108 protein-coding genes, 1 tRNA gene and 1 pseudogene (2 of these 110 only partly in view) are annotated in these 114529 nt (G+C 60.7%); 55 read left to right on the plus strand and 55 right to left on the minus strand.

Features of this window, described 5'->3' with window-relative positions; genetic code table 11:
* On the plus strand, window positions 1-24 hold the end of the coding sequence (locus NKF25_RS00610; protein WP_253224814.1) for an amphi-Trp domain-containing protein. Its footprint begins 216 nt before the window's first position; only the last 24 of its 240 coding nucleotides appear in the window; the start codon falls outside the window, past its left edge; it ends in the stop codon at window positions 22-24.
* A 69-nt stretch (window positions 25-93) separates the two neighbouring features.
* Here NKF25_RS00610 and NKF25_RS00615 read toward each other — a convergent pair.
* Window positions 94-166, minus strand: a tRNA-His gene (locus NKF25_RS00615).
* 85 nt (window positions 167-251) lie between these two features.
* Entirely contained in the window at window positions 252-659 is a 408-nt protein-coding gene (locus tag NKF25_RS00620) for a hypothetical protein (RefSeq protein WP_253224815.1), read from the minus strand.
* Between the two features lie 274 nt (window positions 660-933).
* On the opposite strand from NKF25_RS00620, the gene NKF25_RS00625 reads away from it, so the two are divergent.
* A complete protein-coding gene (locus NKF25_RS00625; protein ID WP_253224816.1) occupies window positions 934-1977 on the plus strand; it encodes an ATPase domain-containing protein in 1044 nt (347 codons plus the stop codon).
* 69 nt (window positions 1978-2046) lie between these two features.
* Here the strand turns inward: NKF25_RS00625 and NKF25_RS00630 are convergent, their stop codons facing one another.
* A complete protein-coding gene (locus NKF25_RS00630) occupies window positions 2047-4386 on the minus strand; it encodes a hypothetical protein (protein ID WP_253224817.1) in 2340 nt (779 codons plus the stop codon).
* A gap of 227 nt (window positions 4387-4613) precedes the next feature.
* Between NKF25_RS00630 and NKF25_RS00635 the strand changes: the two genes are divergently transcribed.
* From NKF25_RS00635 to NKF25_RS00650, 4 genes are all read left to right on the plus strand, one after another.
* Complete coding sequence (locus tag NKF25_RS00635) at window positions 4614-6290, plus strand: PQQ-binding-like beta-propeller repeat protein (protein ID WP_253224818.1); 1677 nt, start codon at window positions 4614-4616, stop codon at window positions 6288-6290.
* A 292-nt stretch (window positions 6291-6582) separates the two neighbouring features.
* Window positions 6583-7767 carry an aspartate kinase gene (locus NKF25_RS00640; RefSeq protein WP_253224819.1) on the plus strand — a complete coding sequence of 395 codons (1185 nt, stop codon included), beginning with the start codon at window positions 6583-6585 and terminating at the stop codon, window positions 7765-7767.
* A 265-nt stretch (window positions 7768-8032) separates the two neighbouring features.
* Entirely contained in the window at window positions 8033-9499 is a 1467-nt protein-coding gene (locus NKF25_RS00645; protein WP_253224820.1) for an ATP-binding protein, read from the plus strand.
* Between the two features lie 61 nt (window positions 9500-9560).
* Complete coding sequence (locus NKF25_RS00650; protein WP_253224821.1) at window positions 9561-10901, plus strand: glutamate-1-semialdehyde 2,1-aminomutase; 1341 nt, start codon at window positions 9561-9563, stop codon at window positions 10899-10901.
* A gap of 38 nt (window positions 10902-10939) precedes the next feature.
* On the opposite strand, the gene NKF25_RS00655 is transcribed toward NKF25_RS00650, so the two are convergent.
* Window positions 10940-11260, minus strand: a complete 321-nt coding sequence (locus NKF25_RS00655) for an NUDIX domain-containing protein (RefSeq protein WP_342766305.1) — start codon at window positions 11258-11260, stop codon at window positions 10940-10942.
* Between the two features lie 947 nt (window positions 11261-12207).
* Between NKF25_RS00655 and NKF25_RS00660 the strand changes: the two genes are divergently transcribed.
* A complete protein-coding gene (locus tag NKF25_RS00660) occupies window positions 12208-13041 on the plus strand; it encodes a helix-turn-helix domain-containing protein (protein ID WP_253224823.1) in 834 nt (277 codons plus the stop codon).
* A 6-nt stretch (window positions 13042-13047) separates the two neighbouring features.
* On the opposite strand, the gene NKF25_RS00665 is transcribed toward NKF25_RS00660, so the two are convergent.
* A complete protein-coding gene (locus tag NKF25_RS00665) occupies window positions 13048-13371 on the minus strand; it encodes a HalOD1 output domain-containing protein (RefSeq protein ID WP_253224824.1) in 324 nt (107 codons plus the stop codon).
* A 256-nt stretch (window positions 13372-13627) separates the two neighbouring features.
* On the opposite strand from NKF25_RS00665, the gene hemC reads away from it, so the two are divergent.
* From hemC to NKF25_RS00685, 4 genes are all read left to right on the plus strand, one after another.
* Entirely contained in the window at window positions 13628-14728 is a 1101-nt protein-coding gene (gene hemC, locus NKF25_RS00670) for a hydroxymethylbilane synthase (RefSeq protein WP_253224825.1), read from the plus strand.
* 2 nt (window positions 14729-14730) lie between these two features.
* Window positions 14731-15474: a uroporphyrinogen-III synthase gene (locus NKF25_RS00675; RefSeq protein ID WP_253224826.1), complete on the plus strand. Its 744-nt coding sequence runs from the start codon at window positions 14731-14733 to the stop codon at window positions 15472-15474.
* Between the two features lie 27 nt (window positions 15475-15501).
* On the plus strand, window positions 15502-16914 hold the full coding sequence (locus NKF25_RS00680) for a DHH family phosphoesterase (RefSeq protein ID WP_253224827.1): 1413 nt from the start codon (window positions 15502-15504) through the stop codon (window positions 16912-16914).
* Window positions 16915-17149: 235 nt separating this feature from the next.
* The gene (locus tag NKF25_RS00685; RefSeq protein WP_253224828.1) at window positions 17150-17779 is read left to right on the plus strand and encodes a hypothetical protein; all 630 of its coding nucleotides are present in this window, start codon (window positions 17150-17152) and stop codon (window positions 17777-17779) included.
* 229 nt (window positions 17780-18008) lie between these two features.
* On the opposite strand, the gene NKF25_RS00690 is transcribed toward NKF25_RS00685, so the two are convergent.
* Window positions 18009-18797, minus strand: a complete 789-nt coding sequence (locus NKF25_RS00690) for an N-acyl homoserine lactonase family protein (RefSeq protein ID WP_253224829.1) — start codon at window positions 18795-18797, stop codon at window positions 18009-18011.
* Window positions 18798-18896: 99 nt separating this feature from the next.
* Between NKF25_RS00690 and NKF25_RS00695 the strand changes: the two genes are divergently transcribed.
* From NKF25_RS00695 to NKF25_RS00710, 4 genes are all read left to right on the plus strand, one after another.
* Complete coding sequence (locus tag NKF25_RS00695) at window positions 18897-19235, plus strand: DUF5783 family protein (RefSeq protein WP_253224830.1); 339 nt, start codon at window positions 18897-18899, stop codon at window positions 19233-19235.
* A 123-nt stretch (window positions 19236-19358) separates the two neighbouring features.
* Window positions 19359-19715: a NifU family protein gene (locus NKF25_RS00700; RefSeq protein ID WP_066139919.1), complete on the plus strand. Its 357-nt coding sequence runs from the start codon at window positions 19359-19361 to the stop codon at window positions 19713-19715.
* 81 nt (window positions 19716-19796) lie between these two features.
* The gene (locus NKF25_RS00705; protein ID WP_253224831.1) at window positions 19797-21302 is read left to right on the plus strand and encodes a sulfatase; all 1506 of its coding nucleotides are present in this window, start codon (window positions 19797-19799) and stop codon (window positions 21300-21302) included.
* Between the two features lies 1 nt (window position 21303).
* Window positions 21304-22353: a flippase-like domain-containing protein gene (locus NKF25_RS00710; protein WP_066139925.1), complete on the plus strand. Its 1050-nt coding sequence runs from the start codon at window positions 21304-21306 to the stop codon at window positions 22351-22353.
* Window positions 22354-22356: 3 nt separating this feature from the next.
* Here the strand turns inward: NKF25_RS00710 and NKF25_RS00715 are convergent, their stop codons facing one another.
* Together NKF25_RS00715 and NKF25_RS00720 are read right to left on the minus strand one after the other, a co-directional pair.
* Complete coding sequence (locus NKF25_RS00715) at window positions 22357-23256, minus strand: ketopantoate reductase family protein (protein ID WP_253224832.1); 900 nt, start codon at window positions 23254-23256, stop codon at window positions 22357-22359.
* 48 nt (window positions 23257-23304) lie between these two features.
* Window positions 23305-23628 carry a rubredoxin-like domain-containing protein gene (locus NKF25_RS00720; protein ID WP_253225576.1) on the minus strand — a complete coding sequence of 108 codons (324 nt, stop codon included), beginning with the start codon at window positions 23626-23628 and terminating at the stop codon, window positions 23305-23307.
* Window positions 23629-23790: 162 nt separating this feature from the next.
* Between NKF25_RS00720 and NKF25_RS00725 the strand changes: the two genes are divergently transcribed.
* The 5 genes from NKF25_RS00725 to NKF25_RS00745 all read left to right on the plus strand — a co-directional run bounded on the left by NKF25_RS00725 (window position 23791) and on the right by NKF25_RS00745 (window position 26547).
* Window positions 23791-24102 (plus strand): hypothetical protein, encoded by a 312-nt coding sequence (locus NKF25_RS00725; protein WP_253224833.1) that lies wholly within the window; start codon window positions 23791-23793, stop codon window positions 24100-24102.
* Window positions 24103-24196: 94 nt separating this feature from the next.
* Entirely contained in the window at window positions 24197-25003 is an 807-nt protein-coding gene (gene pheA, locus NKF25_RS00730) for a prephenate dehydratase (RefSeq protein ID WP_253224834.1), read from the plus strand.
* A gap of 56 nt (window positions 25004-25059) precedes the next feature.
* On the plus strand, window positions 25060-25497 hold the full coding sequence (locus tag NKF25_RS00735) for an Hsp20/alpha crystallin family protein (RefSeq protein ID WP_253224835.1): 438 nt from the start codon (window positions 25060-25062) through the stop codon (window positions 25495-25497).
* Window positions 25498-25604: 107 nt separating this feature from the next.
* The gene (locus tag NKF25_RS00740; protein ID WP_253224836.1) at window positions 25605-26057 is read left to right on the plus strand and encodes a peroxiredoxin; all 453 of its coding nucleotides are present in this window, start codon (window positions 25605-25607) and stop codon (window positions 26055-26057) included.
* A 58-nt stretch (window positions 26058-26115) separates the two neighbouring features.
* Window positions 26116-26547, plus strand: coding sequence for a hypothetical protein (locus tag NKF25_RS00745; RefSeq protein WP_253224837.1), 432 nt, complete (start codon window positions 26116-26118; stop codon window positions 26545-26547).
* Window positions 26548-26574: 27 nt separating this feature from the next.
* Here the strand turns inward: NKF25_RS00745 and leuS (NKF25_RS00750) are convergent, their stop codons facing one another.
* On the minus strand, window positions 26575-29208 hold the full coding sequence (gene leuS / locus NKF25_RS00750) for a leucine--tRNA ligase (protein WP_253224838.1): 2634 nt from the start codon (window positions 29206-29208) through the stop codon (window positions 26575-26577).
* A gap of 143 nt (window positions 29209-29351) precedes the next feature.
* Between leuS (NKF25_RS00750) and leuS (NKF25_RS00755) the strand changes: the two genes are divergently transcribed.
* A complete protein-coding gene (gene leuS / locus NKF25_RS00755; protein WP_253224839.1) occupies window positions 29352-32258 on the plus strand; it encodes a leucine--tRNA ligase in 2907 nt (968 codons plus the stop codon).
* Between the two features lie 167 nt (window positions 32259-32425).
* Window positions 32426-33289, plus strand: a complete 864-nt coding sequence (locus NKF25_RS00760) for a polysaccharide deacetylase (RefSeq protein WP_253224840.1) — start codon at window positions 32426-32428, stop codon at window positions 33287-33289.
* Here NKF25_RS00760 and NKF25_RS00765 read toward each other — a convergent pair whose 3' ends face one another.
* Window positions 33290-34852, minus strand: a complete 1563-nt coding sequence (locus NKF25_RS00765) for a hypothetical protein (RefSeq protein ID WP_253224841.1) — start codon at window positions 34850-34852, stop codon at window positions 33290-33292.
* A 368-nt stretch (window positions 34853-35220) separates the two neighbouring features.
* Here NKF25_RS00765 and NKF25_RS00770 point away from each other — a divergent pair, with 368 nt between their 5' ends.
* The 3 genes from NKF25_RS00770 to NKF25_RS00780 all read left to right on the plus strand — a co-directional run bounded on the left by NKF25_RS00770 (window position 35221) and on the right by NKF25_RS00780 (window position 37101).
* Window positions 35221-35502 (plus strand): GYD domain-containing protein, encoded by a 282-nt coding sequence (locus NKF25_RS00770; protein WP_066139951.1) that lies wholly within the window; start codon window positions 35221-35223, stop codon window positions 35500-35502.
* 83 nt (window positions 35503-35585) lie between these two features.
* Entirely contained in the window at window positions 35586-35996 is a 411-nt protein-coding gene (gene hisI, locus NKF25_RS00775) for a phosphoribosyl-AMP cyclohydrolase (RefSeq protein WP_253224842.1), read from the plus strand.
* A complete protein-coding gene (locus NKF25_RS00780) occupies window positions 35989-37101 on the plus strand; it encodes a hypothetical protein (RefSeq protein ID WP_253224843.1) in 1113 nt (370 codons plus the stop codon). The genes hisI and NKF25_RS00780 overlap by 8 nt, the downstream gene beginning before the upstream one ends.
* 30 nt (window positions 37102-37131) lie before the next feature.
* Here the strand turns inward: NKF25_RS00780 and glmM are convergent, their stop codons facing one another.
* Window positions 37132-38496 (minus strand): phosphoglucosamine mutase, encoded by a 1365-nt coding sequence (gene glmM, locus NKF25_RS00785; protein WP_253224844.1) that lies wholly within the window; start codon window positions 38494-38496, stop codon window positions 37132-37134.
* A gap of 47 nt (window positions 38497-38543) precedes the next feature.
* Window positions 38544-39833 carry an MFS transporter gene (locus tag NKF25_RS00790; protein WP_253224845.1) on the minus strand — a complete coding sequence of 430 codons (1290 nt, stop codon included), beginning with the start codon at window positions 39831-39833 and terminating at the stop codon, window positions 38544-38546.
* Window positions 39834-39887: 54 nt separating this feature from the next.
* Here NKF25_RS00790 and NKF25_RS00795 point away from each other — a divergent pair, with 54 nt between their 5' ends.
* Window positions 39888-40760 (plus strand): hypothetical protein, encoded by an 873-nt coding sequence (locus tag NKF25_RS00795; RefSeq protein WP_253224846.1) that lies wholly within the window; start codon window positions 39888-39890, stop codon window positions 40758-40760.
* An 18-nt stretch (window positions 40761-40778) separates the two neighbouring features.
* Here NKF25_RS00795 and NKF25_RS00800 read toward each other — a convergent pair whose 3' ends face one another.
* Window positions 40779-42047: a DUF1743 domain-containing protein gene (locus NKF25_RS00800; RefSeq protein WP_253224847.1), complete on the minus strand. Its 1269-nt coding sequence runs from the start codon at window positions 42045-42047 to the stop codon at window positions 40779-40781.
* Between the two features lie 144 nt (window positions 42048-42191).
* On the opposite strand from NKF25_RS00800, the gene NKF25_RS00805 reads away from it, so the two are divergent.
* Window positions 42192-43139, plus strand: coding sequence for a transcriptional regulator (locus NKF25_RS00805; RefSeq protein ID WP_253224848.1), 948 nt, complete (start codon window positions 42192-42194; stop codon window positions 43137-43139).
* On the opposite strand, the gene NKF25_RS00810 is transcribed toward NKF25_RS00805, so the two are convergent.
* From NKF25_RS00810 to thrS, 6 genes and pseudogenes are all read right to left on the minus strand, one after another.
* A complete protein-coding gene (locus tag NKF25_RS00810; RefSeq protein WP_253224849.1) occupies window positions 43106-43447 on the minus strand; it encodes a hypothetical protein in 342 nt (113 codons plus the stop codon). The two genes, NKF25_RS00805 and NKF25_RS00810, sit on opposite strands and share 34 nt — an antisense overlap.
* 24 nt (window positions 43448-43471) lie before the next feature.
* Window positions 43472-43849 (minus strand): hypothetical protein, encoded by a 378-nt coding sequence (locus NKF25_RS00815; protein WP_253224850.1) that lies wholly within the window; start codon window positions 43847-43849, stop codon window positions 43472-43474.
* A 204-nt stretch (window positions 43850-44053) separates the two neighbouring features.
* The gene (locus NKF25_RS00820) at window positions 44054-44302 is read right to left on the minus strand and encodes a glutathione S-transferase N-terminal domain-containing protein (protein ID WP_253224851.1); all 249 of its coding nucleotides are present in this window, start codon (window positions 44300-44302) and stop codon (window positions 44054-44056) included.
* Between the two features lie 77 nt (window positions 44303-44379).
* Window positions 44380-45843 carry an NCS2 family permease gene (locus NKF25_RS00825; protein WP_253224852.1) on the minus strand — a complete coding sequence of 488 codons (1464 nt, stop codon included), beginning with the start codon at window positions 45841-45843 and terminating at the stop codon, window positions 44380-44382.
* A 153-nt stretch (window positions 45844-45996) separates the two neighbouring features.
* Window positions 45997-46710, minus strand: a complete 714-nt coding sequence (locus tag NKF25_RS00830) for a phosphoribosyltransferase family protein (RefSeq protein ID WP_253224853.1) — start codon at window positions 46708-46710, stop codon at window positions 45997-45999.
* Between the two features lie 91 nt (window positions 46711-46801).
* Window positions 46802-48741 (minus strand): annotated as a pseudogene (gene thrS / locus NKF25_RS00835) (threonine--tRNA ligase).
* 281 nt (window positions 48742-49022) lie between these two features.
* Between thrS and NKF25_RS00840 the strand changes: the two are divergent.
* On the plus strand, window positions 49023-49790 hold the full coding sequence (locus tag NKF25_RS00840; protein ID WP_253224854.1) for a hypothetical protein: 768 nt from the start codon (window positions 49023-49025) through the stop codon (window positions 49788-49790).
* A gap of 34 nt (window positions 49791-49824) precedes the next feature.
* On the opposite strand, the gene NKF25_RS00845 is transcribed toward NKF25_RS00840, so the two are convergent.
* Entirely contained in the window at window positions 49825-50310 is a 486-nt protein-coding gene (locus NKF25_RS00845; protein WP_253224855.1) for a helix-turn-helix domain-containing protein, read from the minus strand.
* Window positions 50311-50505: 195 nt separating this feature from the next.
* On the opposite strand from NKF25_RS00845, the gene NKF25_RS00850 reads away from it, so the two are divergent.
* Complete coding sequence (locus tag NKF25_RS00850; RefSeq protein WP_253224856.1) at window positions 50506-51354, plus strand: ribose-phosphate diphosphokinase; 849 nt, start codon at window positions 50506-50508, stop codon at window positions 51352-51354.
* 45 nt (window positions 51355-51399) lie between these two features.
* On the opposite strand, the gene NKF25_RS00855 is transcribed toward NKF25_RS00850, so the two are convergent.
* Together NKF25_RS00855 and ileS are read right to left on the minus strand one after the other, a co-directional pair.
* Window positions 51400-53499 (minus strand): hypothetical protein, encoded by a 2100-nt coding sequence (locus tag NKF25_RS00855; protein WP_066139989.1) that lies wholly within the window; start codon window positions 53497-53499, stop codon window positions 51400-51402.
* Between the two features lie 301 nt (window positions 53500-53800).
* Complete coding sequence (gene ileS / locus NKF25_RS00860; RefSeq protein ID WP_253224857.1) at window positions 53801-56998, minus strand: isoleucine--tRNA ligase; 3198 nt, start codon at window positions 56996-56998, stop codon at window positions 53801-53803.
* A 159-nt stretch (window positions 56999-57157) separates the two neighbouring features.
* On the opposite strand from ileS, the gene NKF25_RS00865 reads away from it, so the two are divergent.
* Entirely contained in the window at window positions 57158-57565 is a 408-nt protein-coding gene (locus NKF25_RS00865; RefSeq protein ID WP_253224858.1) for a hypothetical protein, read from the plus strand.
* A 137-nt stretch (window positions 57566-57702) separates the two neighbouring features.
* A complete protein-coding gene (locus NKF25_RS00870) occupies window positions 57703-58494 on the plus strand; it encodes a hypothetical protein (protein WP_253224859.1) in 792 nt (263 codons plus the stop codon).
* Between the two features lie 44 nt (window positions 58495-58538).
* Here the strand turns inward: NKF25_RS00870 and prf1 are convergent, their stop codons facing one another.
* The 3 genes from prf1 to NKF25_RS00885 all read right to left on the minus strand — a co-directional run bounded on the left by prf1 (window position 58539) and on the right by NKF25_RS00885 (window position 61278).
* Complete coding sequence (gene prf1, locus NKF25_RS00875; RefSeq protein ID WP_253224860.1) at window positions 58539-59780, minus strand: peptide chain release factor aRF-1; 1242 nt, start codon at window positions 59778-59780, stop codon at window positions 58539-58541.
* An 86-nt stretch (window positions 59781-59866) separates the two neighbouring features.
* Window positions 59867-60487 (minus strand): cysteine hydrolase family protein, encoded by a 621-nt coding sequence (locus NKF25_RS00880; RefSeq protein WP_253224861.1) that lies wholly within the window; start codon window positions 60485-60487, stop codon window positions 59867-59869.
* Entirely contained in the window at window positions 60484-61278 is a 795-nt protein-coding gene (locus NKF25_RS00885) for a YqcI/YcgG family protein (RefSeq protein ID WP_253224862.1), read from the minus strand. Before NKF25_RS00885 ends, NKF25_RS00880 begins: the two co-directional genes overlap by 4 nt.
* 239 nt (window positions 61279-61517) lie before the next feature.
* Here NKF25_RS00885 and NKF25_RS00890 point away from each other — a divergent pair, with 239 nt between their 5' ends.
* On the plus strand, window positions 61518-63080 hold the full coding sequence (locus NKF25_RS00890; RefSeq protein WP_253224863.1) for an AAA family ATPase: 1563 nt from the start codon (window positions 61518-61520) through the stop codon (window positions 63078-63080).
* 233 nt (window positions 63081-63313) lie between these two features.
* Here the strand turns inward: NKF25_RS00890 and argS are convergent, their stop codons facing one another.
* The 4 genes from argS to NKF25_RS00910 form a co-directional block, all read right to left on the minus strand.
* Window positions 63314-65065: an arginine--tRNA ligase gene (gene argS, locus NKF25_RS00895; protein ID WP_253224864.1), complete on the minus strand. Its 1752-nt coding sequence runs from the start codon at window positions 65063-65065 to the stop codon at window positions 63314-63316.
* A 74-nt stretch (window positions 65066-65139) separates the two neighbouring features.
* Window positions 65140-65487 (minus strand): hypothetical protein, encoded by a 348-nt coding sequence (locus NKF25_RS00900; RefSeq protein ID WP_253224865.1) that lies wholly within the window; start codon window positions 65485-65487, stop codon window positions 65140-65142.
* 75 nt (window positions 65488-65562) lie between these two features.
* A complete protein-coding gene (locus NKF25_RS00905) occupies window positions 65563-67437 on the minus strand; it encodes a twin-arginine translocase subunit TatC (RefSeq protein WP_253224866.1) in 1875 nt (624 codons plus the stop codon).
* A 79-nt stretch (window positions 67438-67516) separates the two neighbouring features.
* The gene (locus NKF25_RS00910; protein ID WP_253224867.1) at window positions 67517-69469 is read right to left on the minus strand and encodes a PQQ-binding-like beta-propeller repeat protein; all 1953 of its coding nucleotides are present in this window, start codon (window positions 69467-69469) and stop codon (window positions 67517-67519) included.
* A gap of 286 nt (window positions 69470-69755) precedes the next feature.
* Here NKF25_RS00910 and NKF25_RS00915 point away from each other — a divergent pair, with 286 nt between their 5' ends.
* Window positions 69756-70553: a hypothetical protein gene (locus tag NKF25_RS00915; protein WP_253224868.1), complete on the plus strand. Its 798-nt coding sequence runs from the start codon at window positions 69756-69758 to the stop codon at window positions 70551-70553.
* Window positions 70554-71439: 886 nt separating this feature from the next.
* The gene (twy1, locus tag NKF25_RS00920; protein WP_253224869.1) at window positions 71440-72480 is read left to right on the plus strand and encodes a 4-demethylwyosine synthase TYW1; all 1041 of its coding nucleotides are present in this window, start codon (window positions 71440-71442) and stop codon (window positions 72478-72480) included.
* 24 nt (window positions 72481-72504) lie between these two features.
* Here twy1 and NKF25_RS00925 read toward each other — a convergent pair whose 3' ends face one another.
* The 3 genes from NKF25_RS00925 to NKF25_RS00935 form a co-directional block, all read right to left on the minus strand.
* On the minus strand, window positions 72505-72867 hold the full coding sequence (locus NKF25_RS00925; protein ID WP_253224870.1) for a cupin domain-containing protein: 363 nt from the start codon (window positions 72865-72867) through the stop codon (window positions 72505-72507).
* 73 nt (window positions 72868-72940) lie between these two features.
* Complete coding sequence (locus NKF25_RS00930; protein ID WP_253224871.1) at window positions 72941-74326, minus strand: alpha-amylase domain-containing protein; 1386 nt, start codon at window positions 74324-74326, stop codon at window positions 72941-72943.
* Between the two features lie 151 nt (window positions 74327-74477).
* On the minus strand, window positions 74478-75980 hold the full coding sequence (locus NKF25_RS00935) for an MFS transporter (protein WP_253224872.1): 1503 nt from the start codon (window positions 75978-75980) through the stop codon (window positions 74478-74480).
* 307 nt (window positions 75981-76287) lie between these two features.
* Here NKF25_RS00935 and NKF25_RS00940 point away from each other — a divergent pair, with 307 nt between their 5' ends.
* The 4 genes from NKF25_RS00940 (at window position 76288) to NKF25_RS00955 (ending at window position 79431) form a co-directional block, all read left to right on the plus strand.
* The gene (locus NKF25_RS00940; protein ID WP_253224873.1) at window positions 76288-76992 is read left to right on the plus strand and encodes a CTP-dependent riboflavin kinase; all 705 of its coding nucleotides are present in this window, start codon (window positions 76288-76290) and stop codon (window positions 76990-76992) included.
* Window positions 76989-77648: a 3,4-dihydroxy-2-butanone-4-phosphate synthase gene (gene ribB / locus NKF25_RS00945; RefSeq protein WP_253224874.1), complete on the plus strand. Its 660-nt coding sequence runs from the start codon at window positions 76989-76991 to the stop codon at window positions 77646-77648. Before NKF25_RS00940 ends, ribB begins: the two co-directional genes overlap by 4 nt.
* A gap of 138 nt (window positions 77649-77786) precedes the next feature.
* Window positions 77787-78188 carry a DUF5518 domain-containing protein gene (locus tag NKF25_RS00950; protein WP_253224875.1) on the plus strand — a complete coding sequence of 134 codons (402 nt, stop codon included), beginning with the start codon at window positions 77787-77789 and terminating at the stop codon, window positions 78186-78188.
* Window positions 78189-78498: 310 nt separating this feature from the next.
* Window positions 78499-79431: a branched-chain amino acid transaminase gene (locus NKF25_RS00955; protein ID WP_253224876.1), complete on the plus strand. Its 933-nt coding sequence runs from the start codon at window positions 78499-78501 to the stop codon at window positions 79429-79431.
* Window positions 79432-79649: 218 nt separating this feature from the next.
* On the opposite strand, the gene NKF25_RS00960 is transcribed toward NKF25_RS00955, so the two are convergent.
* The 9 genes from NKF25_RS00960 to ahaH form a co-directional block, all read right to left on the minus strand.
* Window positions 79650-80342: a V-type ATP synthase subunit D gene (locus NKF25_RS00960; RefSeq protein ID WP_066140059.1), complete on the minus strand. Its 693-nt coding sequence runs from the start codon at window positions 80340-80342 to the stop codon at window positions 79650-79652.
* A gap of 144 nt (window positions 80343-80486) precedes the next feature.
* On the minus strand, window positions 80487-81893 hold the full coding sequence (locus NKF25_RS00965) for an ATP synthase subunit B (RefSeq protein ID WP_066140061.1): 1407 nt from the start codon (window positions 81891-81893) through the stop codon (window positions 80487-80489).
* Window positions 81893-83653 (minus strand): ATP synthase subunit A, encoded by a 1761-nt coding sequence (locus tag NKF25_RS00970; protein ID WP_253224877.1) that lies wholly within the window; start codon window positions 83651-83653, stop codon window positions 81893-81895. Before NKF25_RS00970 ends, NKF25_RS00965 begins: the two co-directional genes overlap by 1 nt.
* Window positions 83650-83991: a V-type ATP synthase subunit F gene (locus NKF25_RS00975; protein WP_066140067.1), complete on the minus strand. Its 342-nt coding sequence runs from the start codon at window positions 83989-83991 to the stop codon at window positions 83650-83652. Before NKF25_RS00975 ends, NKF25_RS00970 begins: the two co-directional genes overlap by 4 nt.
* Window positions 83988-85046, minus strand: a complete 1059-nt coding sequence (locus NKF25_RS00980; protein ID WP_066140070.1) for a V-type ATP synthase subunit C — start codon at window positions 85044-85046, stop codon at window positions 83988-83990. Before NKF25_RS00980 ends, NKF25_RS00975 begins: the two co-directional genes overlap by 4 nt.
* Entirely contained in the window at window positions 85043-85627 is a 585-nt protein-coding gene (locus NKF25_RS00985) for a V-type ATP synthase subunit E (RefSeq protein WP_253224878.1), read from the minus strand. Before NKF25_RS00985 ends, NKF25_RS00980 begins: the two co-directional genes overlap by 4 nt.
* Window positions 85628-85643: 16 nt before the next feature.
* Window positions 85644-85910, minus strand: a complete 267-nt coding sequence (locus NKF25_RS00990; RefSeq protein WP_253224879.1) for a F0F1 ATP synthase subunit C — start codon at window positions 85908-85910, stop codon at window positions 85644-85646.
* A 7-nt stretch (window positions 85911-85917) separates the two neighbouring features.
* Window positions 85918-88002 carry a V-type ATP synthase subunit I gene (locus tag NKF25_RS00995; protein ID WP_253224880.1) on the minus strand — a complete coding sequence of 695 codons (2085 nt, stop codon included), beginning with the start codon at window positions 88000-88002 and terminating at the stop codon, window positions 85918-85920.
* On the minus strand, window positions 87989-88321 hold the full coding sequence (gene ahaH / locus NKF25_RS01000) for an ATP synthase archaeal subunit H (RefSeq protein WP_253224881.1): 333 nt from the start codon (window positions 88319-88321) through the stop codon (window positions 87989-87991). Before ahaH ends, NKF25_RS00995 begins: the two co-directional genes overlap by 14 nt.
* A gap of 124 nt (window positions 88322-88445) precedes the next feature.
* Between ahaH and NKF25_RS01005 the strand changes: the two genes are divergently transcribed.
* Window positions 88446-89069 carry a methyltransferase domain-containing protein gene (locus NKF25_RS01005; protein WP_253224882.1) on the plus strand — a complete coding sequence of 208 codons (624 nt, stop codon included), beginning with the start codon at window positions 88446-88448 and terminating at the stop codon, window positions 89067-89069.
* A gap of 18 nt (window positions 89070-89087) precedes the next feature.
* On the opposite strand, the gene NKF25_RS01010 is transcribed toward NKF25_RS01005, so the two are convergent.
* A complete protein-coding gene (locus NKF25_RS01010; RefSeq protein ID WP_253224883.1) occupies window positions 89088-89552 on the minus strand; it encodes a type IV pilin in 465 nt (154 codons plus the stop codon).
* Window positions 89553-89585: 33 nt separating this feature from the next.
* Window positions 89586-90854 carry a hypothetical protein gene (locus NKF25_RS01015; protein ID WP_253224884.1) on the minus strand — a complete coding sequence of 423 codons (1269 nt, stop codon included), beginning with the start codon at window positions 90852-90854 and terminating at the stop codon, window positions 89586-89588.
* Window positions 90855-91007: 153 nt separating this feature from the next.
* On the opposite strand from NKF25_RS01015, the gene NKF25_RS01020 reads away from it, so the two are divergent.
* The 3 genes from NKF25_RS01020 to NKF25_RS01030 all read left to right on the plus strand — a co-directional run bounded on the left by NKF25_RS01020 (window position 91008) and on the right by NKF25_RS01030 (window position 93970).
* Complete coding sequence (locus tag NKF25_RS01020) at window positions 91008-92123, plus strand: hypothetical protein (RefSeq protein ID WP_253224885.1); 1116 nt, start codon at window positions 91008-91010, stop codon at window positions 92121-92123.
* Between the two features lie 105 nt (window positions 92124-92228).
* On the plus strand, window positions 92229-93020 hold the full coding sequence (locus NKF25_RS01025) for an electron transfer flavoprotein subunit beta/FixA family protein (RefSeq protein WP_253224886.1): 792 nt from the start codon (window positions 92229-92231) through the stop codon (window positions 93018-93020).
* Window positions 93017-93970 carry an electron transfer flavoprotein subunit alpha/FixB family protein gene (locus NKF25_RS01030; protein WP_253224887.1) on the plus strand — a complete coding sequence of 318 codons (954 nt, stop codon included), beginning with the start codon at window positions 93017-93019 and terminating at the stop codon, window positions 93968-93970. Before NKF25_RS01025 ends, NKF25_RS01030 begins: the two co-directional genes overlap by 4 nt.
* Window positions 93971-94150: 180 nt before the next feature.
* Here NKF25_RS01030 and NKF25_RS01035 read toward each other — a convergent pair whose 3' ends face one another.
* The gene (locus tag NKF25_RS01035) at window positions 94151-95656 is read right to left on the minus strand and encodes an MATE family efflux transporter (RefSeq protein WP_253224888.1); all 1506 of its coding nucleotides are present in this window, start codon (window positions 95654-95656) and stop codon (window positions 94151-94153) included.
* 138 nt (window positions 95657-95794) lie between these two features.
* Here NKF25_RS01035 and NKF25_RS01040 point away from each other — a divergent pair, with 138 nt between their 5' ends.
* Both NKF25_RS01040 and NKF25_RS01045 read left to right on the plus strand, forming a co-directional pair.
* Complete coding sequence (locus NKF25_RS01040; RefSeq protein ID WP_253224889.1) at window positions 95795-96517, plus strand: class I SAM-dependent methyltransferase; 723 nt, start codon at window positions 95795-95797, stop codon at window positions 96515-96517.
* Window positions 96518-96559: 42 nt separating this feature from the next.
* The gene (locus NKF25_RS01045) at window positions 96560-97402 is read left to right on the plus strand and encodes a polyprenyl synthetase family protein (protein WP_253224890.1); all 843 of its coding nucleotides are present in this window, start codon (window positions 96560-96562) and stop codon (window positions 97400-97402) included.
* Window positions 97403-97427: 25 nt separating this feature from the next.
* Here the strand turns inward: NKF25_RS01045 and NKF25_RS01050 are convergent, their stop codons facing one another.
* Window positions 97428-97583 (minus strand): hypothetical protein, encoded by a 156-nt coding sequence (locus NKF25_RS01050; RefSeq protein ID WP_253224891.1) that lies wholly within the window; start codon window positions 97581-97583, stop codon window positions 97428-97430.
* Between the two features lie 87 nt (window positions 97584-97670).
* Between NKF25_RS01050 and NKF25_RS01055 the strand changes: the two genes are divergently transcribed.
* Window positions 97671-98126: a DUF5814 domain-containing protein gene (locus tag NKF25_RS01055; RefSeq protein WP_066140100.1), complete on the plus strand. Its 456-nt coding sequence runs from the start codon at window positions 97671-97673 to the stop codon at window positions 98124-98126.
* Window positions 98127-98132: 6 nt separating this feature from the next.
* Here the strand turns inward: NKF25_RS01055 and NKF25_RS01060 are convergent, their stop codons facing one another.
* Window positions 98133-98537, minus strand: coding sequence for a CopG family transcriptional regulator (locus NKF25_RS01060; protein WP_253224892.1), 405 nt, complete (start codon window positions 98535-98537; stop codon window positions 98133-98135).
* A gap of 131 nt (window positions 98538-98668) precedes the next feature.
* On the opposite strand from NKF25_RS01060, the gene NKF25_RS01065 reads away from it, so the two are divergent.
* The gene (locus tag NKF25_RS01065) at window positions 98669-99466 is read left to right on the plus strand and encodes a mechanosensitive ion channel domain-containing protein (RefSeq protein WP_253224893.1); all 798 of its coding nucleotides are present in this window, start codon (window positions 98669-98671) and stop codon (window positions 99464-99466) included.
* Between the two features lie 4 nt (window positions 99467-99470).
* On the opposite strand, the gene NKF25_RS01070 is transcribed toward NKF25_RS01065, so the two are convergent.
* The gene (locus tag NKF25_RS01070) at window positions 99471-100115 is read right to left on the minus strand and encodes a helix-turn-helix domain-containing protein (RefSeq protein ID WP_253224894.1); all 645 of its coding nucleotides are present in this window, start codon (window positions 100113-100115) and stop codon (window positions 99471-99473) included.
* An 89-nt stretch (window positions 100116-100204) separates the two neighbouring features.
* On the opposite strand from NKF25_RS01070, the gene hutU reads away from it, so the two are divergent.
* The 4 genes from hutU to hutH are packed head-to-tail and all read left to right on the plus strand — an operon-like array spanning window position 100205 to window position 105741.
* Window positions 100205-101986, plus strand: a complete 1782-nt coding sequence (hutU, locus tag NKF25_RS01075; RefSeq protein WP_253224895.1) for a urocanate hydratase — start codon at window positions 100205-100207, stop codon at window positions 101984-101986.
* Window positions 101983-102933, plus strand: a complete 951-nt coding sequence (hutG, locus tag NKF25_RS01080; RefSeq protein ID WP_253224896.1) for a formimidoylglutamase — start codon at window positions 101983-101985, stop codon at window positions 102931-102933. The genes hutU and hutG overlap by 4 nt, the downstream gene beginning before the upstream one ends.
* A complete protein-coding gene (gene hutI, locus NKF25_RS01085) occupies window positions 102930-104177 on the plus strand; it encodes an imidazolonepropionase (protein WP_253224897.1) in 1248 nt (415 codons plus the stop codon). Before hutG ends, hutI begins: the two co-directional genes overlap by 4 nt.
* Window positions 104170-105741: a histidine ammonia-lyase gene (gene hutH, locus NKF25_RS01090; RefSeq protein ID WP_253224898.1), complete on the plus strand. Its 1572-nt coding sequence runs from the start codon at window positions 104170-104172 to the stop codon at window positions 105739-105741. The genes hutI and hutH overlap by 8 nt, the downstream gene beginning before the upstream one ends.
* On the opposite strand, the gene NKF25_RS01095 is transcribed toward hutH, so the two are convergent.
* The 3 genes from NKF25_RS01095 to NKF25_RS01105 all read right to left on the minus strand — a co-directional run bounded on the left by NKF25_RS01095 (window position 105738) and on the right by NKF25_RS01105 (window position 107725).
* Window positions 105738-106004 carry a hypothetical protein gene (locus tag NKF25_RS01095; protein WP_253224899.1) on the minus strand — a complete coding sequence of 89 codons (267 nt, stop codon included), beginning with the start codon at window positions 106002-106004 and terminating at the stop codon, window positions 105738-105740. The genes hutH and NKF25_RS01095 overlap by 4 nt on opposite strands.
* Window positions 106005-106128: 124 nt before the next feature.
* On the minus strand, window positions 106129-106794 hold the full coding sequence (locus NKF25_RS01100; RefSeq protein ID WP_253224900.1) for an RPA family protein: 666 nt from the start codon (window positions 106792-106794) through the stop codon (window positions 106129-106131).
* A gap of 1 nt (window position 106795) precedes the next feature.
* Window positions 106796-107725, minus strand: coding sequence for a replication factor A (locus tag NKF25_RS01105; RefSeq protein WP_066140124.1), 930 nt, complete (start codon window positions 107723-107725; stop codon window positions 106796-106798).
* A 286-nt stretch (window positions 107726-108011) separates the two neighbouring features.
* On the opposite strand from NKF25_RS01105, the gene NKF25_RS01110 reads away from it, so the two are divergent.
* From NKF25_RS01110 to NKF25_RS01125, 4 genes are all read left to right on the plus strand, one after another.
* On the plus strand, window positions 108012-108311 hold the full coding sequence (locus tag NKF25_RS01110; protein ID WP_066142338.1) for a hypothetical protein: 300 nt from the start codon (window positions 108012-108014) through the stop codon (window positions 108309-108311).
* A 272-nt stretch (window positions 108312-108583) separates the two neighbouring features.
* Window positions 108584-109186: a DUF308 domain-containing protein gene (locus tag NKF25_RS01115; RefSeq protein WP_253224901.1), complete on the plus strand. Its 603-nt coding sequence runs from the start codon at window positions 108584-108586 to the stop codon at window positions 109184-109186.
* 66 nt (window positions 109187-109252) lie between these two features.
* Window positions 109253-110242, plus strand: a complete 990-nt coding sequence (locus NKF25_RS01120; protein ID WP_253224902.1) for a sugar phosphate nucleotidyltransferase — start codon at window positions 109253-109255, stop codon at window positions 110240-110242.
* Between the two features lie 45 nt (window positions 110243-110287).
* Window positions 110288-110557: a hypothetical protein gene (locus tag NKF25_RS01125; RefSeq protein WP_253224903.1), complete on the plus strand. Its 270-nt coding sequence runs from the start codon at window positions 110288-110290 to the stop codon at window positions 110555-110557.
* Here NKF25_RS01125 and NKF25_RS01130 read toward each other — a convergent pair.
* The 4 genes from NKF25_RS01130 to NKF25_RS01145 are packed head-to-tail and all read right to left on the minus strand — an operon-like array spanning window position 110554 to window position 113028.
* Window positions 110554-111228, minus strand: coding sequence for an ATP-binding protein (locus NKF25_RS01130; RefSeq protein ID WP_253224904.1), 675 nt, complete (start codon window positions 111226-111228; stop codon window positions 110554-110556). The genes NKF25_RS01125 and NKF25_RS01130 overlap by 4 nt on opposite strands.
* A complete protein-coding gene (locus NKF25_RS01135; RefSeq protein WP_253224905.1) occupies window positions 111228-112013 on the minus strand; it encodes an SDR family oxidoreductase in 786 nt (261 codons plus the stop codon). The genes NKF25_RS01130 and NKF25_RS01135 overlap by 1 nt, the downstream gene beginning before the upstream one ends.
* A gap of 22 nt (window positions 112014-112035) precedes the next feature.
* Complete coding sequence (locus NKF25_RS01140) at window positions 112036-112512, minus strand: Tfx family DNA-binding protein (protein ID WP_253224906.1); 477 nt, start codon at window positions 112510-112512, stop codon at window positions 112036-112038.
* A gap of 60 nt (window positions 112513-112572) precedes the next feature.
* Window positions 112573-113028, minus strand: coding sequence for a TRAM domain-containing protein (locus tag NKF25_RS01145; protein WP_066140146.1), 456 nt, complete (start codon window positions 113026-113028; stop codon window positions 112573-112575).
* A gap of 229 nt (window positions 113029-113257) precedes the next feature.
* Between NKF25_RS01145 and NKF25_RS01150 the strand changes: the two genes are divergently transcribed.
* Complete coding sequence (locus tag NKF25_RS01150; RefSeq protein WP_253224907.1) at window positions 113258-113725, plus strand: GNAT family N-acetyltransferase; 468 nt, start codon at window positions 113258-113260, stop codon at window positions 113723-113725.
* A 135-nt stretch (window positions 113726-113860) separates the two neighbouring features.
* On the opposite strand, the gene NKF25_RS01155 is transcribed toward NKF25_RS01150, so the two are convergent.
* Window positions 113861-114529, minus strand: the 3' portion of a protein-coding gene (locus NKF25_RS01155; protein WP_253224908.1) for a radical SAM protein. The gene runs 327 nt beyond the window's last position; the window shows 669 of its 996 coding nt (coding positions 328-996); its start codon lies beyond the right edge, outside the window; it ends in the stop codon at window positions 113861-113863.

The raw sequence follows: 114529 nt of genomic DNA on the forward strand, positions 1-114529 counted from the left end.
AAATTGGATTGGAAGCCGAAATAGCTGGACTTCGTGTCTCACGGCTGGTTCCGAACTCGAAACCAGTCACTCACGGTCTGATGTTCGCAAAAGGTCCAGGTGCGAGAATCGAACCCGCGTCCCAGCCTCCACAAGGCTGGAGGATAGTCCACTACCCCAACCCGGACACGCATATCGAGGTAAACGGGAGAGATTAAAATACGTTTCGGAAAGGAGGCCGCGTATGGTGGTTTCTGACGTGTTACTCGTACTCACTCTCGTTCGGTCGTCGGATTCTCCAGTCGAAATCGACGGGTACGGTGGCCGTCGAACCACGGACCGGGTTCGGTTTCCTCGAACCCGACCGCCTCGGCGACGGCGATGGTGTCGGATACGGTTTCGGGTTCGGGGAGCAGGATTTCGACCGGCATGGTTTCCCGCTCCGCGAAGCGTATCGGTTCGTCGAGGAGGCGTTCACAGGCCGATTCCTCACCGAAGAGATGGGTAACGTGGACCGTCTTCTCGTCGGCTTCGTATCCGACGAAGCCGACGATGTCCCCGTCCGATTCTGCCACGCGGACCGTCCGGTCGTGAACCACGTCGGCCATCACATCGGTCGGAACGTCGGCTAGTGCGGCGAGGCGGCCCCCGTCAGCCTCCACTGCGTCTCGGACGTTCATGTTGGATAGTTTCCGTCCCTCACATTAAACCCTTCAGCCGAACGCCCCCCATCTCCGGACGAACGACACCGGTCGCTGGTCGAACGGATCGTGGTCGGTGTACCATCGTCAATGCGTATTTCGTTCCTTGTGGTCCGTAATACGGAGCCTGACTCTCGTAATGTTTGATTACTGTATCCTATCCAATCTAAAAAACCCCTGGAGGGAACTGGATTTCCAATTCTCCCGTTCCGTTGGGCGTAGTTTCATCTCGCTCGGATGCTAACATGTGACTATGAGTGATGTATCCGGGAACGCCGACCGGAGACCGTGCGATTTCTGTCGCCTGCCGTGTCTCGACGAGACGGTAACGCTGGCCCACGGCGAGACGACCTACGAATTCTGTTCGGAGACGTGCCGGAACGAGATGGTAGCGAACGACCGCGTGTTCACCACCTATCACGGATTTCGTCAGATAACCACGGGTATCTCGGCGCTCGACGAGCATCTGCCGGAAGGGTTGCCACGCAACTCGTTCATCCTGCTGTCCGGGGAAGGTGGGACGCGCGACAACGCCATCGGGACCGAACTCGTCTGGCGGACGCTTCGGCGCGGTGAACCGGCAATCGTCGTCAGCTTCACCGAACCGCCGATTTCGGTCATCGAGCAGTTCCTCTCCTTGGAGTGGAACGTCCTTCCGTATCTCGAATCCGGACAGCTACACGTTCTCGACTGCTTCACCTACCGGGTCAGCGACCGCGACCGGATGTTCACCCGGATGGACGAGTGGAACCACTTCCTGCACCACGTCACTGCGCCCGTCACGACGACGGTTCGTGACCCGAGCGATACGAGCGAACTGCAAAACAAACTCGACAACTGTCTCGAATCGCTGTCGATGAGCGATACGGGTATCGTCGCAATCGACTCGCTGACCGAGTTCGGAACGCTCGTTCAGCCCGTCCAAGCGTACGACTTCGTCAAGGACATCCGCGCGGACGTCTGCAAAGGAAGGTTCGTCACCGTCTTTGCGGGAGCGACGTTCGCAGGGGAAGAGAACGCGTTTCCGCACGACATGAGCTACGTCATCGACGGCCTCGTCGAGTTGCAGTTGAACGGATCGCTCGTCGACGACGTGCTCATCAAACGGATCCGTATCCGCAAAATGAACGGCGTGTTGACGATTCCCGAGTGGGTCGCCTACGAGTACACGAGCGGAGACGGGTTGATATCGTTCGACCCGATCGAGGAAATGGAATCGGCCGAGGAAGCCATCGAATCCGACGAACAACCGAGTTCAGATCGGAACGCTCGGTCGGAATCAGACGCTGCCGAGTGAACGGTGACAGGTTCGCCGTCGAGTTTCAGTGATGTAGCGTGATCTACAGGTGGAGCAGGCCGAGACGGTTCACACGGACCCTTCGAAGACGGCGTATCCGACCGTCTCGGGAACGTGACCCGTTTCCGTATCGGCGCTCTCCTCCTCTTCGATCTTCACCTCGACACCGTTCCCAGTGAGGTTTCGATACCGAAGTTCCGCGGTGTCGCCGCCGTTGAACGTCTGCATATCGGCGTAGAACAACGGCGAATCGTACCTGTTGCCGAAGGATATCCGTTGCCACTCCTCGGTAATCCCCTCATCGGTTTGCCGTACTTCGAACACCCGTCCGTCGATCCGCCCGGACCTCCGTTGGAGCGCGATGTACCCGACCGTCTCGCTCACGTGCCCGTCTTGGCCCTCTTCCTCCTGAAGTCTCACTCCGAACGAGTTGCCGGTGATTTTCGACAGCCGTGAGATGACCGGGTCGGAACCGTTGGCAGTCTGTGGCTGTGCAAATACGACCGGTGCCGCCCCCCCGAAGAAATCTCCCATCGAAACGGTCGTCTTCGCGTCGGAAACCTCCGCTTGTCCGCCTTTTACCTTGAACGATTTGCCGTTGTCCAGTTGCAACACCTGTTCGTTCGTCCCTGCCGAAAGCGAATGGAACGTTTCACTGATATGCGATCCATCGAGGTATTCCCACTCTTCGAGTTTGTATTCGAAATTCCCATCCGCCACGTTTCGGAGACGGACGTGCGCCGGGTTCCCGCCGTCGTATGACAGCGGTTTCGCGACGACGACGCCACTCGGTTGTACGGCCGAGGTGGCCTGTTGCCACTGGTCTACGCTTTCCTGTTTTCCGCTGGTTATCGCTTTCGTCAACAGCGGTACTTCGCTGCCGGGGGTGTACGGTTCCCCATCGACCGTCCACACCGCGGGTCCACTCGACTCGGTCGAAACGATACCGCCGGTCACGTAGAACGAGTGGATCTTTCCCGCCGGAACTGTTCCAGTAGCGACCGACGAATTCCCCGGCCTGCTCGGCCCGCCGTCTTCCCCCCAAGACATGGTCAACGTCGAACCTTCGTTGCCTGCGGGGAGGGCGTTCTCTCCGGCCGTAATCCGATACGTCGTTGGCGAGTCCTTGCCCGTATTGTCGATGCGAACGAGTTGCGCGGATTGCAGCGGAACGGTCCCGAGCGCCGGTGGATCGGGCAACGGCGGCGTCGTATTCGGTTCGTCGGGATTCCCGTTGATGGTCATCCGGTTGCTAATGTAGGTCGAGTTGGTCTGTGGACCGGACCCACCGAGAACGCCGGACACCGTTCCCCATTCGTCCGGTGCTTGGCCGATGTATATCGCGTACTCGCTGTTGTGGTCGTTGCGTACTTGGACGTCTTTGAACTCCAGATATTCGAGATTTGCCGGTGTCCCATCGGACATCTGGCTATCGTACGTGTAGATGGCGTCGTGGTTCTTCGTCGATTCGTAGCTGATTCGGACGTCGTCTACGACGATCCGTTGACACGTGACCTGTCCCGTGATCGGTCCGCCACAACTCGGCGACTGGTAGCGGTGATAGAAATCACAATCCGCGATGGTGAGCGTTCCGTCGTAACTGTTGATCCCCTCCGACGAATTCGCGGGAACGTTGGCCTCGGAGCTCACGCCGCGTTGGAGAGAGCCACCCGACCACGCCGACCGTGGATGTTGTCCGTCCTTGATGGAGACGCAGTTTCTCACTTCCGTGTTCCCCCCGAGGCGGAGACCGTTTTGCGTGTTGCGGACGAAGCAGTTCAGGATTTTGAGTTTTCCTTCGGGTTTCTTCGCGTAAATCGTGTTCTCTCCCCACAGCTCGAACCAACAACGGTTGAACGTGAGCGCCCCCTTCCCGGATTCGACGAGTATCGCACGCCGGTTGCTCGCCTCGTCCGCGGCACACGCCCCCTCGTTGAAATAGCAGTCTTGCAGGAGCCCGCGTTTTCCGTCCGCGGAGGATAATCGGAAGTACGTGCGTGCGTCGCTCGAATCGTTCGATCCGACGTTGGTATCGGTGGCCGCCCGCACTTTTCCACGGGTAATGAGTCGTCTGAGTTCCCAGTTACCCGAATTGGAGTTCATGCGGATGAACGGTGGAATCGGCGTGTTCCGCATATCGAGTTCGAATCCGTCGAGGACGAACCCGTTCGAGTACACGTCGAACCAACGGGTGTTGTCGCTCGAAACACCGGGAACGAGTCGCGCACCGTTCGGCGCGATGAGTTCGAGGTTGTTGGTCCCTGACTCGATGGTAATCCCGTTGAGCTTGTAGGTTCCCGATGGGAAGACGATCGTCGTATTGCTGCCGACGAGGTCGCCTAGAATCGGATCGATGGCCGTGTTTCCGTTTTTGTCTGCCCCCTGATCGACGATATTGTAGGTCGGCATCAGATCCCCTCTCCCAGCAGAACTTCGAGGATTGCCCCCCAGACAGTCGGACGTCGGTTCCGATCGAGTCGGTCGAGCAGTCGTGCGTCTTCGTTTCTGATTTCTCCTCTCACCATACTTCGCATAAGCACTATCGAATCTATTGTTATACTCTGCCTGAAGATGGAATATACTGTTCAGGGGCCTCATAACAATTTGTGCGATTATTGAATTAACGTTCGAGACAGATGCCTGGAGAATCCCACACGCGAACGGGAATCGACCGACGAACGATGTTGAAAACGATCGGTGCTACGGTGGGTGTCGCGGCGTTCGGAGGATACGCCTCCGCCGGGGGCGGTGGTTCCGAAATTCGACCGTACCAATGGACCGGACCTCGCTCTGGACCCAGTCGAACGGGAACGACCGAAGACGACGGTCCGACACCGTACGCCACACTCGATTGGAAGATGGATTTGGACGGCAGTATGTTCCACGTCGAGCCGATCGTTACCGACGAACTGGTGTATCTCGCCGTTACATCGGACAACACGCCCGGAGAGACCACCGGATATCTCGGCGCATACGACCTCGAAACCGGCGAGCGACGGTGGAAACGAACCGATATTCCGAGTCCGAAGCCACCCACGACCGATGGCGACAAGGTGTACGTGGCGACGAAGAACTTCGAAACCTCGAACTCGGGTGATGGGGGGATGTACGCGCTCGATGTTACGTCCGGGGAGACGGTGTGGACACGGACGGACCACGACGTGTGGTCTCCTCCCATCGTGACCGATGACCGGATATTCAGCTCGAACCGACACGGGACGTACGCGTTCGACCCCGACACCGGGAATACCGTCTGGCAAACTGCTGGCGTCTCCGGGTTGTCGGAGGAGGTCGGTGATGCACTAAGTTACATCGACGAAACCCTTTTCCTGAGCGATGGAACGGCGTTGGACGCCGCAGACGGGTCGATGGAATGGCGTGTATCCCCGGACGACACGACGCTCGGCAACCCGTCGGCAACCGAACAAATGGTCTATTTCTCCCAAACCAACTATCTCACCGGAGACGACGACAGCGTGGAGATACAAGCCCGGTCGCCGGACTCCGGACGGCTGGAGTGGAACTACGAGTCGTCGGAACAGAACCGGTGGGACGGACGCCCCGTCATCACCGACGAGCACGTGATATTCGTCGATACTTCCGAGGATTCCACCCTGAAAGCACTCGACAGGATGACGGGGGAGACGGCGTGGACGACGGACATGGTGGGAAAATCCTTCAGCAACCCGGTCGTGGGCAACGGAACGGTGTATCTCGGCGGGAACATCTCCGAACTGGGTATCATACACGCTATCGATGATTCGACCGGCGAGTTACAGTGGACGTACCCGCTCGACAGCACTGACCTCCAAACGTCGCCCGAAAACCCCCCCGCCGCCGGGGTACCCGTGATTTCGAACGGCAAACTGTACGTTGCGACGTATCCCGCCGGTGCGACGCTCGACTACGAGTACACGTACTTCTCGAACTTCTTCGTGCTGGGGTCGTCCGACCTGCAACCGGACGGGAGTTCCGGACTTCCGGACGGCAACGAACCGGACGGCGGGGACGACACCCCCGACAACCCAGACGAGGAAACCGAGTCCCCATCGTTGGATGCGTATATCGAAGTCACGCCGAGTCCCGACTCGACCGACCTCGACGGTGGCGACGTCCTCCAACTCGATGCGTCCGCTTCGACGGGGAGCGAACTTCGGTTCGAGTGGGATGTCGACGGGGATGGTGCGTACGAGAAAGGGGGACGTTCGATTCACGTGTCCCTTCCCTCCTGTGGGTCGCTGTCGATCACGGTTCGCGTCACGGACGGGGATGGCGAGACGGACACGGCGAGCGTTTCGATGGCGGCGAACTGATTCACGACGCGCCGCACCGATTTATGTTTTAGGCCAACCTAAAAATCGAAACTCCTTTATCGAATTAGACGAGCCTGAAAACATGGTTCGTGATCGTACAGAGCACCAGAGACCGACACAGGGAAATTCCCTCACGCGCAGCGGCGAATCGTGCGCTGACTGTGCCGCCCGTCGTGATCACCCCTCCCGTCATGTCAAAGGAGTAACTGGCAGAAATGCTTGACATGCAAGCAGTTATCTGCCCACCGTGGCTATGCCCGCGCATGAATAACCGACCACAAGAGGTGGTTCGGTGCGTGTAGTCGCCAAGTTCGGAGGCACCAGCCTCGGAAGCGGAGACCGCATCAACCGTGCCGCAGACTCAGTCGCAGCAGCCGTCGAAGCAGGACACGAAATCGCCGTCGTCGCCAGCGCGATGGGTAACACGACCGACGAACTGCTCGACGAAATCCACTTCGACGCGGACGAACCGGACCGCGCAGAGATCGTCAGCATGGGCGAGCGCACGAGCGTCCGAATGCTCAAAGCCGCCCTGTCCGCGCGCGGCGTGAACGCCATCTTCCTCGAACCCGGAAGCGAGCAGTGGCCGGTCATCACCAACACGCGCGGAGAGGTCAACGTAGAGGAGACGAAAGCGCGCGCCGCCGAACTCGCGGCGGAGATGGACGGAGTCGTCCCGATCATCACGGGCTTCCTCGCGGAGAACGAGGAAGGAGGCGTGACGACGCTCGGACGCGGTGGCAGCGACACGACGGCCGTGATGCTCGGCACGTACATGGACGCCGACGAAGTCGTCATCGTCACCGACGTGGAAGGCGTCATGACCGGCGATCCGAGCGTCGTGGAAGGCGCGCGGAACGTCGGCGAGATTACGGTGGACGAACTTCGAAACCTCTCGTTCCGCGGGGCCGAGGTCGTCGCGCCATCGGCGCTCTCGTACAAGGACGACAACCTTCACGTCCGCGTCGTCCACTACCAGCACGGCGACCTGCTGGCCGGCGGGACGAACGTCACCGGCCAGTTCGAGAACCTCATCGACATGCGCGAGTCGCCGCTCGCCTGCATGACCCTGGCGGGGCGTGCGATCCGAAACCGTCCGGGTATCCTCGCCGACCTCTCCACCGCGCTCGGTACCGGTAACATCAACATCGACGCCGTGGCGAGCGGCATGGACAGCATCACGTTCTACGTGGACACCGAGGAAGCGGAACGCGCCGAGAACATCCTCCATCAGGAGGTCATCGACGAGGAATCGCTCTCCAGCGTGACGGTCGACGACCCGATCGCCGTGATTCGGGTGACGGGCGGCGAACTCCCCAACGAACCGGGAATCATCCACGAACTCGTTAATCCCATCGCGGAAGCGCACATCAACATCCACGACCTCATCACCAGCGCGACCAGCGTCGCCCTGTTCGTGGACTGGGACGACCGCGAACGGACGCTGGAAATCCTCCAAAATCATTTCCAGCAGTAGGTCAGCAGTAGGAACGAGTTCGAAGTCGTTCCCACCTGACCCCATCCGCCTACCGTATTCCATCCGCTTACCGTATCCCATTCGTGTTCACGACATGCACACGAGTATCGACCGACAGCAATCGTCCGACAGCACGTATTTTCATCCGATTGTGAATCCGTAAATCCCGTCAATTGGGGATAGATTGCGCCAAACCGCCCGATATTTCGTCTTATCGACGTGCATACCACAACGGTAATTACCCAGTTCCATCACACTTCTCACAATGGTGCTCGAATCGTGGTCCATCTCCGGCCGCGCAGGGCGACGTCTCATCGCGGTCCTCGGAGGGTTGTACGTCGTTGCCGGTCTCGGAATGCCATTTTCGCCGTTTTCCCACGATTGGACAGCCGGTATCGTCTCGATATTCCTCCTCCTCGTCGTCGGCCCGGGGCTCATCCTCCTCTACGCCAGCTATCGATTGCCCCGAACCGAGGTTCGTCCCGACCTCTTCGGCTCCGTCGCCAAGTGGTGTCTCAGCGGCATCGTCGTGATGCTCGCTATCGTCGCACTCATCGCGCTCCTCATCGACCTCATGCGGCCGGGTAACATCCTCATCCTCACGGCGCTCGCCAGCGTCTCGGGTCTCGGAATGGGATTCACCGATGCGCGGGCCGAAACCCGCGCGCTCAACGCCGAGGAACAACGGCTCGAAGCCGAACGGTACAGCAAGGAACTGAAACGCTACGAGACCATCGTCGAAACCATCAACGACGGTATCTTCGTCATCGACGAGGACGACCGTTTCACGCTGGTCAACGAAACCTACGCCGAGATGGTCGGCTACGACCGCGAGGAACTCCTCGGCACCCACACGTCGCTGGTCGTCGAAAAGGGAATCGACGACCTTCCGATCGATGCCCAACGCGAACTTCTCAGGGACCGTGGCGGGAAGAAGACGTACGATGCCGTTCTGAAAACCTCGTCCGAGGAACTACTCGAAGTCGAAGCGACTGTCGGGGGACTTCCAGAAGGGGAGAACGCTCGACACGACCTCGCCGGTGTCGTCCGCGACGTGACCGAGCGAAACGAGCGCGAACAGCAACTCGAACGGCAGAACAAGCGCCTCGACAGCTTTGCGAGCATGATCGCCCACGAACTCCGCAATCCGTTGATGATCGGCCAGATGTACTGCAACGAGCTTCCGGCGGAGGCGGCTCCCCTGGCGGTCGAGTACATCACGGAATCGTTCGACCGCATCGAGGACATCATCGACGTGCTATTGGTCATCACGCAGGGTCACGAGGCGATTCCCGAGAGTACGCCGGTCGAACTCGCGGCCGTAGCGGAGAGCGCGTGGACGAAGGTGGAGTCGTCGAACGCGTCGCTCGACGTTCTCATCGACGCCACGATATCGGCGGACGAGACGTACCTCGAACACCTGCTTCGGAACCTGTTCGAAAACGCCATCGAACACGGGGGTACGGACGTGACCGTCACGGTCGGCGAGCTATCGACCGGATTTTACGTGGCCGACAACGGTATCGGAATCTCGGCCGAGGACAAAGAAACCGTGTTCGAGATGGGGTACACGACGGCGTCGGATTACGGTGGGATGGGTCTCGGATTGGCATTCGTTCGGGAACTGTCCGACGTGTACGGGTGGACTTGCTCGCTGACCGACAGCGAGACGGGCGGGGCGCAGTTCGAATTCTCCGACGTCACGAAAACGGCGGCGGCGAAGAACGAGTGAACGACAGTCTTCCGCGCACCTCTCGACACAAATTTTACGTGGGAGTCCGAACCGGCCGAACATGAACCGCGAGCGCTCTCGAAACCTGTACGACCGTGCGCTGTCAGTGACGCCGGGCGGCGTCAACTCGCCCGTTCGGGCCGTCAGACCGTATCCGTTCTTCGTGCAACGCGGCGACGGGGCACACGTCGTCGACGCGGACGGGAACAAGTACATCGACTACGTGATGGGCTACGGACCGCTGCTGCTGGGCCACGACATGCCCGACCCCGTGCAGTCGGCGGTGCAGTCCCAACTCGCCGACGGGCCGATGTACGGCGCACCGACGGAGGTCGAGGTGGAACTCGCGGAGTTCGTCACCCGGCACGTCCCGAGCGTCGAGATGATCCGTTTCGTCAACAGCGGGACGGAAGCGACTTCCTCGGCCGTGCGCCTCGCCCGCGGCTACACCGGCCGCGACAAAATCGTCGTCATGCAGGGCGGCTACCACGGCGCACAGGAATCGACGCTCGTGCAGGGCAACGCGGGAATGGCCTCGGAACCGAGTTCGAACGGGATTCCGGCGGCGTTCGCCGAGGAGACGATCACGCTCCCGTTCAACGACGCCGAAGCGGCGCGCGAACTGTTCGAAGAGAAGGGTGACGAAATCGCCTGTGTCCTCACCGAACCGCTTCTCGGCAACTGCGCCAGCGTCCCGCCGGTGGATGGCTATCTGGAGACCCTCCGCGAGTTGACCGAGGACCACGGCTCTCTCCTGATTTTCGACGAGGTGATGACTGGATTCCGTATCGGCGGGTTGCAGTGTGCACAGGGCAAGTTCGGCATCACGCCCGACCTGACGACGCTGGCGAAGGTCATCGGCGGCGGCTTCCCCGTCGGAGCCATCGGCGGCCGGGCCGAAATCATGGAGCAGTTCACGCCGACCGGCGACGTGTTCCAGGCGGGCACCTACTCCGGCCATCCGCTCTCGTTGACCGCCGGACTCGAAACCCTTCGCTATGCCGCGAAACACGACGTGTACGACCACCTCAGCGAACTGGGCGACCAACTTCGCTCGGGGCTGACCGACATCCTCGCGGACCGTGCGCCCGAGTACACCGTCGTCGGGATGGACAGCATGTTCAAGGTCATCTTCACCCGTGACGGGCCGCGCGACCTGTCGGGCCAGTGCGAAGCGGGATGCGTGCAGGACCCCGACTGTCCCCGGTTCGACTACTGCCCGAAGGACAAGGGCGACGTGAACCGCGCCGAGACCGAGCGCTGGGAACGCCTCTTCTGGCCCGCGATGCTCGACGAGGGCGTCTTCCTCACGGCCAACCAGTTCGAATCCCAGTTCCTCAGCTACGCTCACACCGAGGAGGACGTCGAGGCGACGCTGGAAGCGTACAAGGAAGCGTTGTAGCCCCAGGATACTTTCCCAATTTCCTATCGGTCAGAAGATTACTCACGGGTTTCACATCGGTAGACGAGCGTCACCATCGGATTCCCGGTCTCGGCATCCGTCCACCCACCGTACGCCGCATCGACCGGCGGTCCGATTCTGGCGTCTATGGCTAGTTCTTCCCGCAGTTCGCGGTACAGTTCCCCAACGAGCGTTCCCCCGTATTCGAACCGGCCACCCGGTGGCTCCCAGTGGTCTCCGGATCTCGTTACCAGCACGTTTCCGTCGGGCCCGAGGAGGATCGCTTTCTGGGTGATTTGCCCGACGTACTGCTCGAGATTATCAGTTATGTGACATTTACTACTCCTTGGAATTTCAATCTAATGCTCGATGGAATCAACTCAAAAAAGGTGAACGAATACTCTATAGTCTCACTATTATTGATGTGATTTGGAAACGCTGTCACCCGATTAATCATTCGAACAAATTTCGTGAAATTCTAGACCGCTTATTCTCGACGAAATAGTAGGACATCTCGCGTGATAATGTTGGACGAACAATTGGATATCCTCTCGGACGCTCGGCGGCGCGACCTGTTGCTCGCTTTGTCGAACGAGACGCCACGGACTGTTCGGACGAATACGGCCGCTATTCAGCGAACCGAGGAACGACGACATGCGACACGGATGTATCACATACATCTCCCCAAACTGGAAGATTACGGGTATATAAATTGGAATACGGAAACCGAACGTGTGACGAAAGGACCGAAGTTTGCGGAAATAGAACCACTGCTCGAACTCGTAACCGAGTACGAGGAGGAATATCTGGATTCTGTCCCTCCCTGTGAATCCCTCTGACTGTTGATCACAGGTGTCACAGAGACAGCACGGAGCAACGATCGGTTGGGACCCTGTCGTACTCCGTGCCAACTACTTATTCGTACTACCCTGGTATAACCTTACTGTGATTATCCGGGTGAACAATCTGAGATTTGATGTGTGCGGTGATGTAATTTTACTTCGAATGAGGGCGTGCTAGCCTTCAATTTATATTTATTGTGGTGTATTACTAACCGTTATTAAAATCTCGTCCCGTTCGATCTTGTCTCTCCAGTTTCCCGTTCCTCACGGTGCGATTTCGTGTTTTGCGATTCGACAACAACTGTGTGCGAGATATTCATACGCTCTGCACTATTAGTACTACTACAGATCGAACGAAGACGCTCCCGTCAGATGGGTTCATCTCATTGGACAGGAACTGACTTGTGAGGGGCGGTAAAACAATGAGAGCAGAGCCGGAAACCCCGGTCACATGGTTGGGACCCATGAAGGACGAATCAAATCATCAGCAGGCAGTCGAATTGTTGCAGCAGCTCGGGTTGAAAGAGTACGAGGCGAGGTGTCTCGTGGCGTTGTCACGACTTCCACAGGGGACAGCCAAGGAGATAAGCGATATCTCCGATGTCCCTCGAACGCGTGTTTACGACGCGATTCGAGTGTTGGAGAGCAAGGGACTCGTCGAAATTCAGCACTCGAACCCACAGAGATTTCGTGCCGTTCCTATCGAGGAGGCGGCCGAAACGCTCCGCCAGGAGTACGAATCGCGAACGGAGACGCTGGTCGAGTCGATAAACGAAATCGAACCCGTGCAGTCGGACGAGGACGACGAAACGACTCACGAGGTTTGGTCGCTGGACGGTGCGTCGGCCGTTCGAAATCGGACACAGCAACTCATCGACACCGCTGACGAAGAACTCGTCCTCGTCATCGGTCACGAAGCAGCCATCACTCCTGATTTGGTCGAACAGCTACAAGAGACGTACGCGAGTGGCATCCGTGTCCTCATCGGCACGCCGAACGACGCGATACGCGACAGAATCCGGCGAGAGATTCCGGACGCCACCGTCTTCGTTTCGGGGCTGGAGTGGCTCGAAAGCTCGTCGATTCGGGAGTCCGACGATACGGTCATCACGAGTATGCTGCTGGTCGATGGGGAGACGATTCTGGTCAGTTCGGCTCACGAAACGGATACCGGCACGGTCATCGAAGAGAAGGCCGTGTTCGGTCGTGGATTCGACAACGGAATCGTCGTCATCGCTCGGCGACTGATGGCAACCGGGCTGTTCTCGACCGAAGAGCCGAAAATCGCGGACGAATAACTGATCTCATTCCGGCGGCTCGGAACCGTCCGGCCGCACGCAAACTTCCCCGTCACTTCGAATGGTTACGTGGTACCCATAGTACTCGAAGGAGACGGTACTTTCCCCACCAAACTCCGACGCCTGCGGGCGAACTATCGAGTCCAGTGAATCCGGATCGACGTGCTCGTACAACGGTTCAAGCTCGCTTTGTGGACGGTTTTCTATCGTCGCTATCGTTTCTGCGACGGCGATACTGGGCGACGTGGAGGACCAATCGTACCGAACGCGTGTCGTATTCGAATCGGCTTCCGAATCGTCCTCGTCGATTGGTGACTTCTCTCCACTCATGGTATTCACTTCGTACGAACCTAGGAAACATAAGAGTAGTGTGATTATGTGAGTTAATCACCTCTTTCGAACAACGCATTTGGTCCGCGATTCGGACATATCGAAGGTGGTTCGGACGTTCGTCGGCATCGCCGGTCGAAGAGACGCTCGAATCCTCGCCCCCGATTCATATTCGTGCAACCCTCACCAACTTCGACAGACGACCGCCGAAACGGGTTGCGAAGGTGGTTTCAATGTCGGGGTCTCACTGTCGGATATGAGCCATCGAGGAAAGGAACTCCGTCTCGCTACACGAGGGTCCGACCTCGCCATTCGACAATCGGGAGAGGTAAAGGCGGCACTGGAAGACCGCCGGTACTTCGTCGAACTGGTGGAAGTAGCAACCACGGGGGATCAACTGGACGACGCACTCATCACGGAACTGGGAAAGACCGGCGCGTTCGTCCGTGATCTGGACCAGCAGGTGTTGGACGGCGACGTGGACGGCGCAATCCATTCGATGAAGGACATGCCGACCGAGCATCCGAACGAACTCATCGTCGCGGCCGTCCCCGAGCGCGCGAGCGCGAAGGACGCCCTCGTGACGCCCGACGGCAAGCCGATCGACGCGCTTCCCGACGGTGCGGTCGTCGGCACGTCGAGTCTCCGGCGGAAAGCCCAACTGCTGAACTTCCGTCCCGACTTGACCGTCGAACCGCTCCGCGGCAACGTCGATACACGAATCGAGAAACTCCTCGCGCCGGTTCTTCAAGCGGAACACGAGGAGCGAACCGAGGAGGAAAAGGAACGAAAGGGCCACGTTGGCAAGAAGGACAGCTACGAATTCCCGTACGACAAGAACATAGACGAGTGGTTCAACGACCTCTCGGAGGTCGGACGCGGCGCGCTCGAACGCGACATCGAAACGGAGTACGACGCCATCGTCCTCGCCGAGGCGGGACTCCAGCGCAGCGGTCTCGCCCATCACGTCGAGTACGACAGACTGCCGCCGAAGCAGTTCGTCCCCGCGCCGGGACAGGGTGCGCTGGCGGTCATGACGTTGGATTCGGAACTCGCCCACGACCTTCATACCGTCCTCGACCACCCACGGACGCGGGTCGAGACGACCGTCGAGCGAACGATCCTTCGCGAGTTGAACGGCGGTTGTATCGCCCCGATCGGCGTCCACAGCATCATCCAAGGCGAAAACGTCCACGTGGACGTACAGGTGTTCAGTCAGGATGGCTCCGAGGTCATCTCCCTCAAACGTGACGTGCCGGTCGAAACGCACGTCACCGGTGCGAAGCAGGTGGCGAACGAACTCGCCGAGCGTGGTGCCCGCGACCTCATCGCGGAAGCCCGCGAAGGGAGTGAGTGACGATGAAGGTCGCCGTCTTCCGGCCGGACGACGAACGTCTCGACGAGGCGGTGGAACTGTTGGAATCGCTCGACGTGAACCCCGTTCCGGACCCAATGCTGGCGGTTCATCCGACGGACGAAACGCCACACCACGCCGATTTCGTCGTTTTGACGAGCAAGACGGGCGTCGAACTCGCCGACAAGAACGGCTGGAATCCCGGCGATGCGACCGTCTGTGCCATCGGCGAACGTACCGCCGCGACGCTCCGCGAGTACGGCTACGACGTCGATATCGTCCCGGACGAGTTCTCCTCACGGGGACTCGTCGCAGTGCTCGCCGACCGCGTCGATGGAAAGTCCGTCGAAGTCGCCCGCAGTGACCACGGCAGCGACGTGTTGACCGACGGCTTGGCGAACGCCGGTGCCGACGTCCACGAGACGGTGCTGTACGAACTCGTCCGGCCAAAAGGGGCCGGTCGTTCGGCGGAAATCGCCGCCGACGGCGACCTCGACGCCGCCTTGTTTACGTCGTCGCTCACGGTCGAACACTTCCTCGACGCCGCCGAAGACCGGGACATCCGGGACGAGGTGACGGACGCACTGGACGACGTTCTCGTCGGTGCTATCGGCGGTCCGACGAACGACACTGCCCGCGAGCACGGTGTTCGCGTCGATGTCGTCCCCGACACTGCTTCCTTCGACCGATTAGCGGAGGAGGCCGTCGCCCGCCTCCACGACGAACCGAACGGCGAGGCCCAAGTTTAAATCCGAGAACGCGACAAGGATGTTCCCATGAGTAGCCCGGTTCCCGAGTTGGAAGCCCGCGCGACGGCCTGTGCGGACAGAGTACGCGAAGCGGACGATATACTGCTCGCCTCGCACATCGACGCCGATGGTTTGACGAGCGCCGCTATCGCGTCGTCCGCCCTCGAACGCGCCGGGGTGCCGTTCGAGACGGTGTTCTGCAAGCAACTGGGCGCTGATGAACTGGCCGCAATCGCGGCAACCGACTACGACACCGTCCTCTTCACGGACTTCGGGAGCGGCCAACTCGACATCATCGCGGAACACGAGTCGGCGGGCGACTTCGAACCGGTCATCGCCGACCACCATCAGCCAGCGGATGTGGATACCGAATTCCACCTCAACCCGCTTCTATTCGGTCTGGACGGCTCCTCGGAACTCTCCGGTGCTGGCGCGAGTTACGTCCTCGCGCGGGCGCTCGAACCCGACGGCGGCGACAACCGCGACCTCGCCGCCCTCGCCGTCGTCGGTGCGGTCGGCGACATGCAGATTTCCGACGGTGAACTCGTCGGCGCGAACACGGGTATCGTCGAGGAAGGACTCGACGCGGGCGTGGTCGAAACCGGTACCGACCTCGCGCTGTACGGCAAGCAGACCAGACCCCTCCCGAAACTCCTGGAGTACGCGACGGACGTGTACATCCCCGGTATCTCGAACGACCAGAACGGCGCCCTCCGATTTCTCAATGGCGTCGGTATCGACTTGAAGGAAGATGGAGACTGGCGGCGCTGGGTCGATTTGACGGCCGACGAACGCCAGACCGTCGCCAGCGCGCTAGTCAAGCGAGCCATGAGAAAGGGCGTCTCGGCGACCAAAATCGACGGATTGGTCGGCACGACGTACACGCTCGCCGCGGAACCCGAGGGAACCGAACTCCGCGACGTGAGCGAGTTCTCCACCCTGCTCAACGCGACGGCGCGCTACGACCGCGCGGACGTCGGTCTCGCGGTCTGTCTCGGCAACCGTGACGCCGCGTTGGAGCGGGCCAGAACGCTCCTGAAGAACCACCGACGAAACCTCTCGGAGGCCATCGGTTGGGTGCAGTCCGAGGGCGTGACGAAGGAGGAGAACGTCCAGTGGTTCCACGCGGAGGACAGAATCCGTGAGACCATCGTCGGCATCGTCGCCGGGATGGCCGTCGGCGCGAACGGTATCGACCGCAACGTTCCCATCATCGCGTTCGCCGACGAGGACGACGAAAACGTGAAAGTCTCCTCGCGCGGAACGCCCCACCTCACCCGCAAGGGACTCGACCTCTCGGTCGTCATGAAAACCGCCTCACAGGCAGTCGGCGGCGACGGCGGCGGCCACAACGTCGCCGCCGGTGCGACGGTGCCGAAAGGCACGGAAAAGGAGTTCATCGAGCGCGCCGACGACCTTGTCGGCGAGCAACTCGGGTAGCGGTTCGATTTCTATTCCGTCTCGTTACCGTACAGGTGGTGAAACCCCTGATGATCCGCCCGCGGAACCGGAGAACCCCGTGTCGTGTGTGGCATCGACGTAGGCTTCTGAAATACACTCGCGACATCATGGCACAGCAAGTGATCTACCAAAAGACCTAGTTGGCAGAGGGCGTGTTTATATCACATCATTTCAAAAGATATAATATAATGAAATCATTGAATACAAGTGGACAATGAGTGAAAAAGAACTTGGACGGCGACGATTCCTACGATCGACTGCGGCCGCTGGGATCGGTATCACCGGTGGAATCGCCGCGAGTGGCACAGCAGCAGCAGATAACTCACGTGAAATACAGGTTTTTTCCAATAGTAATTACTGGGAGTATCAAATATTCACCAAAATAGGCTTCGACGACGTAGAAAAGGGTAGTTATGCTGACGGAGATGACTACATTTCCAATGCGGGAAACAACGCGGGTGGACAGGTTAGTAAGGGAGGGCAAGACACCTTCTGGATGGATTCTGACGATTGGATCACTGGCATTAGTGTCACCTATAACGATTACGGATACATAGATATCGACGTAGCATCACCAACGGATTACTACGAAGCAATCGGTGTACAGAGAGACCAGAATCCGGACTGGCCCGGATATAATTACACCATCGACATCGATGGGGATGTGGAACCCAATGATAGTCATAATTATTTCGACTATGGTCAAGATTCTATTGATGGTGGGACATTCAGAGGTACTGTTGACCCCGGGGATACAGACAGTGTCCTGAGAACAGGACCTCCGACACACGTATTCATTGAAGATCCGAACTCCCCCGGACTTGGATTGGAGATCTTTTTATAATCTCCGCACAGGCTGTGTGCGAAAGCACAAAGAAAGCGCTTTAACGGACCGCAGAAGCCGAGGCAGCGGTCCTAATACCGATCCAGAGAACCTCGCCGAGACCCTAATTAGTATGCTCGCCACGAGATCCGGCGCAAGGAAAATCATCCCCACGAGAACGATCACAGACACTGAGACCCCGAAAGACCACACCAACGTTGCCGCTCGACGTTTTCCATCCCATGAAGCCTCAGTATTTCCCCACCAGTTCTTCGAACCGTCCGAGGTCGTGGCCGTGCAACACGTCGCAGTCATCCACTCGCTCCAACTCTTTCAGCGTGTACAGGCTCTCGCGCCACGCGCGCTCGCTCCACAGCAAGCCGGGACCGAGCGGCACCTCGTCTGTGTAGTTCGCATCGACGTAGGCCTCATCGCCCGCGATAAGTAGGGTTCCCGCTTCCGTCTCGATTCGCGCGCCGAGGACGCCCGGCGTGTGTCCCGGCAGGTGATGGAGTTCGAAGCCGTCGGCAATCGTGTGCGTGTCACGGTGGACGATTTCCCAGTTCAAATCACGGTCGAAGTCGGGTGCCAAGTAAGCAATCGACCCGTCGTCCGTCTTCGCCGAGTAGTAGGCGAACTTGAGTTCCTCCTCGTGGACGTACACCGGGACGTCCCTCCCCTCGAACCTGTCGAGTTGCCCCGCGTGGTCGAGGTGGAGGTGACTCATCACGACGCCATCGATGTCGTCGAGTCCGTATCCGTTCTTCTGAAGGTCGTCTTCGAGCGCGTGCTCCTCGGCGTCGTAGGCTTCGAACGCGCCGTACAACGGGTCGGGCCAGGACTCGGCGGCGTTTTCCGGACAGCCGGTGTCCCAAAGAAACGTCCCGGCGTCCGTCTCGATGACGGCGTTCCAGACGACGAAATCGATCAACTCGTGGGTGGGGTTCGGATTTTCGGCGCTCGCCATCGAGTAACCGTCGATGACGTAGGCGGTGTCGGCACGGACGCGGCCACGGTCGATGAGTGTGACTTCGGGCATACCGTGACGTTTGTTCCGTATGACATAATTCCTCTCGGTTTGGAGACTGCTGCACTCGAATCGCCCGCATTTTTACTTCCTGCTCCCCACGGTTCAGCTATGACCGAATTCGATGCCGAGAAGTTCGAGGACAAGTACGTCCACTACTTCAACGAACTCCAGCGTGGGTACAAGAACGCCTTCAGCTACATGAACGAGCGGTACGATTCCAAACTCATCCACGCCATCGACCAAGAGGTACTGAACGAGAGCGAACCGTTCTATCAGGGGGACGGCGAGTTTCGCATCGACCTCCCCGAGAACCCGACCGACCGCGTGCGGAGCGTTGTCGTGGAGGACGAGAAACTCGAAGAGACGCTTTCGGTGTACGTCGAGCGGTTGGAGTACGAACTGGCACGCGTCTTTGGATTCGAACCGAGCGATCCGGACGAGAACTAACGACGCTGCGGTTTTCTACCTCGTTGAAAACCCCGAAAAGTCACGGTTCAGCGGTGATTCCTGCCGGATTCGGTTTATGAGACAGTGGAAAGGCCTAAGGAGGCTCACCCCATATCCGGATACATGAGCACCGAAACTCAGGAAGACGGAGACGACCTCGAAGAACGGGTCACGAACTTCCTGCGCCGCAACTTCCCGCAGATTCAGATGCACGGCGGTAGCGCTGCGATCCAGCACATCGACCGCGAGTCCGGCGAAGTTACGATCATGCTCGGCGGCGCATGTAGTGGCTGTGGTATCTCCCCGATGACGATTCAGGCTATCAAGAGCCGAATGATCAAGGAGATTCCGGAAATCAACAAAGTCATCGCCGAAACCGGCATGGGCGGTGGCGACGGAATGGGTGGCGGCATGAGTCCATCCTTCCCCGGCGAGTCCAGCGATGACGACGATGACGAAGGCCCGCAGGCTCCGTTCTAATTCCGCTATTTTTAGTTTTCGGCCGATTCCATGGGCTGAATCACGATATTTATCCCACCGGACGCTGTAGCAGGCGTTAGTATGACGAACGACGACGCCACGGCGCAAAACGTCGTATTCGTTGTGATGGATACGGTGCGTAAAGACCACCTCTCTGTCTACGGATACGATCGCCCGACAACGCCGGGCCTCGAACGGTTCGCGGAGGAAGCAACCGTCTTCGAGCAGGCGGTTTCCCCCGCTCCTTGGACCCTTCCGGTGCATGCCTCTTTGTTCACTGGAATGTATCCCAGCGAACACGGCGCGAGCCAGGAGAACCCGTATCTGGAAGGTGCGACGACGCTCGCACAGACCCTCTCCGCTGCGGGGTACGATACCTCGTGTTACTCCTCGAACGCGTGGATCACGCCGTACACCCATCTGACGGACGGTTTCGACGACCAAGACAACTTCTTCGAAGTGATGCCCGGCGATTTCCTCTCCGGGCCGATGGCGAAGGCGTGGAAGACGATGAACGACAACGAGTCGCTTCGGAAGGTCGCGGACAAACTGGTCAGCCTCGGCAACGTGGCTCACGAGTACCTCGCCAGCGGCGACGGTGCGGACTCGAAAACGCCACAGGTCATCGACCAGACCATCGAGTTCATCGACGACTCCGACGGCCCGTACTTCTCGTTCATCAACCTGATGGACGCTCACCTTCCGTATCACCCGCCGAAGGAGTACCGAAAGGAGTTCGCTCCCAACGTCGATTCCACCAAGGTGTGCCAGAACTCGAAGGAGTACAACTGCGGCGCACGCGACATCAGCGACAAGGAGTGGGACGCGATTGGCGGCCTTTACGACGCCGAAATTCGCCACATCGACGACCAACTCCAACGGCTGTTCTCGTGGATGCAGGAGAACGACGAGTGGGACGACACCATGGTCGTCGTCTGTGCCGACCACGGGGAACTGCACGGTGAACACGACCTGTACGGTCACGAGTTCTGTATCTACGACCCGCTCATCAACGTCCCGCTGATGGTCAAACACCCCGAGATGGAGTCGGGTACGAGCGACCAACAGGTCGAACTCATCGACGTGTACCACACGATTCTCGACCACACCGGCGTCTCCGGGTCGAACTCGACGCGGCCGCTCGAAGAGGCGCGGTCGCTCCTCAACGAGGACTACCGCGCGTTCGCCGAGGACGTCCCGGGTGACGGCGAGTGTGCATTCGTGGAGTACTACCGACCGGTGGTCGAACTGAAACAGCTAGAGGAGAAAGCGAAGAGCGCGAACATCACGCTGGACGAGGACTCGCGCTTTTACTCGCGGATGCGTGCTGCTCGCAGACCCGACGCCAAATACATCCGCAACGAGCGCATCGAGGACGAGTTCTACAAACTCGACGACGACCCCGGCGAGTTGAACGACCTCCGGGGCGAGGGAACCGAGGAAGAGGTCGAACTCGAAGCCGCGCTCTCCGCGTTCGAGGAGACGGTCGGCGGCGAGTGGAACGAGGTCTCCGACGGTGACGACGTGCTCGACGATATGAGCGACGACGCCAAGGACCGCCTCCAAGACCTCGGTTACATCGACTAACGTGACCGACAAGTCGGCTCCGGACGGCGGAAGTGCGCTGTCCGCAGGACTGTCGGAGCGGTTCGGGACCGGCAAGCTACTGCTGGGCTTCGTTGTCGCGGTCGTCCTCATCTACCTGATCGTCGTCGCCTCCGGGTGGCGACGAGTGCTTCATGCCCTCCAGGGTGCGGACTACACGTGGATGTGGATCGCCTGCCTTTCGACGTTTATCGGCCTCGCCGCGTGGGGCAAGGCGTGGCAGATCGTTCTCGCCGTGCTCGACATCAAGGTGGAGTTCAAACGCCTCGTCGTCACCTACCTCGCGGCGACGTTCGCCAACTACGTCACCCCGTTGGGACAGGCTGGCGGCGAACCGTTCATCGCCTACATCCTCTCGCGGGATACGGAGGCGAACTACGAGGACAGCCTCGCGAGCGTCGTGACGGCGGACCTGCTCAACCTCCTGCCGTTCTTCAACTTCGCGGCGCTCGGGTTGAGCTATCTGCTCATCCGCGCGTCGCTTCCGGACGACGCGAAGACGCTGGCGCAGGGACTCGTGATACTGGCGTTCGGTATTCCAGCTCTCGCCTACGCCGGTTGGCGGTATCGAGAGCGCGTCGAAGACCTCGTGATCCGCTTCATTGCCCCCATCGCCACCCGCACGTCACGGATCACGGTCGACGGGATTCGACAACGTATCGACCGGTTCTATCACTCGCTGGAGCGCATCGCGAGCGAACCGCGCCAACTGCTGTTCGCGCTGGTGTTCTCGTACACGGGTTGGATCTTCTTCGCCCTGCCGCTGTATTTCGCGGGGCGGGCGCTCGGCCTGCCACTTCCACTGGTGCTCGTGCTGTTCATCGTTCCGGCGAGTACGCTGGCCGGACTGACGCCGACGCCGGGCGGACTGGCGGGCGTCGAGGCGGCGCTCACGGTCCTCATGGTCGGACTCGTTCCGGCGATTTCGTGGAGTTCGGGCGTGGCAGCCGCCATGGTCTACCGGTTTGCGAGTTACTGGTTCGTGCTCCTCATCGGTGGCATCGCGTCGCTGTTCGTCATCATGCGGTCGTGACGTTCAGCTTCCGCCTTTTCTTCCTTCCCACGTTTTCACCAATCCGGCGAGCGTTCGGTTGACGGGCGTCTCGATACCGTGTTCCCGCCCGCGAGTGACGACGTAGCCGTTTATCGCGTCGATTTCGGTCCGCTTCCCTCCTTCCACGTCCTGGCGCATCGAGGAGGTGTTCGCAGTGGTCGCGGTCGCGACCGCCGTGACCGCACCGACCGCGTCCTCGTCCGTCAACTCGACGCCTTCGGCACGCGCGACGGCGGCCGTTTCACGGGCCGCCGTCGCCGCGATAGTTTCGGCGTCCCCACGGAGCAACGCGCCGTTTTCGACCCGCGCGAGCGCGGTGGTCGGGTTGATTCCCGCGTTAACTGCGAGCTTCTCCCACAGCCTTCGGGGCATGTCTTCGGCAATCGTCGTCTCGATGCCTGCCGCGGAAAACGCCTCCCCGACCCTGTCCGCCGCGTTCGAACGTCCGCCGTGGTGTGCACCGAGTACCACGTCACCGACCCCGGTACACTCGACGTGGCCGGGTTCGGACAGCACCGCGCCGTAGGTCGCGGTTCCGGCGAGGACTGGGCAGTCGAGGTGCTCTGCGAGGATTTCCTCGTTTCCCATCCCATTTTGGAGCGAGAGAATCGTCTCGAATTCGCCTGTCGCTAGCTCCTCTGCGGCGGTGATGGTGTGAAAGGCCTTGACCGTCACGACGGCGCAGTCGGCGCGGAGACCGGTCCCGTCGGTGGTCGCGTCGGGCCGAACTCGAAAATCGAACTCGCCGCCCACCGTCAGTCCGACGTCGCGTACTGCGCTCGCGTGCGGGTCGCGGGCGACGAGCGTCACCGTGTGCTCACGGGCGAGTAACCCGCCGATGAGACTGCCGAGACTCCCCGCACCGAACACGACCACGTTCATACTCGACCGAGGAATCCGAGGGTGAAAAATTCAGCCGTCTTTCGACTCTCAGTCTTCCGTCCAGTAGTAGAGTTCTTCCTTCGGGACGCCGCAGTTGGGACAGGTATCCGGTAGGTTGTCGTCCAGATCACCCATCTCGCCGCAGTTCGAGCAGCGCCACATCAGCTCCGCTTCGCCGAGTTCGTGGCCCGCACGGGCGTGCTCCACCGAGAGTGCTTCGTAGCCCTCCCGCATGGTAACGTAAAAGCCGGAGTCGTCGAAGCCCCGGATGTCCCCCAATCGGTTTCCGTTGTCGTCGTAGACGGTTTGTCCGAGTTTGAGTCGGTCCACATCGATCTCCACGTCCGGATCGTCACCTGAATCGCTCACCATGTGTGTGAGTTCGCCGTTCATCATCTTAAAAGCGACCGCCGTCACGCGTTCCGCCGACTCGTTTCTCATCGTGATCTGACGGCCAATATTATGGTTTCCATGCGTATGCAAGCCCGGAACTGACACGGAAACGTCCCCAACAAACGATCGACACGAGGACTCATGCTCAACGAGACGATCAACACGAACCATGGAACGGTAACGACGAATCACGACACGATAATGCAGTGGGTCGAAAAACACGACGGTCGCCCGGCGACGGACGAGATGACCCCCCACAGCATCGAATACCTCCGAATCGAATTCCCGAACATGGACGACACTGAAGCACTCGCGACCGTCGGGTGGCGTGAATGGTTCGAGGAGTTCGAAGCCCAAGAACTGGCCTTCGTGTATCCGAATCACGACGAATACGACGACCCGAGTCAGGCGTACAAACTCGTGGACCGAACGACGGCCGCCGAGCACACGTGATTCCGACACGACCGTGATCTCCGATTATTCGCTGTTGTCGACATAATTGACCGTCCCCGACGCGTTTTTGCCTCCCCACTCGAAACCCCTGGCCATGCAAGCAGTAACCCTCGGTCCGGCGGGTACCTACTCACATCGGGCCGCCAGCGCAGTCGCGGACGACGTCGAATTCCTGGAATCCGTCACCGACATCGTGAAAGCGGTCGCCGGTGGCGAGTACGCTCGCGGTGTCGTCCCCATCGAGAACAGCATCGAAGGAAGCGTCACGGCGACGCTGGACGCCCTCGCGGACAACGACGTTGCGGTCGTCCGCGAACTCGTGACGCCGATCCGTCACGCCTTGATGGCCCAGAGTACCGACTTCGAAACGGTCGCCAGCCACGCACAGGCGCTCGCCCAATGTCGGCCGTACCTCGAACGCGAGTACCCCGACGTGAAACGAGAGGCCGTCACGAGCACCGCTCGTGGCGTCGAACGCGCCCGCGCCGACTCGTCAGTGGCCGGTATCGCCCACCCCGACAACGCCGGGGAACTGACCATCCTCGCGGAGGACATCCAGGAACGCACGTCGAACGCGACCCGGTTTTTCGTCCTCGCGCCCGCGGACGAACGCTCCGACGCGGGCGGTAAATCCTCGCTCGTCGTGTATCCCGGTTCGAACTATCCCGGTCTCCTGCTCTCGCTCCTCGAACCGTTCGCCGACCGCGCCATCAACCTCACCCGCGTCGAATCACGACCGAGCGGGGAACGACTCGGCGACTACGTCTTCCATCTCGACTTCGAGGCGGGTCTGTACGAGAAACGCGCCAAAGACGCGCTCGCCGAAGTCGAGTCGCTTGCGGAGAACGGATGGGTGCGGCGACTCGGATCCTACGACACGCAACACGTCATCGACGGGTGACGTAACTTTCAGCGTGAATTTTTAAGCCGTCGTACGTCGAACGGTGAGACGGAATCATGGCCGGACGAAAGAATCCCTTCGATGAGTTAGAGGAACTGTTCGAACGAATGGGCCGCCAGTTCGAGAGCATGGGTGACCAGTTCGGCGGGGGCGGTATGGGCTGGCAACCCGGCGGCATGTCGCTCGATATGGCCGACCGTGGCGACGAGTTCGTCGTCACCGCCGACCTGCCGGGCTTCGAGAAGGACGACATCGACATCTCGCTCCGCGGAGACCGCCTTCGAATCTCGGCCGAGAGTTCGGCCGAAACCGAGGCCGGTGACGAGGACTTCCTCCGGAAGGAACGCCGCCAGCAGTCGATGAGTCGAACGCTCACCGTTCCGGAACCCGTGGACGAGACGGGCGTCTCGGCGGAGTACAAAAACGGCGTGTTGACCGTCACGCTCCCGAAGGAGATGGACGAGGACGATTCGCACGACATCGAAGTCAACTGATCGTCCGCCGCGACTTCCCGCCCGTCCCGATACCCGTAGACCCGTGGTAAACGGCGGGACTTACAGCAACCACAACTCCCTTGCTATCTCGGGCATAATCGCGGCACATGACGCTCGACGCAGGCGACGACGCGCCCGAGGTGACCGCGCAGAACCAGCACGGCGAGACGGTATCCCCGTCCTTCGAAGCGCCGACGGTCGTGTACTTCTACCCGCGTGACGACACGCCGGGGTGCACCATCGAGGCGAAGCAGTTCAACGCGGAACTGGAGAGTTACCGCGACGCCGGTGCGACCGTCTACGGCGTCTCGACCGACGACGTGGACAGCCACGACGCGTTCGCCGACAAGTTCGACCTCGAATTCGACCTGCTGGCCGACCCGGACGGCGAAATCGCCGACTCGTTCGGCGTCGAAATCGAGAACGACTTCACCCAGCGAACCACGTTCGTCCTCGCGGACGGCGAAGTCCAGGCTGTCTACCCCGGCGTGGACCCCGACGGCCACGCGCGCGAAGTGTTGCAGGAGATGCTCGACGACGAACTCGTCGTACTGGACTGATCGGACCGGTTTCGGGTTCGGTTGCTAGTTTTTTGTCTCCGCTCAGTGACGTTCGCGTATGGAATTTCGCTCGAACCTTCCCGAAGGAGTCATCGGTGCGGTTCAGTGGGGTGTGACGGGATTCTTCTGCTTTCTGATCGGCTTCGCGTCCGTCGCGTGGTATCTCTCCTCGACACGGGCGACGTATTTCATCGACGGCACGCCTGCTGCAATCGTATTTCTCCTCTCCATGATCATCGCCGGATTCCTCTGGGGAGTTCGAAATCCGGACGGGCAGCGAAAGCGCATCGAGGTTACCATCTGGCTGCTCGTCCTCGGATTCCTCCTCCCGATGCTGACCAACCTAATCTCCGTCTCTTCGGGACTCTCGGATACCGTAACGACGTTTTCAGTTCTTCAAATCCTCGCACATATCCTGGTCATTTTCGTCGCTTACGGCTCGGTGTACGGACTCGATTTGGTGGTGTTTCTGCCAGACGAAACGAGTTGACAAAATCATGACTGATGGGCCGGTCCGTCAGTCGATGTGTATCGCGGGGCGACCGGGACGCGCTTTCGCCGCCAAGTCGCCGTCGGCCTCGTCGGCCGTCAACAGGTGAACGTCGGCGTCGAACTCACGCTCGAACAGCCAGTTCGCCCGTCGAAGCGCGACCTGCTCACGCTCCGGCGAGAGCGTTTCCGGAAGCGACTGGCGCTCCTGTTGTAGCTCCTGTCCGTACTTCGCGGCGTCGTCGCCCTGCTTCCGTATCTCGTCTTCCTGCATGATTTCGCCGATGACGTTGGGGGCGTCGGACTCGCGCGCGATGTCGAGCGCCTCGAACTGCCACGGCGCGGCGACGACGATGTCGATGCGTTCGGGGTCGTCGATGTCCGCGATGGTGACGATGTGGCGAACGTCCTCCTGGGTGTTCTCGACCAACTGACGGGCCAGTTCGAGTTCTGTCGGGTCCATCTCGGGTTCCGGCCACTCGGCTTCGACGACGAAGCCCTCGCCACCGAGGTCGCCCCACAGTTCCTCGCAGATGTGCGGGGTGACGGGTGCCAACAGTTTGACGACGGTTCGCAGGCCGCGTTCGAGCGTCGGGCCGTGCGGCGAGGTTTCTTCGCGGTAGCGCGTGAGCAGGGTCGTCAGTTCCTGTGTCTCGCGGAGCGCACCGTTGAACGTCAGCGACTCGAACTCGTCGTTGGCGATGGCGACGGTGGCGTCGATTTCGCGTTCGACGTACTCCGCGACTTCGTCGTGCTCGCCGTCGAGCGACGATTCGACGAACGATTCGACCGCCCCGGCGAGACGTTCGAGGAACTGGTGGCTCGATTTGACGCCCTCCTCGGTCCAGTCGAAGTCCTTCTCCGGTTGGGCGGCCTGCATCGTGAACAGACGGGCCGTGTCGGCACCGTACTCCTCGACGATGCGCTGGGGCGAGACGACGTTGCCCTTGCTCTTGGACATCTTGTCGCCGTCGAGCAGGACCATCCCCTGCGTGACGAGGTTCGTGAACGGTTCGCGGTGGGAAAGCAGTTCCATGTCGGAGAGCACCTTCGTCACGAACCGCGAGTACAGCAGGTGCATGACGGCGTGCTCGATGCCGCCGACGTACCGGTCGACCGGCATCCAGTCGTTCGCCTGCTCGGTGTCGAACGGGGCGTCGTCGAGGTGCGGCGAGACGTACCGCAGGAAGTACCACGACGAGTCCATGAACGTGTCCATCGTGTCCGTCTCGCGGCGCGCATCGCCACCACACTCGGGACACTCGACGTGGTTCCACTCCTCGGCCGCGTCCAGCGGGTTTCCGGTCGTCTGCACGAATTCGGGCAGTTCGACCGGCAGTTCCTCGTCCGGAACGCTGACCGGCCCACACTCCTCACAGTGGATGATCGGAATCGGCGTTCCCCAGTAGCGTTGTCGCGAGATGCCCCAATCACGGAGGCGGTACTGGACGTCGTGAGCGGCGCTCTCGATGTCCGCTTCCAACCGCTCGCGAGCATCGTCGCTGTCGAGGCCGTCGTAGTCATCGCTGTTGACGAGAACGCCGTCCTCGGTGTAGGCCGCCTCGCTCACGTCCGGAACGTTGTCCTCGCTCGGTGCGACGACGGGGGTGATGTCCACGTCCATCGACATCGCGAAGGCGTGGTCGCGGGAGTCGTGGCCCGGAACGCCCATCAGCGCGCCCGTCCCGACGTCCGTGAGGACGAAGTCGGCGACGAACACGGGAATTTCCTCGCCCGTTGCGGGGTTCGTCGCGGTCAGATCGGTGGCGATACCTTGCGGTTCGTCGCCCTCCGGGTCGGCGACTTCGTCCACGAAGTGTGCGATGTCCTCGTCCTCTTCGGCCAGTTCCTCGGCGATGGGGTGGCCGGGAGCGAGCGCGAAGAAGGAGACGCCGAAGATGGTGTCGAGTCGGGTGGTGAACACCTCGACGGGACCGTATCCTTCGACGTCAAACTCGACGGTGGAACCGTGCTGGCGGCCGATCCAGTTTCGCTGCATCTGGCGGACGTTGGACGGCCAGCCGTCGAGTTCGTCCAAATCGTCGAGGAGTTCGTCGGCGTACTCGGTGATCTTCAGGAACCACTGGTCGAGTTCGCGCTGTTCGACGGGGGTGTCACAGCGCCAGCAGAGTTCCGCGTCCCCTTCGACCTGTTCGTCGGCGAGCACCGTCTCACACGACGGACACCAGTTGATTTCGGCGGCTTCCCGCTCCACGAGTCCTTCCTCGCGGAACTGGGTGAACAGCCACTGGTTCCAGCGGTAGTAGTCGGGCTGGCACGTCGTGATTTCGCGCTCCCAGTCGTAGCCGAAGCCCATGTCCGCCATCTGCTCGCGCATCGTGTCGATACACGAGAGCGTCCAGTCGCGCGGGTTCGTGTCGCGTTCGATGGCCGCGTTCTCGGCGGGCAGACCGAACGAGTCCCACCCCATCGGGTGGAGGACGTTTTCGCCGTCCATGCGCTTGTATCGGGCGTAGGCGTCCGTTATCGTGTAGTTACGGACGTGACCCATGTGGAGTTGGCCGGAGGTGTACGGGAACATCCCGAGGACGTACGCCGGGTCGGACGCCTCGTCCGGGATGTGGAAGACGTCGGCGTCGTCCCACGCCTCCTGCCATCGATGCTCGATTTCCGTGTGGTCGAACTGTCGTCGTGTTTTCATGCGAGAATCCGGGTTGTTCATCCTTTGTTCCGTTTGGCTTCTATACGTTGTCATCTGGCAGCGCCGTTCACTTCCGATTTTCCGTGTTCTCGTGTATCTGTCAGGTAGACACCTCTTTTACCGTCGCACGTCTCCGATAGGGTATGAGTGACTACGAGCCACGGGAAATCGAGTCGAAGTGGCAGTCTCGGTGGGCGGAAGATGGTCGATATGAGGTCGATCCATCCCAGTCTGAGGCTACCTTCGTCACGGTCCCCTACCCGTATCCGAGCGGGGGAATGCATATCGGCCACGCGCGAACCTACACCGTCCCGGACGTGTGGGCGCGGTATCGTCGTCTGCAGGGCGACAACGTGTTGTTTCCCATCGCGTGGCACGTCACCGGCACCCCCATCGTCGGCGCGGTGGAGCGCCTGAAAAAACGGGAACCCGAACAGATGTCCGTGCTGCAGGACACCTACAACGTCTCCGACGAGGACCTGTCCGAGATGGAGACGCCGATGGGGTTCGCCCGCCACTTCATCGAGGACAGTTACAAGAAGAACATGCAGTCGTTGGGCCTCTCCATCGACTGGCGGCGCGAGTTCACGACGAACGACGAGCGCTACTCGAAGTTCATCACGTGGCAGTACGAGACGCTCAAAGAGCGCGGCCTGCTGGAGAAAGGCCTGCATCCCGTCAAATACTGCACGAACGAGCAGAACCCGGTCACGACCCACGACCTGCTGGAGGGCGAGGAAGCCGAGTTCCAGGAGTACACCCTCGTGAAGTTCAATTGGGTTGCTGACGACTCTGAAATCACGGTCCCGATGGCGACCCTGCGCCCGGAGACGGTTCACGGCGTGACGAACGCCTACATCGACCCGGACGCGGAGTACGTCGAAGCCGACGTTGACGGAGAGATATGGCTCGTCTCCGAATCCGCCGCCGAGAAACTGGAACTGCAGGCCCACGACGTGGAAATCCGAGACCGATTTACCGGCGAGCGACTCGTCGGCGAGCACGTCACGAATCCCATCACGGGTGACGACGTACTGGTCCTGCCCGCGAACTTCGTGGACGCCGAGAACGCCACGGGTGTCGTGATGTCCGTCCCGGCCCACAGTCCCGACGATTGGGTAGCTTTGCAGGAGGCCAAGAGCGCGGGGCGACGGGCCGCGGAACAGTCGAGCGGGCAGAGCCCGCGAGACACCGACGACGCCCGGATGGAGAAATACGGCATCGACCCTGCGGAAGTCGACGCCATCGAACCGAAGGCCATCATCGACGTGGAAGGCTACGGCGAGTTCCCGGCGGAGGACGCCGTGGCGGAACACGGTATCGAGGATTCATCTGACCCCGCCTTGGAGGATGCCACCCAGGAGGTGTACAACCGCGAGTTCCACAGCGGGAAGTTGGGTCCGATGTACGGCGACTACGCCGGGGAAATCGTGGAAGACGTGCGCGACGACCTCAAAGAGGAGTTCCAAGAACAGGGGTCGTTCGGCACGATGCACGAGTTCAGCGAGGAGGTCGTCTGTCGCTGTGGCGGGGCCGTCGAAGTCGCCGAACAGGACACCTGGTTCCTGCGGTACAACGACGAGGCGTGGAAAGCGAAGGCCCACGAGGTAGTCGCCGGACTGGACGCGATTCCGGAGAATACCCGCGAGCAGTACGACCACACCATCGACTGGCTGAACGAGTGGCCGTGCATCCGTAACTACGGATTGGGCACCCGCCTGCCGTGGGACGACGATTTCGTCATCGAACCGCTGTCGGACTCGACCATCTACATGGCCTACTACACCATCGCCCATCGAATTTCCGACGTTCCGGTCGAGGAGATGGACAGGGAGTTCTTCGACACGTTGTTTTATGGGAGTGAAGCAGTGGATGATCCCAACGAAACCGCCCTCTCCCTGCGCGAGGAGTGGGACTACTGGTACCCGGTCGATTACCGCTGTTCCGCGAACGACTTGGTCAGCAACCACCTGACCTTCTTCCTGTTCCACCACGCCGAACTGTTCGACCCGGCGAACTGGCCGCAGGGCATCACCGTGATGGGCATGGGCCTGCTGGAGGGCGAGAAGATGTCCTCCTCGAAGGGCCACGTCGTCCTGCCGGAGAACGCCATCGAGAAGTACGGTGCCGACACGGTCCGCTTCTTCCTGATGAACAGCGCCGAACCGTGGCAGGATTACGACTGGCGGAGCGACCAGGTCGAGGGCACCGGGAACCAACTGCGGCGGTTCTGGAACCGCGCGAACGACACGATTGCGGCCCCGGAAGGCGAACGTGACCTGCAGCACATCGACCGATGGCTGCTGTCGAAACTACAGGCAACGGTCCGCGAAGCCACGGACGCGTTGGACCGCTTCGAGACGAGAACGGCCAGCCAAGCCGTCTTCTACGGTTTCGAGGAGCACCTGAAGTGGTACCGCAAGCGGACCGACACGGACCGACCGGGCGCACGCTGGATGCTTCGCAAGGTACTGGACACCCGCCTGCGCCTGTTGGCTCCGTTCATTCCGTTCATGACCGCGGAACTCCACGAGCGCTTGACGGGCGAACCGATGAGCGAATCGACGTGGCCGGACCCCGATGCCGACTTCGAGAGCACCGTCACGGAAATCGAGGAGTCGCTGGTCTCCGGGTTGACCGACGACATCCGCGACATCGTGGACGTGACGAACACCGACCCCGAGACGATTCGGGTGTACGTCGCCGCCGACTGGAAGCGCAAAGTGCTCTCGGCCGTGGTCGAGAACGGCCCGAACGTCGGTGCGGTGATGGGTGAAGTCATGCAGGACGCGGACCTGCGCGAGAAGGGCGACGACGTGAATCAACTCGCCCAGACGCTGGTCGAGGACGTGCGCGAGCGCCCCGACGACCAGGCCGAAGTGCTGACGAACGTGGACGAGGTCGCCGTCTACGACGACGCCCGCGACTTCTTCGAACGCGAGTTCGACGCCGACGTCGAGGTCTACCGCGAGGGCGACGACGTGCCCGACCCCGAGGACAAAGCACGCCACGCCACGCCACTGCGACCGGCCATCCATCTGGAAGGATAAGTCGGCACGCTCGACCGAATTTCCCTGTGCGGTGGTCGTCTTCTGCCGTCCGTTCTTCATCGTCCGTTTTCTGCCGCCCGTTCTCCGCTCACGTCGCTAATCCAACCGCCCACAAAAACTCACAAATGAGCTACAGGTAAGGCGATACCCGTCGTTATGTCTCTTCTATGGCCCGAGCGACCGTCTGCCTGACCTACGACTTCGACGCCGTCTCCGTCTGGATTCACACCTTCGGGGCCGGTGACGCCCCCACACAGCTTTCCCGCGGGGTGTACGGTGCCTGGGTCGGCGCACCCAGAATCCTCGACCTGCACGACAAACACGGGATTCCGGCGACGTGGTTCGTCCCCGGTCACACCATCGAGAGCTTTCCCGAACGCGTCGGCGAGGTGCACGACCGTGGATACGATATCCAGTGTCACGGGTGGCGACACGTCAACCCGAGCACGTTCGACAGCAAGGAGGACGAAAAGGACGAGTACGAGCGGGCGATGACGAACATCGAGGACATCACCGGAGACGCGCCGGTCGGGTTCCGGTCGCCCGCGTGGGAGTTCTCCGAGAACACGCTCTCCATCCTCGACGAACTGGGATTCGAATGGGATTCGAGCGCGATGGGCAACGACTTTCACCCGTACTATCTCCGGAAGAATTGGAGCGCTCCCCAGAAGAAACCGTTCCAAATCGGCGACAAAAGCGATGTCGTCGAAATTCCGATTTCGTGGAAACGGGCGGACTTCCCGGCGCTGATGTTCGTCTGGGAGCAGTCGATCCTGTGGGGCTTCGCCGACGAGCGATCCGTGTTCGACCTCTGGAAAGCCCAGTTCGACTGGATGTACGAGCACATGGAGGATGGGATTTTCACGCTGGCGATGCACCCGCAGGTCATCGGACAACCACCCCGAACGACGCGACTGGAGGAACTGATCCAGCACATGCGGACGAAACCCGACGTCGAGTTCGCGGACGTGAGCACGGTTGCAGACGAAATTCGAAGTGGTGACCGCGACGTTTCGGAAATGATAGGGTAGTTATCCGGTTGAGTTTCCACCGCCGGAGGTACCGCCACCGCCGGAGGTTTCGCCGCCGCCACCGCCGCTAGTGGTTCCGCCGCCACCGCCACCGCCGCCTGGTTGCTGAGTTCCTTGTCCTTGCCCTTGACCACTCTGCGCTTGGCTTGCTGCCGTCTGTTGCACTTGTTGTGGAGATGCACCGTTCGCTGCCGCTTCGACCCCCTGCTGTGCACCGCTCTCCGCGGCGTTGAGGATGACGTTGATGTTGACGTTCTGGTTGACTGCCCCCTGTTTGACGGCCCCGGTCGCACCACCCAAGGCCGCTGCTTTCACGCCTTTCGCGGAGACGCCGGGGTTTTGCTCGGCCGCAGTGGTCGCACCCTGTGCCGCACCGAACGCGGCATTGAGAATGACGTTGATATTGACGTTCTGGTTGATAGCGCCCTCTCGGACACACCCCTGCGCTGCACCGGCCGCGGCGTTGAGAACGACGTTGATGTTGACGTTCTGGTTGAGTGCGCCCTTCGCCGCGCCGAGTGCCGCATTGAGAACGACGTTGATGTTGACGTTCTGGTTGACTGCCCCCTGTACTGCGCCCTGCACCGCCCCGGCCGCGGCGTTGAGAACGACGTTGATGTTGATGTTCTGGTTGATGGCTCCCTGCGCCGCCCCGGCTGCGGCGTTGAGGATGACGTTGATGTTGATGTTCTGGTTGATGGCGCCCGCTTTGACACCACCTTGTGCCGCGCCAGCCGCGGCGTTGAGGATGACGTTGATGTTGACGTTCTGATTGATGCTTCCCTGCACCGCACCCTGTGCCGCACCGAGCACCGCGTTTTGGATGACATTGACGTTGACGTTCTGATTTACGACCGCGCGCACGCCACCCTGTGCCGCGCCAACCGCAGCGTTCTGTAGAACGTTGACGTTGACGTTCTGATTGACCATCCCGGCTTTTACACAGCCTTTCGCCGCACCGAGGGCGGCGTTTTGGACGACATTGACGTTCGCGTTTTGATTGACGGCCGCGCCTTTGACACAACCTTTCGCCGCACCGAGGGCGGCGTTCTGCACGACGTTGACGTTCGCGTTCTGGTTGACCGCGCCTTGAGCAGCACCGGCCGCGGCGTTTTGAACGACGTTGACGTTGACGTTCTGATTGACCGTGCCGAGTAACGCACCTTTCGCTGACCCGAACGCGGCGTTCTGGACGACGTTGACGTTGACGTTCTGATTGACTATCGCCCCTTGGGTGGCTCCCTGTATCGCGGCTTGTCGTTGCGCCGCCGTTACGTTCGCCCCCTGGTTTTCAGCGCTGGCGACTCCCTGCTTCGCTCCTTTCAATGCCGCCTGCTGTAGGCCATTACTTGCTCCACCACCCTGTTGCGTTCCAGTGGTCCCCTGTGTGGTCCCCTGTGTTCCCGACGTGATCGGTTCCAAGGTCGTCCCTTGGTTCGTCGTTGGCTGTGCGAGTACCGTCGATGAACTGGCGGATACGAGCAGTCCGGAGAGGAGTGTTCCCCGTCTGAGGAAACTCCGGCGAGTCCCCCGAGCCGCATCCGATTCGTTCTCCTGTGTCATTGTTTCTCTCCCACGATAGCCGACGTACCGGACAGAAGGAAACGATCTGTCGTCGCCAGCATCGTCGGACTCCGATATCGTGACTCACCATCTTCAAGCCAGACAATTGTTCACTCCGTCTCGAACGACGAAGATAACTCTCAGACGACATTAATCCGCAATGTTCGACGGGATATTTGGCATACAGTTCGGTATACTACGTTATACCGGATTAGGTGACGATGGAAATCAACGAGAAACGAACCGAGGAGGCACGTGGTGACCGGGCGGCAAACACCTTACCTCCGTCCGAAATTCACCCTCTGGAAAGGGATCGTTTCGAGACATTGGCTATAACCGTTTTTCTAACCCACACCGTCCGCTCAGGTATGGCAAAGTACGTTGCACTCGTTGACATCCGGACGAGCGTCCAAAACGCGCAGGAACTCGCGTCGACGTGGGGCGACATCCGGTTGGAGTTCGAGGAGTTCGGCGTCGAACTCGATGGAAGTTTTGCCGTGCTCGGCGAGTACGACTTCCTCCTCATCTTCGAGGCACCCGACCGCGATACGGCCTTCCGTGCGGGCATCGCGGTGGAGAGCTACGGAATGGACATGCAAACCATGGAAATCATTCCGATGGACGACTTCGCCCAGTTGGTCGAAGACTGACAGCAGGATTCAAGGAGCTATCATCGATGGTCACTCTTTCCCGAGAGAAAAAGCCTATTCCCCGTCGAAACGTTCGTGGAGGCATGAGCCAGTCGTCCGAAGTCGCCCTCGCGTTCGACGAGAACGAATTACTTCCCGCAATCGCACAGGATGCGGACACCGGAGATGTTCTGATGTTGGCATACGTCTCCCCCGAAGCCGTCGAGAAAACCCTCGAAACCGGGTTCGCCCACTACTACTCCCGCAGTCGGGACGAACTCTGGAAGAAGGGCGGAACCAGCGGCCACCTCCAGCACGTGAAGGACGTTCGCGTCGATTGTGACGCCGACACGTTGCTCTACCGCGTCGAGCAGGACGGTGGTGCCTGCCACGTGGGCTACGAATCCTGTTTCTACCGCAGTATCGAATCCGTCGATCGGGACGGAGACGAACCGACCGCGGAAACCGAAATCGTCGCCGAACGGGTGTACGATCCCGACGAAGTGTATGAGTGATCCACTGACCGACCTCCGAAACGCGGACGAGGCGTGTCGGGAGAAAAACGCCGCCATCGCCGAATACGGCGAAGCGGAGATGAACGCCGTTGCCGACGCCTACCACCGGGCGACACACCTGTTCGACCGCTACGAATCGCGTGCGACCGGGACCGGCGATTTCGAGGCGTTCCTGGAGTTTCAAGGGAAGTTCGGCGATTTCGTGGACGGGTTGCCCGACGACTTGCCCGCACGCGAGGCGTTCGAACGGGCGGAGACGACCATCGACAAACGCCGATTGAGCGAGCGTGATTTCGAGAAGGCGCGAAACGCGCTCACACCCGCGAAGGAAATCGTCGCCCTGTCGGACGAACGCCAGGCGGCACGCGAGCGATACAGGGATACGCGACACACCGTTTCACAGCGGGTAGCGGAACTGGACGAACGAATCGCGTCCCTCGAACGATTACGGGAACTCGGGGACGCAGATCTGGACGCCCCGACGGAACTGCTTCGGGAGCCAATCGACGCCGCCAACGATGCCATCACCGATGCGTTCTCGGAGTTCACACACGACGCGACATCCCGCGAAATGGTCGAGTTCCTCACCGCGACCGAACATTATCCGCTCATCGAGTTTCAGCCGCCGCCGGAAACCCTTCGGGAGTACTTGCTCGGTCGGGACGGCGGGGACCTCACCGTCCCCGAACTGCTCGAATACGCCCACTACTCCCAATCCAAGCTCGACCACTACGTCACTGACCCCGCCGCGTTGAAACGCGCCATCGCCACGAACGAGACGTATCTCGACCGACTCGACCCGGAACCACTCACCATCGACTGGCCACCCGCCTCCGCGAACGAACTCCGCTGGTGGTGTGAGGAGGCGATTCGCGTCGCGGACCGATTCGCACCGCCGGAAACCATCGCACGGCTCCGTAACGTGGAGGACCTCACTCGTCGGGACGATTTCGAACGACTCCGAACGGCAGCCGAAGCACGCTCCGAGTTGACGGACGACGAACGCGACAAACTCGCCAGTGGCGAGGTCGAGGACGAGCTCGCGCGGTTACGGGACGAACGGGGAAAACTGAGCGACGCACTCGATACGTATCCGTCGCGGTAGCGTTTCGAGTTTGAACGATCGAACGAGGTATCAGACGTCCGCTTTGGCCGTTCGAAGGGTGTCTTCCATCTCCGCCGCCAGTTCCTCGGCACGATGGCGTTCGTGCGCCTCGGCGTAGATTCTCACCATCGGTTCCGTTCCGCTGGGACGGGCCAGCACCCACGCATCACCGAAATCCAAGCGGTAGCCGTCGCGGGTGTTCAGTTCGGCGTTCGAATCCGTCGCCGTCTTCTCCGCGGCGGCGAGCAGCGCGTCGTGTTCGGCGTCCGTCGTGTACTTGATGTTCGTCCGAACGTTGTGGTAGCCGCCGTACGGTGCCACTACCTCGCTCGCGCTTGCGTCGACCAGCAGTTCGAGGAACTTCGCGGCGGTGTACGCGCCGTCGCGGGTGAGACGATAGTTCGGGAAGAAGATACCGCCGTTGCCCTCTCCGGCGACCGGAACCGACACGTTCTGGTCCCGTAATTCTCGGATTCGGGTGATGATGTTGGTGCTCCCGATAGGCGTCAGTTCGAGGGTCGCACCCGTCTCGCGGGCGACGTCCACCAGCCGCTGGGAGACGTTGACGGCGGAGACTACGGCATCGCCGGGTTCGAGTTGGGCGGCCGAGAGCGCGGCGAGCGTCGCGTCGCCTTCGATGTACTCGCCGTTCTCGTCGTAGAAGATGGCGCGGTCGGCGTCACCGTCGTGGGCGATACCGACGTCAGCACCGCTCGCCTCGACCAGTAAGCCGAGGTCGTGGAGGTTTCCGGGGACGGGTTCGGGGTTGCGGCCGGGAAAGTGGCCGTCGGGTTGGCTGTTCGTCGTGACGACGCGGCAGCCGAGTTGGCGGAAGAGTTCGGGGGAGGTGAGCGAACCGGCACCGTGGCCGGGGTCGAGGGCGACGGTGAGGTTCGCGTCGGCGATTTTGTTCGTGTCTATCGAATCGAGCAGTTGGGAGACGTATCGTTCGCGGGCGTCGTCGATGACGTGGCTGTGGCCCGTCTCGCTCCAGCGAACTTCCTCGAACGCTTCGGTGAGAAACTTACCTTCGACTCGTTCGAGGTCGTCAACCGAGAGTTCGATGCCGTCGTCGCCGATGAGTTTCACGCCGTTGTACTCCGGCGGGTTGTGGCTCGCGGTTATCATCAACGCGGGAACCCCCTCGCTTTCGGCGTACGACTGCACGCCGGGCGTCGGCACGATGCCGAGTCGGTCCACGTCCGCCCCGACGCTCGCCAATCCGCTGGCCGCGGCGTCGGCGAGCATGTCGCCTGTCGCTCGTGTATCCCGTGCGAGTGCGATGCGGTCGGTGCGCCAGACCGTTCCCGCAGCCTTCGCAATCTTGAGCACGAACTCGGGAGTCAGTTCGTCGTTGGCGACCCCTCTCGTCCCGCTCGACCCGAACACCTTCATGTGGGGGCATGGGATTTCTGCCTTCAAAGAGATTCCGAATACGGGTGCTACTCCGCCTCTGCACGGTGTCCGGTGGCCGATTTCACCGGCGTTTCCCAGCCGATGACGACGAGCGACCCGACGATGAGGAAGCCGCCAGCCACCGCCAGCGCCGTGAGCGGCGACGCCACGTCCGAGAGCACGCCGCTTCCGAGTTGGAAGGGAATCACCGCCAGCGAACTCACCATCGCCAGCGACGAGAGGACGGTCGCCCTCCCCAGCGTCTCGATACGGTCGTTCACGTACTGGGACGCGAGCGACCGCGTCGTCTCCGCGATACCCCGAGCGAACAGGAACGCCGGAATCGCCAACACCGGCATCATACGGAGCGCGACGAGCGCGATACCGACCACGAACGGAATCGTGAGGAACCACGTTCGTAGACCGATCCGCTCCCGAATCGCACCGGTGTAGTAGCTCAATCCCGCCGAGAGCAGGCTGATGGCCGCGTAGAACCAGCCCAAAATGGGCTCGACGTTCCCGGGGGCGACACCGACCTGTGGCAGGACGGTCTTCAGGACGGGTTGGACGTACATGAACACGAGATAGGACACCGCCGAGAAGAGGACAAAGTAGTAGACGACGAACGCCCGCAGTCGCTCGTGGGAGAGCGTTTCGCGGATGACACCGGCGGCCTCCCGGACGCCGAGTTCGTCCGACTCGCTCTCCTCGTAACTCGCGGGTTCGTCCATCCCGAGGAGGACGGGAACTCCGACTCCCGTCACGCCCGCCGCGACGAAAAACGGATACGCGAGGTCGATTTGGGCGAGATAGCCACCCAAGACCGACCCGACGACGCCGACCAGCAGCGCGGCCGACTGCCCGCGCCCCCGGACGTGTGCGAACCGGTCCTCGGATAGGTCGTCGGTCAAGGTATCGTACAGCCACGCGTCGCTGGTGCCTGACCGGAACGTGTAGCCGAACGACCAGCAGGCGTACAGGGCCGCGAGATGGACGAAGTTTTCGGCGAAGCCAATGCCGACGAGCGTCAGCGTGATGATTCCGGTTCCGATGAGCAGGCTGTTTCGGCGGCCGACCCGGTCACCGACGTAGCCCGTCGGAATCTCGGAAACGAGCGTCGTGACGTTGTAGATCCCTTCGAGCACGGCGATTGCGGTGAAATCGAGGCCGAGCGAGAGGAAGTAGAGATACATGATGGGTCGATAGAACTCCACCGCTTTCGTGGACTTGTAGACGTAGTAGAGTCCGATATTCCATCCGACGGTGCGACGCGACCGACCCATATCGATTCGCTCGTCCGCAAGCACCCTGTTCGTTCCGCGCAACCGATTGCACATAGCGAATTGACATCTTTCGTCGGGATTTTATCGCCGCTGGTGCAACGGCCGTCCATGGACGACGAGCGACCCGACCCTGCCGACGCGCTCGCCGCGATCGGCAACGAACGCCGTGTTTCGATGCTGTACGAGCTTCAACAGGCGTTCCGCGACGGCGAGTCCGCGCTCCCTTACGCCGACCTCAAGCGACGGGTGGGCGTCCGAGACAGCGGCAACTTCAACTACCATCTCCAGCGCCTCGTCGGGCAGTTCGTCCGAAAAACCTCGGACGGCTACGCGTTGACCTACGCGGGTCGCAAGGTCGTGAGCGCGCTGACGGCGGGCGTGTTCACCGAGCAGGCCGACGGAGCCACCTTCGACGCGCCAGGAACGTGCTACGAGTGTGGCGAGGCATCGCTTTCGGCCCGCTACGAGCAGGAACGGGTTCGTATCGTCTGCGAAAGCTGCGACGAGGAAATCCTCCACAACCCCTTCCCGCCCGCGCCGACGACGCGCCGCGACGACCTCCTCGACGCGTTCGAGGCGTGGACCCGCCGTTGGAACGCCCTCGCCGCCGCCGGAACGTGCCCCGAATGCGGGTCGAAGATGGCCGGACTGCTCACCGACGACCGGCACGAATTGAACACCGGAAACGTCCCCTACCGCCTCCGCGTCACCTGCACGGAGTGCTGGGCGATGGCGAATCTCCCCGTTGGCTGTCTCGTCCGCGATCACCCTCGTGTCGTCGGATTCCACGCCGAACGCGACGCCCCGCTCGACGCACATCCCCTCTGGAACCTCGACTGGGCGCTTCACGAGGACTTCCTGACCGTTCTCGCCGACGACCCTCCGCGTGTTCGACTCCGAATTCCCGCCGCCGACGACGAACTCCGACTGACGTTCGATGCCGAGGGCTCGGTCGTTTCGACCAGCGTCGTCGAACGGTGAACCGAGGTCTTCGGATCCTTATCGCTCCGGGTGAATCGGCGCGTCGAACCCGCCCCTGACGAGCGGTTTGGCGATGTGGCGGCGCGCTTCCGGCGGCACCTCGTACCAGCCGAGTTCGAGGTCACGCTCGATTTCCCGTTCGACTTTCCCGTCCGCATCCGTTCCACACCTGCGACAGCGGTAGCCCTGTCCCGCGCCCGCGCTCTTCATCGAGCGGCCACAGCCGGGGCAGTTCGGCGTCACGAGTTCGGTCGTGTCGAGGTTCCTGACGGCGAACTTCTCCAACTTGAGCGTTTCGTCGGTGACCTCGCCGCAGGCCGTGATTCGGTCGCCGGGACGGAGGTTCCGAACGTGATTCCGAAATCGCTTCGTGGGTTCGAAAGCGGCACACAACTGTTCGGTCGCGCCGTCCTCGATGGTGAAAAAGACGTGGCCACCACGTCGGGTTTCCGGCTCCGAAGCGACCGTTCCGGTCACGCGGTAGGCTCGATCGTCCTCGATTTCCTGGAGTTCGGCGTCCTGCAAATGGGCGTCGGTCCCCTGATTCGTCACGAACAGCGCCGTTTTGACGACGGGTTCGCCCCCGATTCGCTCGGCGACTCGCCGGACTTCGTCCGGGTCGTCGCCGCGAATACCGTGGAGGATGGGACAGGGCGTGTGCGGAACACAGACCGCTTCGCCGGTGCCGCGGTCCACGGTGTCCCACACGCCGGGATACCCCGAATCGGCGGCCGCGAAGGTCGAATCGAAGTCCACCTCGCGGGGCGTTCCCCAGCGGTCCGATTCGCGGTAGGAGATGTGTTCGTAGGTCCACTCGGAGAACGCGGCGTGCGCGCCGATGGCCGCCAGCGCGCCGATCTTTCCGCGGCCGTTCTTCCACCCGGCGTGTCGGTAACCCGCCGCGTCGATCCGTCGCTCGGCGTCCTCCCGAGATAGTAACTCCCGAATCGCTTTCCGCGAGAATTCCGCGACGTCGTCCGGAATCCCGTCGGGAGCGTGCGGCGCGACGACGAGGCCGGGATTCGTCCGCGGGTCGTCGGTCTCGGCGGCCGAATCGAGTTCTGAACGCGCGAGCGCGAAGGCGCGTTCGGGATCGAAGTCCGTGTGAATCGCAAGCGCGGCGTTCCCCCGTGTCTTGTGTTTCACGGCGGGATTGAGTCGGACGAGGAGCAGTCGCTCGATGGTTCCCCCGGCGTCTCGAATCGTTTTCGCGAGTCGCGCCGCGAGGTAGGTCGTACACATCCCGCGTTCGCGGGAGTCGGTGTCGTCGAGACCGATGACGGTCACGTCCGGTGATTACGGCGTGGCGAATTAACAGTTTTCGAAGAAACAATGCTATTTGAATCTACTGCCGGCAATTTACACAATCGCCAGACTGCGGCGGGATGGCTCGCCAAAACGCCTTTATATGAGAGTCACTTACCTCCCACCATGTCCCGGTCTGCACTGGTCGGAAACGTGACTGCGATGTTAGAGGATGCGGGCTTCGTAGTTAGCGACCGGTGTGCTATCCGACCAAAGAGCTTCGACGTGGCAGCGCGACGAGGACCAGACCTCCTGTTGCTGAAGATCCTCGGCAACATCGACGCGTTCGACGCCCAAACCGGCATCGAGATGCGCCGCCTCGGCACGTATCTCGACGCGACGCCGCTGGTACTCGGGCTTCGGACACGAAATCAGGACCTCGAACCCGGCGTCGTCTACTTCCGTCACGGCGTTCCGGTGTTCAGCCCGGACACGGCAGTCGATCTGTTCGTGGAGGGCGTCCCGCCGCTCGTCTACGCCGCACCCGGCGGCCTGTACGTCAACATCGACGGCGACATCCTCCGCGACGAGCGCCAGGACCGCGGTTGGAGCCTCGGTCAATTGGCCTCCGAACTCGGCGTCTCGCGTCGCACCGTCTCCAAGTACGAAGGCGGCATGAACGCTAGCGTGGAAGTCGCCGTCGAACTGGAAGCGTTGTTCGACCGCGAACTGACGAGTCCGGTCGAGGTGTTCGACGGTGCCGACGAGGTGACGGAAGAGGACGAACCGGACCAACCGGAAGCCGAATCCGACGATCAAGACATGTTCTCCACGCTCACACGCGTCGGGTTCACGGTTCACCCCACGAGCAGAGCGCCGTTCCGGACGGTCAGCGAGGACGACCGCGAGGACCGCGTTCTGACGAGTCACTCGGCGTTTACCCGCACGGCCGAAAAACGCGCTCGGATCATGAGTTCTATCAGCCACGTCGCACGGACCCATTCGGTCTACTTCGTGGACAAGGCGCGACGGGAAACCGTGGATGGCACTGCACTGGTCGAACGCGAGGAAGTCGAGGACCTCGACGACGCCGACGAACTTCAGAAACTGATCCGCGAACGCGCGGAAGCCTGATCGATCCAGTCCTTCATCGCGCCGAGTAGCAACCGCACGTTCGTCCCGAACTGACTCACGAGTGCGCGGGGGAACCGTTTTCGTGCATTGTCGAGCGCATCGTCGAGCGCGGCGCTCGCGTCCTCGAAAACGCCGCTACCGTGTCCGAAGAGGATACGCTCCGGTTCGAGTTCGCCGAGCGCATCCTGCGGCGGAAACAGCCGATGGGAGAGCACGACGCCGATTCGCTCCTCGCCCACGGTGTAGCCCGGACCGGATGCGAGCAGGTCCGGAACGATAAGCGTCCCATCCTCCTCGCGGTAGGCCACCGCTTCCTGCCACAGCGAGAGCGGTTAGAAACGACGGACACGAAATCCCGAGTCGCCGAACGTCGTCTCGAATCGCTCGATGGGAGCATCGACCCGCTCCCCGACGCGACCCATCCAGCGCGGAACGTGAACTGACACACCGTGCCGGGCCGCGATGGTACCGGCGTCCCTGGCGTGATGACTACACAACACCGCGACGCCGACGACGCTCCCGAGGTAGTCCAACAGCGCGTCGAGTTCCGGAGCGTCCAGCGGGTCGATGAGCCAGACGTCGTCGTCCGCTGTAACCGCGTGGCTAGTGCGCATACCCTCCTCGGTCGGATGCGACAGCCAACTCACACCACCATCCCAGCGGTCGATCACCCGAAAATCGGTCGCCGCCGACCGTTCGTACACCGGCATAGTCCGGTATTTTCGAGCCAATTATATCAATTATTCTGTCTGTACTGGCATTTGTACTGACCTCCTCCGACAAGCAACTCGCGGAAAAAGCTCGATACGGGACCGCGGTCGTCGTGGATCGATATCCCGTCCGCGGACCGACATTCCGTCGTGATCGTGTGGCTTGTCGGTACGGGAGTCCCCGTTCTCGTCACTGATGCGGTTTTACGCGCCGTACGTCTCTTCGAGATACTCGTTGATGTCGTCGCTCTCCGGCATTCCTTCGACGCCGTGTTCTTCATCCACCAGTACCGGAACCCCGGTCTGGCCGCTGATCTTTTTTACTTCCGTCCGCGCCGAATGGCTTCGTGGGACGGAATGTGATTCGTACTCCAGTCCGAGTTCGTCGAGTTTGGACGTGACTTTCGCACAGAACGGGCATCCCTTGAGTTCGTACAGTTCGAGGTTCGGCATACGAACGCGTAGGGAGGTGAGAAATAAGAGTGTGGTGTTCAGGAGAAAACCCGCTGGTTTTGAAGGCGAACCCCGGATCAGACGTTCCCTTTCAGGAGGTCGCTCGTCCGGACGAAGAAGTAAACGACGAACGCGGCGGCGAGTACCCAGTGTCCGGGTCGGATGTCATCGCGCTTGCCCGCGGCGAGTTTGACGATGGGGTAGGAGACGATGCCCGCGGCGATGCCGTAGGCGATGGAGTAGGTGAACGGCATGACCAGGATGGTCATTCCGGCGGGGACGGTGTTGGTGATGTCGTCCCACGCGATGTCCACGACGTTGCCGAGCATCACGACGCCGATGACGACCAGCGCGATGTGCGAGGCGTACTGGGGCACTGCGGTGGCCAACGGGACGAAGGCGAGCGAGAGGAGGAACAGAACCCCGATGACGAGCGCCGTCATTCCGGTGCGGCCACCCTCCTCGACACCTGCGGCGGATTCGATGTACGTCGTCACCGTCGAGGTTCCCAGCATGCCCCCGACCGTGGTACCGATGGCGTCGGCCATCAGCGGCTTGTCAACGTCTGGGAGGTTGCCCTCCTCGTCGAGGAAGCCGCCGACCTGTCCGACGCCGACGAGCGTTCCGGCGGTGTCGAAGAAGTCCACGAAGAAGAACGTGAAGACGATGAGTCCGAAGGAGAACAATCCGCTGACGGAGGCCAAATCGTGAGCGCCGAGGCCGCTCACGAACGCTCCGGCGACGGGCGTGATGTCGTAGGTTGCACCCGTCATCGTCGGGGTGAGGGTACCCGGCGCGACGAGGCCGAACCACTCGGAGGCGTAGCCGATGAGCGTCGTCAGGCCGATACCGATGATGATCGAACCCGGAATTCCGCGTGCGTAGAGCGCGAAGGTGATGAAGAGACCGACGACCGAAACGACCGCGACCGGGTCGGTCGCGACGGGGCCGAGCGTGACCAACGTCGAGGAGTCGGCGGCCACGACGTGCATCGCTTCGAGACCGATGATCGCGAGGAACAATCCGATACCCGTCCCGACGGCGAACTTGACGGGGTCAGGGAACAGACGAATGATGTATTTTCGTGCACCGATCGCGGTGAGCAGAATGAAGAGGATTCCTTCGACGACGACGGCGGCGAGCGCCGTCTGCCACGAAATTCCGAGCGTGCCGACGACGGTGAACGCGAAGAACGCGTTCAGGCCGAGGCCGGGTGCCTGGGCGAACGGTCGGTTCGCGTAGAAAGCCATCGTCAACGTCGCAACCGCGGCGGCGATGATGGTGACGACGGCGAGCATCGCCATCGTCTGGTCGTAGGAATATCCCGCTATATTGATTCCGTCCTGAATCGGTACATCTGGGCTGTCCGCGAGAAGGGACGGGTTCACGATGACGATGTAACTCATCGTCAGGAACGTCGTTATTCCCGCCATGACCTCCGTTCCGAGGTCGGTGTCGTGCTCCTCGAAGCCGAAATAGTCGGCCAGCAAGCCGGTTATCCCGGATCCCTGCTGATTACTGTTGATGTCCTTTAGCCCCATGATTCACGAATGAGCATAAACGCGAATACCTACTTAACAGTTCTCATAGTATCTGGGCATCTATACGCAATTATGCATATGTCAAGTTCCAATTCGGGTTTGAGAGGGAAAAATTAACACAACGGTGATTATTGGTGCTCGTTACCGACGAACTCACTCGAACGACGCGAGCGCCCCGACCGGCGCGTCCGTGCGCTTCTGTGCCCGTTCGATGCCCTCCGTCCCGGCGGCGATGAGCGCGAAGACGCCGCCGACGTCGGCGTCGGCATCCTCGGCGATGTCCAAGAGCAGTTCCTGCGTCTCGCCGGAGCGAATGAGGTCGTCCACGACGAGGACGGTTTCTCCGGGGGCGATGGCCGAGGAGGGGAGATAGTACGTGAGTTCGATACCGGAGGCGAGTCGCTGGCGCGCCTCGATGAACTCCTCGACGGCGGTCTCCTTCGACTTCTTCGCGTAGGCACAGCGGGCACCGAAGTAACTCGCCATCGCTGCGGCGAGGGTGATGCCGTCCGTCGCGGCCGTGAGTACCACGTCGGGCAGGTCGAAATCGAACGTTTCGACGGCGACGGGTGCCACGAGGTCGAGGAACGACTGGTCGAAGACGACCCCGGAGTTGTCTACGTAGCCTTCGGGGTCGAGTCGGGTTCGTGCCTGTAGCTCTTCGGCGAGTTGCTCACGCCCGACGCCTTCCACGACCGCTTCCGCACGGTCGGGACTGGGCAGGACGTGGCCGTTCACGTAGCGATTCAGATCACCCGCCGGAAGTTCCGTGACTTCCGCGAGTTCGTCGTAGGTTCGGGTCTCCTTGAGCATTCGGAGGACTGAGACGGCCTGTAGTTGGAGATTGGCCTTCTCTGCTCGGTTCATACCCATCTAGTCATCATCGTGCAACCTTGAACACTTCGATGATAGTTTGCCGCCGTTTAGGCACACCTATGTTGGTTCGGCTGCTATCGGGTCAGTCGAGGAAATCCGGCCGAAGCCGCTTTTCGCCGTACTCGCCGTCCAGATGATTCCGGAACTCGGCGAGTTCGACCCCTCCTCGCTGTCGTTCTTCCCTGTCGCGTACCGAGAGCGTCCCCGATTCGGCCTCGTCGCTCCCGACGATGACCATGTAGGGGACCCGGTCGTCGTGGCCCGCCCGAATCTTCTTTCCGAGCGTCCAGTCCCGCTCGTCGACTTCGACGCGGTACGCGCCGAGTTCGTCCGCGATTTCCGCCGCATACTCCGCTTCATCGTCCGTGATGGGAAGGATTCGAACCTGCTCGGGTGCCAGCCAGAGCGGGAACTTCCCGGCGACGTGCTCGATGAACACGCCCATGAATCGCTCCATCGACCCGAGGAGCGCGCGGTGGACCATCACCGGCCGGTGTTCCTCGTTGTCCTCGCCGACGTAACTGATGCCGAGCGTTCGGGTTGCACGAAGTCCAACTGCACCGTTCCTATCGTCCACTCGCGACCGATGGCGTCCTCAACGTTGATGGCGATTTTCGGCCCGTAGAACGCTCCTTCGCCCTCCGCAACCTCGTAATCGAGTCCCTCGTCCTCCAACGCGTTTCGAAGCGCCTCGTGTGCTCGCTCCCATAACTCGTCGTCGCCGATTGCGTCGTCGGGTTTCGTCTCCAGTTCGAGGTGAGCGTCCAAGCCGAACACCTCGTACATCCCGTCGATGACCGACAGCGTGCGGGCGATCTCCTCCCGAATCTGGTCCTTGCGAATGAACGCGTGGCCGTCGTCCTGCGTGAATCCCCGAACGCGCAACATCCCCGAGAGTTCTCCCGATTGTTCGTTCCGATAGCACATGCCGAACTCCGAGAAGCGAAGCGGCAGGTCACGATACGAGCGTCGCTGTTCCCCGTAGATGTACGCGTGATTTGCGCAGTTCATCGGCTTGAGCCCGTACTCGTGGCCGTTTTGCTCCCACGCGAACATCTCCCCTTCTTCCTTGAAATGGTCGTAGTGCCCCGACTTCTTCCACAGTTCGGCGTGGTTGAGTTCCGGCGTCTTCACCTCGTCGTAGCCCAACTCGTCGTTCTTCTCGCGGACGTATTCCTCCAGTTCGCGGCGAATCGCCATCCCGTTCGGGTGGAAGTTGACACACCCCGGCGAGTGGTCGGGCACCGAGAAGAGGTCCATCTCGCGCCCGATCTTCCGATGATCGCGCTTTTCGGCTTCCTCCCGACGTTCGAGGAACGCTTCGAGATCGGCCTCGCGCTCGAAGGCCGTGCCGTAAATCCGCGTGAGCATCGCCTCATCCTCGTCGCCGCGCCAGTAGGCACCCGCGATTTCGAGCAACGAGAGCGCGCCGACCGCTCCCGTCGATTCGACGTGCGGCCCGGCACAGAGGTCCTCGAACTCTCCTTGTCGATAGAACGTGACCGTCTCTCCGTCCGCGACGATGTCGTCGAGCAGTTCGAGTTTGTACGGTTGGTCGGCGAGTCGCTCCCGCGCCTCCTCGGGTGCCACCTCCTCGCGCTCGATGTCGTACTCCGCCGCGACGATGTCCCTCATTTCGCTCTCGATGGCCGCGAGGTCGGACTGCTCGATGTCGAGGCCGTCGAAGTCGTAGTAAAACCCGTCGTCCGTCGGCGGGCCGATGGCGAGCTTTGCGTCCGGAAACTGTCGGAGGACCGCTTGTGCGAGGACGTGCGCGGCGGAGTGTCGCAGCACCCGAACGTAGTCGTCACTCCCCGGCGTGACGATTCGCAGGTCGGCGTTCGACTCGATTCGATATTCGGGGGCGACGAGGTCGCCGTCGACGATTCCGGCGACGCAGTCCTCGCCGAGTCCCGGCCCGATGTCGTCGGCGACGTCCCCGACCGATGGTTCGTTCTCGAATTCGCGTTTCGATCCGTCCGGAAGCGATACGATTACCGATCTCTGTGATTGTTGGCTCATGGTTGTGACTCGTGATTTCGAAAGAGCGCTGGCCCGCTTCGACCGACCGGAAGCGCGTTCGGAGACGCGCGGCTCTCGGCTTCGAAGACGGGCGGGAAAACGACGATGGTGGTGACTAGATTAGCGGGTACAAACCCGGCGTGTAAAGCAGTCACCTAGCATCGTGTTGCTCGACTGATCGTAGTCGCGCCACGGTATTTAATCCTTGTGCGGGCCGCAACCACTCGCGCTTTCGACGGCGAACCCGAACGCTTTCCCCGATTTGTGTCCATCATTCGCGTATGACCAGTATCGACGAAAAGCGGGTGTACAGCGACCAAGAGGGGACGACGACGGTGTACGTCGGGACCGAACTGGGCGTCGCCCGCGTAGAGGTCTCCGGTGACATCATCGGAGAGTTTTCGTTGGCACACCGCTGTGTCTCCCGGGATACGGCGGCGACCGATGGCGCTCTCGCGGTAGCGACGGACGAAGACGTGCTCGATACGGAGTTCTCACCGCTCGACTTCGGACCCGCCGTCGCGGTCGGATTCGACGGTGACGACCTCCTCGCGGCGGGCGACGACGGCCGACTCGCACGGTACGACGGCGAGTGGAACGAGTTGGCGACGCTGGACGACGTGCGAGCCATCGACGGAAATCTGGTCGCCACCGCCGACGGCGTCTATCGGGTTTCGTCCGACAGTGTTCAACACGTCGGCCTGACGGACGTGCGGGACGTCTCGGCAGCGGGCGGACCACTCGCCGCGACCGCCGACGGGTTGTACCGACTCGGCAACGGCTGGATGGACGTTTTCGATGGTTCGTTTCGGGTCGTGAGTGCGACGGCGGAGGATGCTTACGCCGCCACCGCCGAAAAAGTCGTTTCACGCGACGGCGACGAGTGGCAGGAGGTTTCCCTCCCGGTTTCGGACCCCGTCGCGGCTATCGGGTTCGGTGACGGCGTGTACGCAGCGACCGATTCCGGAACGTTTCTGGTACGTTCCGGTGATGGATGGCGAAATCGCCATCTCGGACTGACCGGCGTCACGTCCCTCTCGGTTCGGTAGTCTCAATTCGATAGTCTCGATTCGATTCGCCCGGCTACTCCTCATCCAGCGCGTACAACCCTCGGTGGACGCGCCGGACGAGACCGAGTCGGGTGATGTCCCGAAGTCGGTTTTTCACGCACTCTTGAGTGACGTCGAGTTCCTGTGCGAGGTATGCGGGTGTCGCACGGCCCCTCGAAAGCAAATTCAAAATCCCTCGCTCGGTCGGCCTGAACTGGTCGTCTTCGAACGGAACGTCCACGAAAACCGTTTCGGTGGTTCGGTATCTCCCGTCGTTTGCCGGTTCTTCGAGTGTTAATTCGTACAGGCCACGATACGGTTTTTGCACGATATCGACCTCGCGGAATCCATCGAGAAGCGACCGGGCCGTCCCCGATTCGATCGCTAGTTCACTGGCGACGTAGGCGGGTGTACAACGACCCTCCCCGAGGAGGTTCAACACCCCTTTCTCCGCCGGTGTCAACTCGTCCTCGTCGAGTGGAAGCGACGTTCCGATGTTCAACCGGGTTACCGAAACCATCGAACGATACTACTACCCTCCTGCATAAATAATATATTATATTAGCATATCAAATATTTCGTCATAGATGTAAGTTTTCATGTGTTGGTGTCCGTTTCTCACCGTATCTCCTCCGGCCTCCCGATTCGAGGCACTGCCATGTCTCCTCGGCGACGAGTGAAAATCGGTTTAACCTGGCATATCCAGTGTGCTCGTATGATACTCAGTGGGTCTGCCTCGCAATCTTTGGCGGCCACACTCGCCGATGAGCTGAACGAACCGCTCGGATTCGTGGAGTACCAGTCGTTCCCGGACGGGGAACTGCTCGCAAGCGCACCGGACTTCGAAGCCCACCGTGCCATCGTCGTCGCTTCCACCGTCTCCAGCGACGCACATCTCGAACTCCTGCAACTACAGGACGCCGCCCGTGAATGGGGTGCCGAGGAAGTCGTCACCGTCCTCCCATACATGGGCTACGGGCGACAGGACAAGGCGTTCGACCACGGGCAACCGATTTCCGCCCGAGCAGTCGCCCGTGCCATCAGCAGCGGAACCGACCGCGTGTTCACTGTTAACCCTCACGAGGAATCTGTCTGCGACTTCTTCGACGTTCCCGCCGAATCCATCGACGCCGCGGGTCGCCTCGCGGACCCGCTACCCGACGACTTGACCGACCCCGTCTTTCTCTCCCCCGACGAGGGCGCACTCGACATCGCCGAAACGGTCCGCAACGCGTACGGCGACGGCGTCACCGATTACTTCGAGAAAAAACGCCTCTCCGGAACCGAGGTCGAAATGACGCCCAGCGACACCGACGTGACCGGCCGTGACGTGGTCATCACGGACGACATCATCGCCACCGGTTCGACCATGAGCGAGGCCGTCTCGCTCCTCCACGGGCGTGACGTCGGCCGGGTCTTCGTCACCTGCGTTCACCCCATGCTCGCCGGGAACGCCCGCCTCAAACTCGCAAACGCGGGCGTCGAGGCCGTCTACGGTACGGACACCATCGAACGAGCCGTGAGTCAGGTGTCCGTCGCCCCCGACATTGCGAACGTATTGTAACACCCCATCTTGGTTGCGCCGGACGCTTTGGCAGAGCGAAGGCGATTACAGCAGTTCTCTCACTTTCTCCGCGGTGAGTTCGTCGCTCCAGTAGATGTCGCCGTTGATTTCGACCGGTGCATTCTCTTCCATGAAAAAGTCTTCTAGTTCTCCTTTTGAGAGGTCAAACGTCGCTACTTCTCCGGTAGGTAAGTAGTGCCGAGGAGTATTTTCAACAGCTGTTCCTACAATTATTCCTCGCTGGTAATCCCCTGCTGGATATATCTCCAATTTGACTTCGAACATTCCTCCATCAGAAGATGAAATATGAGTCACATATGAGGTCATACCAGGAGTTTGGCACAATGTTGAATATGCATCACCAAGCACGATGTAGCGATACCCTAACAAGTGAATCCGGTGAATCAGAGATAGTGCCGTCTGAAATTGGAATCCTGAACTAAGTAATCGAACAAGCAACCGACCGATCTCCGTCGCAGTGGCGTTGCTAACTTTAGATAGAGTGACAATACCTGCTGTCGAACCACGTTTGAGGAGGGCCATTCCCTGCTCGTATGAGTTACACGCATTCAGTAGAAACATCCTGACATTCACTTCTGAGAGGTTTTGAACATCGAGATACCCATCTTCGCAGTGAATTCCTTTATCCGATATGTGGCCGATGTAGTGGAAGAAGTCGGTTTGTGTGGAGAGTTGTTCCATCAATTCAGCTTTTGTCGTCCGATGATGGACTGTGACGTTGAACTGCGGAAGGTCCCATAGTTCGTAATCATCAACAACATTACTCTCGTCTTGCATCATCGGATCGTTACATACTATTGTTACATTTATGGTCGCTGTCGATGAACCCTCGTTGGTACGACTTCTCGTCGAGTATGAATGAAGCCCATCGTAGGTCAGTTTGCTCCATCGAAGTGGATATCCGGGGCCAACCCACGCACGTTGTCGCGTGTTCGACTTACCTTCCATCTCGAATATCTTGGCCGAAGGATTCGATTTGGTACTAGCTTTAGCAGAATTTTTCGAGAATCCTTCCCGGTAAAATTCATGGACCAATTCCGGTGTTTCTTCCTTCCTTTCGGATGGCGGTTGTGCCGTTCGAACGAATGCGAGTTTGTTCGCGAGGAAGGGGAGTATTTCGACGTTTTCGACGGTTGGAACCATATCGACAGCGAGATGCCATGAGGAGATCACTGGTTCAAACGTATCGAACGGGATGCCGAGATATGCTCGAAGGCGTTCTTCCAGTGACGTATCGAAAAGAACGTCCAAATCGATATCTAACCGTGGTTCGATTACTTCTCGTTCATAAAGTTCAACTGAATAAAATCCATCTGTTCGGACCAGGCAGTCCAAAAAGAATACTTGTCGAAGGATTCGCTCGATTGTTTCTTCGTAGCTATTGCCCGTCCCCAATTCGTACTCGAAATCCTTTGCGATGAGTCGTGGACTTCTTCCAGAAACGACTGACGAATTGAGATAATAGGCGAGTGACGTTGCCGGGTAGAGGTACTCTCGTTCCGGTGGAAGGACGAGCGTCGTTTCTGTCTCTCCAGAAGTCACCGAGGATGAAACGTGGAATTCGTTACCGCGTTCGATGAGTGGTGGATGTCCACGGAGTGTCGGATACGACCGTTCCGAACTTGTTGTCTTCAACACCGATCCGAACAGTGACATCGCTCGCATGATATCGTTGGTATCGTCCGTGACCGTGATCGTTCCTGGGGGTTTCCGTACTTTCGAGCGTACTCCGATGATAATACTTCGTTCTTGACCGAACGACAACTCCGAATCCGACCCTTTTCGTTCGAACGATATCGGTCCAGACAACGAGAGGTAGATCTTCATCGGCTTTCCTGATAGTTCGACCACATAGCTGTCTCTCGGCAATATCTCACCACACTGATTGTTGCTACTATCAAAACGAATCGTCCCATCGAGATCTCGAATGACAACCCCTCTATTTGCGTGCATCTCGATTGAACTCGTCTGAACCTCGACCGCTCTCTCGACCGGAAAATCCAGACCGTCGGCATCCACTTCCGTCGGAGAAACAGGCTTCGGTGTGCGAAGCACGAACCGTGATTTATCGAGTGGATCGATAAGTTCGAGTCCGTGACCATCGGAAAGGGTTTCGATTATCATGATTTAGGAAAAAACTCCGTATCTTCGTTATCGAGTGAAAATCTATTCTCGTTCCTCTGTAATAACTTTCTCTACTTCATCGACGGTTCCGTTTCGGACAAAATCAGTTGTCGAGTGGCGAACCAGATTCTCGTAATCGGCTCCTACACTTCCGCTTCGGCCAGCGGCGCGATTGCAATCCACCTTTTGCTGCACTCCCTCGCATCCGCTCGGTCGCTGGTAAAATCTGGACCAAAAGCGCGTCGTGCTCCCTGACGGTCGCACTCGCGCCCGCGAACGCTCTGCGTTCGCGGTCGGTTTCCTACGCTTCCGCTTCGGCCAGCGGCGCAATGGCGATTTCCATCTCGACGCCTTCGACGTCCCACGTCTTTCGATGGCCGTCCTCGACCGTGCCGACGCTCTCGGCGCGAACCTCGTCCTTCACGAGGTCCATGTGGCGCTCGACCAACTCGGCCACGCGGTCGTCGCGCACGTCGAGTTCGAGGGTGATCGCTTCCTCGATGTCCAGATCGAGTTCCTTTCGCATCTCCTGCACGCGGCGGATGACTTCACGGGCGTAGCCCTCGCTCTCGATGTCCTCCGTGAGCGCGGTATCGACGTAGACGACGCCGAGTTCCGTGCCCTCGACGTCGAACGACGCGCCGGACACGTCGTCGGGCGTCTTCGTGACGAACTCGACCATCTCGTCGTCCAGTTCCACGTCTTCGCCCAGCGCGTCCTCCACGGCGGATTCGAGCGCGGAGAGGTCGGGTTCCGTGACGCGCGCCTCGTTGAGCGCGTTCATGACCTGTCCGGCGTCGCCGCCGAAGGCGGGACCGAGCACGCTCATGTCGGCCTGTGCGCTGTAGGCGAGTTCGCCCCACCCCTCGTCGGGCGAGACCAACTCGACTTCGCGGGCGTTCAGGCGGTCGGCGAGCAGGTCGCCGTGGTTCTCGACGGCGTGGACGACCGACTCGTCCCGCGCGTCCACGACGATTCGTGAGACGGGCCAGCGGAGTTTCCGTTCGGCCTGCTGACGGGCGTTCGCGCCCGCTTCCTCGACGGCGCGGAGGACGGCCACGTCCTCCTCCAACTGCTCGTCCTGCCAGAACTCGTCCACCTCGGGCCAGTCGAGCATGTGGACGCTCTCTTCGCCCTCGTCGTCGGTGAGGTTCTGATAGATGTCCTCGCTGATGAACGGGGCGAACGGGGCGAGCAGGGCGACCAGTTCCTTCAGGACGTGGTAGAACGTCGCGTAGGCGGCCTGCTTGCTCGCGCTGTCGGCCTCGTCCCACATGCGCTCGCGGACGACCTGGATGTAGAACCGCGAGACGTCCTCGACCACGAAGTCCAGCAGCGTGCGGAGCGCTTGGTCCTGTCGGAAGTCGTCCCAGTCCTCGGTCATCTCCGCTGTGACGGTCTGTAACCGGGACAGAAGCCACTCGTCCACGAGTTCCGTTTCGGCGTCCTGCACGTCGACCTCGCTCGGGTCGAAGTCGTCCAGTCGCATGTACGGCAGCGGGAACCGGAACACGTTCCAGAGGATGTTCAGGCTCCGTTGCATGTTCTGCATCTCGTCCCACGAGAAGCGCATGTCCTCGCCCTGCGGGTTCTGCGAGAGCAGGAACAGGCGCATCGGGTCCGCGCCGTGGCGCTCGATTGCCTCCTCGGGGGAAACGATGTTCCCGATGGATTTGGACATCTTGCGACCGTCCTCGGCGAGCGCCCAGCCATGCATCAGCACCTCGTCGTACGGCACTTCGTCCAGTGCGGCGGTGCCCATGCCGAGTTGCGACCAGAACCAGCCACGCGTCTGGTCGTGTGCTTCCATGATGAGGTCGGCGGGCCACAGTTCCTCGAAGTCGTCCGGGTTACTCGGGTAGTCGAGCGTGCCCCACGACGCCACGGAGGAGTCGAGCCACACGTCGAACACGTCCGGAACGCGGGTGTACGTCGTTCCGTCCTTCGTGATGGTCAGGTCGTCCACCGTCGGGCGGTGCAGGTCAACGTCTTCGGTGTCCACGTCTTGGTCCACTGCCTCGGCGAGTTCCTCGCGGGTGCCGACGACGACCACGTCGTTCATGTTCCCGTCCCATCCTTCCGGCGTCCAGATCGGTATCGGCACGCCCCAGTAGCGCTGGCGCGAGACGTTCCAGTCCGGCGAGTTCTCCACGAAGTTGCGGAAGCGCTCGTCGCGGGCCTCCTGCGGATGCCACTCGCTGTCGTCGATGTTGTCGAGCAGTTCCTCCTTGATGTCCGTCACCGTGATGAACCACTGGTCGGTGACGATCTGTAGGATTCCCGTATCACACCGCCAGCAGTGACCGTAGCTGTGGTGGACCGTGCCGGACGCGAGCAGGTGGCCGCTCGCTTCGAGGTCGGCCATGATATCCTCGTCGGCGTCCTTGACGAACTGCCCCTCGTACTTGCCCGCTTCCGGGCCGTACGTGCCGTCGCCGCCGACGGGACAGAAGATGTCGAGGCCGAGTTCCTGGCCCCGGTTGAAGTCCTCCTCACCGTGGCCGGGTGCGGAGTGGACGAGTCCGGTACCGTCCCCGTCCACTTCGACGTAGTCGGCTTCGTACACTCGAAGCGTCCCTTCGCCGCTCGGGTGGTTCGGAACCTCGTCGTCGAGCGGGTGGTCGTACTCCCAGCCGACCAGTTCGTCGCCGGTCAGTTCGTCAACGACCTCGTAGTCGTCGTAGCGACCTTCCTTCAGGACTTCCTCGACTTTCGGCGCGCCGACGTACAGCGTCTCGGTCTCGCCGTCCTTCGTCGCTCGAACTTCGGCGTACTCCCCGTCGGCATCGACGGCGACGAACGTGTTCGCCGGGACGGTCCACGGCGTCGTCGTCCACGCGACGAGGCTTCCTTCCTGATCCGAGAGAGGAAATTTCACGTAGATGGACGGGTCGTCCACGTCCTCGTACTCGACTTCGTTGTTGGCGATGGCCGTCTCACAGCGCGGACACTGGCTGATGGAGCGCATTCCCTGCTCCACGAGGCCGCGTTCGTGAGCGCGCTGGAAGCCCCACCACGCGGCTTCCATGTACTCGGGACTCAGCGTCTTGTACGGGTTGTCCCAGTCCATCCAGACGCCGAAGGACTTGAAGTCCTCGTCCATCGCGTCGAGTTGGTCGTTGGCGAACTCCTTGCACTCCTCGATGAAGTTCTCCATTCCGAACTCCTCGATGTCCTTCTTGTTCTCGAAGCCCAGTCGCTCCTCGACTTTCGTCTCGATAGGCAGGCCGTGCATGTCGTAGCCCGGCCGGTCGGTGACGTCGTAGCCCTGCATCCGTTTGTAGCGGATGTAGGTGTCCTTCAGCGACTTGTTCCACGTCGTCCCCATGTGCGCCGCGCCGGAGGTGTACGGCGGACCGTCGACGAAGAAAAATCGCTCCGCGCCCTCCCGCGCCTGCTTCGTCTTCTCGTAGGCGTTCACATCGTCCCAGTACTCGAACACCCGGTCCTCCACCGAGTGCGGTTCGTACTGGTCGTCTACTTCGGCGAACCTGCTCATGTGCGATGTGAGTCCTTCCGGCAATAAAGTGGGTTCGGTTATGCAGTCGAGCCAGTACGACCCGTCCGGAGGGGATTTCGAGCAGGTGCCATACAGCGGCGTCCTCTCCATCGTGAATCGGCACAGAAAATACTTGTACTCCAACTCGAATCTATAGTCATGCTTCTCTTCGAAATCGTCTATCTCACTGCCGTCCCTCTCCTACTGATAATTCTCTTCGGATTGGTGTCGTTCTTCTACTGGCTACGACGGGATGCGACCGCACGCGGCAGTTCATCCCCGCTTTATTGGGCAATTTTGGGATCGATAGTCTGGCCTGTCGCCCTCTACTATCTCCTCGTCGTTCGCCCGTCCAACGAGCGACGATATCCGCCGACGCGACGGCAGGGTCTCGCGGGTATCTTCACCATCAGCTATATCGGCGCGATGGTTCTCGGGGTTGTACTCGCACCGCCTGACCCGTTCACGCAGGTTCTCTACACGCCTGTCTACATCGTGATTCTCCTTCTGATCACGTATCTCCTCGTTTACCGACGCCGATACGGACGGCTTCCCGACATCGCATGAGGCGGCCAACCGTCGAGTAACGGATTTCGAAACCTTCCACTCTACGGTACAGCGTTTCAATACTAGCGACTCTGCTTATCCCTCTTCACGTCGGAACCCGTAGTCAGGCACTCCGTGCCGCCCACACCCCATCCACCATGTCAACCGTCCAATTCGACGACCTCTCGGACCGACTCGAAAAGTCCCTCACCGATTTCAACGGTGAGTCTTCCGACGAGCGAACGCGACTTTCGACCCGCCTCGAAACAGCATTGGAGCGGCTTCAAGACGCATTCGAATCCGCCGAGAGGTTCGAGGACGTTACCACGGCCGCCGAGAACCTCTGGACCGTCATCGACGAAGCCGAGGACGTGCTCGGCGGGTTCGACGCCGAATCGTTCGTCAACACCGTCGATGTCGGCAAATTGCCCGACGCCATCGAGTTCGAAGACGTTCCGGACGCCGTCGAGAGCGGCGACCCGACGGCGGCCATCGACACGAAGGAACTCGTGAAAGCCGTCAACTTCCGCGAGTTCTGGAGTTCCGACGAGATGCAGGACCTCTGGAACGAGGGAACGGAACTGGCCGACGCGGTGGATATTCTGTCGAGTGGCGATTCGACCGACAACGGCGACAACGGCGGACTCGGCGAGATGGACGGCGACACGGCCGAAATCGCGTCAGAGGCGACCGAAGGGAAACTCCAGTCCGAACTGCAGGAGAACGCCGAGGAGTTCCGCGAACGGATCGAGACCGCCCGCGAGCGATTGAAAGGGCAAATCGCCGAGAGCGAGTTGGGTTCCGGCGAAGGGTCCGACCGCGGCGACAGCAGTTCTTCTCCCGGAAATCGTCCGGACATGCAGGTCACGTTCTCGTACTCCACGATGCCGGACGACCGCCCGGATATCGACGCCACGTCGCACTACTCGACGATGCCGAAACGCGAATGAAAGGAGAACGGGATACAGAGAGAGAGAACAGGAAGCAGTCCGGCTTACACGCCGGTGGAGTACCGAAGGATGCCAGCGACGCCGCCGAAGGCGTTCAGCAGTTGTTCGCCCTTTTCGAAGTCCGTGCTGATGAACTTCGTCTCGGTGCCGCGCTGTTCGGCGATGTTCATCAGGTACTCGATGGCGTCCTCGCGTTCGGTCATCTCGGCCTCGGTCCCGTCTTCGCAGGTGTGGCTCGGGTCCTGTTTTCGGCGGTCGATGAACTCGTACTCCTCCTGGTCGCCACACTCGAAGACGGTGACGTCCTTGCGGAGGTCCTCGGAGAGGAGCAGGCGGTCCACCGACCCCATCACGAGGTTCTTGCGCGTCGGCTCGAACCCGTAGGTCGCGAGGTCGCCCTCGTGGAGTTCGCGGAAGAACTCCTCCATCTCCTTTTTGTCCTTCATTACCTCCGCGTCGGCCAACACTTCCTGTGCGGCATCGACGAGGTCGTACAGTCCGGATTCGTCCGTGTAGGAGACGTCGAACTTTCCGAGCACCTTCTGGTCGAGTTCGTGGTGGAGGTAGTCACCGTCGAGGAACTCGTCCTTCGTCGGCGACGGACCGCCGACGAGAACACCGTCTATCTCGTGTCGCTTCGGGACGAAGAGGTCGTCGGCCATCCCCGCGACCTCCTGATAGAAGTTGTCGATGGCTTCGAGGCGCAGTCGGTGGAAACGCTGGGCGGACTGACCACCTTTGCGCTGCTTGCCGGGGACGAGCGACGACGCTGACTTGACGGGTTCGACGCGCTTCCCTTTTAGCCACCCGACGTTCGCCTCGCGTCGGTCGAGGACGATGAGGCCGTACAGGCCCTTGTCGCCGAGCATCTCCTCCAACGGTTCCGTGAGGAACTGGGAGTCACAGTGGTAGCGGAACGACTCGACGGGGTCCGGCGGGCTTTCGAGCACCTTCGTGACCATGTCGGTCTGGCCGCCGCCGGTGTCGATGGCACCGCTGAACATGACGATTCCGCGATCCGGCGGGAAGGTGTCGTAGTAGCGCAGTCGGTCCTTGATGGACGTGAGTGCGTCCTGGACGTTCGTTCGCGTCTGCTTTGATTTGATGTTGCTCGCTTCGCTGTGCTCCTGGGTGACGTGCGCGACCACGTCGCTGACCTGCTTGTCCTCCGGAATGTAGATAGTGACGAGTTGGGTCCCCGAGCCTTCGTACTGTTTCAAGTCCTCGATGACCTTCTGGAACTCGTACTTTTTCCTGTCGGACTGTTCTCCTTCCTGCTGGCTCATTACTCCCTTCTAGCCGCTCCAACTGGTAAGTAAGCTTTGACCTCGCTTGCGGCGTGCTACCGCGATTTTCCGTTTCGGATCCGTACTCACGCCACCGTCGCCAACAGTTCGTCGGTCGTCACGACGGTCGCGAATTCGCCAGCGAGTTGTGCGAGCGCGACTTGATGGTTCGTCTCGGCGGATATCTCGGTGCCGTCGGGTGCCACTCGGTCGAACGTCGCCGTCGCGTCCGAGACGAGGAACGCGCGGAAACCCAGATTCTCCGCCATTCGCGTCGTGGTCGAAACGCAGTGATCGGTCGTCAAGCCGACGACGACGACGGTTTCGTACCCCCCTTCGCGGAGCCACGACTCCAGTTCCGTCCCGATGAACCCGCTGTTGACGCGCTTTTCGAACGCAGGTTCGTCGTCCGTAGGTGCCAGTTCCGGGACGAACGCGAACCCCTCTGAATCGCCCCGAAGCGGCGAGTTTTCCTCCGTCGAGTCGTGCCGAACGTGGACGACGGGGCGGTCGGCGCGTCGCCACGCATCGAGCAGTTCCGCCGCTCGTTGCTCCGCATCGGGGTTGTTACGCTCGCCCCACACGGGGTCGGTGAACCCCTGCTGGAAGTCGATGGCGAGCAGAACGGCGTCGTCCGGGAGGCCGAGTTCGGATCGGAACTCGGAGTCGGTGTCGGATTCGGTGTCGGTGTCAGTTTCGGCGGTCATGCGTCGATGAGGACCCTGCTCTTCGGGTGTTCCCGAGTCGTCCGAATCGGACATTCGTCCGGCGCTTGTTCCTCGTCCTGCGAGAAGAGGTACTGGGGCCACTCGTGGTCGCCTTCGACGCCCCAGTCGCCGAGTTGCGCGTGGGGACAGACCCCGTCGTAGCTCTCCATTCGTTCCTGGATGATCTCCCGTGCTCGCCGTCCTTTCTCCGTGTCGGCCGTCACGCCGTCGAACAGGGACCGCGGTTGGAACGTGATCTCCAATCCGACCGGGCAGTACCGGCTCTTTCTGTCCTCGTAGAACGGCGCGCGACAGGTCGGGAACATCGGTTCGCCGTTGAAACAGAACTCCCACTCGTTGTCCTCCGGGTCGGTCGGGATTTCCTCCGGCCACGGTTCCGGGTCGTGAACGTGGAGGAACTGCAGGATGTGCCACATGGATTCGTGGTAGCCAGCCTCCGGGAGTTGTTCCTCCGGAGGTTCGAAGAATACCGTCAGTGGCGCACGCTTGCTGTAGTCTTCGTATATCTCGTGATACTCCGCGATGGTTTCACCGAGCGAGAGGAGCGCGTCCTTGTCGGTCATCGACGGGCAGAACGTGTACAGCGCGTCGCCCTGCTGTTCGGTCTCGATGCCGAAGTAGCACGGGAACGGTGTCCCGTTCCGTTCTCCCAACAGACCGTTTCGAAAGCTCTCGTAGTGTGCGGCGGCCCAGTCCGGTACCGCACCCGAGTCCACGCGGTGCTGGATGGTGGACTGGTCCATCAGCACGTCGATACCCGGTTCGTTCATGGAGGCCCTTTGGGAGCGAATCGTACTATGCGTTTTGACCTGCCGTTCGTCGCGGGATTCGAATGTCGAATCTCGAACAACTTTTCCACATGAGTCACCCAAGCCACGACGGATGGGGGTTCTTGCTCCGGATACGTCCCACGTCAGCACAAACTCTTTCGTGTTGTTTGTGCTATAATTCGGGCTAAACAACGGACTAGGTTTATGTACGTGCTGTTGTTCGGTTTGACATAACGACCATGACTGGGACAGTATTGGCGGTTGCAAGCGGCAAGGGAGGTGTGGGGAAGACGACGACCGCGATCAATCTCGGGGCGATGCTCGCGGCGGCGGAGTATTCGGTCGTCGTCGTGGACACCGACCTCGGAATGGCGAACGTCGGCGGCTACCTCGATTTCGAGATCGACGGCGCGACGCTCCACGAGGTGCTTTCGGGCGACGCTGGCATCGAAGACGCGATCTACAACGCCCCCGGCGAGATCGACGTCGTTCCGAGCAGCACCGATATCTACACGTTCGCACAGTCACAGACGGCGGGGCTTCAGCAGGTCGTCGCCGACCTGCGCGAACAGTACGAGTACGTCCTCCTCGACACCGGTGCCGGTATCAGCTACGACACCATCCTCCCGCTCTCGCTCGCGGACGACGTTCTGCTCGTTACCACTCCGGACATCGCCGCAGTGCGCGATACGGCCAAAACAGCCGAACTCACGGCCCGCGTCGATGGATCGGTTCGCGGCGCGGTGCTCACCCAGCGCGGCAACGACATCCTCAACGCCGACAACGTCGAAGGGACGCTCGATAACGACGTTCTCACCGTCGTTCCGGACGACGAAACCGTCCCGATGGGTCTCGACGCCGGACGACCGCTCGCCGTGTTCTCTCCGAACAGTCCGTCCGCGAAGGCCTACCGGGAACTCGCGGATATCGTCACCGGCGCGACGGACTCCCCCGAACTGTCCGGCGAACCCACCTCACGATCTAACTCCACCCCTGTCTCCGATTCCCCACCCTCTCCCTCGCTCGCCGACGCCGAATTCGAACTCGGGGCCAGCGCCCCCGAAGAACCGCCAGTTACGGAGCCCGAGCCGACCCCCGAAGCGACCGACGATACTCCCTCCGAGGAGTCGGACGCGTCCCCCAGTCCCGATGAGCGACCGCTCGACCTCGAAGCCGCCGATGCGTTCGAATCTGCCAATGTCTCTTCCGTGCCTACCGACTCACCGTCCGACTCGGTACCCTCGGACCAACCGACCGAGGACGCCGAAACGGAATCCGATTCGGCGTCGAACCCCAACCCAGTCCACGACCTCATCGACCGAAAAGTCATCAAAACCGGCGACACGGACGGTTCCGAACCGAGCGTGGAAGCGGCCCCGCTCGAAGACGAGCCGGAATCCGTGGAGAGTGCCGCCACCCCCGATATCCCAACTGGCGATGCTGATCTCCCGACGGACGACGCTGCCGCTCCCGAGCAGACCGTCGATACCGCGACACCTCCAGGTGAGTCCATCGCTGAAGCGGACGATACGGACGATTTCGACACCGTTCTCCCCGATGTCGGTGATACGTCGGAATCGACCACGACACCCGACACGGAAACGCCGACCGACCTTCCCGACGAAATCGTCGAAGCCGAACCCGAGGAGCGGAACGATGCGGACGAAATAGAGGCCGTCCCGTTTCAGGACGAACCCGTCCGTCCGGAATTGGACGACGACGATACCGATGGTGACGACGACGTGGATAGTGACGAGGAAACGGACGGACTGTTCGGCCGAATCGGTTCGCTGTTCCGGTAAACGAGCACGTGATTTTTTCACCGCGAGCGGATGGACCGTTTTCGACTATCGACCGCAAAAAGTGGTGTAACGCGATTTCGAGCGGCTACTCCCCGGGAGTCCCGCGAGCGAACGCGAGGGGGACTACGTCGAGTCCATCGACTGACTGAACGAAGTTCCCGTGAGCTTGCGAACGGGAGCACGGAAGAGCTTCGCTCTTCCGAAGTGAAGGAAGGAAATGGACTCGCCGGGAGTTACATCGACTCCGGTGCTTCGATGCCGATAACGCCCAGCGCGTTCGCGATGGTGTGTCTCGCGGCGGCGACGAGTGCGAGACGGGCGTCCCGAACGTTCTCGTCCTCGGCCGTCAGGACCGGGCATTCGCGGTAGAACGTGTTGAACGTCTCCGCGAACTCGCGGGTGTAGGTGGCGACGGCGTGGGGTTCCAGATCCTCGGCGGCCTCCTCGATGACGTGGGGGAAGCGCGCGATGACCTCGATGAGTTCCGCTTCCGATTCGGAATCGAGGATGGACGGGTCGATTTCCGCTGGAATTTCGCCTCCGGCCTCGTCGATGATGCCGCAACAGCGCGCGTGGACGTACTGGACGTACGGGGCGCTTTGGGCTTCGAAGTCCAGGGCGCGCTCCCATTCGAACGTGATGGTCTTCGTGGGTTGTTTCGAGATGATGTCGTAGCGAACCGCGCCGATGCCGACCTGTCGGGCGATGCGGTCGATGTCGGCTTGGGTGAGGTTGTCGTCACGGATGCGGTCGTCCATGCGGTTCTCTACCTCCTCGCGGGCGCGTTTCTCTGCCTCGTCGAGCAGGTCGTCCATATCGACGCCGGTTCCTTTCCGGGTGCTCATCCCACCCTCGGGGAGGTTGACCCACGAGAAGTGGAACGTGGTCAGTTTGTCGGTGTCGTTGCCGAGGATTTCGAGCGCTTGGGCGAGTTGATCGGCCTGTAGCTTGTGGTCCTCCCCGACGACCGTCACGGCGCGGTCGTAGTTGTCGAGTTTCCACTCGTGGTGGGCCAGGTCGCGGGTCGTGTAGAGGCTGGTTCCGTCCGAGCGCAGGAAGACGAGGTTCTTCTCGAAGCCGAACTCGGAGAGGTCGAGTTGCCACGCCTCGTTCTCGTAGACGGCGTGTTCCGTCTCCTTCAGACGGGATACCACGTCGTCGGTGCTCCCGTCGAACATGAACCGCGTTTCCTTGACGAACTCGTCGAACTCGGCGGGGAGGCGATCCAGCGTCACGCACATACCCGAGAGGACGGTATCGACCACTTCGCTGATGCGCTCGTACGTCGCCTCGTCGTGCTCTTCGAGACCCTGCAAAATCGACGCGATCTCCGTTTCGGCCTCGTCGACGTCCCCCGGGTCCGCCTCTTCGAGGTAGGCGTTGCCCTTGCGGTAGTAGCGTACGAGGTCGTAGTCGGCGCGCTCGCGCTCGGGTTTCGGCAGGTCCTCCTCGTCGAACGTCTCGTAGGCCCACGTGAACACCGCGATCTGACGGCCCGCATCGTTGACGTAGTAGTGACGGTCCACGTCGTTGCCCGCGAAATCCAGAATCCGGGCGATGGCGTCCCCGGTGATCGGGTTCCGCGCGCGGCCGACGTGCACCGGGCCGGTCGGGTTGGCGCTGGTGTGCTCGACCACGACGCTCTCGCCGGTCGGTTCGAGGCGGCCGTACTCGTCGTCCTGTGCCGTCTCGACCGTCTCGTCGTAGTAGGCTCGGCTCGGTAGGAAGTTGACGTACGGTCCTTGACCGACGGCGGCGGCGATGTGATCGTAGCCGTCGACGTCGATCTCGTCCGCGATGTCGGCCGCGATTTTCGGTGGCGGTGCGCCGACCTCTCCGGCGAGTCGGAACGCCGCGCTCGAAGCGAGGACGGCGTCCACACCCTCCGGGGGCGTCTCGATTCCGAGGTCGTCAGTTGGAAGGTCGAGGCTAGAGAGTGCCGCGAGAAGGGCGTCCTCGACTTCTTCCCTGAACGTCAGGAACATACCCGTTCGTTTCTGGTGGGCCAGTAAATGGGTTTCTGTCTTCGTAGGTCCGACGGCCTATCGTCGATTCCAACTCACACCAAACTCCGAAGGACGATCTCGATACCCGCGAAAAGGCAGAGCAACAGGAGAATGACGGGAGTGATGACGATGAATCCCGGGTAGAACCCCTCGACTTCCGTTCCGTTGTCTCCCCGTATCAACGCCTCTGCGACGATCACGACCAGCACTATCGTCGGCAGAAAGAGGCCGAATCGCAACAGCAGGTACGTCGGTAGCACCGTCAGCATAAAATACGCGACCCACACGATCAGCAATCCTCGTGCCGACCCATTGATCGTCCTCATCGAGTGGAGCATACCGACGACCGCGACGAGTGCCGAGAACAGCACCGCCGTGACCGCCGGTGGATAATCGCCCATCGGAACCATTTATCATCCTCAACGAGTTCATCGTACAAATGTGTTCGCAACATGAAACGAACACGTGTGTCGTCTTCACGTCGTCACGACACGCATCAACCGGTTACCAAGTGAATTCAGCCACAGCACGATCAACCCGACGCCGTATGCGACCATGAGCGCCAGACCGATGAACAACATCAGTAACAGTCCGCCCGGGAGCATGGCCGTGAGGACCAGCACGGCGATGGTGACCTCCCGCCACCGCCGCCGCATCGTCCGGTAGGGGACGACGTTCCCGTGATGGAACAACAGCATCGTCACCGGAATCTCGGCCAGCAGGCCGACGCCCGCGGTCAGCGCGAACACGAGCCAGAAGAACGCGCCCGTTCGATAGGCGATTATCATGTCCGCCGCGTGTGCGTCCGCGACGAGGTAGGAGATGACCACCGGCGCGACGTATCCGTAGCCGACGAGACTTCCGCCGAGGAATCCCACCGCCAACGCGGCCCCCCACAGCAGAAACACGTCGCGGTCGGCGCGAGTCTCGAACCGGGATTCGACCGCGGGCCACGCGTAGTACAGCACCATCGGGAGCACCGCGAGTGCCCCGGCGATGAAGCTCACCTTCATCTCGAACGCGAGCGCCTCGACCGGATGCAGGAGGACGATGCGCAACGCGTCCGGGTTCACACCCGCCGGAAGTCGCGTCAGGAAATCCCGCTTTATCGCGCCGATACCGCCCCCATAGAGGAACGTGAACGTCAGTCCGACGACGGCCATGAACACCGCCGCGACGTGGAACGATTTGCTCCGCAGACTTCCGAGGATGAACCTGATATCGTAGTAGTAACCGCCGATGTCCTCCTCGGTCGTCCCGTCCTCGGTGAACACCGACGCCATCCGGGATGCGGTCCCCTCGACTGCTGTAGTCAGCCCATCCTTCTCGCCGCTCGTCCCCTGGGTGCTCACTTCGTCGCCAGCCGATTCTCCGTCGCCAGCCGATTCGTCGTCGGACGATTCCACGCTTCCCGCATCCTTCCCGTCGAACCGGTCGAGGATGGCCGCCGCTCGCTCGTGGTCCCCCTCATCGAGGGCGTCGTCCGCCAATTTCAGCGCTTCGTGTTCGGTGAGCGATTCGAAGGCTTCGGCTGGCGCGGCGCGAATCCCAGCGGCGTCGAGCCCCGCGAGGTCGAGTTCGACGGGACGGCCGAAGTCGCCGCTCCGGTTTCCCGTTCTCTTCGTAACCAGCCGTGCACAGCCCAACCCGACGAAGTACAACGTCGTCATTGGAATCGCCACGAGCGACATGGAAAACGGGTCGGGCGACCCGTTCACCATCGAACTGAGGACGACGATGCCGAAGACCGCGTACCGCCAGCGGTTCCGCAGCAGGTCGTAGGAGACGATATCGGCGTACACCAACCCGCCCATGATCAGCGGCAGTTCGGCCGTCAGTCCCAACACCACCGTCAACAGGAGGACGAACTGCGTCCAATCCACGATGGAGTACGTCGGCTGAAACCCGGCCTGAATCGCGTTGTTCACGAGGAAATCGAACAGCAACGGGAGGAAGACGAGGTAGGCGTAGGCCACACCCCCGAGGAACAAAACCACTGCCAACGCGCCCACGAGAATTCGGGTTCGCCTCGTCCCCGGCAGGGGAACCGATTCCCCACGCTCACTGTGGCGGGTCCGATAGACGACGAACAGCGCCGCGAGTAGCCCCCCCACGATGAGGCCGAGTTTCCCCTGGAGGAGGACGACGTCGAACGGCGTCACCGCGACGATTATCGCCTTCGATTCCAGCAGTCGCCGCTCCAGTGCGGGCCATATCCAGTACCGGAGCGCGTAGAACGTCGTCAGAAACCCGGCGACGAAGACGACGAACGCGACCCGTAGCTCCGAGCGAACCCGCCGAAGCGCGATACCCGCCACTCCCATCAGTCGATTGTATCCGGTTGCCCCCACGCAAATCTCCCCCCGCAGTCCCAGGCGTACTATCGTCTCGCGCAACTATCAACTTTGCTCGCAATCGCCGGACGGGCCGTCAGTTGCTCCGCACCGTCCAGCGAAGCATGTCCGCGAATTCCAACGCCGACTCGTAGCGCTCGTCTGGGTTCGAGGCGGTTGCCGTTTCGAGCACGTCCGCGAGCGGTTCAGAGATCTCCGCGTCGTTTCGGGTCAGCAGCGACTCGGCGATGTTTCCGAGTCGAGAAACGATCTCTTCGTCGCTCACGCCCTCCGATTCGTCGGTTCCGGTAAATCGCCAATTCGTGACCGTGACGTCCGAATCCACCACGATATTCCCGGCTGTGAGGTCCTCGTGTCCGACTCCTTCCTTGGACGCTTGATGGACGATTTCGGCCGTTCGAGCGACCGTGGAGACGATATCTCGCTGATCGAACGAGTCACCGACTTCGGCCAACGTTCGTCCCTCGACTCGTTCCACCGCGATCCACGGTTCGGGGTCGATACCCCAGTCGTGAACCAACTGTACGCCGTCGAAATCTATCTTCGCCCACTCTTCCGCGGCCCGTTCGAAGTCTTCCGGTGCGTCGTGGAATCGCCGGAGGAGAACGCTCTCGTCGTTCGGCGTGCGAGCGAGATGGGTTTCGTCGTCTAGTCGGTCGCGGAGTTCGTAGCCGTTCCACGTCGGAACTGTCTCGGCTTCCTCTTCGGATTCGAGTTCGTCGTCAGCGTCACCGGTGCGATAGCGTCGGTAACCGCCACCGAGGAGCATCGCGCCGAGGAATCCACTGGTCGCCAATCCGATGGGTGAGACGACGGTGCGGAGTGTATCGTATAACTGGGACTTTCCGGGGCTAGTAATCGCCTGAATCGTCCCATCTGGGGTACTGAAATACACCGTATCGTAAGCGATGTGATGGTCCCCCATCGTCTGGGTGGGATGGTCGTACTGCCATCGTACGTGACCGTCCTTGAGGGACAATGCGTAGGTCGTCTCGTCCTTTTTCTTCCCTCCGTTTCTCCTACTGTGAACGATGAGTGAATGCTTCGTCGTTCCCATTGGAAAATGGTAGTGGTCGTCGTCGGTCGAGAACTGCCAGCGAAGGGTTCCGTCCGTCGTCGCGTACGCTTGCAACCGTTTGTGCGTTCCGACGTACACCGTCTCCCCGAACAAGCGGATTCGTCGGTATTTGTTCGCCCCGATGTCAGCGTGCCAGCGTGGGGTTCTGTCCGCTACGGCGTACGCCTGAAGCGTCATTCCGGAAGGGTAATACACCGCTCCTCCCCCTATCGCTCCAGGGAATACGATCTTGTTCTTGTTGGACGCGATTGCCCACTGTGGTTCACCAGTACGAGCGTCGAACACGTAGAGGGTTCCCGTCTCGTAGTCCGATGCAAGCACGAATCCGTCGGTGACTGTATACGGCCAAATTCTGTCTCCTCCGGAGATAGGAGCGTTCCATTCGACGGTACCGTTTCGGGTCGAAATCGCGACGAGGTCTCCGTCGGTCGTTCCAGCGTAGATGTGTCCATCCTCCCCCTCGGAGTGAGAGTGCCAACTCCCGCTCGGCGGCTCTACCGACCACTTCACTTTTCCCGTTTTCCGCGAGAGGGCGGCGATTTCCTTCCCTCCCGTGATAATCGAGGTCGGCGTCAGCGGACCGACCGGGTCGCCACCCTCTTCGTGCCATCGCTCGCTTCCATCCATCGCGGAGAGTGCATAGACCGTCTCACCGTCGCCGATATACGCCACCTCAGCCGTCGGGAAAACGGTCGAATATCTGTCTTCTTTCTCGTATCGCCATCGTTTCTCTCCGAAGATGCTGATAGCGTGAACAGCGTCCTCCGTTTGCGCGTAGAAAATCCCACCGACGGTTCTCGTGAGCTGTATGAGTTGTTCATCGACGTCCGCCGTCCACATCGTCTTCGCTCTCGGCGCGTACGACCGGGTTAGATTCGAGGTGTTCCACAGGGGAACGCTTGCTCCCGCTGTTTCCATGAATCCGCGTCTAGTGAGCGTCCCCCGACTCATCTTTCGGACGATGTAATCGAATCAGCATATGTCTTGTCATGGAATGTACGCTCCCTACATCGAACTCATCGCACTGTCCAGCGAAGCGTATCCACGAATGCTGGTTCCGACTCGTAGTGCTCGTCGGGGTCGGACACAGAGCGGTTCTCGGACCCCCGAACTCGCACGTTTCTCCTCTCATTACGGCAATCAATTATCGATCTGTGACGGTTCCATCCTCCGACCCGCTTCATCTTTACCCGGACGTAGTGAACGAATTATATAGTTGGAAAAACAACTGTTCTGCATGCGACTCCGCCCTCCTCGACTTCGGTCCCTCAGCGCCGTCCTCGGTCTCTTCATCGGATCAGCCATCGCCTTCTCCCTGCCGTGGTTGTGGCCCGACGCCCCGGCGAACGCCGTGGAAATCGGAATCCTGTTCACGCTCCTCGGGTGGGTCGCCGTCGAGCAATTCGCGGCGGAGATCGACCGGGCAGTGGTCGCCCGACGGCACTGGTTACTCGCCGTCGTCGGCGTGCTCCCGTTCGTCTCCCTGCTCGTCACGCGAGCGCTCAGGGGGAGTACGCCGAGCGGCGAAATCGTCCTGCATGCTGCTCTCTTCGGGATGGCCGCGTTCGTCGCGTTCGCCGCCTGTTCGTCACGGTACGCCACGATACGTCTCCGAACCGAATCGATTCACGGGAACGTCGTCGGCGTCAAATCACGCCTGTACGACCTGCCGCTCACGATGGTCTCGTCCGCTATCGGCCTGTTCGTCCTCCATCTCGTGCTCCCCGGGACGTTTTCCCTCGACTTCCTTTCGGGGTCGGTCGTCGGATCGCTCATCGGTGCGGTCATCGGCGCTGCACTGGTCGGGAACCACACCGTCGAACTCGTCGCACTCGACGACGGCCTCGTCATCGCCTCGGACGGTCGTGGCGGCGGAAGCTTCGTCCCGTGGCGTCGAATCCGCGGCGTCCGTCTCGACGGCGACACGTTGCGGGTGACCCGCGGCCTCCCGTGGCCGATGGTGTACGAGGCCGACCTCTCGTCGGCCGTCCATCCCGATACGGTGGTGCACGAATTCCGGTCCCGCGTTCACTGAGGCGCTCAAGAGCCTGTATCACATCTCCCCACCGTCGTAGTCACGGTCATTTCGACCGGCCACGAACCGTTATTTTTCTTCCCCATGGTTCGGTCACGGGACAACAGAGGAAAGAACGTTTTAGATTTTTATCCGAGAAGATAGAAGAGATATCTAGAATTATCCCATGAAAGTACGAGCATTATCCCTCCTACTATTGGTACTACTAGCAGGGTGTAACGGTGGACTTATCGCTAATAAACAACCAACAGACACGAAAGAACAGAAGCAGCAGCTACGATTCGTGGTTCAAAATGACGCAACATCGAACCAGACTATCGATCTGACGTTTCAATCAAAGGACGGAAAGACCATACTCAACCGGTCAAAAACACTCAAGCCAGGAGAAACGTGGGTCGTTACAACGTTCAACGTTTCCTCTCTGAATTCGCCGGTGAACGTCACCGCTACGCTGCCGAAGCGAGGATACACCACCGAGCTCGTTCCGATCCGGTCGACGGAGCGAGGAGCCCGTCTCCACACGATTACGGAAGATGGAATCGGTCTATACGAATGTGACTCAAATACGACGTGTTGGAAACAGGAAGCCAACAAACTCTAAAACTGTCTCCCATTCTCTCCGTCATAACTGCGGTTTCTATCGAGAGTGCCGAGAATGTGTGGCTGAGGGACACCAGGGGTAATACGAGTAGACAGATACTCTAGTTGTTTCGAGAACGGAGATCTGCACACAGGTGTTGAAGGGTTTGATAGAATTATAAAAATATGACAGAATCATCGCTCGGAACCGGAATCCTCCTTTGGGTTAGTTATGTATGCTCTCTGTGAACACGAGTGGGACAACAGAGGAAAGAACGTTTTAGCTTCGAACGACATTCTCCCCACAATGAGCGACTCCGACACCGTCGAGGAACCCTCGACGAGCAACCGGAACTCTTCGGGTTCTGACGACGGACCCAAACAGGTGGACTCCCCGAACTACCATCACGAAAGCCACACCGCCGCCCAGACCTGCGGGTGGACGGCCAACGCCCTGCGCGGTGAGGGGAAGTGCTACAAGAACATCTTCTATGGAATCGAGTCCCACCGCTGCATCCAGATGACGCCCGTCGTCAAATGCAACGAGCGCTGTGTCTTCTGCTGGCGGGACCACCGCGGCCACTCCTACGAACTGGGCGACGTGGAGTGGGACGACCCCGAAGCGGTCGTGGACGCGAGCATCCGACTCCAGCGCAAATTGCTGTCGGGATTCGGCGGCAACGACGACGTTCCGCGCGAGGTGTTCGAGGAGTCGATGGAACCGCGCCACGTCGCCATCTCGCTCGACGGCGAACCGACCCTCTACCCCTATCTGCCCGAACTCATCGAGGCGTTCCACGACCGGAACATCACGACGTTCCTCGTGAGCAACGGGACGAACCCGGAGATGCTCGAAAAATGCGACCCGACGCAGTTGTACGTCAGCGTGGACGCCGCGGACCGCGCCACGTTCGACCACGTCGTCCGGGCCGTGGACGACGACGCGTGGGAGAACCTCATCGACACGATGGACGTGCTGGCCGGGAAGGAGGACACGCGGACCGTGCTTCGAACCACGCTCGTCGGCGGGGAGAACGTCGCCAACCCGGACTGGTACGCCGCCTTCTACGAGCGCGCCGACCCGGACTTCGTCGAACTCAAGGCGTACATGCACGTCGGCCACTCGCGCGGCCGACTCGACCGCTCCGCGATGCTCGACCACGAGGACGTCGTCGAGTTCACCGAGCAGGTGGGCGAACACATGCCCGAACACGACGTGCTGAAGGACGTTCCCGCCTCCCGGGTCGCGCTGCTCTCGAAGACGGAGGACACGTGGGTACCGAAGCTCAAGAAAGACAGCGAGTTCTGGGAGCGCGATTCGACGACGTGGACGCCGCTGGGCGGGTAGATGTCCTAACCGCGCTCGGTCCGCCTACACCCGTTCGAGGTCCGTCTTCGTCAACTCGCTCTCCGCGTCCCCCGTGTTCGTCGTCCCCGATGGTTCGAACAGCAACGCCTCGACTTCCTCATCGGCGACCGGTCGGTGCTCGACGCCTCGCGGGACGACGAGCAGTTCGCCTTCGTCCAACACCACGTTTTCTTCCTCCCGAAACTCGATGCGGAGTTGACCGCTCGTCACGAGGAACAACTCGTCCGCGTCGTCGTGCTGATGCCAGACGAACTCGCCGTCCAGTTTGGCGAGTTTGACCGCCTGCCCGTTCAGTTCGGCCGCGAGTCGGGGGGACCAGTGTTCGTCGAAGCTTCCGAACGCGTCGTCGAGGTTCACTTTCTCCATACGTATCCGATCGAAATCTGCCGAAAAAGCTCTGTGGGTCACCGGCCTGCCGCTTCCGCCTGATTCCGAATCCTCAGTTCGGCGCGTAGAACACCCAGCCTTCCGACGGAACCGTGATGTCAACCCATCCGTCGCTACCCGTCGTCACGTTGCCTGCCGTGCCGCTGTAGTCGTGGAGGGTGGTGTTCGTCCACGAGGTGTACACCGACTGGGTTCGGCTACTGCCGCCGTTGTTGATGCCGACGAGGAGGTTGCTGTACCGTTCGTACACCGCGAGGTCGCTGTCGGCGTGCCGCCAGTAGGTCTCGCCGCCAGCGAGGTTCTTCTTCACCCAGACCATGTTGTTGATGGCGCTGTCGTCCAGAATCTCGTTCGGGTAGAGGTTGTAGATCATCGGTACCCCTTCGCTGGTGAGGACGAACGCGTGGGCGAGGTGGTACTGCGTCGGCGAGTCCACGTCGTGGTTGTAGACGAACGGATGGGCGTGGTACGGGTCCTGTTCGACGACGCCCGCGCCCTGTAGTTGACTGATATCGCCGTTCGAAAACGCGTCACTGAGGACGTAGTACAGCGGGTAGTCGAACGCGTCCATCCCCGTGTCGATGTAGCCCTGCACGTAGTCGATACTGCCGTCGTACACTTCGCCGATGCGGGCCAATCCGAGGTCGTCCGCCTTCGGGTTGGCGTAGTCGTTCCAGTATTTCTCCTCGACGTGTTTGACCGCGTCGTAGCGGTAGCCGTCCGCGCCGACGTCGGCGATTTTCTCCATGTAGTTCATCAACTCGCCTCGAACGTACCCCGAGGTGGACGATTCGTACTGCGCGAGGTCGGGGAGTCCGAGCAACTCGCCGTGTTCGACCTGATGGTCGTCGCTCCAGTCGTCGATTGAGCCGACGTCGTGGTGGAAGTCGTTGTAGGAAAAACGCGGGAAGTCGTAGTCGTGTCCCGACGCCATGTGGTTCATCACGCAATCGACGTACACTTCGAGACCCTGGTCGTGCGCTTCGCTGATGAGCGACCGGAGTTCGGACTCCGTCCCGAACTCGCTGTCGAACACCGTGTAATCGACCGGCTGATAGCCGAGCGGTGGGTCGTTGCGCCCGCTCTGGTCGCTCCACGTCAGGTCGCTCTTCTGCGGTGCCTGTATCCAAACCGCGTCGTAGCCCCTGTCCGCGACTTTCGACAGGTTGTCGGTGATGGTCGACCACGTTTCGTGGAAGTACTGGAAGTGAACCGGTTCTCCCGCGGCCGTCACCTTCCCTGCGAGCGCCGGGAGTCCGACACCGAGGCCGATGACCGAAAGCCCGCCGACGAACGCTCGTCGCGTCAGATTCGCCCGCCGCGACTCCGTGCGTTTCGCCTCTTCGCTTCCTCGTTTCGATTCCCGTCGTTCGTTGCCTGCCTCTGATTGCCGTTCTCGACCGTCCTCGATGTGGGTCGTGTTATCTTCTGACGCCATGCATCTGTTACGTATTATCACAACACACTTTAAACTAGCCACTGTTCGGTTAAATTTCAATTATGGAATTCTGTATCTATATCCTCGGACGAATTCGAAGGACGGTACGTGCCGTCAGAAAATTGGGTTCGAACGTCGCTCGAACGGACAGTTAGTCGTCGGAGTTTCCCGGACTCGGACGACTGCCGCTTTCGTTAGACTCGGAGATGAACGCCGAAACCGGCGTACTGACCTCCTCCAGGGATTTCTGTGCGGCGTCGATTCCCCAGAACCATTCGACGATGGCTCCCAGTAGCATGAGTCCGGCAGCGATACAGTAGCCGTAAAACACGTTTATCGGCTCGCCGCTGCCGATGAGGTTCCCGAACAGTGCCGGAGCGACGACCCCGCCTGCTGCCTGCCCGATGGCGAAGAAGATGGCGATCGCTTGGGCACGTACCTCCATCGGGAATATCTCGCTGACCGTCAAGTACGCCGCACTCGCCGCCGCCGTGGCGAAGAAGAACACCACACACCAGAGTATCGTCTGTGTGAGCGCTGTGAGCATCCCGTTTAGGAACAGGAAGCCAGTGATAGCCAACAGTATCCCCGAAACGCTGTAGGTCCCGGAAATCATCGGCCGACGACCGACCGTGTCGAAGAACCGACCGAGGGCGATAGCGCCGATGAAGTTGGCAGCGGCGAAGGCGATTCCGTAGTACGCCGTATCGGGCTTCGGGATGCTGTAGAACTGATGTAAAATCAGACCGTACGTGAAGTAGATAGCGTTGTAGAGGAACGCTTGCGTGATGAACAGGATACAACAGAGGACTGCACGTCGGAAGTTGTCCACGAATACCGTTTTGACGATGTTTCCGAGGGAGATACTCCCGATCGGTTCGATGGTCATGGAGTCGTCCTCGTCCGGTTCCTCCAACTCCTCGTCCGTGCTCTCTTCGACCCGCTCTTCGACGTCCTCGACGACCTCTTCCGCCGCGTCCGGCTGCTCGTGAATCATGAGCCAGCGTGGACTCTCGGGGACGTACCGTCGGAGAACGAGAATGAGCAACGCCAACGCCGCGCCGAAGCCGAACACGTACCGCCAATTGGCTCCGGAGGTAACGACGCCCGAATTCAGGAAGAACAACGTGATCACCGACGCGACGGCTGCACCGATCCAGTAACTACCGCTGATGGCCAAGTCGGCGTGCCCGCGGTAGTCGGCCGGAATCAATTCATCGATGGCCGAGTAGACGGCCGAGTACTCCCCGCCGATGCCGAGACCGGCGAGAAAACGGAAGAACGCGAAGCTGTAGAATCCGATGGAGAGTGCCGTCAGTGCGACACCGCTGAGATAGACTCCCATCGTGATGAAGAACAACTTCTGGCGACCGTATCGGTCGGTGAGCCACCCGAACCCTATCGCTCCACAGACTTCCCCTATCAAGTAGACGGACGCCGCGTAACCCACCTGTGCGCTCGTCAACCCCAGCGTCGATTTGCTCGTGAGCATCGGTCCGATGGCTCCGACGAGGCCGATCTCCAGACCGTCGAGCAACCACGTCGCACCGAGTGCAATGATTATCAGCCAGTGAAAACGGGACCAGGGTAGTCGATCCATCCGAGCCGGTATCTTCGTTTCGTACCGCTCCGCTTCGGTATCATTCTGTGACATTGTGGTACACGGACAACCGTCGGGAGATATCTCTCATCGCGAAACGATCGCCCCAATCCCTCAGGGTTGTCGAGTTGCTTTTCGTCGTTTTTACAGTTAAGGTGGCTGGCTTCTAGTGCCGACAGTTTAAACGACAATGCCACCCTTGTTTGCGATTAGTCGAATCCGGCCCGGCAACCACCACACTTAGATGTCGTCGCTGGCTACGTAACACTCAGAACAGTGATATCGCGTCTCACTGCGTAACGTTTCTGTTACGCATCCCATTTTCGGCACGCTTAAACGAACGAAGCACGGAGTATCGTGTATGCCAGCGACATCGCTCGTGGTCGGGTACGACGAACTCGCCGCGCTGAAGCTTCTCGCGCTCGACGGAGCACTCGAAAGCGAGGTCAAAGTGTCGTGTGCCGACCTCGCCGACCGCCTCGACGCGTCCAACCAGACGGCCTCCCGTCGCCTCCAGCGGTTGGACGACGCGGGCCTCATCACGCGTGAAATCGTCAGCAACGGCCAGTGGGTCGCCATCACTGACGACGGCGAATGGGAACTGAAACGCGAATACGAGGATTACCGTCGCATCTTCGAGAACCTCTCGGGTGTCGATCTCTCGGGAACCGTCACGGGCGGGATGGGTGAAGGGAAACACTACATTTCGCTGTCGGGGTACATGGAACAGTTCATCGAACGACTGGGCTACGAACCCTATCCGGGAACGTTGAACGTCGAACTCACGGACGAAAGCGTCCGCGCCCGCTCGGCGATGAACGCGCTCGACCCCGTTCCGATCGATGCGTGGGAAGACGGCGACCGAACGTACGGTCCCGCGGTTTGCTATCCCGCCGCCATCGAGACGACGGACGGCGATTCCTACGAACCGGTGCACGTCATCTCTCCCGAACGAACCCATCACGACGAGGACCAGTTGGAACTCATCGCGGAATCGAAACTCCGCGACGAACTCGAACTGGACGACGGCGAACACGTCACGGTCCACATCGAGGAGGTCCAATGAGCCACCCCGTCGCCACGTCGGTCGAGCAAGCGGTCGCCGCGTTCCGCGACGGTTCCCCCGTTCTCGTCCACGACGCGGCCGACCGCGAAGGTGAAACGGATCTCATCTATCCCGCCGGTGCGGTCACGCCGGAAGCGGTCTCCCGCCTCCGCAACGACGCCGGTGGACTGATTTGTGTCGCCCTCTCCCACGATGTCGCCGAACGGTTCGACCTCGATTACATGGACGAAATCATCGAGCACCCGGCGAGCGAGGGTCACGACCTCGGTTACGACTCCCGCTCTTCCTTCTCGTTGACCGTCAACCACCGCGACACCTACACCGGTATCACGGACGACGACCGCTCGCTGACGATTCGGGAACTCGCGGCCGCGGCGGCGACACCCGAGGATATCGACTTCGCGGCCGAGTTCCGCGCTCCGGGGCACGTCCACCTGCTCAAGGCCGCTCCTGACCTGCTCGCCGAACGACAGGGCCACACCGAACTCGGAATCGTCCTCGGCGCGGCCGCCGACCGGTCCCCCGCCGTCGTCGTCTGTGAGATGCTCGACGACGAAACCGGCAGTGCGCTCTCTCCCGACGACGCCCGCGCCTACGCCGAACGCCACGACTTCCCGTATCTCGAAGGGGCGGAGATTGTCGAATCGCTCGGTTGATCATTTCGCGCACGTCTCGGGATGAGACCGTAATTCTTCATCTCGTAACGAAATTTCTCCCCTCTCGTTGCGGTAATCTCGAAATAGGTATGTCAATTATGAAAAATGTTAATCTCCTTGTAAGTCGATATACTCTGTATGGACTTCAAAGTAAGAGCAATCGTGTACGGAATCGTCGCGACCATCATCGTCGGCCTCCTCAGTGGGGCAGTTGTCCCGTTCACGGACATGACACTTCCCATCGTGGGCGCTGGACTGACCGGCATCATCGGTGGTCTCGTGGCTGGCTACATGGCCGGAACGAAACTCGATGACGGCGCGCTCAACGGCGGCGTCGCAACCGCCGCCGGGGCCATCGTCGCCCTCGTCGTCCTGACCGTCGCCGGATTGTTGACCGCCGGTCTCATCCCGACCATGGGTCTGTTCGCCTTCGGCGTGGTGTACGTGATCGTCGCCGCGATCCCCGGTGCCGTCGGTGGCGCACTCGGATCCTGGCTGAAGGGTCGCTCGGACGAACGCACCGCCGCACGGCCCGCCTGATCCCGAATCGCACGGTCCGTCGGACGCGAACCGACTGAACCATTGTTTTTCGGCTGATTCGAACGTTTTTCATCGTCGAGTCCGCTCCATTCATATTCAAATAGTTGAACAACTGTTCATCTATCTTCGTGCCACCGAAACGCCGCGATTTTGATCCCGTTCCGACTTCGGTTTCGTCCAACTTCGCTTCCATCCCGACTTCGTCACACCCGTGGTACTCGAACCGTTCACCCCACTGCGAGTAATTCCACACAATCGTCCGAAGACAATCGCCAAAACTCATTACTGTGGCCTCCAATGGGTCGTACGTATGAGCTTTGACGAAATGGACGTGGACACGATCTGGATGGATGGCGAGTTCGTCGATTGGGACGACGCACAAATCCACGTTCTCACGCACGGACTGCACTACGGGACGGGTGTCTTCGAAGGGGTTCGCTGTTACGACACCGAAAACGGTCCCGCGATCTTCCGCTGGGAGGATCACCTCCAGCGCCTCTACGATTCGTGTAAACCCTACAATCTCGAAATCGAATACAGCCCGGAGGAACTCACGGAGGCGACCCTCGAACTCGTCGACCGCCAGGACCTCGCTTCCTGTTACATTCGGCCCATCGCCTACTACGGCTACGACAGCCTCGGCGTCAGTCCCGGCGACTGCCCGACCGAAGTGACCATCGCGGCGTGGCCGTGGGGCGCGTACCTCGGCGAGGACGCCCTCGAAAACGGCGTCGAGGTCATGATCTCCTCGTGGCGCAAACACGCCTCCAGCCAGATTCCGACGAACGCCAAGACGACCGGCCTGTACGTCAACAGCCTCCTCGCCGGCGAGGAAGCCCGACGCAACGGCTACGTCGAAGCCATCGTCCTGAACAAGGAAGGCAACGTCGCGGAAGGTCCCGGCGAGAACATCTTCATGGTCCGCGACGGCGAGATTTTCACCCCCGGACTCTCCGAGAGCATCCTCGACGGCATCACCCGCAACAGCGTCATCACGCTGGCCGAGGAGATGGGCTACGAGGTCCACGACGACGCGACCATCAGTCGCGGCGAACTCAACACCGCCGACGAACTGTTCTTCACCGGCAGCGCGGCGGAGGTCACGCCCATCCGGCAGGTGGACAACGTCGAAATCGGAAACGGTAGCCGCGGTCCCGTGACCGAGGAACTCCAGACCGCCTTCTTCGACCTCGTGAACCGTCGCACCGACGACCACGACGAGTGGTTCACGTACGTCGAATAATCGATTTCAGTTTTTACGGTTTCGTCCGTCGTCAGAGAGACACGGAAGGCGCGATAGAGACGGCGACTGGACATCCCGAGCGACGAAACGGACGGCTATCGAAAGGCCTCTATTTCGGATGGAAACCCGATGACTGAAGCTCCTTTTCGGTCCACTTCATCGACCTGAAACGCACCGCTGATCGGCCGGATTGCATTGTAGAAAGATAGATCGCCGAGTTAGCTCGTGACGGCGACTTCGCCTTCCGCTCGCTCCGGTTCGCGGGCCTGCTGTTCTTCCTTCTCGCTCTCTTCTTTCTTGGCCTTGATCTTCTTCATTCGGAAGATCTCCTCGCGCTCTTGCTCTTCGAGTTTTTGCTCGATGTAGCTCTCGGACTCGTAGAGGTCCGGCAGGAGCTTGAATTCTAGCGCGTTGACACGACGCTTCGTCTTCTCGATCTCGTCCAGCATCTTCTTCATCGCCGTCTCGATCTCGGCGGCGAGGATGATGCTTTCGAGCAGGTCCTCGTAGGCGTCCGCGGTCTCGTCGATACGGGCGCTCGTCCCGAGGACACCGTACCCACGCTCGTCCAGCGATTTCTTGACTTTCGAAGACTCGATCTGCGGGACGACGACGCCCATGATGTTCTTCGATTCCGTCGTGATTTCGGGATGCTCACGGAGTGCCGCGGCGGCCCCACGAACTGCGACGTCCCCTTCCATCGCACGAGCCATGTTGATGGTCTGCTGTGCGCTCTCGTAATCCTCGTCCAGACCGGACCGTACGTCCTGTGCTTGGTCGAGGATGTCCATAAACTCCATAATGAGCCCGTCACGCTTCTGCTCCAGCGTGTCGTGACCCCGTTCGGAGAGATCGATGCGATCCTCGATCGCCATGAGGTTCTTCCGAGTGGGTTTGACGTCCGTGGCCATGTTGGTTGATCATAAAAACTCGAAAGGGATAATTCTTTACAGTCGAAAGCCGCTCCGCGGCGATATCCGCGACACGGAACTGGATATCTCTCCATCCCTCGACATCATTTTTACCGCCGTAAAGAAAAAACCGCGTATCCGCGTTTAGTCCGCCGCGACTTCTTCCGCTTCTTCCTCGACGTAGTGCTCCTCGATTTCGTCCTCGCTCACGCGATTGAGCTTCGTCTTCGGAAGCATCGAGATGAGCTCCCAGCCGATGTCCAGCGTCTCTTCGATGTCACGGCTCGTGTGGAAGCCCTGATTGAGGAACTCGTCCTCGAAGCGGTCGGCGAAGTCGAGGTACCTGTTGTCGTCCTCGCTCAACGCTTCACGACCGACGATGTTCACGAGGTCGCGCAGGTCCTCACCTTCCGCGTACGCCGCGAACATCTGGTCGGAGAGACCGGAGTGGTCTCCACGGGTGAGCCCCTCGCCGATACCGTCGTCCATCAGCCGCGAGAGGGACGGAAGCGGGTTGATCGGCGGTTTGACACCCTGCGAGTTCAGGTCGCGGTCGAGCATGATCTGCCCTTCCGTGATGTACCCGGTCAGGTCGGGAATCGGGTGCGTGTCGTCGTCGCCCGGCATCGTGAGGATGGGAATCTGCGTGACGGACCCCTTGCGTCCTTCGATACGGCCCGCACGCTCGTAGAGCTGTGCAAGGTCCGTGTACATGTATCCGGGGTAGCCACGGCGACCCGGCACCTCTTCGCGGGCGGCACCGATCTCACGGAGCGCCTCGCAGTAGTTCGTCATGTCCGTCAGGATAACCAGCACGTGGTAGTCCTTGTCGAACGCGAGATACTCCGCCGTGGTGAGCGCCATTCGCGGCGTGACCGTCCGCTCGACTGCGGGGTCGTCCGCGAGGTTCATGAAGACGACCGAGCGTTCCAGCGCACCGGTCCGCTCGAAGTCCTCCATGAACTCGTTCGCCTCCTCGGCCGTGATGCCCATCGCGCCGAACACCACTGCGAACTCGCTCTCTTCGCCTTCCTCCTCGTCTTCGAGCACGCTCGCCTGTCGTGCGATCTGAAGTGCGAGGTCGTTGTGCGGCAGACCGGATGCCGAGAAGATGGGCAGCTTCTGTCCGCGAACCAGCGTGTTCATGCCGTCGATGGCCGACACGCCAGTCTGAATGAACTCCTCGGGGTATTCCCGTGCGTACGGGTTGATCGCCGCGCCGACGATGTCACGTCGCTCGTCCGGAACGATTTCCGGGCCACCGTCGATTGGCTGTCCGGACCCGTCGAGGACGCGTCCGAGCAGGTCCTCGGTGACGGGCATCTTCAACGTCTCACCGAGGAATCGAACTGACGATTGGCGGTCGATACCTTCGGTGCCTTCGAACACCTGAATCGAGACGAGTCCCTCGCTCGATTCGAGCACCTGTCCACGCAGCGTTTCGCCGGCCGGTGTCTCGATTTCGACCATCTCGTCGTATCCGATGGGCTCATCGACCTCGGCGAACACCAGCGGACCGCTGATTTCGGTAATTGTCTGGTATTCTTTCATTAGTATTTCTCCCTGAGCTCTTCGGTGATGTCCTCTTCGATCTCTTCGACGAAGTCCTCCCAGTCCTCGGTCACGCCGATACGGTTCAGGCGTGGGGCGGCCTCGATGGACGTGATTTCGTCTATCGGAACGCCGGCTTCGAGTGCTGCGAACGCTTCGTCGTTGAACGTCTCGATGGCTTCGAGCATCCGGTAGGTCTTCTCCGGCGAACAGAAGGCGTCCGTGTCGTTGAACGCGTTCTGCTGGAGCCATCCTTCACGGAGGTAGCGTGCGACTTCGAGCGTCAACTGCTGGTCCTCCGGCAGCGCGTCCTTCCCGACGAGCTGAACGATCTCCTGCAGTTCGCCCTCCTCGTCGAGAACGTCGGTCGCCCACTGGCGTTTCTCTGGGAAGTCCTGCCGGACGTTCTGTTCGTACCACGGGTCGAGTTGATCCTTGTACAGCGAGTAGGATTCCTCCCAGTTGATCGCCGGGAAGTGCCGACGTTCCGCGAGGTCGGCGTCAAGCGCCCAGAACGTCTTCACGATACGCAGGGTGTTCTGCGTGACGGGCTCGGAGAAGTCTCCCCCTGGGGGACTAACTGCACCGATGGCCGTCACCGAACCTTCCGTACCGTTGATGTTGTCGAACTTGCCTGCGCGCTCGTAGAACTGGGCGAGTCGGGCGGCGAGGTACGCCGGGTATCCCTCTTCGCCGGGCATCTCTTCGAGACGCGAGGAAATCTCACGCATCGCCTCCGCCCACCGCGAGGTGGAGTCGGCCATGAGTGCGACGTCGTATCCCATGTCGCGGTAGTACTCCGCGATGGTGATTCCCGTGTAGATGCACGACTCACGTGCGGCCACGGGCATGTTCGACGTGTTCGCGATGAGGCACGTCCGCGACATGAGCGGTTTGCCCGTTCGCGGGTCTTCGAGTTCCGGGAAGTCCTCGATGACTTCCGTCATCTCGTTTCCGCGCTCGCCACAGCCGACGTAGACGACGATGTCCGCGTCGGCCCACTTGGCCAGCGAGTGCTGGGTGACCGTCTTTCCGGACCCGAACGGTCCCGGAATCGCGGCCGTCCCACCTTTGGCGATGGGGAACAAACCATCAAGAATTCGCTGACCGGACACCAGCGGTGTCAGGGGCGTCTTCTTGTCGACGCTCGGTCGCGCCTCACGAACCGGCCACTCCTGTTGCATCGAGACTTCTTCGCCGTTGTCGAGTTCGACGATGGCCTCGTTGACGTCGTAGTTGCCGCTCTTCACGCTGACGACTTCGCCGCCCTCGTAGTCCGGCGGCACCATCACCTTGTGTTCGATGCTCTCGGTCTCGGGAACGGTTCCGACGATATCGCCGGGTTCGACCGTGTCACCTTCGCTGACAGTTGCGGTGAACTCCCACGTCTTCTCCTGGTCGATACCCGGAGCGTCGACACCACGGTCGAGGAACGCGCCCATCTTGCTTTCGAGAACGTCGAGCGGGCGTTGCACTCCGTCGTAGATGGAGTAGAGCATTCCCGGTCCGAGTTCGACCGACAGCGGTTCGCCCGTGTTCTCGACGGGTTCGCCGGGTGCGACGTTCGAGGTCTCCTCGTACACCTGAATCGTGGTTACGTTTCCTTCGATTTCGATGACCTCTCCCATCAGCCCTTCCTCACCGACGTACACGACGTCGTTCATCCGGGCACCGAGGTCCGTGGCGGTAACGACCGGTCCGCTCACGCTCTGAATGACGCCGTCCTCACGGACGACGTCGCTGTCTGTTGCCTGGCTCATTCGTTATCACCTTGTTCGTCTTCGTCCATAAGGTCGATACCGATCGCACGCTTGATCTTGTCGCGGAGTCCGCTGCTTCCCGCGCCACCGCCCAGCGCTACGAGGGTGGGCTCGATACTCGTCTCGACGTCGTTCCGGACGTTCCGAGAGAGATGTTCGAGGTCGTCGTCGTGCATCACGATGATGCCCACGTCGTCGTCCGTCAGTACGCGAGAAACTGCGTCGTCCAAGCTCTCCGCTTTCTCGTCATCCGGAACGTTTTCGAACTTCCGGACGCCTGCGAGGCGAAATCCGGTCGTGAAGTCCGGGCTCCCGATGACGGCTATCTCTTGGCTCATAGTAGTACCAGTTCCTCTTCGATTTGGTCCTCTGACAGTCCCGCTTCGCGCCCTCGTGCAATCGCACGGATGTTATCGACTTCACGCTGTTTGGCGAGAACGTAAGCGAACACTGGACACACGGATAACGGAAACACGTGTGAAAGGTGGTCCGAGTATTCGAGCAACGCCTTATCTAGAGCGTGCTCGAATCCAATCAGACTGTCGGCTCGCTCAAGCTCGTCCAGCGCTTCGTCCAGTTTATCCCCGTAACGGCTGTCACGAAGCCGGGCGATCAGTTCGTCGGGATTGCCTGCGAGTTGTGCCAGTGTCGATGCGTCGAACAGCCGTCCCCCGGAGATGTAGTACTTCGCGGGGTCGATGTCGGCGCCGCTTCGGCTGGCACGAAGGACGTTCCGGATGTTCCGGAAGTCGATTTCCGCTTGCAAGAAATCGACGTACATGTCCGTCGCGCGGTCCGGACCGACGATGATTCCGTCCATCAGCGCTTCGTAATACGCCCGATCGATGGCGTTTTCGAGCGGGATCAACAGCCCGGTCTCCTCGTGATCCTGATACGCTTCTTCGACGGCGTCGCCGAACATCGTATCGGACAGGAGATCGACGACTTCCTCGATGGTGGTCGCGTCGAGCATCCGGTCGAGGAAGCGGTTGGAGAACTCGCCGGCGCGGATCAGGTCCGCCTCGACGAGTTCTCGATCCGCGTCGGAGTAGATGCCACGGATCACGGTCTTGATGTTCCAGTCGTCGAACTTCCGGAGATAGCGGGCGATGAGGTCGTAAAGCTTCCCGTCGGCCCACTGCAACAGGTCGTCGAAGTGCTTGGCGAGGTTGGCGTGGAGCGCGTACTCCACGAGGTTGACGCCATCGTAGCGTGCGCCGAGTGCGTTCACTTCCTCCTCGTACTCCGTCTCCTCCATGTACCGGGCGATTTCTCCCGGGCCCATTCGAATGAGCTTGCGGTAGTCCTCCTCGGAGAAGAGAGTGGCGCGGCGCGTCTTGACGCGCGCGTTGACGTACTCGTAGTTTGATGCGTCGCTGCTAATAACCTTCATTGGTCGTCAAACAGCTTCGAGCTGATATCTTTTAGCTGATCGTCCCAGACGGTTTCGAGTATCGAGTCGAACGTGTTGTTCACTCTGACTCTCGACGCGTCGCCTTCGACGACGACGCCGCCGAGACAGTCGTACTCGCCGGCGTGCTCGAAGTTTTCGTAGTCGTCCAGGATCCCGGTGACGAGTTCCTCGTCGGACGGACACGAGTAGACGCGGACCGATTCCTCGTCCTCGAACTCGGTCGCTGCGGCGTCGAGCAGTTCGCGCGTCAGCTTCTCGCGCTCGTCGCCGCCGAGTTCCGAGAGACGGTCCTCGACCGCATCGCGAACGTCCTGGATGACGTCACGGCGGGCGCTCAGGCGCTTCTGTTTGGCTTCGAGCTTGGCACCCGAGAGGCGCTGGTCGCGTTCCTGTTCGATCTGGTTTTCGATCTCTCGTTCTTTCGCCGCTACGATTTCATCGGCGTCCGCTTCGGCCGCCTCGACGATCTCGGCGGCGCGGTCGTCGGCCTCTGCGCGGATTTCGTCCGCGCGCGTGCGGGCTTCGTCTCGAATGTCCTCAACTACTGTTTCCAAACTCATAAATTGGGAAGGGAGTTTATACGATGAACACGACGACCAGCGCCAGAATGACGAGGGTCTCCGGGAGCACCGTCATGATCAGTCCGAGACCGAAGAAGTCGCGGTCCTCGGCGATTGCGCCGACGGCGGCGGCACCGATGCCACCCTCTGCGACGCCTGCGCCGAGTGCGGCGAGACCGACGCCGAGCGTGGCGCCAGCCTTCGGGAAATTGGGCTGGTTGGAAGCAGCGTCCTGTGCGAGCAATACAGCGGAGTGTGCGAATGCGAGTATGAATTCGTACATGGTTTACTTAGTCCTCTGTGGTGTAGGATCTGTCGTAGCCGAACGGTTGGAACTTCTCCCCACCGCCCTCATAAAACTTCCCAAAGAATTCCACATATTCCAGCCGCAGGGCCTGCAGACCTGCGCTGACGATGCCGAGCGCTAGCACGACAAGGTGGCCCAGGATCAGCAGGACGATTCCGAAGAGTACCCCGATGATACCCATGTGGAACAGGCCGCCGAAGACGACCTCGCCGTGGCTGACGGCGGATGGGGCTTTGTCGACGAGGAAGTGGTATGCCTCTCCATCGGTGGAGGCGCCGAACACGAGCAGGTTCACGACGAGCGCGATGCCCGCCTCGGCGATGACCTCCGCGGCCAGCCGAGCGTAGGACAGCACGTGCGTGAGAACGTTCAGGCTCTCGATGAGCGCGACGACGGGGCCCTCAGCGACGACGAGGGCGAGCATGCCGACGACGGCGACTGCGAGTCCCGCCATTCCGGCCTCGGGCGAGAAGCCCGTGAAGCCGAGCGGAATCGGATGGGCGTCGAACGACGTGTAGATGAAGTCCGGTTTCGAACTTTTGTAGCTCCTGCTGAGGATCCAGAGCCAGACGCCGTTCATGAGCAGTATCCAGGAGCCAGCCTCCAGGAGCGCGTGTTTCATTCCGAAGTCCATCTTCTCGCGGAAGTCGAAGATGAATCCGACGTTGAGGTGGATCAACCCGACGATGACGCTCATGAACAGCCAGAGGAGCGCCCACTCGACGGTTTCCGGCGTCAGCCCCTTCTCCAGCGGCGGACCGCCGGGGCCATAGAGCATATGCGCGAAGTGGAAGCCGAAGAACTCGGCAAATATGAACCCGAAGACGACGGTGACCGCACCCGACCAGAGCGCGATGCCGCCGAGGCTTTTGAATCCACCGTCGAATCGAGTGAAGAGGTACCAGCCTGCCACGAGGTAGACCAGGCCGTACCCCACGTCGCCGATCATGAATCCGAAGAAGATCGGGAGCGTGAGGAACAGCACGATGGTCGGATCGAACTCGAAGTATCGCGGCCTGTTGATCGTTTCGACCAACAGTTCGAACGGTCGAGTCGGGTCAGGGTTGTCCTGGACGACCGGCGGGTTCTCCTCCGTGCCGCCGTCCATGGCGACGTGGTGGTCGATGTCCGGATTGTGGTAGGATGCGCGTTCGAGTTCGTCGACGTCGGCGCGGTCGCCGACCGCCGACCGAATGGCGGTTACCAGGTCGTCGTAGCGGTCGGACGGGATCCAACCTTCGGCGATGAAGGCGTTCTCCGTCGTTGCAAACTGAAGCGGCGCTTCCTCTTTCTGTACCTCGATAGCGAGTTTTTCCTCGGCCGCCAACAGGAAGCCAGCAGCATCGAGTTTTACGTCATTTAGCTCGCTTTCGACGCCGTTGAGCTTCGATTCGTCCTTCTGATAGTCGTGTTTGAGCTCCGCGACGTACTCCTCGGGGCTTCCCGAGGCCTCCGGAACGTCGTACGACGTAAACTCGATACCGACCAATGCCTCGCCGAGTGCGTCTTCCGCCCCGTCTTCCGGGTAGACGAAGACGGCGACCGTCCGCTCCTCGGAGAACAGTTCGTACTCCTGAACGTCGCTCGACTCGGTGAGCGCGCGTTCGATTTCGTTCGCGTCCCCTTCGCCAACGGCGACCTGAAGATGGTCGTATCCCGACAACAGATCGAGGTCGATGCCGAGGTTGGCGAACGGCTTCATCGCGTCTATCCGTTCTTCGACGCTCTGTAGCTCCGCTTCGAGTTCGTTTCGTCGGGCGTCCAGGCGGTTGACCTGTGCCCGAATCTCTTCGAGTTCCTCTTCGAGGGCTTCGCCGGTAACGATTCGTTGCGGACCGGCGTCCTCCCCACTCACCTCAAGAATACTTTCGATCGAACGAACGGTGACGAGCTTGTCGGATGCCTCGTCCGCGCCAGTGACGGGGTTGCCCGGGTCGAATCCTTCCCACGACCCATCGTAATCCGACAGATGTACGAGATTCAGTTCGTGAATCGCTTCGATGACGTCGGGCATGACCATCCGCGACCCTGCCACCGAGACCTTGCTCATCCGTTCAGGTCTGAGCATGCACCGCCTCCCTGAATCTGTCGATGACTAATTCTATCGCCTCCTCTTTGTTCGCTTCGGCACGAGTTTCGAGCTCTTCTCGCTCTTTCTCGCCCTCTGCGAGGATCTGTTTGCGCTCGGATTCGATATCTTCACGCGCATTTTCGAGTCGTTTCTCTTCCATCTCGTTGGCCTCTTCTTGAGCTTCCGAGCGGATCTCCTCCGCCTTCGTATGCGCCTCCGAAATCCGCTCTTCGCGATCCTCCTCGGCTTGCGCGACGATGCCGTCAGCCTCCGTTTCGGCCTCTTTTATTCGTTCTAGAACGTCCGGTCTCGGCATATGTGGTAATCACGCGAATGGTTGCGCCAGAGGCTATAAACTACTTGCGGAACCATTTGGCTCCCCGTCGGGCGAAAATGGTGGGGATTCATCATCGTTCGGTCCCAACCGCAACACAATTACAATGGGTATTCTCGAAGACAAACGTCGAGCACGAATCTTTTACAAATACCTCTCGAAGGTGTACGATCAGGTCAACCCGTTCATCTGGAACGAGGAAATGCGCGACGAAGCGCTGTCGATGCTCGACATCGAATCTGACGATCGAGTGCTCGATGTCGGTTGCGGGACCGGGTTCGGAACCGAAGGACTCCTCGAACATACCGACAACGTCCACGGTCTCGATCAGAGCATCCACCAACTGGGAAAGGCGTGGGAAAAAATCGGCAAATACGACCCCGTCAGCTTCTACCGAGGGGACGCCGAGCGACTGCCGTTCAAGGACGATTCGTTCGATATCGTCTGGTCGTCCGGTTCCATCGAATATTGGCCCGACCCGGTCGAAACCCTCCGTGATATCCGCCGTGTTACCAAACCCGGTGGTGAGGTTTTGATTGTCGGTCCGAACTACCCCGGAACGGGCGTCATGCAGAAAGTCGCCGATACGATCATGCTCTTTTACGACCGCGACGAGGCGGATCGAATGTTCCACGAAGCGGGCTACGAGGACATTCGTCACCGGGAGATGGGTCCGAGTTACGACCCCGATATCGCTATCACGACCGTCGCGCGCGTACCTGAAGAATAGATATTATTCGTGGATTTTTCAGCGTGCAGTCGCTTCCATTTCGATGACGAGCGTTCCGTTTTCGACGATCCGAACGGTGACTTCGTCCCCTCGTTCGAGTAACGGTGCGTTGGTTTCGGCGAGTGTAAAACTCGCCGTTTCTCCCACATGCCACGTCGGATCGGATGCGCTGTTGAACGGTCCTGTCGGCCCGGCACGAAACCCGTCCGCTGAAAAGAACGGAACTGGCGGTTGATGGGAGAGCGATTCACCGTTCACACGTACCTCGATCTCGATCCCATCGATGTCGAGCGAATCCCCTGCTTGGTGTGTAAACGCTACCCGGTTTGTTGCCGCAGTAGCCGAAACCCCGATGACAGCGTGTTTCGGTTCCTGTAATGACATCGAATGTACCGCCACTGCCCCGATGGTTCCGGCGACGACGAGCGTGACGACGAGCAAGAGGACGACCCCGACGACGGGTGAGACGGCGCGTTTCGACACGCCAGTCAGTGGTTCTGTATTGCTATTTCAACCTTAGGGCGATTCACCAGCATTCCGTGGCGTTTCACCATTGGAACTCCCGTTCGTTACTCCGTAGGGGGTGAGTGTCACTTTCACCGTCTCGGAGTCGTGTGTCGCGGTGACGGTGAATTCCCGACTCGGTGATATCGTGTATATCGTTCCAGTCGGTCCGGTATCCCCGAGTTCCGTCTCCCCGATTTCGATATGACCGTTGACCGGATCGCCCTTCGAATCGGTCAGGTTTATTCGGAGCGGTCCGCCGGAGTACGTTCGATTGACGACGAGATGTAGATTCGTGCTGTTGTTTTCGACGGAAGCTCCGTAAGGGGCATGGTTATCTCCAGTGAGTGACTTGTACTGTATCTCGCGGTATATCTTCTTCGTGCCGGTGTCGAGGTACGCTTCGATCACACCTTGGGGGTATATTATCTTCGTTTGGGCGGCCTTGTCATACACGAACTTCGTGGGCGAACTTATTTTGTTTTTGTTATTTGTGGACCACGGATATTCGTGAATCGTGATATTGTTTGCTTCCCTGCTCGTCATCTGATTTATCAAACTTGTATTTCTGTAATCAGCACGATACACATCACGGATGTACTGATTACCGATGATACTGCTGAGAGCAACACCGTTCGAAGTTGTTGCAACATAGATCCTCTCCGAAGACGTGCCGTAGTGAAAACTCTCTACCGCTGCTTCACGTATCTTACTACGCAACGGTATCAATTTGGTCAAATATTGCCATTCGTAGGGTTGAAATCGAACAACGTTCTCCCTCTTCGCTGCCGATTTCATGCGTTTCACGGCGTCCTCTATATTGTTCGCCTTCACTTCGATCATCGCGAGATCATTTATATATTCATCCGTACCGATTTCCTGGCTATTGAACCGCTGACTCGTCGTCCGTTCTTCGGTCTGTAGAGCAGACAATCGCACGGAAATGTTCGCTTTGAACCAAGAAAGTATCTGTTTCTTTTCACCGCTCGATTTAACGTTCGATAACCGCTCGTCGAGCGTATTCATTCGCTTTTGCGTCTCTAAGTCGTTCCTATCCATCTCGAGGGCAGTGCTGAGGCTCAACGATGGGGTGTCCGTACCACTTCTGTCCGGCGTTCCGATGCTCAACTGGTAGGCCGTATTGTTGAACCCCGGTGGTTGCACCGGATTTTTCGCGCTTGGCGTCTTCGCTACCGCCGTCGACATCCCGGTTCCAAATGCCGCAGCAGGCGAACAGAAGATGAGAAGGACTGCGACTATGACGGGGAACGCCCGATTCATACAGTTGCGTATACAACTACTCATTAAAATACATATGGGATTTGTTCGTCCTTGGATAAACATCCGAAATCAGTGAAAATCTTTTAAATTGAGTCCTGATGTTTTGTCGTACGGATGGAAAGTATTTTCTTGTCTGATTGACCACTCATGGATATGCGGTCACACTTCGCCCTCCTCGTGGTCCTTCTCTCCCTCTTCGCCGTGGGGCCAACCGTCGTTGCGGGTGATATCAACACCCATCCGGCCAGCAGTAGCCACGTAATACAGGACCGTAGCTCGGTAAACGTGACGGCGGTAAATGGGACGACCATTCGAATCAAACCTCACTCTAACGGTGATGCCGAGTGGAACGTTTCGATGCAGTTTGCGCTTCACAACGACAACGAAACGGCAGCGTTCAAGCGGATGGGTCGTGATTTCGAGAATCATAATCTCAACGACGGCGATGTCGGCTTCTCCACGGAGACGTTTCGCGCAATTGCGAAGCGCGAACAGGAAGCGACGGGGCGTCAAATGCAGATACGGAACTCGGAACGGGACTATTTTGTCAACAATGACACCGGAACGTTGGTGCTTACCTTCATCTGGACGAACTTTACACGAGTAAACGGCGACAAGATCTATCTCCACGACGCCTTCATGTTTGACGACGGTGATTCGACGTGGCTCGGTTCCCTCTCTCCGAAGCAGAACCTCGTTCTTGAGAACCCCGACGGATACCGGATATACTACACGAGTATCCGACAGGACAACGACATCAGACGGAACAACGAAACCATCTTTGTGAGGGGTAGTTCCGAAGATAGCAACTCCCTCCCCCCTGATGTGACGTACACGAAAAATCAGACGTCTCCGCAGTCGTCCAATTCGTTCCCTTACGAGTATGCCGCCGGATTCTTGGCCCTCGTCGGTCTCACCGGTGCAGGCGTCTACGCGTTTTTCCAGCGCGACGATGACGACGATGAACCCGTCGTGGATTCCGACCCCGTCGATCAGCCCGTACCGCCGGAACCCGATCCGGACGACGACCCGGAACCGAACCTCGACTTGCTGTCCGACGAGGAGCGCGTCGAACACCTGTTGAAACAGAACGGCGGTCGAATGAAACAGGCGACCATCGTCAAGGAGACCAACTGGTCGAACGCCAAGGTCTCCCAGTTGCTCTCGGCGATGAACGAGAGCGGGCGTGTGGACAAACTCCGAATCGGTCGGGAAAACCTCATCACGCTCCCTGGAGAGGACATCACCGATTTCGATACCGATGAGTAGCCGTCCGATCTCCCCCTCCCAATAGGTAAAAAATCCGATTAGTACGGCGTGTGCATTGTCAGCCGTTTCGAAAACGTTTACCCGCTACCCGGAAAGGAATTGATTATGAAGGTCCTTGTAACGGTAAAAGAAGTCGCCGAACTCGCGGATGACTTCGAGGTGGAAGGGACCGAGGTAGACGACCGCTACCTCGAATATGACCTGAACGAGTGGGATGACTACGCCGTCGAGGAGGGTGTCCAGTTGAACGAGGCGGGCATCGCCGACGAAGTCGTAACCGTCACTATCGGCCCGGAACGCGCCGAAGAGACGATTCGAATGGCTCTCGCCAAAGGGGCGGACCGTTCGATCCGCGTCTGGGACGAAGCACTCGAAGACGCCGGATTGCTCGACGTGGAGACGAAGACCGAAATCCTCTCCGCCGTTGTCGCGGAAGAGGAACCCGACCTCGTGTTGACCGGCGTGCAGGCCGGTGACGACGCGTTCGGCGCGACCGGTGTCGCACTCGCGGACGAGATCGACTTCGAGTGGGGTGCGGTCGTCAACGGTCTCGACGTGGATGCCGACGATGGCGTCGCACACGTCCACCGCGAACTGGAGGGTGGCGTCGAGGAACTGACGGACATCGAAATCCCGGCCGTGCTGACCATCCAGACGGGTATCAACGAACCGCGCTACGCGAGTTTGCGCGGAATCCGACAGGCACAGTCCAAGGAGATCGCACCGAAGGCGCTCGGCGACCTCGGTCTGAACGCCGACGCGGTGGGGAGCGATTTGACATTGACCGACATGTACGAACCCGAGAGCGAGAGCGACGCGGAGATCTTCGAGGGAAGCACCGAGGAGACGGCGGCGAAACTTGCTGACGTGCTCCGTGAGAAGGGGGTCGTCCAATGAGCGACGTGCTCGCCATCACGGAACACCGACGCGGCGAACTCCGCGACGAGAGTTTCGAAATCATCTCCGCAGGGCGTGAACTCGCCGACGACGCGGGTGGCGACCTGCACCTCGCCGTCATCAGCGGCGACGTGGATTCCTATGCCGACGAACTGAACCGCACCGGTGTCGATGCGATTCACACCGTCGAATACGGCGAGGAATTCAACCACGACGTGTACGTACAGGCCATCGAGGCGCTGGTCGGCGACCTCGAACCGACGTTCGTCCTCATGCCAAACAGTGTGAACGGACTGGACTACGCGCCCGCAGTCGCCAACCATCTCGACCTGCCGCTCGTCACCGACGTCATCGGCTTCGAGTACGGCGACACGCTCACGACGACGCGTGAGATGTACGGTTCGAAAGTCGAGACGACGGTGGAAGTCGAGGGCGACCAGTTCGCCCTGACGACCCGTGGTGCGGAGTGGCCCGAAGCGGAAGGCGTCGGCGACGCCGACGTCTCCGCGTTCGACTTCGAACCCGACGAGGACGCCATCGGTTCGACCGTCACCGGCTTCGAGGAAGTCGGCGCTGGCGACGTGGACATCAGCGAGGCGGAGTTCCTCGTCAGCATCGGCCGCGGTATCGAGGAGGAGGACAACCTCCCGCTCATCGAGGACCTCGTGGAAGCGACCGGCGCGACGCTCTCTTCGTCGCGTCCCATCGTGGACAACGGCTGGCTCCCGAAGAACCGGCAGGTCGGCCAGTCCGGTTCGCAGGTGACACCGACGGTCTACCTCGCTATCGGTATCTCCGGCGCGGTGCAGCACGTCGCCGGGATGAAGGGTTCGGACACCATCATCGCGGTCAACACGGACCCGAACGCACCCATCTTCGACATCGCCGACTACGGTATCGTCGGCGACCTGTTCGAAGTAGTGCCGGAACTGATCGAGCAGTTCAGCTAAGGTTTTCGCGGTTTTTTGATCTCTTCGTGAGCCGGGCGGGACCCTTGGTCCCGCTGGAAGCCGGCGCGAAACGCCGGCGACGAAGCGAACGAATGGCTTGTCAGAGCTTTGCTCTGACGGTGCAGATTTTTGCCGCTCGTCGTTGACCGCTGACCGACGGGAACCGGTCGTTATTCTTCGCTATTGCGAATCGGTCAGTTGTCCTGACTCGGCGTTCGGACCCGCCTCTTCCGTCGAACCGTCTTCGAGAACGTTCTCCAGCCATCGTCCGCGGAAGAAAAAGAACGCGCCAGCGACGGCCGCCGTCACGTTCGATACTGCGATGGCGTACCACGCACCGACAGCACCGACGCTGAAGACGAGGATGGCGACAACTGCGATGACTGCACGGACTCCCCACAACGACGTCACAGCGATTCCCATCGCCATCCGGGTGGACCCCGACCCGTAGAACGCTCCGTTCATCATGTGGTAGGCGGCCATGATGATCCACGTCGGCGTGACGATTCGGAGGAACGTCGCACCCTGATCGATTATCGTGTCGGAGCCTGACCCCGTGATAAACAGACCGACGATCGGGCGAGCGAACCAAAACGTCAGCACGCCAGCGACGAGGAAGGCCACCCCGAGGATTGCGACGGCGATGTACACCGTGCGTCGAGCGCGGTCCCGCCGCCCGTTTCCGAGGTTTTGCCCGACCACGGTCTCGACGGACATCCCCATCGCCACCGTCGGAAGCCAGACGAGGGAGATGAATCGGGTACCTATACCGTACGCCGCGACGGCGTCGGTGCTGACGGTGGCGAGGAGCGCCGTCATGACGATGACCGCGATGGATTGGGTACTCTGGTCGATGGCTCCGGGAACCCCGATTCGGAGGATTTTTTCGACGGTCTCGAACTTCAACCGGAGGTCGTCCAGCGCGAGATGCAGACCGACGCGGCCGCCGAACAACAGCCAGAATCCGATGACGGCCGCGATTCCCCGCGAGAGAACCGTCGCTATCGCGGCACCCATGACCCCAAACCCGCCGAAGCCAGTGGTGGTAAACAGCGAACGCTGGAGTCCACCGAGACCGAACCATCCGAACAGCGGATTGCCAGTAAATCCGAGGACGAAAAACGGGTCGAGGACGATGTTGAGGCCGACGCTGAGGACCATCAGATACATCGGCGTCTTCGTGTCTCCCCAGCCACGGAGTAGGGCCATGAACACGTAAAATCCGAAGGTGAACGGCATGCCGAGGACGACGATTCGCGTGTAGGTGACGGCCAATTCGTGGACCTTCGTTCCCGGCGTGGTCCCGATGGCGTGGAGCAACTCCGGGGCGAAGACGACGCCGAGCATCGAAACGGCAACCGAGAGTAACCCGACGAAACCGACCGTTTGTCCGGCGACGTGCCCGAGTCGATCATCGTTGCCTGCGCCCGTGTTCTGCGCGATGAGGATGGTTCCCGCGTTCGTCATCCCGCCGCCGACGCTTACGAGCAGGAATATCGGCGGCCACGAGAACGACAGCGCCGCCACCGCATCGGCACCGAGTCGTCCAACCCAGAACGTGTCCGTCAGATTGTACGCCACTTGCAGCAACTGTGTGGCGGTGAGCGGGAGAGCCAACGCGAGAAGCGGCCACAGTATCGGCCCGTGGGTGAATCGTGTGGACTCCCCGTTCGAAGCGTCGCTCATGCTCGAATTTTGTATGATGGTCCCACCAGAATAATTCCTCGCGATAGCTGTTAACGTATGTCATGAACGATACGACTTGTCGATTCGAATCGTCGTTCCGACCAGCGAACTTTTCACCTCACTCGCGGAGGAACGGGTATGACCGACGAGCAAGAGCGACCGTTGGCCCTTCCCACGTACGAGAAACTGGCTGACGAGTACGCCAAACGGGCACCGACGAAGCCGTTCAACGCCGACCTCGAACGCCCGACGACGCTGGGATTGCTTCCCGACATCGAGGGTTTCGACGTACTGGACGCTGGTTGTGGTCCGGGTATCACGGCGGAGCATCTGCTCGAACGCGGAGCGAGCGTCACCGGAATCGACGTAAGCCCCAAAATGCTCGCTCACGCACGGGAGCGTGCCCACGCGGGGCGATTTCTTCGAGCGGATTTCGGCGAACCCCTTCCCTTCGAGTCGAACCGGTTCGACCTCGTGTACAGTTCGTTGGCGTTCGACTACGTCGAGGATTGGGAGTCGCTGTTTTCCGAACTGGGTCGCGTCCTCCGACCCCATGGAATTCTCGTGTTCTCGTGTGGGCATCCGGTCGCGGATACGTTGTACTTCGACCCGGACGATTACTTCGAGACCGAGATGGTGAGCGACGAGTGGACGAGTTTCGGCGACCCGGTGGAGGTCTCCACCTATCGCCGACCGCTGGCGGCGATACTGACCCCCCTGCTGAACGCCCGCTTTCGTCTCGACGGTATCGCGGAGAGTCAACCGACGGAGAAATTCCGCGAGAAATCCCCCGAAACGTTCGAGCGGGTGTCCCGTGAACCGACGTTTTTGTCGGTCCGTGCCGTGATGACAGCCGACTGAACCCGTCACGTATTTGCGTCCCCCGTCCTGAAGCACAGACGAATGGAGTACCTGATGGCCCGCAGGACGCTCGTCGAAGACCGGTTGGAGGAGGTCGTAGAGCGGGTCGAACCACGTGAACTGTCGGAGCAATTGGCCCACACGGCACTCTCGGGGGGGAAACGGGTCCGGCCGACCGTCGCCATGCTCGTCTGTGAAGCAGCGGGTGGCGACGCCGAGGACGCCGTCGATTTCGGCGTCGGTATCGAACTCGTTCACGACGCGTCGCTCGTCGTGGACGACATCATCGACCGCTCGGACGTGCGCCGCGGCACCGAAAGCGCGTGGGCGGAGTACGGTTACGGCCCGGCCATCATCGCCAGTGACGGGATGCTCGGCGAAGCGTTCGAGTTGTTCTCCTCCGATCCACGTGCAATGGAGGTCGTCGCCGAATCGATGATCGAACTCGGTATGGGCGAAGCCTCGGAACTCGTCGCCACGCCGTCGAACCAGCCCGAATACATGGAACTCGCCCGCCGAAAGACCGGTGCGTTGTTCCGCGCCGCCGCCGCGCTCGGAGCCTTGGCGGCCGACGCCGACCCCGAAACGGTCGATGCGTTCGGCGAATATGCGGAACGCGTCGGTATCGCCTTCCAGATCCGCGATGACGTGCTCGACGCGACGGCCGACCCCGACGACCTCGGCAAGCCGACCGGACAGGACGAGGAAATCGGTCGTCCATCCATCGTGCAGGTGACCGACCTCAGCGCCGACGAGGCGAACGAACTCGCCCACGAACAGTCCGAAGCCGCGCTGGCCGCCCTCGACAGGGTCGACGCCCCCGATTCTGCTGCGCTGGACTACCTCCGTGATTTCGCGCAGTTCGTCGTCACACGGGAACACTGAGACGACTTTTCTCTCAGAATCGAATTTACGCACCCGCTTTCAGGATGCGCGGTTCGTGCACCCGAGCCAGCGAACGGTAAAACCGCGAGCAAGGGCGGGCGGCCGGAACCGCTCGGCCGCCCGCCCGCATGCGGTTGCGGTCATTTTCCCTAGCAATTGTTGTCGCGTTCTCCGTTTTCATCGCAATCGCTCTCGGTGCGATATCTCCTGTCTTTCGTTTCCGTTGACGACACGCTTATCCGGCGGAACCGAATAGTTCCCGACAAGCGTGGCTATCACGGACAAAATCTACGTCAAAAACCATCGCCAGATCTCCTCGCAGTTGGATACGAACATCCCGAAAGGGGCGTTCAAGGGCGCGACCCTCGATATCCTGTTTCAGGGCGAGGGCCTCCAGAAACTCGACGAGGCGACGCGGGACCGCGTGCTCGACTTCGCCGAGGACTTCCTGGACTGTGACTGCCAGAGCAATCCGTACTGTGGCTGTCCGGAGCGGAAGTTCATGCAGTACCTGCTCGAACTGCGCGAGGGTGGCCTCGGACCGGACGCCATCGTTGACGTGATGACCGACGATTATCTGGTGTACGCGTATCCGGGCGACGTGCTGTCGTTCTTGGATGACTCGGTCCGGACACTCGAAGCCATCGAGGAACTCGCCAACGTGGAGGGCGACGGCTCGATGTCGGAGCGCTCGCGCCAGAAGAAACGGTCGCTGTCGGGCTAATCCCGGTTATCCCAGTCGAAACGGTTCGTCGTTCTCCATCTCGTCGTCCAACTCTTCGAGCTGAATGACCTCCTCTTCCTCGTCGTCCACCATCGTCTGGAGATGGCGGACGTACTCCTTGTGTTCCTGAAGTTGCTCGCGGAGGTGTTCCGCCTCCAGTTCGAGACGTTCGTGTTCCCGAACGAAGCTCTTCGGAACCTCGATTTTCGGCGGGAACGACTCCTCGTTGGTCGTCTCGCCGATCTGGTTTTCGGGAACGACTTTGACTTTTCCGTCATGGGCGACCAGCAGGTCCACGTAATCGCGGAACACTGCCGACAGCGAGATGTCGCGCTTTTCGGCGATATCCCGCAGGGTCTCGAACGCGTCCTCGTTGACCCTGAAGGAAATCGTCTTGTTTTTGTTGCCCATCTCAGTGTAGATTAGTGTTGTAAGGGTATTTAACCTTTTGTCAGACATCCACACGGCCGTAACCATGAGATAAGCGTCGTTCCTCATGATCCGATATGTCGGAACATCCCGTCGGACAATTGGGTGGACCAGTGGGGAACACCCTCGAGAACGCGGCCTTACTGGACAAACTTCCGCAGTACTTCTGGAGTGCAGTGATATTCACCATCTCGCTCGCTATCTTCTATCTCATCGGTCGGGTCGTACTGGAACCGCTCGTCGAACGAATGCTCCGGGTTCGAAGTGTCAATCGCACCATCCGCGGTGCGATACTGCGCGTCGTTCGTGCGGTGATCTGGTTCGCAGGGATACTCCTCGCGCTCGACCTCGCGGGTGTGGACGTTTTCGGTGCATCCGCGACGCTCGCGGCCGCACTGACCATCGCGGTCGGGTTTGCAACCCGCGATATCGCTGCGAACTTCGTCGGTGGCGTCTTCATCGTCACCGACCCACGATTCAACATCGGCGATTGGATAGCGTGGTCCGAAAACGAAGGCGTTATCGAGGATATCACCTTTCGAGTGACCCGCGTGCGTACCTTCGACAACGAACTCATCACGGTGCCGAACTCCGTCCTCACGACCAACGCCGTGAAGAACCCCGTCGCGGGTGACACGCTTCGCGTTCACCACGAGTTCCCCCTCGCCTACGACGTGGACGTCGATGCGGTGGATGCCATTCTCTTGGAGGAAGCCGACCGTCACGGCGACATCATGGACGACCCGGCACCCTCCGTCCACGTCACGGATATGAACGACTCACGGCTCACCGTCGAAGTCTCGTTCTGGATAGACGACCCGACACACGCGGAGTTCGTGGCGGCCCGCTCGAAGTTTTTCCGCCGAGTCAATCGGCGGTTCGACGAGGCGGGAATCGCGCTGGCGGGATGAGAGCTCAGTAGAACGACGCCATTCCGCCGATGAGTTTGTTCTCCGCCCGTCGAAGGTGCTCCTCCAGCGTCCGTCGTTCCACGCCCATCTCGTCCGCGATTTCGGCCGTCGTCGTTTCGCGTGGAATCCGGTAGTATCCCATCTCGACCGCCAGTATCAGTGCCTCCTGCTGACGGGGCGAGAGACTCGGAAGCGACGTTTCGGGCGTGAGGAGCGGCCTCTCGGCTGATACCGCCGTGATTTCTCGCTTGGCTTCGATGGTCACGGGAAACTCGGTCACGAGGTCACGATACAGCGCGGTCAGGTTCGACGAATCGAGCGACAGGATCCGACACCACTTCTCGCCGTCGAGGTACCGAAGCGGCGGGACGAGCAGGCAGTTGTGGCGAGCGAGAAATGATTCGACGGTATCCCGCTCGTGGTCTTTCAGACACGTCTCGGTCATCGCCAGTCGTTCGTCACCTTCGACCAGTAGCTCTTGGACCCCGACGAGTCGCTCGATGTGATCCAACGTGGCTTCTCCGTCGGGACCGCTGACGTGCAACAGGTCGCAGTGGTCGTTGCACCACAACTCGACGGTCGTCTCGGTTCCGGCGGTGGCTTCCGCCGGTACGCTTGGTTGTTCGATCCGCATCGTCACCTCGTACATCACTCCCAATTTTCGCCGAATATACTTAAAGAACCCTCCGTAAGCGGGGGCTTGGGTATTTGCGCCTCGCGTGCATACTACAATACATAATGAACGAAGGAACGGAAGCCGACCACGACATCGGCGAACCGAGCGCACAGTGGCGCGAATATCAGGGCGCGCCGACCGGAACGGACATCGAATGTAGGGGATGGCGACAGGAGGCGGCCCTCCGCATGCTGAACAACAACCTCGACCCGGACGTCGGCGAGAAACCGGAGGAACTCGTCGTCTACGGCGGGACGGGGCGGGCGGCCCGTTCATGGGACGCCTACGACGCCATCATGGCCGAACTGCGCGAACTGGACGACGACGAAACGTTGCTGGTTCAGTCCGGGAAACCCGTCGGACGGTTCACGACGCACGAACGCGCGCCGCGCGTTCTCATCGCCAACTCCAACATCGTCGGCAAGTGGGACGACTGGGAGCACTTCCACGAACTCGAAGCCAAGGGCCTCATCATGTACGGCCAGATGACCGCCGGGTCGTGGGCGTACATCGGCACGCAGGGCATCATTCAGGGCACCTACGAGACGTTGGCCGCGCTCGCGGACGAACACTACGATGGCGACCTCACCGGTAAAATCGTCGTCACGGGCGGACTCGGTGGCATGGGCGGTGCCCAACCGCTCGCCGTGACGATGAACCATGGCGTCTGCATCGCCGCCGAAGTGGACGAGCACCGAATCGACCGCCGCATCGAGACCGGCTATTGCATGGAGAAGACGGACGATTTGGACGAAGCCATCGAGAAAGCAAAGGACGCCGCGGAGGCCGGAGAACCGTACTCCGTCGGCGTTCACATCAACGCGGCCGACATGCTGGAAGGGATGCTGGAACGGGAGTTCGTCCCCGACGTCATCACCGACCAGACGAGCGCTCACGACGAACTGGAGGGCTACTACCCGTCCGGGTACACTGTCGCGGAGGCCGACGAACTCCGTGATGAGGATGCCGAAAAGTACGTCGAGGAGAGTCTCGACACGATGGCCCGTCACGTGCAGGGTATCCTCGACATTCAGGACGCGGGTGCGGTCGCCTTCGAGTACGGCAACAACATCCGCGGGCAGGTGAAAGAACACCGGGACATGCAGCACGCGTTCGACTTCCCCGGATTTGTCCCCGCTTACATCCGTCCGCTGTTCTGCCAGGGCAAGGGGCCGTTCCGCTGGGCCGCGCTCTCGGGCAACCCGGACGACATCCACCGAACCGACGAGGCCGTCGTGGAACTGTTCCCTGAAAAGGAGCAACTCCACCGCTGGATCGACCTCGCACGGGAGGAGGTCGAGTTTCAGGGGCTTCCCTCGCGGGTTTGTTGGTTGGGCTATGCAACGAGCGATGCTCCAAAAGAGCATCGAAACGGAGGCGGCTCTGCCGCCGAAGGCGACGACGACGGCCTTACCGAACGCGCCCGCTTCGCCCTCCGCATCAACGAACTCGTCGCGGACGGCGAAATCGAGGCCCCCATCGTCGTCACCCGCGACCACCTCGACGCGGGGTCGGTCGCCAGTCCCAACCGCGAAACGGAGGCCATGCGCGACGGCTCCGACGCCGTCGCCGACTGGCCGATTCTGAACGCTCTGCTGAACTGCGCGGCGGGCGCGGACATCGTCTCCGTCCACGACGGCGGCGGCGTCGGCATCGGCAACGCGCTCCACGCGAACAACCACGTCGTGCTCGACGGTTCGGACCTCGCGGCCGAAAAGGCCCGTCGCGTCTTCACGACCGACCCCGGAATGGGCGTCATTCGCCACGCCGACGCGGGCTACGACGAAGCGCTCGAACAGGCCGAGAAATCGAACGTCGCGGTTCCGATGCGTGATCGGACATGACCGGATTGAACCCACCGTCCGAATGGCGCGGGACTTCCGCCGACCCGAACGACGAGCAGTTCGGCGACATCGTGGAACCCATCGAAGAACTGGACGACGACGTGCTCGCCCAGTACGACGCGGTGCTGCTCGGCGAACCGTTCGACCACGCCGTCATCGGCCGCAAAGGTGCGGTGGACGGCCCGGCGGCGCTCCGCGAGACTCTCGCGGGCGTGAAAACCCACCACTTCGATGCCGGACCGGTCGAGTCGGTCGGCGACGTTGGCGACGTGATGCTCATGCTCGACGACGAGGGTGTGAAAGTCACCACCGAGTTGCTTCAGCGGAAGGCTGGCGTCCTCGCGAAGCGACTCCACGATGCCGATACGTTGCCCGTCTTCCTCGGCGGGGACAACTCGTTCACGTATCCGAACGCCGCACCACTCCTCGAAGACGGCTCGCTCGGCGTCATCAACTTCGACGCGCACCTCGACGTGCGCGAGGTGCGCGACGATCCGACCAGCGGTACTCCGTACCGTCAGTTGTTCGATGCCGGTCTCGATTCCTACGCCTGTGTCGGCGCGCGACATTTCGAGACGAGTTCGGCGTACGCCGATTACGTCCGCGAATGCGGGGGAGCAATCGTCACGGCCGAAGAGGTCGGCGATGATTCGGTTTCCGCCATCGACACCGCGCTGGATTCGATGAGCGACGTGGACGCCATCTACGTCAGCGTCGACGTGGACGTGCTCGACGCCGCGTTTGCACCCGGCGTCAGCGCTCCGACGCCGGGCGGGATTTCCACCCGAGAACTGTTCCGGATGCTCCGCCTCGTCGCGGCCGACGACCGGGTCGCCGGATTCGAAGTCGTGGAATGTGCCCCGTCGCTCGACCACGACGAACTGACGGTGAAGGCCGGTGCACGAGCGATCGCACACTTCCTTTCAACGTACGGAGGTGGCAAATGACCGACTCATCACGATCCGACGAAAACGAGGTCACGGCAGTCGTCCACGACGCGAAACAGATCGTCACCATCGAGGAGGACGGTTCCCTCGGGATTTACGAGGACGCCGCACTCGCCGCGATAGACGGCGAAGTCGCACGCATCGGTGCGAACGGGCCAGTCACCCGCGAATACCCGCCGGAGAACGCAACCTATGCGGTCGATGCGAGCGGCAAAACCGCGATTCCGGGGTTCGTCGATCCCCACACCCACGCGCTGTTTGCTGGCGACCGCTCGGACGAATTCGAGGCGAAACTACAGGGCAAGACGTATCAAGAAATCCTCGCCGACGGCGGCGGTATCCTGCGAACCGTTCGCGCCACGCGCGAGGCCAGCGACGAGCGACTGCTGTCGAACCTGCTCTCGCATCTCGACACGATGCTCGCCCACGGAACCACGACCGTCGAGGTGAAATCCGGGTACGGACTCGACACGAAAACCGAACTTCGAATGCTCGACGTGATCGCACGGGCCGACGACCGCCACCCCGTCGATGTCGTCCCGACGTTCATGGGCGCACACGCGATTCCGGAAGGCCGGGACGCGGACGACTACGTGGACGAAGTCGTGGACGAACAGATTCCGGCCGTCGCGGAGCAGGGCATCGCGGAGTTCTGCGACGTGTTCTGCGAGGAAGGCGTCTTCACCGTCCCGCAGTCCCGCCGCGTGCTGAAAACCGGCGAGGAGTACGGCCTGACGCCGAAAATCCACGCCGAGGAACTCGCGCACATCGGCGGGTCACAACTCGCCGCGAAACTCGGCGCGACGAGCGCGGACCACCTCCTGTATGCAACGGAAGAGGACATCGACGCGCTGACGGCAGCGGAAGTGGTCCCCGTCCTGCTTCCCGGCACCGCGTTCGGTCTCGGTGCCGAGTTCGCCGACGCGAGGGCGTTCCTCGATGCGGGCGCACCGGTGGCGATTGCGACCGACTTCAACCCGAACTGCCACTCCCAGAGCATGGGCTTCGCCACGTCGCTCGCTTGCGTCGAGATGGGGATGACGCCCGCCGAGGCGCTGGTGGCGGGGACGAAACACGCCGCGATGGCGCTCGACATGCAGGACGGAGCAGGCACGCTCCAACCCGGAACGCCCGCCGACATCGCCGTCGTCGACGCGCCGAACTACGTTCACGTTCCCTACAACTACGGCGTGAACACCGTCGAAACGGTGCTGAAGGGCGGCGAGGTGGTCCATCATGAGTGAAATCGAAATCGACGGCGAATCGCTGACGCCCGAGGACGTGGAACGTGTCGCACGCGACGACGCGACCGTATTCGTCCCCGAAGACGCGAGAGAACGAGTTCGTACCGCACGAAAACGCGTCGAAGAGGTCGTCGAGAGCGGCGAAGCCGTCTACGGCGTCAACACCGGTTTCGGCGAACTCGTGGACGAGCGGATTCCCCCAGAAGATATCGAGACGCTCCAGACGAACCTCATTCGAAGCCACGCCGCCGGAGCGGGCCGCGAACTGACCCGCGAGGAAGTGCGAGCCATGATGCTCGGCCGCGTCAACGCCCTCGTCAAGGGTTATTCCGGCATCCGCGAAATCGTCGTGGACCAACTCGTCACGATGTTGAACGAGGGAATTCACCCGGTCGTCAAATCCCGCGGGAGCCTCGGCGCGAGCGGCGACCTCGCGCCGCTCGCGCACCTCGCGTTGGTCATCATGGGCGAGGGAACCGCGACCGTTGACGGTGAGAAACTGGACGGCGCGGACGCGCTCGAAACCGCCGAATTGGAGCCCATAACCCTCGCGGCGAAGGAAGGCCTGGCGCTCATCAACGGTACCCAGCTTTCGGTCGGCCTCGCCGCGCTCGCAGTGCTCGACACCGAACGGGCGATCCGTGCGGCGGACGTCGCCGGGGCGCTCACGACCGAGGTGACGATGGGAACGACCGCCTCCGCGGACCACGTCATCGCCGACGTTCGCCCGCACGACGGCCACGCGAAGACGGCACGGAACATCAAGCGCCTCACCGAGGGTTCCGAAATCGTCGAATCCCACCGCAACTGCGACCGGGTGCAGGACGCCTACTCGATTCGCTGCATGCCGCAGGTTCACGGCGCGGTTCGGGACGCCGTCGCCCATCTGCGTTCGGCCGTCGAAATCGAACTCAACAGCGCGACAGACAACCCGCTCATCTTCCCGGCCGACAGCGTGCATAGCCGCGCGAGCGGTGCGGGCGACGCCGCGGTGCTTTCCGGTGGAAACTTCCACGGTGACCCACTCGCGCTTCCGCTCGACTACCTGACGAACGCCGTCACGGAACTCGCGGCCATCTCGGAGCGTCGAGTGGACCGCATGCTCAACCCGAACATTCAGGAACCGCATCTCCCGCCGTTCCTCACCGAACACAGCGGCCTGCGTTCGGGCTACATGATCGCCCAGTACACCGCCGCCGCGCTGTTGAACGAGAACCGCTCCATTGGCCGCGCGTCGATGGACAACACGCCCGTCAGCGGCAATCAGGAGGACCACGTCAGCATGAGCGCCCAGAGCGCGTACAACGCGCGCCGTGCCGTGGCGAACACGCTCTCCATCGTCGGCATCGAACTCGTCTGCGGCGCTCAAGCCGCGGAATTCGTCTCCGATGGCCTCTCACACGGCGTCGGCACCGGCGCGGCCTACGATGCCGTTCGTGAAGTCGTGCCGCCGCTCACCGAAGACCGACCCATCCACGAGGATATTGCCGCCGCCGAGACGCTGATCTGGTCCGGATTACTCGACGAGCGCGTGGACGACGCGCTCCCCGAGCCACTGGATTAATCGGCCGTCGTTCCGCCCGAATCTCCCTCCGTCTCTTCCGGCTCGATTCGGGCTTCGGTCTTGGTTCCGTGACGGGGATTCCCCTCCTTATCGAGCGTCCAGACCCCGTGTTCCTCACATTCGAATACGCGACGAAAGACGGGCGTCGATTCTCGCCGACAGTTGGGGCACGGATGGACTGGTCCCTCCACCGAGGTGTCCGCTCCCATCTCCGCGTACACCTCCTGCCAATCCCCGCTGGGTGAAGTTCGCTCGTCAGGCATGATTTGATTCCGTGTGCGTGTAGTCGATATCGATACCCGGCGCTGTTCGACTGTATCTGCACGACCGACGACCGCTGAAATATTGATACTGTCCGCGTTGTTTCGGTGAGGACTCCCCGCCGCGCTACTGCATCGGCGGTTCGTTGTCGCCCGCTACCTCACCGGCGTCGTCGCTGGTGCTTTCATCGTTGGCACCGTCGTCGTTTCCGCCACTCGCGCCGCCGGTATCCAGGCTTTCGAGCGCCTGAATCGCGTTGTCGCGGTACGTGTCGATGGGTCGCTCGTACTGCTCTTTCGCCATCGTCGCGTAGCGGTTCGTCTCGTCGTCGAACGTTTCGATGCGTTCGAGCGTCCGCTCGGCGGTTTCGACCACCCAGCGGTCCCGCGTCGATTCGTCCACCACGGTGATGGATTCGGGGCGAAGCGAGACGTTCACCGTTCCGTCGTCCATCTCGAACGTCCGGGGCTTCCCGGCGATGGAGACATAGGCCGGTGCTTCGAGTTCTCGAAGCATGGCCGCGGCGTCGGGTTGGTACTGCCCCGCGTAGACGAAGAACGTGTCCCCGTTCGGGTCCACGACTCGTCCACGCCAGTATTCGCTGTCCTCGCCGACGTCCTCTTTTTCGGTGAGGGTTCCGACGACGAAGACTCGGTTCGCTCGCTCGCCCGTGGGGAGGAGCAAGTAGACCGGTGCGCGCTCGTCGTCCGATTCCTTGAACGTGTAATTCGCGTCGTTGAACTCCGCCGCGAAGGTGCGGCGTGCGACTTCTCGTGTTGGTGCGCCACTCATGTTACATCGACCTCGCTTTGGTAAGCGCCGCTTCCGCATCCACTGGTCCGGAGAGCAGTTCGACGTCGTTCGCCAATAGGTACCGACCCATCGTCGGTCCCGTCACGCGGTAGTAGTGGCCGAGCGTCATCTCACGCATTTCGTCGGCCACGACGGTGGTGTCGAGTGCGTCCATCGCCATCTGCTTGGCCTCCTCCAGTTCGATGCCGGTCAGGTTCTCGGTCGCCTCCTCGTTGAAGATGACCTCGTGAACGTCGAGGCCGTCGTCCAAGACGCCCTTGATTCGGAGGTCGAACTCGCCGTCCTGCTCGCCGTGTTCCGAACAACGGCCGTTCTGGAGGACGCGCGTGCAGTCCTCTTTGGGACAGCGTTTGATGAGGCCACTGCCGGACTGGATGTCCACCAGTGCACCCTCCATCTCGGTGCTGTTGTCGCCGACTTCGATGTCGGTGTCGAGTTCCTCGATGGTGGTCGTACGGTTGAGTTTCACCGAGTAGCGGCCCTGGTACTCGTCCGTGACCATGTTGCCGAGTTTGTAGACCTTCCCCTCTTCGAGTTCGGGGAGGTCGGATTTGGCCCACTTGGTGAACTTGATGGTGCCCGTCTCGTCGCCGAGGAGTCCGACTTGGCCCACGGAATCGCTCCGGGGGTCCCAGAGGTCGACGACCTTCGCGGTGAGGTCCACCCACTGCTCGTCGGTTTCGATGTCCTCGACGTGCACGTCGCTGGTGCCGCCGGTTCGAATCTCGTCGCGTTCGAGGCCAGCCTCGTCCAGATAATGGCTGGTGACGCTTCGCCGTGCCTCTTCCATGGGCACTTTGTACTCGTTGACGAGACTGTCGAGACGCGAGGCTACGTCGTCAACGGTTACGTCCAGATGGTCGGAGAACTGTTCGTGAATTTCTTCTGCGTGCTGTCGCACATCGGTCATGGTTGCTCCGTCTCCACTTCTTTTTCTATGGGAGACATACCGTGGTTGGTGCGGGATGGTATAAAAGGTTACGCGGGCAGAGCGGAAGTGAAAAGTGAACGCTTCGACCGTTACTGTCACCGTCGAACCTGTGTCCCCGAACGCCACTGAAGTAACGGATGAGGATTCAACGCACGCGACAATCCACACAGTTGTTCGGTGTCCGGTAGATCGAATTCGAAATCCATTGCCAATGGCGGTTCGCTCCACCAATCAACATTTGAACCCGCTTGCCCAAATGAAATATATGGACGACCGCTTCGACCGTTTCCTCCGAAACGTCGGCAAGAAGTACGCCGAGGCCCGCCAATCCGCGGACCACCAACTGAGCCAGGCCAAGGAAGCGTACCGAAACGCCCACGATACCGTTCTCGCCGACCTGCCGCGGGACGAACACGGGCGAGCGAAAATCGTCTGCCGACGACACGTCGATAAACGGGCCACACCGATCGATAAGGAGGGACGACCGAAGTGCTTCGACCCCGACCACCCCGCGTGTCGGGGTTGTCTTGAGGACATCCGCGAAGGAACCGTCGAAACGTGGTGATGGTGTCGAACGTCGAATTTCCCGCTCTTCTACACTATCCTGACGGAAATCTAGCCTGTTAGTCCGAAAAAACGGCCAGTCCGAGGCTCAGTACAATGGGCTGATTGTCGTACAAATATGATGTCTGTTATGTTCTCCAAATTCTGCCTTCGGCTTCTGAACGTCTCTACCTCTTTAAATCTCGGGAAAACGGTCTGACTCTTGGAACTTTCTTCAAATAACCAACACAACTTATATCCTTGGCTGGCGAATACGTGATTGGTGAAAATCAAATGAGCACAGAAGTACAAAGCAGTGGGGAGATAGTTTCGGACACCACCAAGCGATCGTGGCGTGCTTCGATGGGGGCAGGGGCGATTATCGCCGTAATCGGCGTCCTCGCCATCTTAGCGCCGTTCGCTGCTGGGGTTTCGTTGTCGATTCTGCTCGGGGCGTTGCTGGTGGTCGGAGCGCTCGTGCACGTGGCTCACGCCTTCTCGGGAGGGTGGAAGCGGTTCTTCGTGCAGGGTGTCCTCGCGGTCATCTACGCCGTTGCGGGCATTTCGCTCCTAGCGAACCCGCTCATCGGACTGACGACGCTGACCATCCTGCTGGCCGCGTTCCTGGTCGTCGATGGCGTCCTCGAAATCGTCATGGCGTTCCAGTCCCGCGGTGACCGTGGCTGGGGAGCACTCGTCGTGAGCGGCATCTGCGCCCTGATCATCGCCGCGATCATCTGGGTTGGATGGCCTGCCACCGCGGCGTGGGCGCTTGGCCTCCTCTTCGGCGTGAACCTGCTCATCACCGGCATCTCGATGATGTTCATGGCGCAGGGAACCCGAACCGAGACGCGCGAGGGAGCGTCTCCGGAGACCGAACCCCGCGGCGCAGCCTGAACACACTTTTTTAACCACGCGTTTTCGATAGGACGATTTTAGACACAAGCGAGCGATGCTCGGAACATGGACCGCCCGCTCGTCGCGCTCATCATGGCCGGAGGAACCGGGACGCGACTGTACCCCGCGAGTCGAAGCGATCGACCGAAACAGTTTCTCCCCCTTCTCGGGGACGATTCGCTCCTCTCTCAAACCGTGAGTCGGGCAGGCTTCGCCGACGAGATTTTCGTCTGCACTGCCGAGCAACACGCCGACCTCGTGCGAAACCACGCACCCGAAGCCGGGATTTTGATCGAACCGGAACCGAAGGATACCGGGCCAGCACTCGTCTATGCCGCACATCGAATCCGCGAACAGGTCGGCGACTGCGTTCTTCTCTGCTTGCCGAGCGACCACCACATCACCGGCGACTTCGAGACGACCGCTCGTCGTGCCGCGTCGGTTGCAGTCGAAACGAAGGGGGTAGTTACGGTCGGGATAGAACCGACCCGTCCGGCGACCGGCTACGGCTACATCGAACCCGGAACCGAACACGACGGCTACTTTGACGTCGTTCAGTTTCGTGAGAAACCCGACGAATCGATGGCGAATCGGTTCGTCGAGGATGGTTTCTACTGGAACGCGGGTCTGTTCGCATGGACTCCGGACGCCTTTCTCCAAGCCGCACGTGACTCGCCGCTTGAACCCCTCGTCACCGCGCTCGAAGACGGTAACCCGTCGGGTGGATTCGACCGCATCGAATCCACGAGCGTCGATTACGCCGTGATGGAACGAACCGACGAGGCGTACGTCGTCCCCGCCGAATTCGAGTGGGACGACCTCGGGTCGTGGGACGCGTTCGACCGGTTCGGCGACGGGGACAACGTCGTTCTCGGCGATGCGCTCACCATCGACGCGACGGGAAACATCGTCGCCGGGGACAAGCACGTGAGCCTCGTCGGCGTGGACGACCTCGTCGTCGCGGCCTACGACGACCGCGTGTTGGTCGTCCCGAAGTCGGATTCCCAGCGCGTACGCGAAGTCGTGGCGAAACTGCGGGAGGAAAACCGATTTTGACCCGGCCGTCAGATTTCTGCCGGTCCGCCCCGTATCCGGGACGCTATGGCTGACGTACCATCGATCAAGTCGGTCGAAACGGCGGACGAGTACATCCACGTCCGATTTCGCGACCCTGACGTGTTCGATACGATTCGCACACCCGACTGGGCCGCCAACGCCGCACGGGACATCTCCGAGGGAGCGGAGGTCCGCACCGGACGACGCAGCGGGAGCGACGACTGGGAAATCCAAAGCGTCCTCATCAAAAAGCAAGCGGGGAAGGAGAAAGCCCGCGACGAAGCGAAGGAAATCGCCGAGACGATCGAGTCCTAGTACAGATCGCAGTAATGGAACTCGCCGTCGCCGACTTCCTTCGTCACGGTTTCCCCGACCTCGACCGGGACGGCTGACTCGAATATCGGTCCATCCCGGACGAACGTATGAAATTCGCCGTTCTCGCCACAGGGGTCTACGCCGTCCGGTAAGTCGGCGAGGAACGACTCGTCGAGGTCCCGGCCTGCGAAGGAGGGGTCGAGTTTCGATCCATCGACCGTCACCACCGTCGCTTCGAATCCGGCGTCGAGATACGCCCGAATCTGTTCGTCAGTATCCGGGTTCCAGACCGGCCAACAGCCGTCGACCCCCGTCCCGGCGAGTTGTTCCACTCGATACTCCCGGATGTCTTCGAGAAAGAGGTCCGCGAAGGCGACACGCTGGATTCCCCGTGACTCGTACTCGGCCATCAGGTCCGCCATTCTGGACTCGTACTCTTCGTTCGAACAGTCCATCGGCAGTTCGACGTACCGAATCGGCACGCCGAGCGCATCGGCCTGTGCATCGTACAACTCCCGACGGACGCCGTGGATGCTACTCCGGCCGTTCTCCCCGATCGAAGTGAGTAACTCCGTGACCTTCCCCAGTTCGAACAGCGCGTAGGCAGCATCTTTCCCACCGCTCCAGGAGAGGACGGTCGTCGGCTCTGCAGTGAGTTTTCCCTCCGTCATTAGCTTCGCAGTTTTCCGCCGTCTATCGGCAACGCGACGCCGTTCACGAAACTCGCCCGGTCGCTGGAGAGGAAGGCCACGACGTCCCCGAGTTCCTTCGGGTCTCCCACCCTCTCCATCGGAATACCGTCCGCCCAGTCGGCGAGTCCCTCCTCGTAGCTATCGTACTCGCCACGTTCGAGGGATTGTTCCACGAGTTCCCGAATCCGCGGGGTTTCGTGCGAACCGGGAAGCACCGCGTTGACCCGAATATCCGGCGCGAACTCGCGGGCTTGTGTCTGCATCAACCCGATGACGCCTCGTCGAACTGCGTTCGAAAGCACGAGGCCGTCTATCGCTTCCCGTACGCTCGTGGACGTGATGTTGACTACGGTTCCCGCATCGCTGTCCACGAGATACGGGTGTGCCTGCTTCGTCAACCAGACGACGCTCATGACCAGTAAGTCGTAGGCGGCGTACCAGTCGCGTTCCGTTATGTCGAGAAACGGCCCGCTCGGCGGCCCACCGGCCGACGTGACGAGGTGATCGAGACCGCCGAACTCGTCCACGGTCAGTTCGATCAGCGCCTCGATTTCGTCCGGATCGGTGATGTCGGTCGGAACCGAGAGCACGTCCCCGCCTCCGAGTTCCTCGATTTCGGCTTTCGCCTCCTCCAGTCCCTCTTCACTTCGAGCGCAGATGACGACGTTGGCTCCTTCCCGCGCCAACGCCTTCGCGCTCGCCAAGCCGAGACCGCTCGAACTCGCCGTTACCAGTGCCGTGTTTCCCTCCAGTCCGAGGTCCATATTTTCGAATCCGCACGAACCGCTAAAACTCCTCGGGAGCGGATTTCCGAACCGTCACTTCCCCGTCGTGTGTCACGCCGATGAGGAGGGACGTCCGAACCGTCCGACCTTTGACCGCCTCCCCCGCTTCGTCGCTCACCCGTTTCATGAGCTCCGGGGCCGCTTGGTTCACCTTCACTCCCGCTTCGTCGCAAGCCTCGTACACCCACGACGGAACGTCGTACAGGTCGCTCTCCGGTTCGACTTCGATCCGGACCGGTGCGCGGAGCGCTTCGGCGAACGCCACCGTCTCGCGTGCCTTGCTGATGTTCTCCCGTGCACTCCCCTCGATGCTCGAAACGTTCGCACGCGAAGTACCGAGTCGCTCGGCGATGGTCGCTTGTGCTGTGCCCCGCTCACGGAACACCAGCACTTCCGCTTGTCGTCGTGTCAGGACACTCGTCTCCGCGTCGAATCCCGCTCGTCGGAGAATCTCATCGACGTCCAGTCGCTCACTCATTGTTCCCCCGACATGGTACGGCGTACGCCCCCCACCCGCAAATGACTGTCCACCCGTGGGTTATCCGCCGCCCCAGAAGTTGTCCCGACTTCCAAGGCGTTCCCGCTCACGGCGGCTCTTCCGCCGGTCGTCTTTGGCACTCGGCCTTTCCTCTTCGTCCCCTTCCTCCTCCTCTTCCGGATCCATCGGCAACCGTTCGATCGGGTCCGCGAGCGCGTGATTTCCCTTCACGTTCGTGATCTTCACCTTGGCGCGTGCATCGGGGAGGATGCCATCGACGAGAACGATGAATCCATCCTCCGTTCGACCCACACCCGACCCGCTCTCGTGGATGTCGTCGATCTCCACGACGACTTCCTCGCCCGGTTGTACGGGCGCGGTTTTCAGTTCCCGAATCGGTTGGTTGTAGTGATTGCACCACTCCGCGCCCCCGCGGTCCCCGTAGTGGTGGCACCCCATTCCGTTGATTCGTTCTTCGAAACTGGGGCAGTGGTCGGCGAGTGGACAGTCCGGCATGCTTCAGGCTATAGCGGCGCGTGCCTAAACACTTCCGCAACCTCTTGCCCCACCTTTTGGTGCGAGAGCGCGGCAGAGCCGTGCTCTCTGGCAAAATCTGGACCAAAAGCCTTTCCTTCCCGTTGGTCGGTCGTCGGTCCGGAACATCTCCGATTTTCCGGAGACATCGCCGATCTCCACGGCTGTGTCACCGGTCGAATTAATGTGGGTGTGGCCCAGTGAAGAGAGTGTGAATCCGGCCATTCGAAGTGCAAGGGAGGGTGATGCCCCGCAGTTGGTCGAACTGTATCGCCGGTCGTACGCGGAGAACGCGAAGATCGGTTTTCCGTCGAGTATCCTCGATTGTGACGAGGGAACTATCGAACAGTGGATTCGGAGCCGAACGGTGTTCGTCGCCACTCACGACGAGGAATTCATCGGCGCTGTCCAAATGATTCCCCGTCCCGAGTGGGAACTCCCCGAAATCGGTCGCCTCGCCGTCAGCCCCGACTGGCAGGAGCGGGGAATCGGCAGGACCCTGCTCGAATCGGTGGAGGAACACGTGAAGTCGGAGGGATGGGGAACGGTTCGCCTTCGAACGCTCTCGGACCACCCCTTCCTCGAAGACTGGTATCGTCGATGTGGCTACGAACGAGTCAGCGTGCAACGACTCGATAACCGTCCGTACGATGCTCCGATACTGGAGAAGAAACTGTAGTCAGGCCAACGGCGTTCGCTCGACCACTTGCCGCGTGCACCTTTTTACTTCGTCGGGTCGGCACAGCCGACCGCTCCTCGCAAAAATCTGCATCAAAAACATCCCTCTCACTCCCTTCGGTCGCTCGCGGGAAACTCAGGCCAACGGCGTCCGTTCCACGACTTGGCCGTCGTACGTCGGATACTGCTCCACGATTTCGCCCTTCTCCACGTCGCCTTCCTCGATCATCTCTTCGAGCAACCACCACGCGACTTCGATGTGCTCGGATTTGACGGTGTAGAACTCCTCGGGGACGCCGAGTGCTGCGAAGTCTCCCTCGTCCACCCACGTCTTCCCGTAAATCAGCGTGCCGTCGTCGGTCACGTCGTCGAACTCGCGGCGAATCTGGCGGGCCATCCGCTTGAGGCGGTTGCGGTGCTGAGCGGCGTCCTTGAACACCGAGGTGCAAAAGTACGTTCGCGGGTGATCACCCATCACGTCGAGGATTTGCTCCTTGGAGCCATCGACGGCGGACATGTGGCCCTCCTGGAGTTCGAAGCCTTCGGCCTGCATTCTGCGGTAGTTGCCTTGGGACATCTCGAACTCGTTGACGTTGCAGAACTCCGCCGCGCCCTCGTCGAGGAAGTCGAGGAACTCCTCCTCGGCGCGGATTCCCGGAATCTCGAACGCAGGGGTGAGCCCCTCCTCACGGGCGATGTAGAGGATGTCCTCCCATTCGGTTCCGTGCAGTTCTCCCCACTGTTCGTACGGCGGGTGGAATCGAATCTCGTCCAACCCGGCCTCCGACAGTCGACGCATGTTTTC

The organism is Haladaptatus sp. AB643 (genome assembly GCF_024136975.1).
Taxonomy (GTDB): Archaea; Halobacteriota; Halobacteria; order Halobacteriales; family Haladaptataceae; genus Haladaptatus.

Excerpts from the sequence above, each read along its gene's own strand:
- NKF25_RS00620 (WP_253224815.1), bottom strand. The coding sequence starts at position 659 with ATGAACGTCCGAGACGCAGTGGAGGCTGACGGGGGCCGCCTCGCCGCA.
- NKF25_RS00625 (WP_253224816.1), top strand. The coding sequence starts at position 934 with ATGAGTGATGTATCCGGGAACGCCGACCGGAGACCGTGCGATTTCTGT.
- NKF25_RS00630 (WP_253224817.1), bottom strand. The coding sequence starts at position 4,386 with ATGCCGACCTACAATATCGTCGATCAGGGGGCAGACAAAAACGGAAAC.
- NKF25_RS00635 (WP_253224818.1), top strand. The coding sequence starts at position 4,614 with ATGCCTGGAGAATCCCACACGCGAACGGGAATCGACCGACGAACGATG.
- NKF25_RS00645 (WP_253224820.1), top strand. The coding sequence starts at position 8,033 with ATGGTGCTCGAATCGTGGTCCATCTCCGGCCGCGCAGGGCGACGTCTC.
- NKF25_RS00650 (WP_253224821.1), top strand. The coding sequence starts at position 9,561 with ATGAACCGCGAGCGCTCTCGAAACCTGTACGACCGTGCGCTGTCAGTG.
- NKF25_RS00660 (WP_253224823.1), top strand. The coding sequence starts at position 12,208 with ATGAAGGACGAATCAAATCATCAGCAGGCAGTCGAATTGTTGCAGCAG.
- NKF25_RS00665 (WP_253224824.1), bottom strand. The coding sequence starts at position 13,371 with ATGAGTGGAGAGAAGTCACCAATCGACGAGGACGATTCGGAAGCCGAT.
- hemC (WP_253224825.1), top strand. The coding sequence starts at position 13,628 with ATGAGCCATCGAGGAAAGGAACTCCGTCTCGCTACACGAGGGTCCGAC.
- NKF25_RS00675 (WP_253224826.1), top strand. The coding sequence starts at position 14,731 with ATGAAGGTCGCCGTCTTCCGGCCGGACGACGAACGTCTCGACGAGGCG.
- NKF25_RS00680 (WP_253224827.1), top strand. The coding sequence starts at position 15,502 with ATGAGTAGCCCGGTTCCCGAGTTGGAAGCCCGCGCGACGGCCTGTGCG.
- NKF25_RS00685 (WP_253224828.1), top strand. The coding sequence starts at position 17,150 with ATGAGTGAAAAAGAACTTGGACGGCGACGATTCCTACGATCGACTGCG.
- NKF25_RS00690 (WP_253224829.1), bottom strand. The coding sequence starts at position 18,797 with ATGCCCGAAGTCACACTCATCGACCGTGGCCGCGTCCGTGCCGACACC.
- NKF25_RS00695 (WP_253224830.1), top strand. The coding sequence starts at position 18,897 with ATGACCGAATTCGATGCCGAGAAGTTCGAGGACAAGTACGTCCACTAC.
- NKF25_RS00700 (WP_066139919.1), top strand. The coding sequence starts at position 19,359 with ATGAGCACCGAAACTCAGGAAGACGGAGACGACCTCGAAGAACGGGTC.
- NKF25_RS00705 (WP_253224831.1), top strand. The coding sequence starts at position 19,797 with ATGACGAACGACGACGCCACGGCGCAAAACGTCGTATTCGTTGTGATG.
- NKF25_RS00715 (WP_253224832.1), bottom strand. The coding sequence starts at position 23,256 with ATGAACGTGGTCGTGTTCGGTGCGGGGAGTCTCGGCAGTCTCATCGGC.
- NKF25_RS00720 (WP_253225576.1), bottom strand. The coding sequence starts at position 23,628 with ATGGTGAGCGATTCAGGTGACGATCCGGACGTGGAGATCGATGTGGAC.
- NKF25_RS00725 (WP_253224833.1), top strand. The coding sequence starts at position 23,791 with ATGCTCAACGAGACGATCAACACGAACCATGGAACGGTAACGACGAAT.
- pheA (WP_253224834.1), top strand. The coding sequence starts at position 24,197 with ATGCAAGCAGTAACCCTCGGTCCGGCGGGTACCTACTCACATCGGGCC.
- NKF25_RS00735 (WP_253224835.1), top strand. The coding sequence starts at position 25,060 with ATGGCCGGACGAAAGAATCCCTTCGATGAGTTAGAGGAACTGTTCGAA.
- NKF25_RS00740 (WP_253224836.1), top strand. The coding sequence starts at position 25,605 with ATGACGCTCGACGCAGGCGACGACGCGCCCGAGGTGACCGCGCAGAAC.
- NKF25_RS00745 (WP_253224837.1), top strand. The coding sequence starts at position 26,116 with ATGGAATTTCGCTCGAACCTTCCCGAAGGAGTCATCGGTGCGGTTCAG.
- leuS (WP_253224838.1), bottom strand. The coding sequence starts at position 29,208 with ATGAAAACACGACGACAGTTCGACCACACGGAAATCGAGCATCGATGG.
- leuS (WP_253224839.1), top strand. The coding sequence starts at position 29,352 with ATGAGTGACTACGAGCCACGGGAAATCGAGTCGAAGTGGCAGTCTCGG.
- NKF25_RS00760 (WP_253224840.1), top strand. The coding sequence starts at position 32,426 with ATGGCCCGAGCGACCGTCTGCCTGACCTACGACTTCGACGCCGTCTCC.
- NKF25_RS00765 (WP_253224841.1), bottom strand. The coding sequence starts at position 34,852 with ATGACACAGGAGAACGAATCGGATGCGGCTCGGGGGACTCGCCGGAGT.
- NKF25_RS00770 (WP_066139951.1), top strand. The coding sequence starts at position 35,221 with ATGGCAAAGTACGTTGCACTCGTTGACATCCGGACGAGCGTCCAAAAC.
- hisI (WP_253224842.1), top strand. The coding sequence starts at position 35,586 with ATGAGCCAGTCGTCCGAAGTCGCCCTCGCGTTCGACGAGAACGAATTA.
- NKF25_RS00780 (WP_253224843.1), top strand. The coding sequence starts at position 35,989 with ATGAGTGATCCACTGACCGACCTCCGAAACGCGGACGAGGCGTGTCGG.
- glmM (WP_253224844.1), bottom strand. The coding sequence starts at position 38,496 with ATGAAGGTGTTCGGGTCGAGCGGGACGAGAGGGGTCGCCAACGACGAA.
- NKF25_RS00790 (WP_253224845.1), bottom strand. The coding sequence starts at position 39,833 with ATGTGCAATCGGTTGCGCGGAACGAACAGGGTGCTTGCGGACGAGCGA.
- NKF25_RS00795 (WP_253224846.1), top strand. The coding sequence starts at position 39,888 with ATGGACGACGAGCGACCCGACCCTGCCGACGCGCTCGCCGCGATCGGC.
- NKF25_RS00805 (WP_253224848.1), top strand. The coding sequence starts at position 42,192 with ATGTCCCGGTCTGCACTGGTCGGAAACGTGACTGCGATGTTAGAGGAT.
- NKF25_RS00815 (WP_253224850.1), bottom strand. The coding sequence starts at position 43,849 with ATGCCGGTGTACGAACGGTCGGCGGCGACCGATTTTCGGGTGATCGAC.
- NKF25_RS00820 (WP_253224851.1), bottom strand. The coding sequence starts at position 44,302 with ATGCCGAACCTCGAACTGTACGAACTCAAGGGATGCCCGTTCTGTGCG.
- NKF25_RS00825 (WP_253224852.1), bottom strand. The coding sequence starts at position 45,843 with ATGGGGCTAAAGGACATCAACAGTAATCAGCAGGGATCCGGGATAACC.
- NKF25_RS00830 (WP_253224853.1), bottom strand. The coding sequence starts at position 46,710 with ATGAACCGAGCAGAGAAGGCCAATCTCCAACTACAGGCCGTCTCAGTC.
- NKF25_RS00840 (WP_253224854.1), top strand. The coding sequence starts at position 49,023 with ATGACCAGTATCGACGAAAAGCGGGTGTACAGCGACCAAGAGGGGACG.
- NKF25_RS00845 (WP_253224855.1), bottom strand. The coding sequence starts at position 50,310 with ATGGTTTCGGTAACCCGGTTGAACATCGGAACGTCGCTTCCACTCGAC.
- NKF25_RS00850 (WP_253224856.1), top strand. The coding sequence starts at position 50,506 with ATGATACTCAGTGGGTCTGCCTCGCAATCTTTGGCGGCCACACTCGCC.
- NKF25_RS00855 (WP_066139989.1), bottom strand. The coding sequence starts at position 53,499 with ATGATAATCGAAACCCTTTCCGATGGTCACGGACTCGAACTTATCGAT.
- ileS (WP_253224857.1), bottom strand. The coding sequence starts at position 56,998 with ATGAGCAGGTTCGCCGAAGTAGACGACCAGTACGAACCGCACTCGGTG.
- NKF25_RS00865 (WP_253224858.1), top strand. The coding sequence starts at position 57,158 with ATGCTTCTCTTCGAAATCGTCTATCTCACTGCCGTCCCTCTCCTACTG.
- NKF25_RS00870 (WP_253224859.1), top strand. The coding sequence starts at position 57,703 with ATGTCAACCGTCCAATTCGACGACCTCTCGGACCGACTCGAAAAGTCC.
- prf1 (WP_253224860.1), bottom strand. The coding sequence starts at position 59,780 with ATGAGCCAGCAGGAAGGAGAACAGTCCGACAGGAAAAAGTACGAGTTC.
- NKF25_RS00880 (WP_253224861.1), bottom strand. The coding sequence starts at position 60,487 with ATGACCGCCGAAACTGACACCGACACCGAATCCGACACCGACTCCGAG.
- NKF25_RS00885 (WP_253224862.1), bottom strand. The coding sequence starts at position 61,278 with ATGAACGAACCGGGTATCGACGTGCTGATGGACCAGTCCACCATCCAG.
- NKF25_RS00890 (WP_253224863.1), top strand. The coding sequence starts at position 61,518 with ATGACTGGGACAGTATTGGCGGTTGCAAGCGGCAAGGGAGGTGTGGGG.
- argS (WP_253224864.1), bottom strand. The coding sequence starts at position 65,065 with ATGTTCCTGACGTTCAGGGAAGAAGTCGAGGACGCCCTTCTCGCGGCA.
- NKF25_RS00900 (WP_253224865.1), bottom strand. The coding sequence starts at position 65,487 with ATGGGCGATTATCCACCGGCGGTCACGGCGGTGCTGTTCTCGGCACTC.
- NKF25_RS00910 (WP_253224867.1), bottom strand. The coding sequence starts at position 69,469 with ATGAGTCGGGGGACGCTCACTAGACGCGGATTCATGGAAACAGCGGGA.
- NKF25_RS00915 (WP_253224868.1), top strand. The coding sequence starts at position 69,756 with ATGCGACTCCGCCCTCCTCGACTTCGGTCCCTCAGCGCCGTCCTCGGT.
- twy1 (WP_253224869.1), top strand. The coding sequence starts at position 71,440 with ATGAGCGACTCCGACACCGTCGAGGAACCCTCGACGAGCAACCGGAAC.
- NKF25_RS00925 (WP_253224870.1), bottom strand. The coding sequence starts at position 72,867 with ATGGAGAAAGTGAACCTCGACGACGCGTTCGGAAGCTTCGACGAACAC.
- NKF25_RS00930 (WP_253224871.1), bottom strand. The coding sequence starts at position 74,326 with ATGGCGTCAGAAGATAACACGACCCACATCGAGGACGGTCGAGAACGG.
- NKF25_RS00935 (WP_253224872.1), bottom strand. The coding sequence starts at position 75,980 with ATGTCACAGAATGATACCGAAGCGGAGCGGTACGAAACGAAGATACCG.
- NKF25_RS00940 (WP_253224873.1), top strand. The coding sequence starts at position 76,288 with ATGCCAGCGACATCGCTCGTGGTCGGGTACGACGAACTCGCCGCGCTG.
- ribB (WP_253224874.1), top strand. The coding sequence starts at position 76,989 with ATGAGCCACCCCGTCGCCACGTCGGTCGAGCAAGCGGTCGCCGCGTTC.
- NKF25_RS00950 (WP_253224875.1), top strand. The coding sequence starts at position 77,787 with ATGGACTTCAAAGTAAGAGCAATCGTGTACGGAATCGTCGCGACCATC.
- NKF25_RS00955 (WP_253224876.1), top strand. The coding sequence starts at position 78,499 with ATGAGCTTTGACGAAATGGACGTGGACACGATCTGGATGGATGGCGAG.
- NKF25_RS00960 (WP_066140059.1), bottom strand. The coding sequence starts at position 80,342 with ATGGCCACGGACGTCAAACCCACTCGGAAGAACCTCATGGCGATCGAG.
- NKF25_RS00965 (WP_066140061.1), bottom strand. The coding sequence starts at position 81,893 with ATGAAAGAATACCAGACAATTACCGAAATCAGCGGTCCGCTGGTGTTC.
- NKF25_RS00970 (WP_253224877.1), bottom strand. The coding sequence starts at position 83,653 with ATGAGCCAGGCAACAGACAGCGACGTCGTCCGTGAGGACGGCGTCATT.
- NKF25_RS00975 (WP_066140067.1), bottom strand. The coding sequence starts at position 83,991 with ATGAGCCAAGAGATAGCCGTCATCGGGAGCCCGGACTTCACGACCGGA.
- NKF25_RS00980 (WP_066140070.1), bottom strand. The coding sequence starts at position 85,046 with ATGAAGGTTATTAGCAGCGACGCATCAAACTACGAGTACGTCAACGCG.
- NKF25_RS00985 (WP_253224878.1), bottom strand. The coding sequence starts at position 85,627 with ATGAGTTTGGAAACAGTAGTTGAGGACATTCGAGACGAAGCCCGCACG.
- NKF25_RS00990 (WP_253224879.1), bottom strand. The coding sequence starts at position 85,910 with ATGTACGAATTCATACTCGCATTCGCACACTCCGCTGTATTGCTCGCA.
- NKF25_RS00995 (WP_253224880.1), bottom strand. The coding sequence starts at position 88,002 with ATGCTCAGACCTGAACGGATGAGCAAGGTCTCGGTGGCAGGGTCGCGG.
- ahaH (WP_253224881.1), bottom strand. The coding sequence starts at position 88,321 with ATGCCGAGACCGGACGTTCTAGAACGAATAAAAGAGGCCGAAACGGAG.
- NKF25_RS01005 (WP_253224882.1), top strand. The coding sequence starts at position 88,446 with ATGGGTATTCTCGAAGACAAACGTCGAGCACGAATCTTTTACAAATAC.
- NKF25_RS01015 (WP_253224884.1), bottom strand. The coding sequence starts at position 90,854 with ATGAATCGGGCGTTCCCCGTCATAGTCGCAGTCCTTCTCATCTTCTGT.
- NKF25_RS01020 (WP_253224885.1), top strand. The coding sequence starts at position 91,008 with ATGCGGTCACACTTCGCCCTCCTCGTGGTCCTTCTCTCCCTCTTCGCC.
- NKF25_RS01025 (WP_253224886.1), top strand. The coding sequence starts at position 92,229 with ATGAAGGTCCTTGTAACGGTAAAAGAAGTCGCCGAACTCGCGGATGAC.
- NKF25_RS01030 (WP_253224887.1), top strand. The coding sequence starts at position 93,017 with ATGAGCGACGTGCTCGCCATCACGGAACACCGACGCGGCGAACTCCGC.
- NKF25_RS01035 (WP_253224888.1), bottom strand. The coding sequence starts at position 95,656 with ATGAGCGACGCTTCGAACGGGGAGTCCACACGATTCACCCACGGGCCG.
- NKF25_RS01040 (WP_253224889.1), top strand. The coding sequence starts at position 95,795 with ATGACCGACGAGCAAGAGCGACCGTTGGCCCTTCCCACGTACGAGAAA.
- NKF25_RS01045 (WP_253224890.1), top strand. The coding sequence starts at position 96,560 with ATGGAGTACCTGATGGCCCGCAGGACGCTCGTCGAAGACCGGTTGGAG.
- NKF25_RS01050 (WP_253224891.1), bottom strand. The coding sequence starts at position 97,583 with ATGAAAACGGAGAACGCGACAACAATTGCTAGGGAAAATGACCGCAAC.
- NKF25_RS01060 (WP_253224892.1), bottom strand. The coding sequence starts at position 98,537 with ATGGGCAACAAAAACAAGACGATTTCCTTCAGGGTCAACGAGGACGCG.
- NKF25_RS01070 (WP_253224894.1), bottom strand. The coding sequence starts at position 100,115 with ATGTACGAGGTGACGATGCGGATCGAACAACCAAGCGTACCGGCGGAA.
- hutU (WP_253224895.1), top strand. The coding sequence starts at position 100,205 with ATGAACGAAGGAACGGAAGCCGACCACGACATCGGCGAACCGAGCGCA.
- hutG (WP_253224896.1), top strand. The coding sequence starts at position 101,983 with ATGACCGGATTGAACCCACCGTCCGAATGGCGCGGGACTTCCGCCGAC.
- hutI (WP_253224897.1), top strand. The coding sequence starts at position 102,930 with ATGACCGACTCATCACGATCCGACGAAAACGAGGTCACGGCAGTCGTC.
- hutH (WP_253224898.1), top strand. The coding sequence starts at position 104,170 with ATGAGTGAAATCGAAATCGACGGCGAATCGCTGACGCCCGAGGACGTG.
- NKF25_RS01095 (WP_253224899.1), bottom strand. The coding sequence starts at position 106,004 with ATGCCTGACGAGCGAACTTCACCCAGCGGGGATTGGCAGGAGGTGTAC.
- NKF25_RS01100 (WP_253224900.1), bottom strand. The coding sequence starts at position 106,794 with ATGAGTGGCGCACCAACACGAGAAGTCGCACGCCGCACCTTCGCGGCG.
- NKF25_RS01105 (WP_066140124.1), bottom strand. The coding sequence starts at position 107,725 with ATGACCGATGTGCGACAGCACGCAGAAGAAATTCACGAACAGTTCTCC.
- NKF25_RS01110 (WP_066142338.1), top strand. The coding sequence starts at position 108,012 with ATGGACGACCGCTTCGACCGTTTCCTCCGAAACGTCGGCAAGAAGTAC.
- NKF25_RS01115 (WP_253224901.1), top strand. The coding sequence starts at position 108,584 with ATGAGCACAGAAGTACAAAGCAGTGGGGAGATAGTTTCGGACACCACC.
- NKF25_RS01120 (WP_253224902.1), top strand. The coding sequence starts at position 109,253 with ATGGACCGCCCGCTCGTCGCGCTCATCATGGCCGGAGGAACCGGGACG.
- NKF25_RS01125 (WP_253224903.1), top strand. The coding sequence starts at position 110,288 with ATGGCTGACGTACCATCGATCAAGTCGGTCGAAACGGCGGACGAGTAC.
- NKF25_RS01130 (WP_253224904.1), bottom strand. The coding sequence starts at position 111,228 with ATGACGGAGGGAAAACTCACTGCAGAGCCGACGACCGTCCTCTCCTGG.
- NKF25_RS01135 (WP_253224905.1), bottom strand. The coding sequence starts at position 112,013 with ATGGACCTCGGACTGGAGGGAAACACGGCACTGGTAACGGCGAGTTCG.
- NKF25_RS01140 (WP_253224906.1), bottom strand. The coding sequence starts at position 112,512 with ATGAGTGAGCGACTGGACGTCGATGAGATTCTCCGACGAGCGGGATTC.
- NKF25_RS01145 (WP_066140146.1), bottom strand. The coding sequence starts at position 113,028 with ATGCCGGACTGTCCACTCGCCGACCACTGCCCCAGTTTCGAAGAACGA.